The 80,872-nt window shown below is 47.0% G+C and carries 68 protein-coding genes (1 of these 68 cut by a window edge); 53 read left to right on the top strand and 15 right to left on the bottom strand.

Annotated elements, in window-relative coordinates; all coding sequences use genetic code 11:
* Nucleotides 1-115: 115 nt before the first annotated feature.
* Entirely contained in the window at nucleotides 116-1,045 is a 930-nt protein-coding gene (locus tag A8708_RS10120; RefSeq protein ID WP_239696622.1) for an AraC family transcriptional regulator, read from the bottom strand.
* Between the two features lie 206 nt (nucleotides 1,046-1,251).
* Between A8708_RS10120 and A8708_RS10115 the strand changes: the two genes are divergently transcribed.
* The 9 genes from A8708_RS10115 to A8708_RS10075 all read left to right on the top strand — a co-directional run bounded on the left by A8708_RS10115 (nucleotide 1,252) and on the right by A8708_RS10075 (nucleotide 12,791).
* Entirely contained in the window at nucleotides 1,252-3,087 is a 1,836-nt protein-coding gene (locus tag A8708_RS10115) for a glycoside hydrolase family 35 protein (protein WP_420848541.1), read from the top strand.
* Between the two features lie 457 nt (nucleotides 3,088-3,544).
* A complete protein-coding gene (locus tag A8708_RS10110; protein WP_068663349.1) occupies nucleotides 3,545-4,972 on the top strand; it encodes a spore germination protein in 1,428 nt (475 codons plus the stop codon).
* Nucleotides 4,969-6,039 carry a GerAB/ArcD/ProY family transporter gene (locus A8708_RS10105; RefSeq protein WP_068663348.1) on the top strand — a complete coding sequence of 357 codons (1,071 nt, stop codon included), beginning with the start codon at nucleotides 4,969-4,971 and terminating at the stop codon, nucleotides 6,037-6,039. The genes A8708_RS10110 and A8708_RS10105 overlap by 4 nt, the downstream gene beginning before the upstream one ends.
* Entirely contained in the window at nucleotides 6,003-7,148 is a 1,146-nt protein-coding gene (locus tag A8708_RS10100; protein ID WP_082927403.1) for a Ger(x)C family spore germination protein, read from the top strand. The genes A8708_RS10105 and A8708_RS10100 overlap by 37 nt, the downstream gene beginning before the upstream one ends.
* A 145-nt stretch (nucleotides 7,149-7,293) precedes the next feature.
* Nucleotides 7,294-7,842, top strand: coding sequence for an NADPH-dependent FMN reductase (locus A8708_RS10095; protein ID WP_068663346.1), 549 nt, complete (start codon nucleotides 7,294-7,296; stop codon nucleotides 7,840-7,842).
* A 126-nt stretch (nucleotides 7,843-7,968) separates the two neighbouring features.
* A complete protein-coding gene (locus A8708_RS10090; protein ID WP_068663345.1) occupies nucleotides 7,969-9,600 on the top strand; it encodes a helix-turn-helix domain-containing protein in 1,632 nt (543 codons plus the stop codon).
* Nucleotides 9,601-9,744: 144 nt separating this feature from the next.
* Nucleotides 9,745-10,725, top strand: coding sequence for an ABC transporter substrate-binding protein (locus tag A8708_RS10085; RefSeq protein WP_068663344.1), 981 nt, complete (start codon nucleotides 9,745-9,747; stop codon nucleotides 10,723-10,725).
* 103 nt (nucleotides 10,726-10,828) lie between these two features.
* Entirely contained in the window at nucleotides 10,829-11,863 is a 1,035-nt protein-coding gene (locus A8708_RS10080) for a FecCD family ABC transporter permease (RefSeq protein WP_068663343.1), read from the top strand.
* A 166-nt stretch (nucleotides 11,864-12,029) separates the two neighbouring features.
* Nucleotides 12,030-12,791 (top strand): TSUP family transporter, encoded by a 762-nt coding sequence (locus A8708_RS10075; RefSeq protein WP_068663342.1) that lies wholly within the window; start codon nucleotides 12,030-12,032, stop codon nucleotides 12,789-12,791.
* A 147-nt stretch (nucleotides 12,792-12,938) separates the two neighbouring features.
* On the opposite strand, the gene A8708_RS10070 is transcribed toward A8708_RS10075, so the two are convergent.
* Complete coding sequence (locus tag A8708_RS10070; RefSeq protein ID WP_068663341.1) at nucleotides 12,939-14,006, bottom strand: GntR family transcriptional regulator; 1,068 nt, start codon at nucleotides 14,004-14,006, stop codon at nucleotides 12,939-12,941.
* A 184-nt stretch (nucleotides 14,007-14,190) separates the two neighbouring features.
* Between A8708_RS10070 and A8708_RS10065 the strand changes: the two genes are divergently transcribed.
* The 7 genes from A8708_RS10065 (at nucleotide 14,191) to A8708_RS10040 (ending at nucleotide 21,264) form a co-directional block, all read left to right on the top strand.
* Nucleotides 14,191-15,489 carry an ABC transporter substrate-binding protein gene (locus A8708_RS10065; RefSeq protein WP_068663340.1) on the top strand — a complete coding sequence of 433 codons (1,299 nt, stop codon included), beginning with the start codon at nucleotides 14,191-14,193 and terminating at the stop codon, nucleotides 15,487-15,489.
* Between the two features lie 97 nt (nucleotides 15,490-15,586).
* A complete protein-coding gene (locus A8708_RS10060) occupies nucleotides 15,587-16,471 on the top strand; it encodes a carbohydrate ABC transporter permease (RefSeq protein ID WP_068663339.1) in 885 nt (294 codons plus the stop codon).
* Between the two features lie 2 nt (nucleotides 16,472-16,473).
* A complete protein-coding gene (locus tag A8708_RS10055) occupies nucleotides 16,474-17,322 on the top strand; it encodes a carbohydrate ABC transporter permease (RefSeq protein WP_068663338.1) in 849 nt (282 codons plus the stop codon).
* Between the two features lie 94 nt (nucleotides 17,323-17,416).
* Entirely contained in the window at nucleotides 17,417-18,376 is a 960-nt protein-coding gene (locus A8708_RS10050; protein WP_068663337.1) for a glycoside hydrolase family 43 protein, read from the top strand.
* 55 nt (nucleotides 18,377-18,431) lie between these two features.
* A complete protein-coding gene (locus A8708_RS35825) occupies nucleotides 18,432-18,575 on the top strand; it encodes a hypothetical protein (RefSeq protein WP_167355874.1) in 144 nt (47 codons plus the stop codon).
* Nucleotides 18,576-18,685: 110 nt separating this feature from the next.
* Complete coding sequence (locus A8708_RS10045) at nucleotides 18,686-20,599, top strand: ABC-F family ATP-binding cassette domain-containing protein (RefSeq protein ID WP_068663336.1); 1,914 nt, start codon at nucleotides 18,686-18,688, stop codon at nucleotides 20,597-20,599.
* Between the two features lie 302 nt (nucleotides 20,600-20,901).
* Nucleotides 20,902-21,264 (top strand): response regulator, encoded by a 363-nt coding sequence (locus A8708_RS10040; protein ID WP_068663335.1) that lies wholly within the window; start codon nucleotides 20,902-20,904, stop codon nucleotides 21,262-21,264.
* 8 nt (nucleotides 21,265-21,272) lie between these two features.
* Here the strand turns inward: A8708_RS10040 and A8708_RS10035 are convergent, their stop codons facing one another.
* On the bottom strand, nucleotides 21,273-21,935 hold the full coding sequence (locus tag A8708_RS10035; protein ID WP_068663334.1) for a response regulator transcription factor: 663 nt from the start codon (nucleotides 21,933-21,935) through the stop codon (nucleotides 21,273-21,275).
* A 108-nt stretch (nucleotides 21,936-22,043) separates the two neighbouring features.
* On the opposite strand from A8708_RS10035, the gene A8708_RS10030 reads away from it, so the two are divergent.
* The 10 genes from A8708_RS10030 (at nucleotide 22,044) to A8708_RS09985 (ending at nucleotide 32,911) form a co-directional block, all read left to right on the top strand.
* Complete coding sequence (locus A8708_RS10030) at nucleotides 22,044-24,122, top strand: sensor histidine kinase (protein WP_068663333.1); 2,079 nt, start codon at nucleotides 22,044-22,046, stop codon at nucleotides 24,120-24,122.
* Between the two features lie 114 nt (nucleotides 24,123-24,236).
* Entirely contained in the window at nucleotides 24,237-24,935 is a 699-nt protein-coding gene (locus tag A8708_RS10025; RefSeq protein ID WP_068663332.1) for a pirin family protein, read from the top strand.
* A gap of 34 nt (nucleotides 24,936-24,969) precedes the next feature.
* Complete coding sequence (locus A8708_RS10020; protein ID WP_068663331.1) at nucleotides 24,970-25,299, top strand: hypothetical protein; 330 nt, start codon at nucleotides 24,970-24,972, stop codon at nucleotides 25,297-25,299.
* A 14-nt stretch (nucleotides 25,300-25,313) separates the two neighbouring features.
* Entirely contained in the window at nucleotides 25,314-26,423 is a 1,110-nt protein-coding gene (locus A8708_RS10015; RefSeq protein ID WP_068663330.1) for a nitric oxide synthase oxygenase, read from the top strand.
* 154 nt (nucleotides 26,424-26,577) lie between these two features.
* On the top strand, nucleotides 26,578-26,919 hold the full coding sequence (locus tag A8708_RS10010; RefSeq protein ID WP_068663329.1) for a hypothetical protein: 342 nt from the start codon (nucleotides 26,578-26,580) through the stop codon (nucleotides 26,917-26,919).
* 52 nt (nucleotides 26,920-26,971) lie between these two features.
* Entirely contained in the window at nucleotides 26,972-28,756 is a 1,785-nt protein-coding gene (locus A8708_RS10005; RefSeq protein WP_239696621.1) for a sensor histidine kinase, read from the top strand.
* 17 nt (nucleotides 28,757-28,773) lie between these two features.
* Complete coding sequence (locus A8708_RS10000; RefSeq protein WP_068663327.1) at nucleotides 28,774-29,583, top strand: response regulator transcription factor; 810 nt, start codon at nucleotides 28,774-28,776, stop codon at nucleotides 29,581-29,583.
* Between the two features lie 93 nt (nucleotides 29,584-29,676).
* Entirely contained in the window at nucleotides 29,677-31,035 is a 1,359-nt protein-coding gene (locus A8708_RS09995; protein ID WP_068663326.1) for an extracellular solute-binding protein, read from the top strand.
* Between the two features lie 91 nt (nucleotides 31,036-31,126).
* Nucleotides 31,127-32,008, top strand: a complete 882-nt coding sequence (locus A8708_RS09990; protein WP_068663325.1) for a carbohydrate ABC transporter permease — start codon at nucleotides 31,127-31,129, stop codon at nucleotides 32,006-32,008.
* Nucleotides 32,009-32,029: 21 nt separating this feature from the next.
* The gene (locus A8708_RS09985) at nucleotides 32,030-32,911 is read left to right on the top strand and encodes a carbohydrate ABC transporter permease (RefSeq protein WP_068663324.1); all 882 of its coding nucleotides are present in this window, start codon (nucleotides 32,030-32,032) and stop codon (nucleotides 32,909-32,911) included.
* A gap of 91 nt (nucleotides 32,912-33,002) precedes the next feature.
* On the opposite strand, the gene A8708_RS09980 is transcribed toward A8708_RS09985, so the two are convergent.
* The 5 genes from A8708_RS09980 to A8708_RS09960 are packed head-to-tail and all read right to left on the bottom strand — an operon-like array spanning nucleotide 33,003 to nucleotide 39,000.
* A complete protein-coding gene (locus A8708_RS09980) occupies nucleotides 33,003-34,127 on the bottom strand; it encodes a Ger(x)C family spore germination protein (RefSeq protein WP_068663323.1) in 1,125 nt (374 codons plus the stop codon).
* On the bottom strand, nucleotides 34,124-35,224 hold the full coding sequence (locus tag A8708_RS09975; RefSeq protein ID WP_068663322.1) for a GerAB/ArcD/ProY family transporter: 1,101 nt from the start codon (nucleotides 35,222-35,224) through the stop codon (nucleotides 34,124-34,126). Before A8708_RS09975 ends, A8708_RS09980 begins: the two co-directional genes overlap by 4 nt.
* Nucleotides 35,225-35,246: 22 nt before the next feature.
* Nucleotides 35,247-36,368, bottom strand: coding sequence for a Ger(x)C family spore germination protein (locus tag A8708_RS09970; RefSeq protein ID WP_082927402.1), 1,122 nt, complete (start codon nucleotides 36,366-36,368; stop codon nucleotides 35,247-35,249).
* Nucleotides 36,365-37,465, bottom strand: a complete 1,101-nt coding sequence (locus tag A8708_RS09965) for a GerAB/ArcD/ProY family transporter (protein WP_068663321.1) — start codon at nucleotides 37,463-37,465, stop codon at nucleotides 36,365-36,367. Before A8708_RS09965 ends, A8708_RS09970 begins: the two co-directional genes overlap by 4 nt.
* On the bottom strand, nucleotides 37,462-39,000 hold the full coding sequence (locus A8708_RS09960; protein WP_082927401.1) for a spore germination protein: 1,539 nt from the start codon (nucleotides 38,998-39,000) through the stop codon (nucleotides 37,462-37,464). The genes A8708_RS09965 and A8708_RS09960 overlap by 4 nt, the downstream gene beginning before the upstream one ends.
* Nucleotides 39,001-39,218: 218 nt before the next feature.
* On the opposite strand from A8708_RS09960, the gene rarD reads away from it, so the two are divergent.
* From rarD to A8708_RS09890, 15 genes are all read left to right on the top strand, one after another.
* Nucleotides 39,219-40,103 carry an EamA family transporter RarD gene (gene rarD / locus A8708_RS09955; RefSeq protein ID WP_068663320.1) on the top strand — a complete coding sequence of 295 codons (885 nt, stop codon included), beginning with the start codon at nucleotides 39,219-39,221 and terminating at the stop codon, nucleotides 40,101-40,103.
* A gap of 492 nt (nucleotides 40,104-40,595) precedes the next feature.
* Complete coding sequence (locus tag A8708_RS09950; RefSeq protein ID WP_068663319.1) at nucleotides 40,596-41,462, top strand: MurR/RpiR family transcriptional regulator; 867 nt, start codon at nucleotides 40,596-40,598, stop codon at nucleotides 41,460-41,462.
* Nucleotides 41,463-41,640: 178 nt separating this feature from the next.
* The gene (gene murQ / locus A8708_RS09945) at nucleotides 41,641-42,555 is read left to right on the top strand and encodes an N-acetylmuramic acid 6-phosphate etherase (protein ID WP_068663318.1); all 915 of its coding nucleotides are present in this window, start codon (nucleotides 41,641-41,643) and stop codon (nucleotides 42,553-42,555) included.
* A gap of 67 nt (nucleotides 42,556-42,622) precedes the next feature.
* A complete protein-coding gene (locus A8708_RS09940; RefSeq protein ID WP_068663317.1) occupies nucleotides 42,623-44,059 on the top strand; it encodes an ABC transporter substrate-binding protein in 1,437 nt (478 codons plus the stop codon).
* Nucleotides 44,060-44,149: 90 nt separating this feature from the next.
* The gene (locus tag A8708_RS09935) at nucleotides 44,150-45,052 is read left to right on the top strand and encodes a carbohydrate ABC transporter permease (RefSeq protein WP_068663316.1); all 903 of its coding nucleotides are present in this window, start codon (nucleotides 44,150-44,152) and stop codon (nucleotides 45,050-45,052) included.
* Between the two features lie 16 nt (nucleotides 45,053-45,068).
* Entirely contained in the window at nucleotides 45,069-45,929 is an 861-nt protein-coding gene (locus A8708_RS09930; RefSeq protein WP_068663315.1) for a carbohydrate ABC transporter permease, read from the top strand.
* Nucleotides 45,930-45,954: 25 nt separating this feature from the next.
* Nucleotides 45,955-46,923 (top strand): GNAT family N-acetyltransferase, encoded by a 969-nt coding sequence (locus A8708_RS09925; RefSeq protein ID WP_068663314.1) that lies wholly within the window; start codon nucleotides 45,955-45,957, stop codon nucleotides 46,921-46,923.
* Nucleotides 46,923-47,627, top strand: coding sequence for a PIG-L deacetylase family protein (locus A8708_RS09920; protein WP_068663313.1), 705 nt, complete (start codon nucleotides 46,923-46,925; stop codon nucleotides 47,625-47,627). Before A8708_RS09925 ends, A8708_RS09920 begins: the two co-directional genes overlap by 1 nt.
* Nucleotides 47,628-47,733: 106 nt before the next feature.
* The gene (locus tag A8708_RS09915; protein WP_068663312.1) at nucleotides 47,734-48,873 is read left to right on the top strand and encodes an exo-beta-N-acetylmuramidase NamZ family protein; all 1,140 of its coding nucleotides are present in this window, start codon (nucleotides 47,734-47,736) and stop codon (nucleotides 48,871-48,873) included.
* Between the two features lie 35 nt (nucleotides 48,874-48,908).
* On the top strand, nucleotides 48,909-49,820 hold the full coding sequence (locus A8708_RS09910) for an N-acetylglucosamine kinase (RefSeq protein ID WP_068663311.1): 912 nt from the start codon (nucleotides 48,909-48,911) through the stop codon (nucleotides 49,818-49,820).
* Between the two features lie 53 nt (nucleotides 49,821-49,873).
* Nucleotides 49,874-50,008, top strand: a complete 135-nt coding sequence (locus A8708_RS36760) for a hypothetical protein (RefSeq protein ID WP_275667873.1) — start codon at nucleotides 49,874-49,876, stop codon at nucleotides 50,006-50,008.
* Between the two features lie 212 nt (nucleotides 50,009-50,220).
* Nucleotides 50,221-51,843, top strand: coding sequence for a beta-N-acetylhexosaminidase (gene nagZ / locus A8708_RS09905; RefSeq protein WP_068663310.1), 1,623 nt, complete (start codon nucleotides 50,221-50,223; stop codon nucleotides 51,841-51,843).
* 374 nt (nucleotides 51,844-52,217) lie between these two features.
* The gene (locus A8708_RS09900) at nucleotides 52,218-53,288 is read left to right on the top strand and encodes a serine hydrolase domain-containing protein (RefSeq protein WP_068663309.1); all 1,071 of its coding nucleotides are present in this window, start codon (nucleotides 52,218-52,220) and stop codon (nucleotides 53,286-53,288) included.
* 190 nt (nucleotides 53,289-53,478) lie between these two features.
* Nucleotides 53,479-54,666 (top strand): anhydro-N-acetylmuramic acid kinase, encoded by a 1,188-nt coding sequence (locus A8708_RS09895; protein ID WP_068663308.1) that lies wholly within the window; start codon nucleotides 53,479-53,481, stop codon nucleotides 54,664-54,666.
* 177 nt (nucleotides 54,667-54,843) lie between these two features.
* On the top strand, nucleotides 54,844-55,680 hold the full coding sequence (locus A8708_RS09890) for a tetratricopeptide repeat protein (RefSeq protein ID WP_082927400.1): 837 nt from the start codon (nucleotides 54,844-54,846) through the stop codon (nucleotides 55,678-55,680).
* Between the two features lie 108 nt (nucleotides 55,681-55,788).
* Here A8708_RS09890 and A8708_RS09885 read toward each other — a convergent pair whose 3' ends face one another.
* The gene (locus A8708_RS09885; RefSeq protein WP_068663307.1) at nucleotides 55,789-56,367 is read right to left on the bottom strand and encodes a hypothetical protein; all 579 of its coding nucleotides are present in this window, start codon (nucleotides 56,365-56,367) and stop codon (nucleotides 55,789-55,791) included.
* Between the two features lie 226 nt (nucleotides 56,368-56,593).
* Here A8708_RS09885 and A8708_RS09880 point away from each other — a divergent pair, with 226 nt between their 5' ends.
* Both A8708_RS09880 and A8708_RS09875 read left to right on the top strand, forming a co-directional pair.
* Nucleotides 56,594-58,762 carry a sensor histidine kinase gene (locus A8708_RS09880; protein ID WP_204787501.1) on the top strand — a complete coding sequence of 723 codons (2,169 nt, stop codon included), beginning with the start codon at nucleotides 56,594-56,596 and terminating at the stop codon, nucleotides 58,760-58,762.
* 36 nt (nucleotides 58,763-58,798) lie between these two features.
* Complete coding sequence (locus A8708_RS09875) at nucleotides 58,799-59,440, top strand: response regulator transcription factor (protein WP_068663306.1); 642 nt, start codon at nucleotides 58,799-58,801, stop codon at nucleotides 59,438-59,440.
* Nucleotides 59,441-59,955: 515 nt separating this feature from the next.
* On the opposite strand, the gene A8708_RS09870 is transcribed toward A8708_RS09875, so the two are convergent.
* Nucleotides 59,956-61,599 carry an MORN repeat-containing protein gene (locus A8708_RS09870; protein ID WP_068663305.1) on the bottom strand — a complete coding sequence of 548 codons (1,644 nt, stop codon included), beginning with the start codon at nucleotides 61,597-61,599 and terminating at the stop codon, nucleotides 59,956-59,958.
* Between the two features lie 34 nt (nucleotides 61,600-61,633).
* Nucleotides 61,634-62,020, bottom strand: coding sequence for a DUF4280 domain-containing protein (locus tag A8708_RS09865; protein WP_068663304.1), 387 nt, complete (start codon nucleotides 62,018-62,020; stop codon nucleotides 61,634-61,636).
* A gap of 224 nt (nucleotides 62,021-62,244) precedes the next feature.
* Here A8708_RS09865 and A8708_RS09860 point away from each other — a divergent pair, with 224 nt between their 5' ends.
* The 8 genes from A8708_RS09860 (at nucleotide 62,245) to A8708_RS36385 (ending at nucleotide 75,675) form a co-directional block, all read left to right on the top strand.
* Nucleotides 62,245-65,661, top strand: a complete 3,417-nt coding sequence (locus A8708_RS09860; protein WP_068663303.1) for a stalk domain-containing protein — start codon at nucleotides 62,245-62,247, stop codon at nucleotides 65,659-65,661.
* Nucleotides 65,662-65,676: 15 nt separating this feature from the next.
* Complete coding sequence (locus A8708_RS09855; protein WP_068663302.1) at nucleotides 65,677-68,445, top strand: adenylate/guanylate cyclase domain-containing protein; 2,769 nt, start codon at nucleotides 65,677-65,679, stop codon at nucleotides 68,443-68,445.
* 55 nt (nucleotides 68,446-68,500) lie between these two features.
* The gene (locus A8708_RS09850) at nucleotides 68,501-69,004 is read left to right on the top strand and encodes a GNAT family N-acetyltransferase (RefSeq protein WP_068663301.1); all 504 of its coding nucleotides are present in this window, start codon (nucleotides 68,501-68,503) and stop codon (nucleotides 69,002-69,004) included.
* A 30-nt stretch (nucleotides 69,005-69,034) separates the two neighbouring features.
* On the top strand, nucleotides 69,035-72,094 hold the full coding sequence (locus A8708_RS09845; protein WP_068663300.1) for an MFS transporter: 3,060 nt from the start codon (nucleotides 69,035-69,037) through the stop codon (nucleotides 72,092-72,094).
* An 11-nt stretch (nucleotides 72,095-72,105) separates the two neighbouring features.
* On the top strand, nucleotides 72,106-72,543 hold the full coding sequence (locus A8708_RS09840) for an ATP-binding protein (RefSeq protein WP_167355873.1): 438 nt from the start codon (nucleotides 72,106-72,108) through the stop codon (nucleotides 72,541-72,543).
* Nucleotides 72,540-72,875, top strand: coding sequence for an STAS domain-containing protein (locus A8708_RS09835; protein WP_068663299.1), 336 nt, complete (start codon nucleotides 72,540-72,542; stop codon nucleotides 72,873-72,875). The genes A8708_RS09840 and A8708_RS09835 overlap by 4 nt, the downstream gene beginning before the upstream one ends.
* Before the next feature lie 82 nt (nucleotides 72,876-72,957).
* Nucleotides 72,958-74,388, top strand: a complete 1,431-nt coding sequence (locus tag A8708_RS09830; protein WP_068663298.1) for a PP2C family protein-serine/threonine phosphatase — start codon at nucleotides 72,958-72,960, stop codon at nucleotides 74,386-74,388.
* A gap of 126 nt (nucleotides 74,389-74,514) precedes the next feature.
* Nucleotides 74,515-75,675 carry an eCIS core domain-containing protein gene (locus tag A8708_RS36385; protein ID WP_068663297.1) on the top strand — a complete coding sequence of 387 codons (1,161 nt, stop codon included), beginning with the start codon at nucleotides 74,515-74,517 and terminating at the stop codon, nucleotides 75,673-75,675.
* Nucleotides 75,676-75,900: 225 nt separating this feature from the next.
* Here the strand turns inward: A8708_RS36385 and A8708_RS35820 are convergent, their stop codons facing one another.
* Nucleotides 75,901-76,581, bottom strand: coding sequence for a hypothetical protein (locus A8708_RS35820; protein WP_167355872.1), 681 nt, complete (start codon nucleotides 76,579-76,581; stop codon nucleotides 75,901-75,903).
* On the opposite strand from A8708_RS35820, the gene A8708_RS35815 reads away from it, so the two are divergent.
* Together A8708_RS35815 and A8708_RS09815 are read left to right on the top strand one after the other, a co-directional pair.
* Nucleotides 76,541-77,968, top strand: a complete 1,428-nt coding sequence (locus A8708_RS35815) for a hypothetical protein (RefSeq protein WP_204787500.1) — start codon at nucleotides 76,541-76,543, stop codon at nucleotides 77,966-77,968. The two genes, A8708_RS35820 and A8708_RS35815, sit on opposite strands and share 41 nt — an antisense overlap.
* A 14-nt stretch (nucleotides 77,969-77,982) precedes the next feature.
* Entirely contained in the window at nucleotides 77,983-78,504 is a 522-nt protein-coding gene (locus A8708_RS09815) for a YbjN domain-containing protein (protein WP_068663295.1), read from the top strand.
* 63 nt (nucleotides 78,505-78,567) lie between these two features.
* Here the strand turns inward: A8708_RS09815 and A8708_RS09810 are convergent, their stop codons facing one another.
* The 3 genes from A8708_RS09810 to A8708_RS09800 all read right to left on the bottom strand — a co-directional run.
* A complete protein-coding gene (locus A8708_RS09810; RefSeq protein WP_068663294.1) occupies nucleotides 78,568-79,146 on the bottom strand; it encodes a hypothetical protein in 579 nt (192 codons plus the stop codon).
* A 216-nt stretch (nucleotides 79,147-79,362) separates the two neighbouring features.
* Nucleotides 79,363-80,091, bottom strand: coding sequence for a hypothetical protein (locus A8708_RS09805; RefSeq protein ID WP_068663293.1), 729 nt, complete (start codon nucleotides 80,089-80,091; stop codon nucleotides 79,363-79,365).
* A gap of 440 nt (nucleotides 80,092-80,531) precedes the next feature.
* Nucleotides 80,532-80,872, bottom strand: the 3' end of a protein-coding gene (locus A8708_RS09800; RefSeq protein ID WP_082927397.1) for a pentapeptide repeat-containing protein. Its footprint extends 532 nt past the window's final position; 341 of the gene's 873 nt are visible here — the last part of the coding sequence; its start codon lies beyond the right edge, outside the window; it ends in the stop codon at nucleotides 80,532-80,534.

Raw genomic sequence — 80,872 nt, 5'->3', positions numbered from 1 at the left:
GAAGACCCGCCGTAAGTCGAAAAAATCGACTTACAGCCCTCCGCGAGCCGCGAAGACCCGCCGTAAGTCGAAAAAATCGACATCCAGCCCCTCGCGGGCCGCAAAACCCCGCACCCTACTCAAAAGTAGGGTGCTTCGGTCTGAAGTCGCTCGGCGACTGGCCCGTCCAGCGGCGGAATTGCCGCGAGAAGTGACTGGCAGACTGAAAGCCAAGCTTGTCGGCAATATGATTCATCGACAGATGCGTCGTAACGAGCAATTCTTTGGCTTGTTTCAGCTTCATTTGGCTGACATATTGGCGCGGTGATAGGCCGTACACTTTGGAGAACAGCTTGCTGCACTGGCTGCGGCTCATGTTCAGCTCTTTGGCGATGCCTGCGACGGAGGCTTCCTCGCCGAGACCAAGCGATAGCTTCTCCTCGATCGCATGGGCGACGTCAGTTGAGAACAACGAGGCATCGCGGTTCGTTGCACTCATATGTTCACGCGTTGTCTTTGCGCCAGCGTTCTTCTGGGCGCGAAACAGTGCGAGCACGTCGTGGATGATAAGCAGCGTGTAGGACTGCAGCAGCAGCTTGTCCTCGAATAGCAGCTGCGGCAATTCAGCCTGCTTAGCATCTTGCTCTAACAGACGGTTGCGCGCGACAACCGCTTCTAATTCGCCTACGTAGCTGCGAAGCTTGCTTGTGGAGGCTTCTTTTTGACGGATCAGCTGGTAGGGTGTTGCTGCTAACAGACTGCGAATTTCCGTATCATCGAGATCGAAGTGGACATTGAAATAGCCATAATGAACAGCTGACCGGTTAGCGGATTGATGTCGGACACCAGACTTAATAAGCAGCCAGTCGCCTGCGAACATGGTAATCGGTTGGCGGTTAATTTCATGCAGAACTTCACCCTCCGAGCAGTACAACAGCTCAAATAAATGATGATGGTGCCTCGGGTAGGTCCACCCTGGGGGCTTCAGTCCAAAGTGGCAACCGACCACCTGCAGAGTCTGAATCATATTCGGAAAACGGTAAATATCCCTGTACAAATCCTCCACTCAGATTGCCTCCAGTTAGCGTTTAGTTGATGATATTACTTGCCTCCAGTTACTACATTTGCATTAATTTTAATTCTTCCATCATACCATCCATTGGCACATTTGGTATAGAACTTGCGCCATTTGGAGATTGAGTAGAAGGGCAAGAATCAGCGATGATAAGAGGAATAGAAAGACCACTTATACGCACATTCGGAGGGATCATCGTGGCTATTTTAACAGCAGGAAACAAGCAATTTCTATTAGATGGGGAGCCTATCCAACTTCTATCAGGAGCTATTCATTATTTCCGCGTAGTACCCCCCTATTGGGAGGACCGATTATTGAAGTTGAAAGCCTGCGGATTCAATACGGTGGAGACATATTTGCCATGGAATCTGCATGAACCGAAGGAAGGCGAATTCAATTTCAGCGGCCTTGCTGACGTGGAGGCATTTGTTGCATTGGCAGGAAACTTAGGTTTACATGTGATTGTACGGCCTAGTCCCTATATTTGTGCAGAGTGGGAGTTTGGTGGTTTGCCGGCGTGGCTGCTACAGTATCCCTCAATGAAATTACGTTGTATGGATGCGATGTATTTGCAAAAAGTAGACCGATACTACGATGAGTTAATTCCTCGCTTGAAGCCGTTGCTCAGTACGAATGGCGGGCCGATTCTAGCGGTGCAAATTGAGAATGAATACGGCAGTTACGGAAATGATACGGCTTATTTAACCTATTTGAGAGACGGCTTAATTAGTCGCGGTGTGGATGTACTGCTGTTTACTTCAGACGGTCCTGAAGATGGTATGCTCCAAGGTGGAACAGTACCCGGAACGCTGGCTACGGTTAATTTCGGCTCACAGCCGGAAGAAGCTTTCGAGAAGTTTCGTCAATATCGTGAGGATGAACCGCTTTTCTGCATGGAGTACTGGAACGGTTGGTTCGATCACTGGTTGAAACCGCATCACACGCGGGAGGCTGGCGATGTTGCCGATGTGTTCGATCGGATGCTGCGGGCCGGGGCCTCCGTTAATTTCTATATGTTCCACGGTGGAACGAATTTCGGATTCTATAACGGTGCCAACTACCAAGAGAAGTATGAAGCGACGATTACGAGTTACGATTACGATTCACCCTTGTCCGAGTGCGGTGATGTGACGGAGAAATATAGTGCTGTACGTAAAGTAATTGCCAATCATTTGGGAAAAACGGTGGAAGAACTCCCAGCACTGCCTGCGCCTATTCAGAAGAAGAGCTATGGGCAAATTGCTTTAACAGAAAAGGCTGATGTACTGGAATCTTTGCCTTATCTGACGAAGCCAATCCAACACGTCACACCCGTGTCGATGGAACATCTAGGACAAGATTATGGTTTCATCGTGTACTCGACTCAAGTGTCCGGGCCACGTGTGGGTGAAAAATTACACATGCAAGAAGTACATGATCGAGCACAAATCTTCTTGGATGGTGTATACCAAGGCACGGTGGAACGATGGGATCCTCGTCCACTCCAGATGGACATTCCTGCTGGTGGCGCGAAGCTTGATATTGTCGTGGAGAATATGGGGCGCATCAATTATGGCCCGCGTCTTCGCGATTGCAAAGGTATTACAGAAGGCGTGCGAATGAATAATCAGTTTCTTTTTGACTGGACGATTCATCCACTCCCACTAGACAATCTAGCGGCAGTTCCATTCGAGCGTGTGGGGGCGGTGACTAAGGCGGAGGTTAGGACAGACGTCGGAACAGACGTTACAACTAAAGCTTGCAGTGCAGAAGCTAGCTCAACTAGCAATTGCCTAGATCGGCCAACGCTCTATCGCGGGGAATTTGTTGTAGATGAAACAGGAGATACGTTCGTCAAGTTGGCAGGTTGGTCCAAGGGTGTCGTATGGATTAATGGCTTCAATCTTGGCCGTTTCTGGGAAAAAGGACCCCAAAACACGTTGTATCTGCCGGCTCCTCTCCTCCAAACAGGACGCAATGAGATCATCGTATTGGAACTGCATCACACAGAGAATGCTGTCATTGAACTGACAGATACGCCTGACTTGGGTTAATGTAGAGCCAACAGGCGATGCGCTTAGTATTCAATAAAAATTCCATATAAACCGCTCTGGCCATAGGCCGGGGCGGTTTTTTCTTACCTACGCCTAGCACGCCGGCAGCAAAGATGCAAAAGAGCATCCTTTTCAGCGGAATTCATTCCATTCGTCAGTAATAGATGCAAATAGGCATCTTTTTGGGGCGAAAATGGCTACGTAGAGCTTAAAATACGGAAAAGGATGTCTTTTCGCATCAATTCTGGCTGCAGCCGAGTATTTGATCGAAAAAGGTTGCACTTTTGCATTTCTCAGCTGTTGGAAGGCCGCTGATGGTTGCATAACCGAGAGGAGCAACTTCCGAATACTTGGCAGCGTGAATGCAGAGTGAATTCACTTGATAATTCCACAACTGTGGATAATCCCCCGATACTGGTAAATACTAACGGAAATGCAGTCGGGCGGAGGGTGCGAAATGGACATGGGGCAGGATTCTTACCCCATCTCTGAGGAGATGGAAGTGAATATACAGAAGTTATTCCAGTGCTTCCACTCGTCGGATGACGTGCGATCTAGAGCGTTCACTTTGCATGGTGTGAAGGGAAGCCTTCTGTACCTAACGACAATTACAGATTCTACGAGGTTGCAAAAAGAGATTTTAGGTCCTTTACTGCAAGCGGGGGAAGGGCGTCTTGAAGATATTCTTCCTATTTTGGATATCGGGGTTGTGAGCGATTTGAAATCCGCCGCCGCCGCTATGCTTCAAGGGAGTTGTGCAATTCTTCTAGAGCATAGATTGGATATCATTCTGGTGGATGCAAGTGCAAGGGTTGTACCTAGTGTTGGGGAGCCGCAAAATGAGCAGATCATCCGAGGCTCTCAAGTGGGGTTTGTGGACGATGTCGCCATCAACGCCCAATTGGTACACCAACGATTGAAGAATGTGAACTTAGTTGAACGGCACTTTACACTAGGATCTGAAAGCCCAACGCATGTAAAGCTGCTCTATATGTGTGATGTGGCAGATATGAACGTGGTTGACGATATTATCGCTAACCTGCTCGCTAACCAGGATACTTTTATTAAATCCCCTGGTCAAATCACAAACCGCTTAGAGAACAGTCATTTATCACCGTTTCCACAGTTGCTCTTTACGGAAAGGCCCGACAGTACGGTGTCGCATTTAATGGAGGGGCGTGTGGCTTTACTGGTGGATGGCAGCTCGTTCGCGACGATTCTGCCTGTGACGTTCTTTATGTTCTTTCAAGCGGCAGATGATTTCAATGTTCGCTGGTGGAATGGGACTTTCTTTCGGCTCCTTCGACTGCTCAGTGTCATGATAGGAATTGCACTTCCTTCCGTCTATATCGCGATTGTATCGAATCACTTCGATGTGTTGCCGATTGATTTGGTATTTTCATTGAAAGCTTCCTTGGAAAATATCCCATTCAATCCCTTCATGGAGGCTATCTTCATGACGACGGTATTGGAGCTCCTCAGGGAAGCGGCGATTCGATTACCGAAATCAATTGCATCAACGTTATCCATCGTTGGGGGACTTGTCATTGGGAGCGAAGTGGTCAACGCTAACCTCGTCTCCACGGCAATGATTGTTGTCATTTCATTGACAGCCGTAGCATCGTTCAGCATACCCTCGCATGAAATGCGCCTAGCGATTCGGCTCATTTCCTTACCCATTATGATAGCCTCCTCGTTACTAGGTTTTGTAGGTATTGCCTTCAGCTTTAGCTTGTTATTCATGCATTTAAGTAAGCTGGAAACGTTTGGTGTGCCCTATTTCTATCCGTTTATGCCATTCAAACCTAGGCGTATATTGACGACGCTTGTACAGTTGCCCAAACGGATCTTCGGCGGGAAAGCTTCGGATCGGAGGGCATCATGACACGCGTTCAATTATTTGCTTTCATCCTGCAGACGCAGATCGGCATTGCCGTACTTTCCTTTCCTTACGATTTGCATAAAGCCGCGGGCACGAATGGATGGATGTCCATTTTTATCGCGGGAGCAGGTGTGCAGCTTATTCTGACGGCTTACGTGCTGCTATGCCAAAGATTTCCGCGGCAAAATATCTATGAATTCCTCCCCCTCATCGTAGGAAAATGGCTGGGTCGCGCCATAACGGTGATCATCACGGCCCATTTTGCTTTCACGACGTGCCTGATTCTTTTGCTTGAGATGACGTTTGTTGAGCTATGGATCTTGCCTTTCTCTAATCCTTGGCTCATGATCGTTGCGAATTGTGTGGTTTGTCTATACCTTGCCAGGGAAAATATTCGAGTTATTGTGCGTTATCATGCCATGATTACCTTACTCGTTATTATTATGATGGCCATGCTGTTTACAAGCTACCGCTCGATGGATTACCGCTTTTTACTGCCAATAGGGCACATAGGCCTACATGAGATCTTGTTGGGGGTCAAAAGCTCGGTACTCTCATTCCTAGGTTTTGAAGTAATGCTTGTCCTGAATTCGGATATCGAAACGAGGGGTAAAAGCATGCTGACCCCTATTTTGTGGGCAAATGGATTGGCTACCGCTTTTTTTGTGATCGTAGTTTTCATCTGCTTTCTCAACTTCAGTCCAGAGTCGCTTGATTTCATCCCTCAGCCAGTGCCGTATTACTTGAATGGGATTTCGCTGCCCTTTCTGGAACGGTTGGATTTACTCTTTCTTTCTGTGTGGCTAGTCAAAGTGACGGCAACATTGATTAGTTACTTCTATAGCGCGGGAAAAGGATTAGGATATTTGTTTCATCATAATGAGCACAGGAAGGTCATGTATTATTTAGTTCCTCTGGTTTGTACGACAGGGTTATTTTGGAGATCAGAGAAGCGGGTTCAGTGGTTGTCACAGGTCTCGAATGTGGAAAGTTTCGTCATCCTTGGGATACCGATTGTACTCTTGCTTTTGGCATGGATGATGGGAAAAAGGGGGCAACTACAGGCATGAGGGGCCTAATGCTCGGATGCGTATTAGCACTGCTGTTGTCGGGCTGCAACTATCATAATGATCTTAAAAATCTCCAACTGATCTACGCAACGTCCGTTGATCTGAACGAGAAGAATGATGTCGTAACGACTGTAACCATTCAATCTCCTGGAGGAAAAGAGCGAACGGCGCCCGTTCATGAGGTGTTAAGTGCCACTGGCCCTACGTTGCAAGAATCACTATATAAAAAGATAGGCTTGCAAATTGCTGGTCCCATAGGGACTTCCAAGAATCAAGTTATGCTTATCGGAGATAAGCTGGCCAAGAAAGATATAGCAAATCTTCTCGACTCAACCTTCCGAAATGCCAACGATCCCATGCTGGCCAAAGTGGCGATTGTTCGTGGAAATGCGGGTGATTTGATTCGTCTTGATCGCATCGGATCTGCAACAGCAGGAGAATATCTAAGGAAGATAATTATGAGCGCTAGGTATGAAACCGTGATTCCCTCCATAACCTTGCACTCCCTTTATCCTATGTTACACGATCCGGGACGTGATCCCGTCATCCCATTGCTTAGGAAAGAGTCGGATAAAGCCGTCGTGGATGGTTTGGCTTTATTGCATGTACGTAAATTTACAGGATATTCGTTAACGCCTGAACAATCTACACTGTGCCTGTTAATGTATGGGGTTAAAGCTGACCTCTGTGTCATTACACGGAACATAGACCCAGAATCACCTCATCGTGAGCCCTCCGATTATTTGTCGCTTAATATTTCGAATCTACACCGTGATAAGAAGGTTTGGATAAATGAAGATGGGCAAGTGCAGGTGAAGCTGGATTTGCGTATGAAAGGCTCTGTCGTTGAATTTGCCCATGAGGGTTTAGGGGAGAAGGAGCAGATCGCCCAATTGAGTCAACGATTTTCTGAAATACTCACGGAAGAAGCGAAAGAGATTTGCACATTGACACAGCGAGCGAATTCAGATGCGCTGGGCATTGCGCGGGATGTCATGGCCTTTTATCCAAATGAGTGGAAAAAGCTGAACTGGGAGACGGCGTATCCGAAGGTGAATTTTCAAGTTTCTTTGAAAGTAGATATCATATCTCACGGGATTATTAATTAGCGTGTAGAAAGCGAGGCTAGATCTTAGGTATCCGAAAATATACCAGGTACCTTATAAGTACCTACTTCCAGTGGTCCAGATAAATCGTTATACTTATGGAGTTACGTTAAGTAAGTAATTCACTTTATTTTAGGAGGTAACAAGGATGTCGAATGAGCAACTGAAAATTGGTATTATTCTTGGAAGTACCCGTCAAGGTCGTGTTAGCCCACAAGTTGGTGAATACATTAAGCAAATTGCTGATGAGCGTGGAGATGCCGCTTACGAAATCGTAGATATTGCCGAATATAAACTGCCTTTCTTAGGCGAAGGTACAGGGGAAGAACCTGGTCTTGCATCGTGGAATACAAAGCTTGAAAGCTTGGACGGATTTGTATTTATCGTTCAAGAATACAACCACAGTATTACTGGAGCTTTGAAAAATGCACTTGACTCGGCACGTGAAGCTTGGAACAACAAAGCGGCTGGAATCGTGAGCTATGGTTCTACAGGCGGTGCTCGTGCAGCTGAACATCTGCGTGGCATTCTAGGTGAACTATTGGTAGCAGACGTTCGTGTGCATCCAACATTCTCCTTGTTTACTGATTTCGAGAACTTCTCTGTATTCAAGCCAGCTGATCTACACAAAGATAACGTGAATGCGATGCTAGATCAAGTGAAAGCTTGGAGCGGCGCGTTGAAAACGTTGAGATAAATATGGGTATACGAACACTCCACAGGGATGAGCTGTGGGGTGTTTTTTGTTGTCTATCCCTATGTACATAACCTTAGATTGAGATTATCATGTGCATAATAAGGTTGTACAGGAAGGTGATGGCGAGTGTCTTCTCCGCAAAGTATAGCGGCAGCAACGCTTGATTATATAGAAGAGCGATGGTTTAAGATGGCTGGAGTCCAGCATATTCAAGAGAGTGATGGCAACTGGCTGATGGAGCGTCAACAACTCGAATCCTACTTGCTCATTGTGATTGCAGAGGGGCAAGGGCAGTTGATCGTTGATTCGGCAAGCAGCCTAGTGACCTCAGAAGAAGTATGGATATGCAGACCAGGACAATGGATGGAAGCGAATATTTACGCTTTTAATAAGACAGGCTTCTATGTGATTACCTTTGATATAGGCATGGCAACACATTTGTCGAAGGAAGGCTCCGCTGAGCAGACTGCGGATTTTCCAGTGATCGGATCGGCTTCTCTATCTGCCTCCGAGGTTATGCCATTATGCCAGGTGATCTGCCAACATTGGTTCGGTGAGAATAAGCTGCAACGCTTGCGGAGTCAGGGCGCTTTCCATGAGCTGTTGTGCTGTGTTCTTCAGAAACAGGTCCCCCTACAGTTGAATAGCTTGACGGCCATGATCGAGAAAGCGAAAGGCTACATCGATGAACATTGCCGGGAAAACATTTCATTTGAAAAATTGGCCCAAGAGGCAGGGATTAGCTCCCGTCATTTCAGGAGATTGTTCAAAAACTTATATGGAAAAAGCGCGGTAGATTACTTGACGGAATTGCGGATGAATCATGCGCGAGAGCTGATGAGGAGGCCTGATGTTCCGTTGTGGGAAGTGGCACAGCATGTCGGTTATCATGATGAAAGTCACTTTCGGCGTGCATTTAAAAGTCACATTGGTATTTCCCCAGCGCTATATGTGAAAAATCACCAGTTGAAGATTGCCGCGTACAGCTGGCCTAATATTGGGATGTTGTTACCGCTCCAAGTCATTCCATTCGCAGCACCGATCGATCATTATTGGACGGACTATTATCGTAGCAAATACGGCTTCGACGTTAAAGTGCGCTTGCGGCATGACTATGATTTCAATCGGAAATCGCTTCTGGTTTCCTGTCCAGATCGTATTATCGCTATTGATGAATTCTTGCCAGCCAGGGAACAAGAGATGCTCGGGCATATTGCTCCAGTGTTGTTCATCCCGTGGAAGTCGAAGGATTGGCGCGAGCATTTGCTGATGGTAGCAGCGTTTCTTGAGAAAAGGCAGGAAGCCGAAACATGGCTGTCCAATTATGACGATAATCAAGTGTTAATTAGTGAGCAAGTTAGAAGGCTCGTTCAACGCGAAAAGCTGCTTGTTATTATGATTGATAGGAAGAATATGTATCGGTGGGGAAAAGGGTATGAAGGCACAGTGATGTTTCATCAGCTGCCGCTTTCACCTGCTCGTCATCTGGATTCTCTCGACGCCAGTTACGAATTGATTGACCCCCAACAAGCGGCTGCATTTGACGCGGATCGCATCCTGATGCTGATTTCGGAGGATGGGGCATCGCAGGGGACGTTACAAACCGTGAATAGCTCAGAGGAATGGCAGAACATGAGAGCCTACAAAGAAAAACGTGTGTCTCTCATACAGATGGGTCCTTGGTATGAATATTCCGCCTACAATCATGATCTCATTCAGAAGCAAGTGATTCACCTATTGGGATCGATACGCACGTAGAACGTAGAGGATGTCCGAAATCTACTTTTTCACGTCCGAATTTTTCATTTACGACGGAGCCTAGGATGCTTTATACTTCTCTTATTGATGATAATGAGAATCGTTATCATATATGTATATAAAAATTTGGAGGAGTAATTCGTTATGTGGCTAAGAAATAAGAATAGTTTGGTTTTATCGGTCATCTTATCCATTGCCCTTGTGTTGTCAGCATGTGGCAATCCATCGGAGAAGTCGAGTGGTTCGGTTCCAGTACCTTCCCCGCAACAGACAGCAACAAAGGAACCCGTAACTCGCATATATAAGGATGATACTGGGAAAGAAGTTGAAATTCCTACGCATCCTCGAAAAGTCGTAGCTAGTTATTATGTTGGCCATCTCTTAAGCTTGGGGGTTAAGCCAGTTGGGACTGCCAGTCAATTTTTCCTTGATTCCAGTTATTTGAAAGATAAGTTGGCAGGCATCGAACCAATCGGTGATAACGGCAGTTATAACATTGAGAAAATTCTATCTCTTGCGCCAGATCTCATCATTGTCAATGAATTTGTGAAGCCGGAAGAAGTCGAGAAATTATCTAAGGTCGCCCCGACGGTGACGATTAAATATGCTGGTAATGATATGTTCGTGCATCTGAACAAATTGGCTGATATTCTCGGTAAATCCGCCGAAGCCAAGCAATGGGTGGATCAATACCAAGCAAAAGCGGCCAAAATTAAAAGTCAGCTCACGGCAAATGGTAAGCAAGCAGAGACAGCTACCGTATTGCAATTTATGAATAAGCAGGTATTTGCCTATTTCGAGAATATCTCAATTACGATTTATCAAACACTGGGCTTTAAGGTTCCTCAGAAGGTGAAGGATATGAACCCGGATAACAAAACCGGATTCGCCAAGGTATCGATGGAAGTAGTGCCTGATTATGCAGCGGATCGCATGTTTGTCATTAAGCCGTATGATACGTTAACCGACGCGCTCTATAAAGATGTGCTGGAAAGCACGTTATGGAAATCATTGCCTGCGGCTCTGAATAAACATGTATACATTTTAGATAACAAATGGAACGGAAATGACCCGATTAGCATGGACGCACAACTGGATGATATTGTGAAGCTATTGTTAAATTGATGATCTACGTACCGAGCTGTTCAATACTTATTGAACAGTTTTTGTGCTTTTCGGTGATGACGCAGCTCACATGGTGCGCAAAGAAAAGAGGGGAATGTAGACGATGAAAGTTCAAGAAGTATCTGTCGTAGAGATAAAGAGAAGAAATAGAGGCATTCGTATATTTGTTGTATTAGGAATTTTCATTGTTATTGCTTTTGTCATCTCCATGAACACGGGATATATACGGCTCATGCCAATGGAGTTGTTGCAAACTTTATTGGGGCAGGGGACGGACAAACAAAGTCTGATCCTATTTGATTTTCGCTTGCCGCGCATTGTCATCTCTTTGTTGATTGGGGCGGGGCTTGCCGTGTCTGGCTGCGTCATGCAGGGGATCTCTCGTAATGCGTTAGCGGACCCTGGTATTCTTGGCATTAACGCTGGAGCTGGCTTGATGGTGATGTTGTTCATCTCGTTCTACCCGACAACTGCGGCAGCCCCTGTCTTTCTTTTACCAGTATTGGCGCTGGTCGGTGCAGGGGGAGCGGCGGTCCTCATTGGCGCCTTGTCTTACAGTGCTCGTGATGGCATCGTGCCCACTCGATTGCTTCTTAATGGGATTGCCATTGCGGCTGGTATTAGCGCAGCAACGATTGTACTTACCTTAAGGATGGATCCGGAAAAATTCCAATTCGTAGCTACTTGGCAGGCAGGCAGTATTTGGGCGACGAATTGGAAATTTGTGCTGTCTCTATTGCCATGGCTTGTTGTGCTGCTCCCCTATGTGTTCTACAAAGCAAGGGTGATGGACGTGCTTAATCTAGGTGAGCATACAGCAAAGGCACTCGGTACAGAAGTTTCGAAGGAGCAGCTCAAATTGCTTGCTGCGGCAGTTGGGTTAGCAGCTTCTTGCGTAGCTGTTAGCGGAGGAATCGGCTTTGTTGGGCTAATCGGACCGCATCTGGCTCGTAGACTTGTCGGTCCTAAGCATCAGTGGCTTTTGCCAGGATCCGCGCTCGTGGGTTCGCTGCTAGTCATTACGGCAGATACAATTGGGCGCTGGATTCTACAGCCGTCCGAAATCCCAACGGGTATTGTTATAGCTGTCATAGGAGGGCCTTATTTCCTTTATTTGCTTACGCGGAACAGAAGATAAGCCCTGATGGAGGGGCTGTAAGAAGCGTTTAAGGAATTACGCAAGCGATCCCAATAATCTTATATTTTTTACCATTGGTAAATTCTTGCCTGAACGGGTTTATCGTGCGAGAATAGGTGTTGGACAAACCAAACTTATTCAGACACAAGAGGAGTTCATTCACGTCATGTTGCATTTGAGTTGGGAAATGATGATTTTCGTTATCGTCGGCGGGTTTGTGGCAGCCTATGTCGATTCGGTTGTGGGGGGAGGCGGGCTTATTTCAGTGCCAGTCTTACTTGCAACAGGAATGCCGCCAGCGTTGGCGTTAGGTACGAATAAATTAGCAGGGACGATGTCATCGCTGACAAGCATGATTTCATTTATGCGGACAGGGAATGTTGATCTCAAAGCGGTGCGTGGATTGTTCGTGCTGTCCTTGGCTGGGGCGGTGTGCGGGGTATTCGTGCTGCGGCAGATTCCTTCCGATTTCCTGAAACCACTGGTCGTGGTGATGCTGATTCTAATTACAATTTACACGATATTCCGTAAAAATTGGGGAGACATCTCGACCTTCAGTCAGTATTCGGCGAGGACGGCTTTCTTGATGGGCTGCGCCGCGTTCCTGCTGGGCTTCTATGACGGGTTCTTTGGGCCAGGGACGGGGTCCTTTCTCATTTTCGCGTTTCTAATGGTCGGTTTCAATTTCGTTAAGGCAGCAGGCAATGCCAAAATTCTCAATTTCGGCAGCAACATCGCAAGTTTAATTACATTCATGGCGCTGGGGTCCATTAATTATTGGATCGGCATCCCGATGGGACTAGCGATGGTGTGCGGCGCATTACTGGGCTCTCGAATGGCGATTCGAAAGGGATCGGCGTATGTGCGGCCGCTTTTTATCACCGTATGTGTGTTGTTGGTGAGTAAGCAGATTTGGAGTTTGATTTAGGAAAGCAGGTTTCTCTCAAGCACCGTAAGCACTGTAAGTCCTTCGATACCCTCACAAAAACTGCAAAAGTGCAGCTTTTGTGGGGGTTTTCTTGTGGACTATGGAGAGGGAGGCTAACGGTTACATATTTACTGCTTCCCTGTGCATCTACCCACTGACCCATTTCACAGGAATCTCGACCCGCTGCGGTGTGTACTTCCCGCCAAATTGCTCAAGCAATAACTCAACGGCAGATCGCGCCATGCATTCTTCATCCTGCAAAATATGAGGCAGATTAGGAATTTCAGGATCATCGAAGGATACCAGATGAGTAGTCGCGTTCAGTCCTTCTTCCTGATTCAGCGCTCGGTAAGTCAGTCTAGCCATCTCAGCGGTCAAAGCGAAGACGGCTGTTATTTGTGGATGGTGATGCAGGAAATTAACGAGGTGAGCATAGGTATCGCCGGTTCTTAGAATTTCGATAGGAACATGGCACCACAAGCTTTTATCAATAGGAATATTGCCATCAATAAAGGCCTTCTCGAAGCCAAGCGTACGATCCTCAATTGTCGTATTCGTATTAGCTGGTGAGATGAGGGCAATTTGGTGATGCCCAGTCTGCAAGAGTCTGGACACGGTCTCATAAGCGCCGCCCCAATTATCAGAAATAATGCGATACGTGTCTATATTGCGTAGAAAACGATCGATGAAGACAAAGGGGAACTTATCTAATGACAGGCGCAGCAAGGATTCATTATAACTTTCATCTTCCGTCGGGAATACAATGATCCCGCGCATGCCAGGGGAACCCGTTAATTCCTGAACGGAGCGCGATTCTTCAAGGGAAGACTCCCGTGTGATATGAAGGATAAGTTGATACCCAGCGGCTTTGATATAGAATTCGATGTAATCGACAAGCTTTTGAATAACCATAGTTTTCATTGTAGGAATAATGAGTCCGATGTAGCCGCTGGACGTTGGTGCAGGTGTTGGTGCGTTTTTCTGAACAGCCAATGACGGGGTGGAGGAAACGAAAGTCCCTTTCCCTTGAATACGATTAACGAGCCCTTCGTCGACTAGTGCAGCTAAAGCATTTTTGACTGTGATTTTACTAACCTTATATTCATCCATGAATTCTTGTTCTGAAGGTACACGATCTTTCGGACGAAGCTCACCTGATTGAATTCTGTCTTTAATTGATTGATAAATTTGCTTATAGAGAGGGATTTTATGCAATTCGCATCACCTGATTCATGTATTTGATATTTGTATTGTAACGAGAAATGACGAAAAAAGGAATATATTTAATATAATAAATTATAATTTTATTACCAATTGATTATATTATTATAGATTTACTTGTCATATAATTCAATTATTAAAACGCTTTCAAATCCATTTCCATAGGGGGATACCTTACATGAAGAAGAAATTTCAAATGTCATCGGCCATCATACTAGCATCCGTGGTATTACTGTCTGCTTGCTCGAGTACGACTAGCAAAAATGATGGCGCTTCCAATGGCGCCAAACCAGTTACATTAAGTTTCTGGACCTTTAACGAGCTGCATCAGAAATTCTTCGAAAGCATGGCAACGTCATGGAATAAAGCTCATCCGGATCAGCAAGTTCAAATTGAGGCTACAACGTTCCCTTATGATGATAATCACAATAAACTGTTGGTCGCCCTTCAGTCTGGAACTGGTGGACCGGATATGGCTGATATCGAGATCAGTAAGATCGGGAACTACCTAAAAGGTGACGTACAATTGGCGGCTTTGAATGATATCGTAGAACCAGAAAAAGCGAACCTTGTCATGTCCCGTTTGGACAATTATGCGAAGGACGGCAAATATTACGGGATTGATTATCATGTCGGCGCACAAGTGATTTACTACAATAAAGAAATTCTCGATAAAGCAGGCGTAAACGCCGACGATATTAAGACTTGGGATGATTACGAAAAGGCAGGCAAACAGGTTCTTGAGAAAACGGGCAAACCAATGGCGACCGTAGAAACGACGGATCAGTGGTCCTACTGGCCAATGGTTGTGCAGCATGGTTCGGACTTCTTGGATAAGAGCGGGAATGTAACACTAGGGGATCAAGCAAATACAGATGTACTCACCTACTTACAGAAGCTTGTTAAAGAAAAAGTAGCCGTGGCTGCTCCTGGGGGGTTCCACCATGCTGAAGAGTATTACGGCTTTATGAACAAAGGTGGCGCAGCTTCCGTCTGGATGCCAATGTGGTACATGGGGCGGTTCACGGATTACATGCCGGATTTGAAAGGCAAAATTATCATTAAACCGATGCCGGTATTCAAACAAGGCGAAATGAGATCTTCCGGTATGGGGGGAACGGGTACCGTCATCACGAAGCAGTCCAAAAATCAAGATATAGCAAAGAAATTCCTTTCCTATGCGAAGCTTTCTAAAGAAGGCAATATCCAAATCTGGTCTCAGCTTGGCTTTGATCCAATTCGTTCTGACGTTTGGTCTGATCCAGCACTTAAAGCTGACAATAAATTTACTTCCTACTTCGGTAAAAATTTATGGGATGTATTAATCAGTGTGAAGAGTGAAATTGCACCAACGAATGTCAAAGAAAGAACACCGGCGGTGTCGGATTATATCAAGACCAAAGCGATGTTCCAAGCACTTAATGATATGAAGGATCCTAAACAAGTTCTTTCTGATGCGGTTAAAAATATTAAGTAATGGAACGCCAAGCGTTCCGCTGCAGGCTATACCCGAGGGGGAACATCTCTCGGGTTAAGCTTTCAGTGCTTGAAGAAAGGAGTGACGATCGAACAGTATGAATAAATTTCTTTATTCTTCTCGGGTTGCCCCATACGTGTTCGTTTTACCTTTTATCTTATCGTTTCTAATTTTCTTTGCTTATCCGGTCATCACAACAATTACCATGAGCTTTCAAGAAGTATTGCCAGGGCAGACACATTATATTGGTCTTGCTAATTATAAGAATTTATGGAGTGAGACTTTCTTTGCCGCGCTCAAAAATAGCAGTAGGTATACGTTCTGGACGCTGCTTGTACTCATTCCACTTCCACTGGTTCTTGCTGTTTTCTTAAATTCGAAGCTAACGAAGGCAAGCGCATTCTTCCGTTCTGCCTTGTTTATTCCATCTCTCACTTCTGTTGTTGTTGCTGGAACCATCTTTAGGCTTGTTTTCGGAAGCTTGGATGATTCAGTTATGAATGCATTCCGTCATCTCTTAGGAATGCCGACGATTAACTGGTTGGCGAATTCGGCCACAGGGATGTTAGTTATGGTTATATTGGCGACATGGCGCTTTACAGGTGTTAATATCATCTACTTCCTATCTGCGTTGCAAAGTATTCCGCATGAAGTATACGAATCAGCAGAGATTGATGGAGCGAATGCTTGGCAGCGGTTCTGGCGCATTACGTTACCTTTGTTGAAGCCAGTTTCGATTTATGTCATTACCATTTCTATTTACGGTGGTTATTCGATGTTTACTGAAAGCTACATTCTTTGGAATGGCAACCGTTCACCGAATGATATTGGTCTAACGATGATAGGTCTTCTCTATCGCGAAGGGATCGAGAAAAATAATCTAGGCTTTGGTTCAGCCATTGGGATTACCCTGCTTGCGATCACGATGGTGATCAATGTGATTCAATTGAGATTCTTCGGCTTATTCAGGAAGGAGGATTAAGTATGCTTACCCAACAACGGAAAAGACCTATTCCTGCCTTTCTGCTTTTGATGCTTTTTCTAGTCTTAGCAGCCCTTGCGCTGTTCCCGTTCTATAGTCTTGCATTAGCTTCGCTTAAGCCTTCGAAGGAGATGCTGCGATATGGGCTAAATGTGAAGCTGCAACCGGAACTGCTGTCCATGCATAATTATACATTCCTATTTTCGGCTTCAGCGAAGAAATATTTGCTTTGGTATAAGAACAGTGTTCTTATCTCACTCGTGTATACAGTTCTCTGTCTGTTGCTGTCCTCGATGGTTGGCTATGGACTTGCCATGTACCGTTTCGCGGGGAGAAATATTATTTTTGTCTTCGTACTGCTGGTTATGATGGTTCCGGTTGAGATTATTATGCTTCCCTTGTATAAACAAATGATTTCTTTTCATTTGATTGATACTTATAGCGGTGTGATACTCCCATTCGTTGTCGCACCGCTGCCGATTTTCTTCTTTCGGCAATATGCCGAGGGGCTGCCCAAGGATTTTCTAGATGCAGGGCGCATCGACGGCTGCTCGGAGTATGGTATTTTCTTTAAAATTATGGTCCCGCTAATGACGCCCGCTTTCGGTGCTATGGCCATCTTGCAAGCATTGGCGAGCTGGAATAGCTTCGTATGGCCGTTAATTGTTCTTAAAACAGGAGAGAAACTGACGCTGCCCATCGGACTAGCAAGTCTAATAACGCCTTACGGAAATAACTACGACATTCTCATTGCCGGTTCTGTATTGGCCATTGTTCCTATTCTAATTGTATTTATTTTCTTCCAACGCTTCTTTGTATCAGGTCTCACCGTTGGTGGCGTGAAAGGGTAGCTGCATGGGAAACGTGGGGCAGCTATAGGGATGAAAGAGCAAGACAGCAACATCTGAGGCACTTAGACGGATGAAATAAAGGAGAATAACAACGATGGAGAAATTGGAGACTAGCTATATTAAACCACTCTTGGAGCAGCGTGCTGATCCCTGGATATATAAACATACTGACGGATATTATTATTTCACGGCTTCCGTGCCGGAATACGATCGTATTGAACTTAGACGCGCACTTACAATCGAAGGTTTGAAGGAAGCTAAGGCCGTAATCGTATGGCGTAAACCAGCGGAAGGTCCCTTAAGCGCGAATATTTGGGCACCTGAGATCCATTTCGTAGGGGGCAGCTGGTATATCTATTTTGCAGCAGCAAGAACGACTGAAACCAACGAAGGTTTATTCGATCATCGGATGTATGTGTTAACGACAGATGAAGCCAACCCACTCGAAGGCAGCTGGCAGGTGGAAGGACAGCTGCGAACGGCGTGGGAAAGCTTTGCCTTAGATGCGACGTCATTCGAGCATAAGGGTACACGTTATCTCGTTTGGGCACAGAAGGACCCCGCAATCGTAGGCAATTCGAATTTATATATTTCAGCCATGAGCAATCCATGGACGCTGTGTGGTAAGCAAGTCATGATTGCGACACCACAGTTTGCTTGGGAAACTATCGGATTTAAGGTAAATGAAGGAGCGGCTGTGTTGATCAGAAACGGTCGAGTCTTTATCAGCTTCTCGGCAAGCGCCACAGATTTCAATTATTGCATGGGGTTATTGACGGCTCAAGAGGATGCGGACTTATTAGATCCGGGGTCATGGGTGAAAACAACAAGCCCTGTGCTTACAACCAACGAAAGGATCGGTCTTTTTGGACCTGGTCATAATAGCTTCACGGTCTCGGAGGACGGGACCCAAGACATTCTCGTTTTCCATGCTAGAAATTATAAAGAAATTGTTGGGGATCCGTTGTATGATCCGAACAGACATACGTTTGTACGTGTACTGAAATATAACGGCGATGGCAGCCCGGATTTTGTGGGATCCATTGCGAATTAACCGATGGTTATGATACAATTTTGGCAGAGTGTAAGTTGAAGGAGGTGAAGGTAGGATGAATCGAGAGTTCGTAAACAACCGTGTGAGCCAGTTACCCATTGCGATGGCTGGCATCGTTCATGCAGAAGTCAAAGACGCGAGAGGTCTGTCCACTTATGCGCATACGATTTACCAACTCACGAGAAGACGCCTACCTTAACCCTCTACGGAATCAATCATCCGAAAGGTCGTAGGAATTTTCCTGCGGCCTTTTTGTGTTAGCTGCGAACAGGTCGGGGTCGTCTTCACAACCTAGGAGGATCCTTTATTATGTTAATTGTTAATGGTCAAAATATAAAGAAATACCACGGTGCCCAACTCGTTCTGGAGGATGTTACATTTGAAATCCATCAAGGGGAACGTATCGGACTTGTCGGACGCAATGGGAGCGGGAAATCAACGTTATTGCGCCTTATTGCTAGAATGGAAAAGTGGGATGAAGGGCAACTGACGGTGCGAAAGGATACAGGGATCGGGTACTTGGCCCAAATCCCAAGCGCTTGGGAACGTTTCACGGTGTATGATGTGCTGGCTGCGAGTTTGGAAGAGCTGCTCGCGTGCCGAGCGACGATGCGTCAGCTTGAAGGTGAAATGTCGAGCCCTGTGGTGATGAATGATGAGAAACAGATGGATCAGCTGTTGAATCGATACGCGCAGTTGCAAGAGCGCTTCGAGCGCGAAGGCGGATATGAGCTGGATGCACGCATTGATCAAGTAGCGAATGGGCTGCGCATTGCGAAGGGGTTTTATGCGCGAAGCTTCGCTTCTTTGTCGGGGGGAGAGAAGACGAAGATTACGTTGGCGTCGCAGTTAATCGGCAAACCGGACCTCTTACTGTTGGATGAGCCGACGAATCATCTGGACTTGGCAGGCGTGGAGTGGTTGGAGGAGTACCTCAAGCATTATGACGGCGCTTGTATCATTGTTTCTCATGATCGTTATTTTCTGGATCTGGTAGTTACGAAAATCGTGGAATTGGAAGATGGCGAGTCGACAACGTATCACGGTTCCTACTCAAGTTATGTGAAGGAGAAAGAAGTACGTCTACTTCAGCAGTTCGCAGATTACCAAGAGCAGCAGAAGGTGATCCGCAAGATGAAAGAGACGATCAAGCAGCTGCTCGAGTGGGGGCGGATAGGCGGTAATGAGAAGTTTTTCCGCCGGGCGTTCTCCATGCAGAGGGCGCTGGATCGCATGGAGAAGCTCAAGCGTCCTGTACTCGATCCGAAGGCGGTTGATTTCGATTTGAAGCCGGAGGATCGTTCTGGGCGCAGCGTATTGCGCTTCGAGCAGGTGTCGAAACGATTCGGCGACAAAGTGCTGCTTCACCAAGCGGAAGGTGCACTCGAATACGGCGAGAAGGTCATGCTCGTCGGGCATAACGGCTCTGGGAAAACGACGCTGCTGAAGATGCTGCTCGGTGAAGTGCAGCCCGATGGCGGCGATCTCAAGCTTGGTGCTCGTGTCGACATCGGCTATCTGGCGCAGCAAGCGTACCCAGCCGATAATAAGAAGTCCGTTCTCGCGTATTTCTGCGAGGAAGCGAAGCTGGAAGAGGGCGAAGCGCGGGGGCGGCTGGCTTCCTATTTATTCTATGGCGCGGATGTGTTCAAAGCGGTGAGCTCTTTATCCGGCGGTGAGTGGACGCGACTACGGCTAGCGCTGCTTGTCCTGCGTAAGCCCAACCTGCTCATTCTGGATGAGCCGACGAATCATATGGACATCGCCTCCCGCGAAGCGCTGGAAGATGCCTTGGAAGAATTCCCCGGCACGGTGCTGGCCGTGACGCATGATCGGTATTTTATCAATCGGCTGGCACGTAAAATATGGGAGTTGGATCAGGGGAAGATCACCGTTTATTTGGGTGATTATGATGCTTATAAGAAGAAAAGCGGAGAACTGCGTGTTTTAAAGGAGCCGAGAGTGGAAGAGCAGCGACCCATTCAGGTGAAAACGAAAACCGAGGGGACGAATCGGAACAAGGGAGTAATAACGCAGGGGAAAGCAGCGCTGGAGAAGACGATCGCGGGTGTAGAGGGGCAATTGGTTGTAATGGATAGCCAACTGGAGAAGGAAAGCGAAGCGTTGACAGCGGAGGAGCTAGCGCAATTGTGGGAGAAGCGAGAAGAGGTACAGCGGCAATTGGACGTTCTTTATGAACAGTGGATGCGGGCGGAGGAATGACCCGGGATAAGAGCTAGTCACAATAAGGGGCTGTCCCACCGCTGCATTACATGTATTATATATGGGTCAATAACGAAAGAGGCGTTTCAATAAGTCTACTTAGACTTTTGAGATAGCCTCTTATTCTACATGATTCGTCACAGTTGCCACGGTAGCTTCAATAAATTTGTGACCTTTTGTCACTTAAATGAATTATCTGGTCCATCTATAATAGGGTTAGCGAAATGAGAAAGAAGACACATTGATCAAGCAGGCCGATTGGGTATGAATAACGATATAGTAAAGTGGGGGATACGCTAGTCATGAACTCAATTATGATTGTTGATGATGCTGGTTTTATGAGATTGATGTTAAAAGATATGCTAATATCAGCTGGGTTTGTCGTTGTAGCGGAGGCAGCAAACGGAGCAGACGCAGTAAAATACTATAAAATGCTCATGCCTGATTTAGTCATCATGGATATTACAATGCCCGAAATGGATGGGATTACGGCTCTTATTGAAATTAAGAGGATCAACCCCAAGGCACAAGTTATTATGTGTTCAGCCATGGGGCAACAAAGGATGGTACTTGAGGCTATTAAGTCCGGGGCCAAGGATTTTCTCGTGAAGCCTTTGCAGGGAGAAAGAGTGATTGAGGCCATTCATAATCTCATGAACGTATGAGGCTCTATTCAGATGTTGGCCCTCAATAATGTAATAGCTTCATAACGGCTAGATACGTTCAGTTTTTCATAGATGATGGTCAGGTAATTCTTGATTGTTCCTTCGCTAATATGCAGTTCATCGGCGATCTCACGAATGGATAATCGGTTTCCTAACAGAAGCAGAATATCTTGTTCACGTGTGGTAAACAGATTATTGGCCGTGATGGAAGCTGGCAATGTAGAGATATCACGAGGCGCATTTCGTGTATTCATCAGATAGCGCGACAGCTTGGCCGCGACTTCTGCAGGTAAAATATACTGACCATTAAGTGTACTCCGTATCGTTTCGATTAATTGTGAGAATTGCAGTCCTTTAAGCAAATAGCCGTTCGCCCCGTGTGCCAACCCATCGATAATATAAGACTCTTCATTATAAGTTGTGAGAATAAGGATGGGCATCTCCGGATACCGTTCTTTCAGTTTCTTTGTACATGCAATCCCATCCATGCCAGGCATCCTCACATCCATCAGAACAAGATCAGGTTGAATGTTTTCGAGCTGAGCTAGTGCATCTATACCGCTAGTAGCGATACCTATAACTTCCATGTCCGGTTGAGCCTGAATGACAATTTTGAGAGCATTGCCTATCAATACTTCGTCATCGGTGATAAACACTTTGAAGGTCTTCAATGTTAGTAATCCTCCGGTCGGGAGTGTATGATGTTGTACAACAGTTTAGAACAATCATACCATGGATATTTTGGATTATCATCGTAAACTCCCAAATTGAATTAGAAGGTGATCGTTATCTACCGCTATGGTCTCATCCTATTCATCCTTACGATTACTATATTAGCTGGGGGATCGACCGTAACTGCGGAATCCGAGAACAATGTTCTTGTTCGGCATGGAGCGGTGGATATATCATCCGTTAATTACCCAATAGAGGCAATCTCGCTTGAAGGGGAGTGGGCTTTTTATAAGAATCAATTGCTAACCCCCGAACAAATCACTAGTCATGCAGAGGAACCTGATTATATACAGATCCCTCAGTCTTGGGACAAACAGCGGATAAATGAACAATTGTTGACTGAGGTGAAAGTAGGTACTTATCGGTTGCAGCTCAAACTGTCCAAGTATGAAATTGGTCAACAGAAGGCTTTATTTTTAAGCGATATTGCCAGTGCGTACACAGTATGGGTGGATGGGCACATGCTTGGTGGTGTTGGGGTCGTTGGAGAAATGATGACAGAGGAAGTACCGCAATCGCGGGCGAAACTGATTTTCTTTGAGCCGAAGAGTACGGAAGTGGAAGTAGTCATTCAAGCTTCCAATTATAGGTTTAGAAGTGAAGGGGCAATCAAGGAGATTAAGTTTGGAGATGGGGATCATCTTCTGGCCTACATGGTGAAGAAGAAACTGATGGCGGCACTAACTATTGGCGGATTACTCGTCATTGGGCTGTATCATTTAATTATCTATGGGATTCGCAGAAGCGATCGCTCTACCTTGTTTGTCGGTTTGTTAGCCATAGATATCGGAGTGCGGGGCTGGATTAGAGACACGTATTTGGTGGATATCCTAGCTCCTTTCATGAGTTGGGAGACGATTGTTAAGCTCGATTATTTGACAGGGCATATTGCATATATGTTCTTAGTTATGCTGATGAATCGGATGTTTCCTCAAGAAATGAATCGAAGAGTAGCCGTCTTATCCCATGTACTTACCTCTGTCTTCAGCATGTATATCCTCCTCATGCCTGCGAGCGTATATACGAAGACCCTTCCGATTCAATTCGGCATTATGTTACTGATTTCGATGTATACGATTGGTTATGTATGCATCTGCGCCGTCAAGCGCAGAAGAGAAGGCGCACTCATTAATATGATTGGCTACATCATCATCGTTATCTCCTGTGTCAATGATGTGATGTTGTTTCAACGCATGATTGTATCAGCCGAGATTCTATACGATGCGATCTTTATATTTGTTCTCTTGCAGGCGATTATTATCTCTTACCGCTACTCGCGATTGTTTAATCATAACGCTGCTTTATCTTCAGACCTACAGCTCTTGAATCAGACTTTGGAGCTGAAAGTAGAGGATAGAACAGCAGATCTACATCGCAAGAATAAGGAATTGGCTCAGATGCACCACAGCAGGACGGAGATGTTGGCGAATATCTCTCATGATATGGGCTCACCGTTAATCGGCATTCAGATGAACATGCAATTAATGAAGGATGGACTTGTGCATGCAGCAGATCAACCGGAGTTTGTTCAATCCCTCTTGGATAAAGCTGCTTACGTCAAGCGGTTAAACGATGATTTGTTTGAATTGTCCTTGCTGGAGTCAGGACAACTACAATTTCAATTCAAGAGATATCAACTACGCAGTTATATGGAGGACCTGATTCCCAGGATGAAAGCAGACCTCGCTAGTCAACATATCACCTTGCGGATCGGCAGTTTAGAAACGTTGCTGGAGAAGAATGAAGCGTGGATCGATGCTGATGCCAAGCGAATAAAGCAGGTGCTGAACAACTACGTGGGGAATGCGGTCAAATTTAGTCGAAGCTTGAACTCCACCATTGTCATTAACTGCAGGATAGTTCCTACGAATGATAAGGGGGATGCCGTGCCTTATGAAGTTGTCATAGAAGTGAAGGATCAAGGACCGGGCATTGAAGAAGAAGAATTATCTCATGTGTTCGAACGCTTCTATCGGAAGATAGAGGGGAACGCCAGTGGCAGTGGGCTGGGATTAGCCATTGTTAAGGAGATCGTGGAGCGGCATCAGGGTCGTGTTGGTGTTGTTAGTAAATTAGGTGAGGGAAGTACATTCTTATTCACGCTTCCGGTATATAGGATGGAGTAACTTCGGATTCTTTCGATTCTTCACACAACCCACTTGGTTCCGCCACTGTTCCGACATGGAGTCCGTATCCTAGTTATGATAAGCTATAGGTACTTATAAAAGGAGGCGATTGCTGTGATCCAACTATTCCCGGCTAACACGCGCAATTCAACAGATTTGGGGTGGCTCAAGAGCCACAAAAGTTTTTCCTTTGGCGATTATTTTGATGAAGAGAATGTCAGCTTTGGTGTAATGCGTGTCTGCAATGACGATGATATCGCGGCAGGGAGGGGGTTCGGCCCACATCCCCATAGCGATATGGAAATTGTCAGCATCGTGCTCAGTGGAGCGATTAAACATGAAGACAGCCTAGGTCATGTGGCCGTAACAGCGTCCAATGGCGTGCAGCGCATGTCAGCAGGCAGCGGTGTCATTCATGCTGAGTATAATGCATCGGAAACGGAGCCGATGAGTCTGTTTCAGCTTTGGTTTATGCCTGAGAAGCGAGGCATGGAACCCTCTTTTGAAAATGTGACGTATGAGCCCGAGGCTTTAATAAACAACCTTCTGCCCGTCGTTACACCCGAAGGCGGCCCTCACATCGCGAAAATTCATCAGGATATGAGCATTTACCTCAGCAAGCTGGATGCGGGGAAAGAACTTCAATTCGAGCAAGGCGAGAATCGCCGCATTTTCCTCATGTTGGTTAGCGGGAAATGCACGGCGAATGATACCGTTCTGGAAACGAAAGATAGTGCGCGTATGCAACATGAGTCGACGCTCACCATTCGTGCATTGGAAGATACACATTTCATGCTAATTGATCTGCCATAAGGCATAAACGAAAGAGACAGAGGAGGTTGCAGCGATGAAGGAAACTTTTCTAGTGAAGCATGCCGTGGGTGGCCGCGCGTTTATCGATACGGGTAAACATCCCCTGCCCTACACGTACGAGCAGCAAGGCCAGCAATGGGTATTTCGTGTGAGGATCGAACAACCTGAGCAGATTGCGGAGCTACTGAAATGGAAAGAGGAGTTAAACGTATTCGTGTTCCAAGAGATTGAGAATGAGCCAACACAGAAATTATGGTTCTATGTTGACGAGGATGGCGTTCAGTTTAATGAGGACAAGGGGGAGCTGACAATTCGAGCAACATCCCATATCTTATACATTCCCGACCAGTTTAGTGTGAAATGATTGGAGCTACACCCATGAAGATTCAGGATCAACAACTAGAACAACTAGAGGAAGTCATTGCCAAAGCAAGCAGTTTTATTCATGAGTGTTACGAGGAATTGGGCAAAAGTCATGCGCAGATCGCCATGCGAATTGCCGATATCACAGAAGCCATCCGCTATCAAGGTGATTATGAGATCACCTTTGAAGAGCTGGAGCATGGTGCGAAAATGGCTTGGCGCAATAGTAACCGCTGCATTGGCCGCTTGTTCTGGGAGTCGCTTCGTGTACACGATGCTCGCCACATAGAGACAGAAGCTGGAGCAGCCGAAGCGCTATTCCAGCATATCGAAACTGCGACGAACGGCGGCAAAATCCGTCCGGTCATCACGATTTTCCCACCTGCCCGAAGCGGGAAGGCTGTTGTTCAGATTAAGAATGAGCAGCTGATTCGCTATGCCGGCTATGAGACAGATCAAGGAATCGTTGGCGATCCGATCTCAGTAGCTTTCACGAAGGAATGCCAAGCGCTTGGTTGGCAAGGGGCGGGTACTCCCTTTGACGTGCTGCCGCTGATGATTCAAGTCGGGGAGCGCGCGCCCCAGCTGTTTGAGATTCCCGAGTCGTTGATTATGGAGATCCCGATCACGCATCCCGAGTTGTCTAACTTCGACGAATTGAAGTTGCAGTGGTATGCAGTGCCGATGGTATCGAATATGGTTCTCGAAATCGGTGGCGTGATCTACCCCGCGGCGCCATTCAACGGCTGGTACATGGGAACCGAAATCGGCGCGCGGAACTTTGCTGATGAGGCCAGATACAACCTGCTGCCGCGTGTAGCGGAGGTGATGGGCATCGAGACGAAGCGCGAATCCTCCCTGTGGCGAGACAAAGCGCTTGTGGAGCTGAATGTCGCTGTGCTGCATTCCTTTCAAAAGCACGGCGTCGCGATTGTTGATCATCATACTGCTGCGAAGCAGTTTAAGCGGTTTGAAGACAACGAGGAGCAAAGCGGGCGTGATGTCACGGGTGATTGGACATGGCTGATTCCACCGTTGTCTCCAGCAACGACGCATATTTTTCACTCTCATTACGCGAATGAAGTGAAGCTGCCTAATTTCTTTTACCGCGGTGCTAAACGCTAGTTACTGCACAAGGCTGCCATTTTCAAGTCGACTAGTCTACTCACGTATTCACATTTGATGTGAAGGTGGGTGGGCTTTTTGGTGTTTAGTCTCCGCCGCGCCCACGCAAGTCGAAAAAATCGACTTGCAGCCGCGAAAAGGCCGCGCCGCGCCCATGCAAGTCGAAGAAATCGACTTACAGCCGCGAAAAGGCCGCGCCGCGCCCGCGCAAGTCGAAGAAATCGACTTACAGCCGCGAAAAGGCCGCGCCGCGCCCACGCAAGTCGAAGAAATCGACTTACAGCCGCGAAAAGTCTCCGCCGCGCCCACGCAAGTCGAAGAAATCGACTTACAGCCGCGAAAAGGCCGCGCCGCGCCCGCGCAAGTCGAAGAAATCGACTTACAGCCGCGAAAAGGCCGCGCCGCGCCCACGCAAGTCGAAGAAATCGACTTACAGCATCCAAAATGTTCCACCCTTTTTACCAATAGTTTAATAGCCAAACTAACTCTTATGTAGTATGATTTGGCATATTGAAAGCACTTACTCTATGCGAAAAGGGGACTTCCGCTTGTGGCAGAAGTTAGTTAACTGGAATACATTGCGCAATCAGATGCTAGCGGGATTTATAGCCGTGATGATCACCGTTCTGGTCTGTGCAGGTGCGATTACGTACAACTCGGTGTCCACCCTCCTCAATACGAAGGCGGAGACACAGATGAAACAAATCGCCAGTCAAGCGAATGGCAGATTGGAAGCGATCATTACACAAATTGATACGTTAACGTTACAGGCTGTCAATGATGTGTACCTGCAGCAATTGTTTTTATCATCGGTTCAAGGGAAGGCGCCTAACTTCAGCGAGCGTCAGTCACTTTTGAAAATCGCCAATCATATCCAAGCCTACAGTGGTGTGAGCAATGTAGAGTTGTATACGACGGACTTGGCGCGCATGTTTCCGCTGGATGAACAGAAACTAACGGATCTTGTCGAGCCAAATTGGATTGAGCAGGCGGATAAAGAGAAGGGCAAGCTGGTTTGGATTGGGAACGATCCGAAGAATCCGGACTCGGTTCTAGCCATCCGTCGGATCAATTTAATTGACCGTTGGTTCTCAAACGGCGGGTACTTGATGGTGCGGATGAATCGCAGCTATTTCGATTTCCAAAACCAGCTCCCCGATACAGGGCATCGTGAGTTAATGCTGTTAGCGGACAGTTCGGCAAGACCGATTGTCTCGGAGGGTGAAACGCAAACCAGCATCAGTGAACTGATGCATAACGATGCGCAGCAGGTCACGCTTGGCCAGAAGCGGTACATTCTCGTGAAGCAGCTCTCGGAACAGACGAACTGGACACTCATGATTCTATATCCCGTTAGCGACATTACTGAAGGGGTATCCGTGCTGCGCTGGGCCATTATCGTATCAGGGGCGATCGGGCTGTTCCTTTTCATTATCCTTTCCTTTCTGTTGTCTTCGATGATTACAAGGCCTATTCTTAGGTTGATGCGTGCGATGAGAAATACAAGGCAAGGCGTTCTGACACCGAATTTAACGCATTCCTACACAGCAGAGTTGAATGATTTGAACATGACCTACAACCAAATGGTGGATAATATTAATCGGCTGATCAAGCTCGTATACGAGAAGGAAGTCATTCAAAGCAGAACCGAGCTGCAGGCGTTGCAAGCGCAGATTGATCCTCATTTTTTATATAACACTTTAGAAGCGCTGTACTGGTCCTTACAGGAGAAGGACGAAGAAGAGCTCGCCGATCTAGTTGTTGCGATGTCTGACTTATTCCGTTATGTCATCGGCAACCCGAATAAAGATGAATGGGTAAGCATAGGCCAGGAATTGGAGCACATTAAGCGCTATCTAAGCATTATGAGTGTCAGGTTCGGTACGCGCCTCGTTTGGGAAATTGATTGCGAGGATGCCTACAATCATGTGAATATTCCCAAATTGCTTATTCAGCCATTAGTGGAGAATGCGATTTTGCATGGTTTGGAAGGTAAAATAGGGCCAGGACTGATCACGATTCGTACGGAGCGTTCGCCACTCGAACTTACAGAGCTGCGCATTACCGTCAGTGATGATGGACCGGGTATGAATGAACAAACCCTGCAAGCGGTGCAAGCATCGATGGAGCAGGGAGGTGTGGGTACCTCATCTGGGAAAGGTAAAGGAATGGCCATAGCCAATGTGCAGCGACGCATTCAGCTGTATTATCCGGGGCATCCAGACCGCTATCGGGGGTTAACGATTACGAGTGCTCCACAGCAAGGAACCAGTGTCTCCTTTGATATTCCGATTGGAGTAGATGCTTATGAGAACAGTACTTCTGATGAATAACTTTGAGGAGGACAACGATGATTCAATCGGGGAAAACGATACTAATTGTAGATGACGAGCCTTTAACACGAGAAGGCATTCGCAAAACCTTAGAAGCTTGGTCGATCGGGCGCTATCAGATACTTAGCTGCAGCAACGGTACGGAAGCCTTGGAGATTCTCCAAACGAGGCCGATTCATCTCTTGATTACAGACATCCGTATGCCCGAAATGAACGGTTTGCAAATCGTGGAAGGCACGCGTGGTTTCACCCACAAGCCAGTAGTCATCATCATCTCCGGCCATCCAGATTTTCAATATGCCCAAACAGCGATTGAATTAGGTGTTGTTAACTATCTGCTCAAGCCCATACAGAAAAGCAAGTTGATCGATGCCGTCCAGCAGGCGCTGCGCATGGAAGAAGAACGAGGCCGCGTTGAAACGATGGAGAAAATGGTGGACCCGCGTTTGATGCAGGCGAAGACCGCCGACAAAAATTACAGCGCCCCCGTGCAACAGGCCATCCAATACGTGGAGGCACATCTTCAAGAGCCCCTCGGCATGAGCGAGGTAGCCAGCCAGATTCACCTGAATCCGAGCTATTTCAGCGCTCTTTTCAAAGAACAAACCGGCTTCACTTTCAGTGAATATGTGACGAGAAACCGGATCCAGAAGGCGAAGGAACTGCTCCTGCAAACCAGATTAACGATTGCGGATATCTCGGAGCAAGTTGGCTACCAGACGTCGAAATATTTCATTAAGCTGTTCAAAGAATATGAAGGGACGAGCCCTAACCAGTATCGGAAACAGATTATGGATGTGGATGATCGCATAGATACCTTGAAATAGTGGAATATTACCCGATAGCTGTTACTCCCTGCGGCAGCTATGTAAGCGCTACAATAAAACACGTAGCACACAAATGATTAGGGGGAAACAAACATGGTAAGAAAAACGCTTACATGGTCGCTAACTACGATGCTCGGCCTTTCTATGGCACTGACGGGCTGCTCTAGTTCTACAGAAAACGCTAATCCAACTACAGTGCCGAATGAAACGGCAAAGGCAACGGAAGCAGCAACTGTGCAGCCCGCTAAAAAAGTAACCATCAAAATGATGCACCTATGGCCGACAGGAAACTCCGCAACGCAAAACAAAATTGTAAACGATATCATCAAAGAGTATCAAGCAGCGAATCCGAATGTGACGATTGAGCAGGAAGTGCTCGAGAATGAACAATACAAGAATAAAATGAAAGTGCTCTCTACTTCAAATGCGCTTCCTGATGTGGGCTTCACATGGGCTGCAGGCTACATGGATCCTTATGTAAAAGGCGACATGTTCGCTCCACTTGATGACTTGCTCCAAGGTGATTTGAAAGATAAATTCGTGAAAGGCACCACAGATGCTTACGCATTCGGCGGCAAAACGTATGGTCTTCCAGTTGAGTTGAACATCGTACCGGTGTACTACAATAAAGCACTCTTTGCCAAGTATAACCTTGCACCACCTAAGACTTATGACGAGTTCAAGAATATTGTCAAAACACTGAGCTCAAACGGTGTAGCGCCAATCGCACTTGGGAACAAGGACCGCTGGACAGGTTCACTCTGGTACATGTACCTGGCTGACCGTATTGGTGGCCCCGAAACATTGAAAAAAGCGATTGACCGTACAGGTTCCTTCAACGATCCTGGTTTAGTTCGCGCAGCTTCGGAAATTTCTCAACTTGTCGACATGAATGCCTTCAACAAAGGCTTCAATGGACTTGGCAACGACGAAGGTAAAGCAGAGTTCATGAACAGCAAAGCCGCGATGTATATGATGGGAACGTGGGAATTACCGAACTACACAACGAACAAAGATGTTCCACAAGCATTCAAAGATCAAATCGGCTTCTTTAAATTCCCGACGGTTGATGGGGGTAAAGGCAATATGGACAGCTGGGTTGGCGGACCAGGCGTAGGCTTGTTCGTAGCAAACAACTCCAAAGTGAAGGAAGAGTCCAAGAAATTCGTCAGCTTCTTCGTATCGAAGTGGGGCGAGCACGCGATCTCCGAAGCAGGCGTTATTCCAGCAACCAAAGTAGACACATCCAAAGTGAAGCTGCCGCAAATGTACATTGACCTCTTGAATGAGCTGAATAAAGCGAGCAACATTACGCTATTCGCTGATGTTCAAATGAAGCCTGCTTCCGCAGAAGTTCACTTGAATATGATTCAAGCATTGTTTGGTAAGGCGGTAACACCGGAAGCCTTTGCGAAGAATCATGAGGATGCTTTGGCGAAGGATGCGAAGTAGCCTAACGAATACGAACGATTTGGGAAAGGACATATCCCTTCAAGTGGTATGTCCTTTGTCATAATCGCTGTGAGAAAGGGAAGTGCCTGCTATGGATAAAGTCATGTCTAACAAATCCATGATTGCGATCTACGTGATTCCCTCGTTATTCCTGCTGCTAGCCTTGATCTATATGCCGATCATGATGACGGGCTACTACGGGCTTATGAAATGGGATGGCGTAGGCAAAATGAGTTTCATCGGTTTGCATAATTATGCCGAACTGCTTAAGGATAAATTATTCTGGGGAAGCGCAAAGCACTCCTTTTTGCTGGCAATTTTCTCAACAATCTCTCTGCTTGGTTACTTGGTAGTCGCATTAGTACTCTCCGCAAACATTCGAGGGGCTAACTTTTTTCGCAAAATCTACTTAATCCCAATGCTGCTTTCTTCTGTTGCTATCGCCCAACTATGGTTGAAAATATTCCACCCAACGAACGGGGTATTGAATGCTATCCTAACGTCGCTGGGGGTCACGCATACACCGGAATGGTTGTCCAATCCATCGATCGTATTATACGCGATTTTCCTGCCAATCTTGTGGCAGTACGCTGGATTTTATATTTTGATCTATTACGCTGCCTTGAAAAATGTACCAACGTCGCTGATCGAAGCAGCACGCATTGATGGCGCCAGTCCATGGCGTATCGCTGTATCCATTCGCGTTCCGTTAATCGCGGAAGTGATGAAAGTAACGGTTGTCCTGGCTGTTGTTGGATCACTGAAATATTTCGATTTGATCTATGTCATGACAGGCGGCGGACCTAACGGATCCAGTGAAGTAATGGCTTCCTACATGTACCGTAAAGCGTTCAAAGGCTATGATTTCGGTTATGCCAGCGCAATTGGCTTCTTCTTACTCTTGATCTGTCTCGTAGCAACGTGGTTAATCCGTAAAGCGACAGCTGCCAAAGATGATATCCAATATTCGTAACGAAAGGAGAATCCGATTCCGATGCAACTCGAAACCACCCGTCGTCAGGCACAGGCACTACCCCTACGAAGCAAGCTGCTTGGACAAATGGGCTATGGCGTACTATATATCGTGTTATCCATCGTCGCCGTAATTCAGATCTTCCCGCTCTTGTGGCTCATGCTGTTCTCCTTGAAGAATAATGAGGAAATATTCAATCTCGCCCCGATGGCGTTTCCGGAGAGACTGCGTTGGGAGAACTACGAGAAGGTCTGGACGCAAGGCCATATTAATAATTACTTTTTTAACAGCGTCTGGATGACCTTAGTGTCGGTGGGGGTCACGGTCTTGCTAGCAAGCTTAGTGACATTCGCTTTGACCCGGATGAAATGGAAGCTGCAATCCTTTGTGCTGGGTCTGTTTATGGTCGGGATGATGATTCCCGTGCACTCGACGCTCATTCCCTTATTCAGTATGTTTATGAAAATGAACCTAACCAATCATCCGTTGTCGATCATTTTGTCCTACATTGCTTTTAACTTGCCGATTACGATCATGATTATGCTCGGCTTCTATTACACGCTGCCGAGGGAAGTTGAAGAAGCTGCCGTTATGGATGGCTGCTCTGTGAATCGCATATTTTTCAGCATCACGCTGCCCATGACGGCATCTGTGTTATCTACCGCAGTTATCATCAATATGATTTACAATTGGAATGAGTTTATTTTCGTGAATACCTTTATTTCCTCGGAAAAGTATAAGACCTTAACCGTAGGCGTACAGAATTTCGTTGGCCAATATACGACGGATTGGGGTGCCATCGGCGCTACCCTGATGATCAGTATTTTGCCAATTATGATCGCGTTCATCTTGCTCAGTAATCGCATCGTAGAAGGGATAGCTGCTGGTTCTGTCAAAGGTTAATGCCGTAAAGGATCCCCGAGCAATCGGGGATTTTTATGCGCGGAAGCCGCGCTGCAGGCCTGAGTCGAAACCACATCACCTCTAAGCCTAGTCACTTCATGGGTCCCATACCGGTTATTTTAATCTTAACCGCAAGATGAATGTCTGCCTCTGACAGTGATTCTCCCCAATGGTCTTCCACTTTCTTGTATTGGCGATATTCATGAGCTCGGGCGTAGAGACCAAGCCCAATCGGATCTATTTGATTCATCTGTATCTTCTTAATAAGGTTACTGAATTGCTTTTGCATATGTTCAGAAATTATTTTTTCTAACTCTTTTCTATTCCTTTGTACATCGTAAGGGAACAAGAGTTCTGTAATCGTGGCAGGCATACTAATGATGATATCGAACTGAAACTTGTTCTGATGGTAAGAGGTTTTTATTTTCGTTTTTATTCCTTGAACCGATAGACTTAAATGGTCTGTGTGAATTGGACCGCTTTTCTCTTGACCAGGAATGGGAAGTGTGAAACTAACAGGCTTCTTGGCGTTTTTATTTAATATTTGAAGTAAAATGGTTTCTTCCGTGCTCAGCGAAGTCATGTATTTCCCTTTATGATTAAGCAGTGTTGTGCCAACCAACCTGATATGTTTGGTATTGTCCAACTGGATTTCGGAGAGATAAGGTGTCACTCCTTTCTCAGACATTTGCCAATGCAGCTTCTGCAGCGTTGTTTTTGCCGTTTCCGATCTCGTGCTTTTCGTGTCAACCATCCCACGCAACAGTAAAGGCAACATCGGCTGATCTTTAGGATTTAGGAATATGATATCGGAGATAGCCCCATCGAAAGCGATAACTCTAGGTGTTAAAGGATTTTTCATATCACGAAAGTAAACGTCAAATAGGGGGAACCAGTCTTCATTTTCTAGGATGCGTCTCCCGATAAGTAAGACCTGAACTTTTCTGCCAGTAATAACGCCTGGTACAAATTGATCTTCTTCCCCTCTTGCTTGACGAACCGTATGAGACTTCACTACGGTATCTAGTGTTGTCTTCTTGATATCTCTATCGAAAGAAGGGTTGTTTAAATATACAAGCAAGTTGTTCTCATTGTCGAGATCCAGACCGAGGGAGAGGTTGTTTGTGGAATCTTCCAAGTCCAACCGATCACTACATCCCGGTGCGATAATTATCATCATAATGATGATAATGACGAATAGGGGACGCTTGTTCATAAGTGCTTCCTCCACCCCAAGCGATCATGTATCCATACATATAAGAGTAAACAAGTAGGAACCATGTACTCGACAACAAAGCCAATCTGACCAAACAACGTGTTCATTCGTTGACTCTGAAAAGAGGTAGGCATGAAGAAGTAAGTGCCTGCAGCGATGAATAACCAAAGCAGACGCAAATGATTGCGGTGATCTTGCTTTCCGAATAGCCAAGTTGTGCAAAAAACGCTCATGTACATCGTCGGTATCCATGATAATGAAAAGATAAGTAAATAAAACGAAATAAATAACACTTCGATCCGTGCTATAAACTTGAACTCAATCGTTTTCAACACATTGATTGTCGGTTCGTTGTACGTCGTAATTTCATCTAGACTGAAATATACGAAACAGATAACGGTAATGAACAAATACATGAGCATCGTAAGTCCATACGAGATAACAATTCCGACTGATGCCATCTGCTTGTTTTTCAGAAAAGGATAGAGAATAAACGTGGTTGAAAAACCTAAATGATAGTAGAAAGTGCTAGGTATGGCGGAGAGCACAGGATTCCATCCATCCTTTAGCACAGGAAGCAGACGGAGCCAATGAGCATCTTTTAGCGGAATCAGATAAACGAAGGGGATCCATAATGAAAGGAGGATAATCACTTCCACATATCTGCCCAGAATGCGCGGGCCGTTACGCACAATGACATAAGTGGGAATGAGCAACAGAAGCATAATGATATACGCTGGCGTTTGTGGTAGTAGATATTGTTTGGTAATCAATATGGTATAGATGAGACCGGTGTAACCATAGTACAAAAGATATAGAGCAAATAGGATGGCTCCCACTTTGCCTGCCCATTTGCCCATATACGCCGACAGTAGATCTAACAAGGTACCATCTGGGTACTTCTTCATTACTTGTATGACGATCAAACTCGCTGCAGTAGAGATCAACCAAACGATGATAAGAGTGATCCAGCCTGACGTACCTGCATGTTCGGCTAATACTCGCGGCAGCGACAAAAAGCTGAAGCTTACTACCATACCAAAGTTGAGAAAGATATACTGCATGAGGGTGATTTCATTCATTGTATATTTGTTCACTTGCTGTCCTCCTCTAAAGCGTTTATTTCACTCTTCCCATAGCGCCTATGATTGTATTCACGGAAACATGAATGTCGGCCTTGGCCAGCGTTTCTCCCCAATGATCTTCTACCTTCTTGAAATGGCTATATTCGTGCGCCCGTGCGTGGAACCCAAGCCCAATCGGATCGATTTTATCCCCCTGTATTTTCTTGATGAGACTTTCCAACTGCTTTTGGATTTGAACGGATATCTTATTTTCTAATTCTTTTCCATGACTTCGCACGTCATAAGGAAACATAAGCTCCGATAAGCCAATGCGCATGGAAATGTGCATATCGAACTGAAAGTTGTCCCTGAGGTAGGATGTCTTGATTTTCACCTTGATGTTTTCGGCGTTTAAACTTAATTTGTTTGTATGAAACGGCCCGACCTTTGTTTCACCCGGAATGGGGATTGTTAAGCTGACGGTTTTTCTTGTACTATTTTGCAATATTCGCAGTAGAACACTTTCCTGTATGTTCAGAGAATCTGCGAAATTCCCTGTATGATCTAGCAGTGTTACACCTGTCATCGCAATCTGTTTATCTTTAACACGAACTTCAGCGATGAAGGGAGTCTCACCCGTTTCACTTAATTGTTCGTGAAGTTCTTGCAAATTCGTATTCACCGTTTCCGATCTGGCGTCCTTCGTATCGATCATTTCTCGCAGCAATAGGGGCAGTATCGGCTGATCTTTCGGATTTAGGTCTATGATTTCAGCGAGAGGTCCATCGAAAGCAATGATTCTTGGCGTAAACGCATTTCTTGGGTCACGAAACCAGACATCCGTTAATTGGAACCAATTTTTTTGCTGTAGAAATCGCTTGGATAGCAGTACGACTTGAATACTTCTGCCTTGAAAAACACCATCTGTATAACTGTCATTTTTTTCCCTGGACTGACGATTCGTCTTTGCTTTTACCTGAAGTTCCAGCGTTTTTTTCTCGGCATTTTTACTGAATACGGGAGATGTACTATATTCAATTAACTCGTTTTCCTGATCGAGATCAAAACCGACTAATAAGGAAAAGGTGGTATCCTCTATATCTAACCTGTCACTGCAGCCCGGAATGATGACGATGACCATCGCGATAAGAATAATTAGGAGGACTCCTTTGTTCACATGCGCTTCCTCCTCTGAAAACGGTCATGCATCCATAAATAGATAAGTAAGATACTAGGAAAAAGGTATTCAATTCCAAAACCAACGCGAGTGAGAAAATCACTCATGTGATCACTCTGGTTAAATGTTGGTATGAAGAAAAATGTAACCAGGGCAAGGAAGAACCACAATATCCGCAAATGATTGCGATGGTCCTGCTTTCCGAACAACCAGCTCGTGCAGAACACGCCCATGTAGATAGCGGGAATCCATGCTAATGAAAAAATAAGTAAAAAAAATGCGATAAACAGCACACCTATTCGTTCTACAAACTTAAACTCGATTGATTCTAAGATACTGATTATGGGTTCATTTAAATTCTGAATTTCATACGGGCTGTAATAGGCAAAACAGATAATGGTAATAAACAAATACCCAAACATCGTCAGTGTATCGGAGATCACAAGAGCGGTAGAAGCCTGTTGTTTGTTCTTCAAGAACGGATACAAAATAAACGTAGTAGCGAATCCGATATACGAAAAGAATGTTGTAGGTACCGCTGAGAATACGGGCATCCATCCTTCCTTGAAGAGGGGAAACAGATTGAGCCAGTTGGCATCCTTGAGCACAAATAAATACACGAACGGTATCCAGCAGGAGATTATAAAAATGAATTCCGCATATCTGCCCAAGACGCGAAGTCCATTACGCGCAATCACATAAGTTGGAATGAGCAATAACAGCATGACGATAGATGCCGATGTTTGCGGCAAAAGCCATGCTTTCGTAAGCAGTACCGCCTGAACGAGCCCCGTGTAAGCGTAATAAAAGAGATAAAGGGCATACAAGAAGGCGGCCGTCTTGCCTGTCCATTTGCCCAAATATCGTGAGAGCAGATCGAACAATGTGCCATCGGGGTACTTTTTCATCACCTGAATAACAACCAAGCTTGCTGCTACCGTAACAGCCCAGCCGATAATGAGTGCGATCCAGCCATCGGTACCTGCCTTTTCGGCTAATTTGCGTGGCATCGAGAAAAAGAAAACACTAATTTGAATGCCGCTATTGAGAAAAATATATTGCATAGAGGTGATCTCGTTGAATGCATATTTCTTCATTTCCCATCACCTTTTGGACGATTTGATCCTTGCTTCTGCGCTTGAGTTGCTCTTGTGCTTAAAGGTCGCTTGCCCATTGTCCACAGTGGTAAACGGAAGAACGTATCTTTCCAATCGGCAAGTCTTACCGGTGCAAATGGAGTACCGTATGGTGTTCCAAGGGATTCAAGTGCAATCAGATGCCCGATCATGGTCATCAACGCAATAATGATGCCAACAAAGCCGAACATGGACGCAGCTATCATCATGCCGAAGCGGATAAGCCGGACGGCTGCGACCATATCATAATTAGGCAGGATGAAAGAGGCAATGGCTGTAAATGCAACGATAATGACCATGGTATTGCTGATGAATCCTGCCTGAACGATGGCTTGTCCGATAACAATGCCTCCGACTATGCCAACAGTTTGCCCAACGGGTGCAGGCAGACGCACCCCAGCCTCCCGCATCATCTCTAGCGTTAGCTCCATGATGATCGCTTCCAAAAACGGCGGGAAGGGTACGCGACCTCTGAACTCGCCAATCGTTAGTAATAATTTAACGGGGATGATCTCGAAATTATAGGAAATGACGGCAATGTAAAACGCTGGCAAAAAAATCGCGACGCAAAATGCAAACATTCGCAGCAGTCGTATAAAAGTAGCGATCGACCAACGGGTGCTGTAGTCGTCGATGTTTTGAAAAAACGACACAAATGCTGCCGGTGCTATCAATACGCTTGGTGAACAGTCTACGACAACAGCGATTCTGCCTTGCAATATTTGTGAAGCTGCCGCATCTGGTCTTTCTGTTGTAATGAATTGAGGGAATGGCGAATACGGATTATCCTCGATAAACTCGGCTAACTCACCTGTATTCAGAATGGCATCGACATCAATTTGCCCAATGCGGTCTTCCAGTTCCTGCAACACCTCAGGGTGAGCAACATCAGCTAAATATAAAATAGAAACTAAGGTGTTTCCTCTTCGCCCTACCACTATTTCCTTAATTTTTAATTCGCGGTTTTGAATATAGCGACGGATTAAGGCAATATTCTGACTGCCTGTCTCAACAAAGCCTTGATGCGCTCCTTTCAAAGAAGTTTCGATCTGTGAGTCTTCAATCGACCGTTGCGGCCAGCCTTGCGTCGCTAAAGCGGAGGCTTTGGTCCACCCATTAACAAAGAGTACACTATTACCTTGGAAGATAGCATTCTCGACATGCGGCCAAGTAAACAAGCTTTGAATTTGGCCTACATGTATCGAAATATCGTCAAGCGCATTCCCTGTTCCCGTTTCAGATTGCAGTGGGCGGAGCACATTGTTATTAATTGCGTTTTTATCTACAAGTCCATTTAGATAGACTAATGCTGCCTGGTCCTCAGACTTCTTAATGATAAAATGGCGCACAACCAGGTCGGGGGTTTGACTGAATTGACTATGTAAATAGGTTATATTTTGCACCAAAGATGTGCTTATGGTGTTGCTAGGTGGTTGATTAACTTGCTCTTGAATCGAACGATACTTCTTCTGGCCGAACAAGTTTGAAAATAGCATCGATATTCACCACGCTCATCCCATATTTTACTTTTATTATCCAAAATTATGGCGATTTTATGCATAGCTGCTCTCATTTAGAGAATTCTCTCATTAGGGGGATAAACTATTTTTTTACAAAAGCCTAGCACTACATTACAATACAATAGAGTAGTAATTAACCTGTGGACAAATTTTATAGGAATTGTGTTGCATGGAAGTGAAATGAGGGTTTTATGATGAAAAAAGGTCTTGGCTACGCCATTATTGCGTATATTGCATGGGGTTTGCTGCCTGTATATTGGAAGCTTTTCGGGTCGTTGAAAGCTGGAGAAATACTATCGCATCGCGTGATTTGGTCATTCGTCTTTATGGCGATTCTGATAGTCGTTGGTAAAGGCAAATGGCAGCAATTTCGCAGCCTCGTCACGAATCGCACCAGCCTATTGCTCGTGGGGGCAAGCAGTCTTCTGATTAGCACCAATTGGCTCATTTTTATTTGGGCCGTTAATAATGGGCATGTCATCGAGACGAGTCTCGGGTATTACATCACACCACTTTTTAACATTATGCTAGCGGTTCTGTTCTTGCGTGAGAAGCCGACGGGCAGACAATGGCTCGCCGTAGCTCTGGCAGGTATCGGTGTTGTGATTGCCACCTTAGATTATGGCAGATTCCCGTGGGTGTCGCTCACATTAGCAGCTACTTTCGGCTTATACAGCCTGGTGAAAAAGAGAGTCACCTACGATGCCGCAACGGGTCTCGCGGGAGAGACAGCATTCGTCTTTCCTATCGCGATTGCCTACGTCATCTACTTATTCGCAACGCATCAGGATGCTGCTTGGACACTGCCGCCGATCACGCTGATCTTGCTGCTGCTAGCAGGTGCAGCCACTGCGTTGCCTCTGCTCTGGTTTGCCAAAGCCGCTGCACAATTGCCGCTGTCTATGCTCGGCTTCATTCAATACATAGGCCCTTCAATTACGCTGCTGCTTAGCGTCTTCATGTTCAAAGAGCAATTTTCGCCGATGCTTATGATTAGCTTTGTTTTTATCTGGAGCGCATTGATCGTCTATGCATTCGCATCGATTCGGGTAGCGCGAACGGTAGCAGTTACAGAATAGGGTGAACGAATATATGCCCCTTGTAGCATGCGGCCCCTGATGAGATTAACTGGAAAATCTACAGCTAATTTCCAAGAATTTTCTTGTTTCTGACGATTAACTGGAAAACTTCCAGCTATTTCTGACGATTTGAGCCGATCTGGCGAAAATCCATCAAATTAGCTGCAGAAAATCCAGTTATTTCCCTAAAGTAGGCTATTTCTGTCAAAATAGATGGAGGAAATACAGCTAAATTTCCAGATAGCCCATAGCGCAAAGAACCCCGCTCGAGAGCGATTCTCGAACGGGTTTTTGCTATCTCAGGGACTGCGCTATTACGAGATGAAATTCATGGAATTTAATTTCATTAAAACAGTAAATATTGGAATAAAATTTCGATAATCGCCTTGAATTTTACAATGAATTTGCATCAGCATCTTGTATTTTAGCCAAATTATCCGTATGATGGAGGTGATTTCAGCTTGGATAATCTATGGTGAGTAGGGAACCTATATGTCAATAAATGATAATATTTTGATCAAAATTCGTGATATGAAAGACAGCCTAACGCCCGTGGAGAAGTTAGTGGCTGAGTATATATTAGACCATGTGGAGGAGATTCCACATCTCTCGATTAAGAGCCTCGCGCAATTCACCAAAACGAGTGATGCATCTGTCCTGCGCTTTTGCAAAACAATGGGGTATAAGGGCTACCGTAACTTTATCGTGAGTATTTCAGCTTCGCTGGGATCGATGGATGAGGAGCAGAAGGACCAGTACACCGATATTCAACCTGGAGATGATCTCTCTACGATTATCTCCAACATTTCGCATAATAATAGCAAATCCATTGAAGATACGCTCAGTGTTATTGATCGCAATGAAATTGCCCGCGCAGTCAAAGTACTGGTCTCTTGCAATCGCATTGTATTCTTCGGCATCGGTGCTTCGGGTCTAGTTGGCATGGACGCTGAGCAGAAATTCTCACGCATCAATAAGATGTGCCACACGTACACAGATGGTCATAGTCAACTGACTGCAGCCACCCTGCTTGGGAAAGGTGACGTCGCGATTTTCATTTCCAATTCGGGCAGCACGATTGAAATTCTAGATACGCTCGAGATCGCCAAGAAGAACGGCGCCACAATCATAGCTATTACGAAGTATAATAAAAGCGCTTTAGCGGACAATGCGAATATCGTTCTTAGCATTTCGACACCGGAAGTCACGATTCGAAGCGGCGCCATGGGTTCGCGCATTGCGATGTTGACGGTCATCGATATCCTTTTTGCAGGGGTAGCGAGCAGCGAATATAAGCATGTGAAGAAGTATTTGGCCAAGACACACGATATTATTGCCAGCTCCAAGCATAGAAGATAAATGTTACGAACACACTAACGATGTCCTTTCAGGCGTCGTTTTTTTGTCGAAATGTAAGAAATAAAAAATCAATATTTTATTTTACTGTAAAATAAAATTTCAAAAAGTATTGACCAAGTTGAAATTTTTCGTTAGTATAAGACAGGTAAAGAGTACAGCAGGCAGGAGGACAGCAGCTATGGATGAGTATCTATCGGGTTTAACTACGGAAGAGATTAATGATAAGACACAGACAATTGACGAAAGTTCAACAGAGCAAATGCTCCGAATGATGAACGAACAGGATGCATTGGTTCCAGCAGCAGTCGGAGCCGAGATATCACAGATCGTGAAAGCGGTTGATATTTTGCATGGAGTTCTCAAAAACGGTGGCAGGATGCTCTACGTAGGAGCTGGTTCTTCTGGCAGACTCGGTGTGCTTGATGCATCTGAATGTCCTCCAACCTTTGGCATTGATCCCCTGTTGGTGCAAGGTCATATCGCCGGTGGCGATGGGGCACTGCGAACAGCAGTGGAAGGTTTTGAAGACAACGCTGAGGAGGGGGTCGCCCTCATTGAACGATGCGGAGTAACAGATAAGGATGCGGTAATTGGGATTACAGCCAGCGGAAGTGCACAATTCGTTATTGCTTGCTTGAAGAAAGCGAAAGAAATTGGTGCGGCAACGATTGGTGTCGTGAATAACAAGAATTCCAAATTGGTAGCTGTTACAGATGTATGCATCGCACCAGTAGTTGGGCCGGAAGTTATTATGGGATCTACTCGTCTGAAGGCGGGTACAGCACAGAAGCTGGTCCTTAACATGCTGACTACAGGAACAATGGTTAAGCTTGGTAAGACGTATAACAATCTCATGGTCGACATGAAGGCTAGTAATATTAAGTTGTACGATCGCTCTATTCGTATCATTCGAATAGCGACGGGAGTGGATGAATCCACAGCGATTGCCCATCTTGAGAAAGCGTCCATGAACTGTAAACTTGCCATTATGATGATTAAAACCGGCATGGAAGTGAAGGAAGCGATCGATGCATTAGAACAGTGTGAGGGTAGTTTGAAGAGAGCCATACGTACCTTTGTAAAAGTTGTTTAATCATTTTAAAACAAAAGGAGAGACTTGATTGTAATCAAGGATCCCTAACCTAGGAGGTTTGTTTTTCATGAAAAGAAAAATGCCCGTATTAGCTTCTGTTGTAGCTTTAACAATGGCACTAACAGCTTGTGGCAGTAATTCTGGTACGAAAGAAACAACTACACCAGCAGGTTCTGCAGCTCCTGCAGCTACAGCCAGCACTGCGAAAGACACGATCACAGCTTTGCTTCCTCCCGTTTCACCGAACTATCAGAAGAATTTTGAGCAAATTTCCAAAGATTTCACGGCGCTTTATCCCAATCTTACCTTGAAAATCGAACCAGCTAGCTGGGAAGATGTGAAACAAAAGCTAGATACACAAGTGAATGCAGGCAGCCCGCCGGATATCGCTTTTGGTGGTTCTGATGGCATTCCGAAGTATATCGAACAAGGCTTGTTGATGGATATTACGAGCACTGCAACGCCGGAAATGATTAACGATTACGATAAAGCTCCACTTGAATATATGAAGAACGGCAAAGGCTTGTACGGCTTCCCAGCCTATATGGAAGTTCATGCACTTGGCGGTAACAAAGAGTTCTTAGAGAAAGCCGGCATTGATTGGAAAAAAGTACAGACAAATGGCTGGACTTACACAGAATTCCGCGATGCGATCAAAAAAGGCGTAGTTACGGAGAATGGGAAGACGAGATATGGCTTCGTATTCGCGGTTAAAGGTGTAGCCGCTGTAGATTACCTAGGGATTATGGCCAAAAATGCAGGCATGCCGCATGCGTTTAATAAAGATTTGAAATATGCGTATACTAGCAAAAATTACTTAGGCTTGCTGAAAGATCTTCGTGCCTTGATCGACGACGGTTCCATGCCGAAAGAGCTTAGCTCTGTTGATGCGGGTAAACGTTGGAACATGTTCTTGACCGGACAAACGATGATCACAGGTAAAGGTCTTGCAACATTCGAGAACTCTGCAAAAACGAATAATGCGAAGATTAAAGCGGCTGATGGTTCCGCGGTTAAAGACAGTATTCCGGTTGACTACATCGTACTACCAGCACCAACGTTCCAAGGAGCGAAGCCTTCAGCTGCAACTGTTGTTGATGGTTACATGACGTTCCGCGGTAAGAAAGAACCGACTGCAGAACACAAAGCAAATGTCGTGAAAGCCGCATACTTCCTAGCTAGCGGTAAAGTTGCTGCAACGACGAACAACGATTTGTTCGCGGCACATATTACACAAAGCGCTAAAAAAGAAGCAGCTAACATGAAAATTGACAGAAACCCTGACAACGTTGCAGCGGTAGATAACATGCTTAAAAATGCAACGCCAGCTCGCTCTGACATTCCATCTGAGTTGTCTGCTAAAGCAATCAAGCTAGAAACAGAGGTCATCGTTCCTAAATTCCAAGGGCTAATCGCAGGTGAAGTTACACCTGAAGCGATGTATGAAGCTGTTAAAACTGCTGCCATTGCTGCCTTCGGTGCTGATGGAATCGTTAAAGACTAAGAATATGGCATAATCCTCGGATAGTCAGGCAGCTCATTGCACGACTATCCGAATCATTTTAAGCAAGTTGTGAAAAGAGGGTTGAATCGTATGGCAGTAATGGCGAAGTCGATAAAGCGAAAAAGAATTAAGGGAGATGGCGCCTGGGGATATATCTTTATTGCTGTGTCCTTAGTTGTATTTGCCATGTTCACAGCCTACCCGGTCGTAAGCGCGTTCATCATAAGTTTGCAGAAGTACAAACCACTAGGCTCCACCTATGTCGGCTTTGATAACTATGCAAGCTCATTGAAGGATGGTCTGTTCTGGCAAGCTATGAAGAATACGCTTGTGTATACGGTATTGACCGTACCGGTTAACCTATTTATCTCGATGGCGATTGCCATCTTGATTCTACCGCTTCGCAAGAAAACACAGTCCTTTTTTAAGGGGATTTACTATTTGCCAGTTGTCGCTTCAGGTGTTGCTTTATCTGTTGTTTGGCTATGGATTTTCGATCCTCTAGAGGGTGGAATTCTGAATCAATTGATTCATTTCTTTGGCTTTGAGAATCAGAACTGGCTGGGTTCTAGTAAAACAGCTATGTTTTCATTGGTATTGATGTCCTGGTTGTCCAGTCATGGGACCAGCATCATTATTTATTTGGCCGGCTTGCTCGGAATTGATGATACGTATTATGAAGCTGCTGAGATTGATGGCGCTAATTTTCTCCAGAAGCTGTGGCATATCGTCGTTCCTAGTCTTAAACCAGCAACCCTATTCCTGCTAGTAACAGGTGTGATCGGTTCCTTCCAGGTGTTTCAGAACGCTTATCTCATGACAGGTGGCGGACCTAACAATGCAACGACGATGGTGGGGTTACTCATCTTCAACAATGCATTTACGTATTTCGAATTTGGCAAAGCAGCGGCACAATCTCTGATTCTAGCCGTCATCATAGCAGTAATATCGGTTATTCAATTTAAATACGCAGGAAAAGACGTCGAGTATTAAGAAAGGGGGATAAAAAATGTCTTTATATAGCAATCATGCAGGCAATCCAAAAGTGAAAACAATTCGCAACTCCATTATTTTTATCGCCCTTCTTCTTTTTGCTCTGGCGACGATTTTCCCGATTTACTTTATGTTCATTTCGTCACTCGGAGATCCGGTAGAGGCTGGCGCAGTCAGTTATTCAATCTTCCCGACCAAAGTTTCCTTTGCTTCCTTTAAGTTCTTCTTTGACTACAGTGAATACTCCTATCGCTGGTTATTGAATTCACTCATCGTGGCAGTAACGGTAACGGTGTCGAACGTGATCTTCGCTAGTATGGCGGGATATGCCTTCTCGAAGCTGCGCTTCAGGGGAAGAGGCTTCCTGTTCGGATTGTTATTGATGTCCATGATGATCCCTTACCAAGTGACACAAGTTCCCTTGTACATTCTAGTTGTCAACGTATTTCATTTGCAAGATACGTACAGTGCGTTAATTATGCCGGGGCTAGTAACCGTATATAACATTTTCTTGGCAAAGCAATTCATGAGCAGCATTCCGAACGAGATTATGGAAAGTGCCAAGATCGAAGGATGCAGCCAATTCCAAATTTATCTCCGAATCATTCTACCTCTATCCAAAACGGTTATGGCCGTTATGGCGATTCTGACCTTTATGGATAGCTGGAACACGTTCTTCTGGCCGCTTCTCGTTACGAACACGATGGAGATGCAGACGATTCAGGTTGGACTAAAGAACTTCCGTTTTGCCAACACGACGTACATTGCGCCGATGATGGCAGGGGCTACGATTTCAGCGTTGCCGATGTTTATCTTGTTCTTCAGCCTACAAAGATACTTCTTAGAAGGTGTTACCGTAGGTGCGGTGAAGGGCTAGTTTCGGGTCAAAAGGAGGCAGCAGCATGCTCATAACTTGGGATGCTTCGTATCAGCAAGCCGTTATCGCGTTATGGAATGATGCCGCGGTGAAGGATGGCTATAAGGAACTTACAGAGCAAAGCTTTGATGAGATTTTTGCGGGGAACCCCTATTGGGACAAGGAAAATACATTCCTTTTACTTGAAAATGATGTGGTTATCGGATTTGCCTGTGGATGTACGGGGGATGATCTCCCCCTTGGCGATGCAGCCGGATATATCACATGTATCGTGTTGGCTAGCGGTTATGACACCGATGACAATTATTTAATACTATTAACTGCTTTGGAAGACCGTTTTAAACAACTGGGCAAGGGGCAAGCCGATGTTCTCTTTTTCAACCCCATGCTATTGCCGTGGTATATCCCGAATACACCTAAGCATGAGCATAATAATGCTCCGGGTGTACTGGTGGAGAGCAAGTTATATACATTTCTCCTTGGAGCAGGGTATCTCGAACGTGCGCAGCAATGCGCCATGTATCTCCATTTGTCAGCATTTACGATGCCTGGCGAATATCGCGTGAAAGAAGCGAAAGCGGGTGCCGAAGGGTACACCATCGAGAGGTTCGACCCGGGCAAGCACGTTGGCGTGGAAGATATGCTGGAGGGCTTCGGGAATCCGTTATGGCAAAAGGAGATCGGTGGCGCGACGGCGCGGGGTATTCCTGTTGTCATTGCAGCCCATGGAGGCAAGGTTATTGGCTTCGCAGGACCCGTCATTCGCCAAGCGAATGGACGAGGGTATTTTGCTGGTATCGGTGTGCTTCCTGACCATGAGGGACATGGCTTAGGCAGTCTTTTATTTTATAAGCTATGCGAAGCATTTAAGGAAATTGGAACCGAATACATGTCGCTATTCACGGGGATGTCGAACCCAGCCATCCGCATTTATGAACGAGCAGGTTTTCAAACGGTGAAACATTTTGCTGTCATGAGAAGGGAGTTTGCCTAATGAGCGAGCCAAAATTGACCATTCTAGCTATCGGAGGTCACGTCGGAGATGCGGAATTAACAGCAGGCGGCGTATTAGCCCACCATTCTTTGAAGGGTGACCGAATTGTTACCTTGGCGTTAACAGCAGGGGAACGTGGTGTTCCTGCTGGACAAGACATGAAGGAATATCGTGTGCAGAAAGTGAATGAGGCCAGAACCTTTGCCGAGATGCTTGGCGGGGAGTCCATCGTCTTTGACATTCCAGACGGTGAACTGCAAGATAACGAAGAAATGCGCTATCGGGTATGCGATGTCATTCGCGAGGTGAAACCGAACGTGATCATTACACATTGGAAAAATAGCATGCATAAGGATCATATGACGACTCATCGCATTGTGAATGATGCGCGCTTTTTCGCTGGGCTAGCTTCGTTTGAGAGAGAGAAGCCCGCACACTTTGCTGCTAAATTGTATTACGCTGAGAACTGGGAGGATGCTGTTGATTACGTTCCCTATGTCTATGTCGATTATCCGAAAGAGGCGTTTGATCTCTGGGTGAAGGCGGTTTCGACACATTGGTTCGTGACGGGCAGCAAATCATTCCAATACTTGGAGTATTACAAGCATCTAATGCGTGTACGCGGTCTTGAAGCGAGAAAAGAATATGCGCAGACGTTCATGGTGCCAGAAGAAACAATGCGGGTTCGCCAATCGGAATTATAATAGGAATTTATAAAACTTAATGAAATAAATGCATACCAATGACTGTAACGAGGCTTGAGCTTGTTGCAGTCATTTTCAAATCAAGGCATCTATGGGGGAGACAACGATGATCTTCAATGGTATCGATTGTATAGATAAGTATGCTCACTTGTTCACGGGTAAACGGGTAGGGCTGATTACGGCACCTACGGGTTTAAACAAGGATTTTGTATCTACGATACAAATCTTCCATGAGAAGTTCAATCTCGTGGCGTTGTTTTCGCCAGAGCATGGCGTTCGAGGCGATCTAGCAGCAGGTGCGCTTGTTGACACCTATGTGGATCCGCAGACAGAAGTTCCCGTTTATAGCTTGTATCGGAGGGATTCCAAACGTTTAACCCAGGAAATGCTGGATGAGGTCGACATCATTGTCTACGATATCCAAGATGTAGGAACCCGTTATTATACGTTTCTTTATACGATGCTTTATGCTTTAGAAGACTGTGCGCAGGCTGGGAAAGAATTCGTGGTGCTGGATCGCATCAATCCGCTGGATGGGGTAACGGTTGAGGGCAATGTGCTGCAAAGCGGCTTTGAATCTTTTGTCGGCAACTACCCGCTTAGTGTTCGTTATGGCATGACGCCTGGTGAGGTCGCGCTGATGGCAAACGATGAGAAGGGGTGGAACGGCAAGCTGCATGTTGTACGATGTGAAGGCTGGGACCGGAATATGCTCTTCCCGGAAACGGGACGTCCGTGGATTATGCCATCCATCGGTATTCCGCGATTTGAGACAGTGGTGCTGTACCCCGGCACATGTATTATTGAAGGAACGAATCTGTCCGAAGGCAGAGGAACGACAGCCCCGTTTGAGATTGTGGGTGCCCCGTTCATTCATGCACAGGAGTTAGCCGATGAAATGAATGCGAAACAGATGCCAGGCGTCGTGTTCCGTCCCGTGTATTTTAAGCCGTCATTTTCCAAATTTCAGGGAGAACAATGCGCAGGCGTGCAAATTCATGTGCTCGACAGCCGTGCGGTTCGGCCAATCGATATTGGCGTTACACTGATGTATACGATTCGTAACAAATATGAGCAATTTTCATTCTTGCCCCCCTTGAGAGAGGGCTCAAGACCGTTTATTGATTTGCTTGGCGGCGGAAGCTATTATCGTGAGGCTGAGGTTAACGTTCCAGCCCTGCTAGAACAATTCCGTGAGGAGAGCAATGAATTTGCTCGAAGAAAGCAACAATACCATCTGTACTAGAGGGAATTAGAGGTATGAGGAGGTGACGTTCATAGATGAAGCGATATGCAGTGGGACTTGATGGCGGAGGCACGAAGACCGCAGTTACCATCGTCGATGATAGCGGTAATGAGGTTCACACGTTTACATCAGGGGCTATTAATTATAATGGGCAGGACGAGGCGAGTGTTGGGGCCAGTCTGGCGGAGATCTTCCGGACGATTGATCGCGTATGCGATGGACTTCATCATTGCGCGCAAGTATGCATCGGGGCTGCTGGCGTTAGCAATCCAACGGTCTCGGAGCGTTTGGAAGCGAGTGTACGCGCAAGCGGCTATGAGGGACCGCTGTTCATAACCGGTGACCAAGATACGGCACTCTGCGGCGCGCATAACCGGGAACTGGGGATTATTTTGATTGCAGGAACAGGTTCGATTTGTTATGGCAAAAATGAAGAGGGTGCCACGCATCGCGCTGGCGGCTACGGCTATCTCATTGATGATGAGGGCAGTGGTTACAGTATTGGAAGAGATCTGTTGTCTGCCGTCGTGCGGGCTCATGATGGGCGGTTGCCTGCGACTGTCGTTGCGGGAATGGTGTTTGAGCAATTAGGCATGACATCGATTGAACAAATTATCCGGTTTGTCTATGACAAACAGACGAATAAGAAGGATATCGCAGCATTGGCGCCTATTTTATCAAGGGCGTGTGAGCTTGGGGACGAAGCAGCACTGGCCATTGCCGACAAAAGTGCACGCTCGCTGCTCGAACTAGCCCTACCTGTAGCTGAAAAACTGTCCATGCAGGACGGTGTTCTTGCTATGGCAGGAAGCGCGCTGCTGAAGAATAGCTTCATACAAACAACGTTTGTTGCGTTGCTGAAAGAACGTTATCCAGCCATGACCTGCATAACACCGAAGAGAGATGCTGCTAGCGGTGCCGCTCTTATGGCGTTTAATCGTTTGTAGTGGCAGGTAGATAGAGATATACGCATGCAGGGATACGATAGGCAAGACACAAAGTGCGGACACAGGAAAGACAGGCAAGACAGGCAGCGCAGACACAGGCAAGACAGGCAAGACAGGCAAGACACACAGCGCAGACACAGGCAAGACAGGCAAGACACACAGCGCAGGCACAGGCAAGACAGGCATAATACGTAGAAAAGTAGGATGCACATCGCGTACGCAGGTGCTACATGCACAACACATAACACGTAAACAGAACACAGAACACAGAACACAGAACACAGAACACAGAACACAGAACACAGAACACAGAACACAGAACACAGAACACAGAACACACAATACACAATACACAATACACAACACGCACACACTTATGTAACAAGGGATGGTAGTAAAGATGAGAGAAATTCAGGACATGTCGCTGCAGGAGAAAATCGGGCAGATGCTTCTTTGCGGTTTTGAAGGAACGGAACCGTCGGAGTCGCTGGAAACGCTAATTGCGGAACAACGTATTGGTGGTGTTATTTACTTTGCCCGGAATGTACAGAATACGGAGCAGATTGCTGAGTTATCCGGCAATTTGCAGGCGATTGCGGAGCGTAATGGCACATTGCCACTGTGGATTTCCATTGATCAAGAAGGTGGCATGGTAGCTCGGATTACCGAAGGCGTTGCGCTCATGCCTGGGTCGATGGCATTGGCTGCGGGGGATGGTGGTCCAGAAGGAGCATATGAAGCCGCCTTTATTTCTGGTACAGAACTGCGCACGCTCGGTATTAATCTGAACTTTGCGCCAGATCTGGATGTGAATAATAACCCGGATAATCCAGTCATTGGTGTGCGGTCCTTCGGTGAGTCAGCGGAGAAAGTCGCTCAATATGGCCGGGAGGCTGTACGAGGTTTCCAAGATGCCAACGTTGTTGCGACGGCGAAGCATTTCCCTGGTCATGGGGACACGAATACGGACTCGCATCTGGATTTGCCTACGATAACACATGATGAAGAGCGCATTCGCGCTGTGGAGCTCGTACCATTCATTGAGGCAATTAAAGGTGGAGTCGATGCGATTATGTCCTCGCATATTTATTTCCCAGCTTTAGAGCCTAGCAAGCTGCCGGTTACACTTTCCAAAACAGTGCTAACTGGATTGCTTAGAGAGGAACTTGGCTTTGAAGGCGTCATCATGACCGATTGTATGGAGATGAACGCCATAGCCGAGCATTATGGCACGGTTGCCGCTGCCGTCATGGCGGTTGAAGCAGGGGCTGATCTGGTGTTGATCAGCCATCGTCGTGATCTGCAGGTTGGCGCTATAGCGGCGATCGAGCAAGCTGTGCGCGAAGGGCGTGTTGCCGAAGCGCAAATCGATGCTTCGGTGCGGCGCTTGCTCGCGCTGAAAGCGCGGCGCGGGGTAATTGCGGAGCAGCCTCGCAAAGAGGCTGCGCTTGAGGTCGGGACCGCGGCGCATTGCGCGGTCGCCGCGCGCCTCAGCGAGGCGAGCATCACGCTCGTCAAAGACGAGCAGATGCTGCTGCCGCTGCCGCGCGTGCGGACGCTCGTGGTCACCGTGGCCGCGGCCGTTTCGTCGGGCGTCGACGAAGCGTACGCCGGCGCCGCAAGCTTGGGCGCTGCGCTGGACGAGCACGGCCTGGACGTGCTCGACCGCGTGCTACCGCTTGCGCAGGTGAGCGAGCTCCGCGCAGCGGTGCTTGCGGAAGCGGCGACCGCGGAGCAGATCGTTATCGGGACGTACAACGCCCGATTCCATCCTGCGCAGGTCGCGCTGGTGCGCGAGCTGCAAGCGCTCGGCAAGCCGCTGGTCGTTGTCGCGCTTCGCGTGCCGTACGACCTGCTGGAGTTCCCGGACGTAGCGACGTTCGTCGCGGCCTACGAGAGCCGACCGCTGGCGCTGCGCAGCACGGCGCGTGCTCTTCTGGGCCTTGTGACACCGGAAGGCCGTTTGCCGGTGTCGCTTGGCGCGGACTACTCGGCAGGCTGGAGATGGACGAACGGGAATTGATTCACTTTAGATTTTCATGGGAGACAGCTGCATTTAGTCCGATTTTTCCGACTTAAATCGAGGATTTCGCACGTAGAATGGCCAATAGTCCGATTTTGCCGAACTAATTAACCATTATCCTTGTGTAAGCCTGGTTTTGGTTAATTTAGTTAGGTTTTTTAGGACTAATTTAGATTTTACAGTCGCGTTAAGTGGATTAGGTGGGTAATTCCTGACTAAATGGGCCAGTGGAGGTCTGTAAGTCGACTATTTCGACTTACGTCTCAGCCAGCAGCACTATCCAGGGAGAGATAGTGGACTAAGTCGACTATCTGCGCATTCATAGGCTCTTTTAGTCGATATCAAAGCAACACAATGAAGGGAGCTCAACCACCATGTCCAACTGGGATGTCGCTCAGATAAGCAACTTCATCGAACAAGAAATTGCCGCAGGACATCTTCCTGGGGCGGTCCTATATATCGCACATCGAGGTGCGGAAATAATGAAGCAAGCCTATGGGAGCCGAGTTTCGTATCCGGAAGCTGCTCCGATGAGCGTGGATACGGTTTTTGATTTGGCTTCGCTGACCAAAGTGGTTGCTACACTCCCGGCGGTGCTTCAATTAATAGATCAAGGGAAACTATCTTTGGCTGATCCAATTGGTATCTTTTTACCGCAATTTCGGTGCCTGCAAGAAGAACCCATTCGGATCGTGCATTTGCTTACACATTCATCGGGCCTGAGGGCGGATATTCCTGGCATAAAAACAAAGATGCATCTCTCCCGCGACGAATTGGTGGATCTCATCTTGGATGAACAGCCACTCCATCCCCCGGGAACAAAAGTCGCATATAGTGACATTGGCATGATTGTACTCTACCTGATCATTGAAATTGTGACGGGTGAAGCGTTTGCTACCTATCTCAAAAGGGAGCTATATGAACCGCTTGAGATGTCTGAAACAGGGTTTTGTCCGAACTTCGAGCCATCGCGCTATGCCGTGACCGAGTTCTCGGAACACCATCAAGCCTACAAGGCAGGTCTTGTTCACGATGAAAAAGCGGAGCTCATGCAAGGCGTAAGCGGTCACGCAGGGTTATTCTCAACAGTGCATGATTTAGCTAATTTCGCTGAAATGATTCGGCAGAAGGGCGTCTTTAAGGGGCGACGACTTATTTCCAGCGCTGCCATCGAGCTGTCATCGCGCAATTTTACGCCGTACACTCAAGAATTTCGAGGTCTCGGCTGGTTGCTGAGAAATCCGAACAGCTTCCAGTTTAGTGGCGACTATGCATCGGAAGGAGCCTTCGGGCACACGGGTTTTACAGGAACAAGCCTATTGTTCGAGCCTGAGGGGGATCTGCAAGTCATTTTACTTACGAATCGGGTTCACTTTGGGCGAACGGACCACATCTTGCAGATGCGGCCAAGGCTGCACAATCTCATTCTCGCGCAATCCAACTAATTTTTGTGAAAATAAAATAGAGCCTCCCAAACGGGAGGCTCCCTGATGCTCCGCTGATGAGGCGGCTCTTCTTCATTTTCTCAATGCCATTTGCGTAGATCGCATTAGCCAGTATAGAGTAGTCGCCATCTGGAAATACCATCCAACCGTATTATGTCTTAAGTAACTGATAAGAATGGGGATAGTTAACATGCTTCGTACACTATTGAATAAAACTTCCTTAACGATAGCGGGCCTCATGTCTGGCACTTCCTTGGACGGCATTGATGTCGCTATTGTCCACATAGCGGGCCGAGGTGCAGAGACGAACATCAAGCTGCTTCACTTTGAGAGTCTGCCTTTCGATGAAGAGATGCGGGAAAAGCTGAAGCGATTATGTACGATAGAGCATTCCGATGTTGCACAAGTATGTGGGATGAATTTCGCCATTGCGGAGCGTTTCGCAGATGCAATCCTCCAAACAGCCCAGGCAGCCAACATGGACATGGATGACATCGATCTGATATCGACGCATGGGCAGACGATCTGGCATATCCCGGTAGCGGATGAAGATGATCGTTTTCTCCCCAAATCGACGCTGCAAATCGGGGATTTATCCGTGATTGCCAAACGAACAGGCAAACCGGTTGTCGGCGATTTCAGGACGGCAGATATGGCCGTAGGTGGCCAAGGCGCACCGCTTGTACCTTATGGCGACGATCTGATGTTCAGAGATGCGGAGAAAGGCCGAATCCTTCAAAACATAGGCGGAATCGGCAACTGCACAGCACTGCCGTCCGTTAAAGCGGATGGCGGAATGATCGCTTTTGACACCGGCCCAGGCAATATGGTGATGGATCAGGTTGTGTATGAGCTATCTGCAGGAGAGCTTTCTTACGATGCCAATGGTGATTGGGCCGCGCAAGGTAAAGTCCATAACGAATTGCTTGCGGACATGCTTGCGCATCCTTATTTCCAAGAACCGCCTCCGAAGACAACAGGCCGCGAAATGTTCGGCAAAGCGTATGCGTCGGCATGGCTGGCAACGGCGCTATCGCAGGGTGTATCGCACGCAGATATCGTGGCGACGGCGACCGCATTTACCGCACATACGATTGCTCGTGGGTATCAGGAATATATTTTGCCTCACAGCGACATTGCGGAAGTGATTGTGAGTGGGGGCGGTGCGCATAATCGCACACTGCTTCGTATGCTTGGAGAACTGCTGCCAGCGCAGACCATTCTCATGTCGGATGAATTGGGCATTTCCTGTGATGCGAAGGAAGCGATATTGTTTGCCCTGCTCGGCAATGCATTCATTCAAGGAGAACCAAACAATGTTCCTGCGGCGACAGGAGCAGAAAGACCCACGATCCTAGGGAAATTAGCGTTGCCGTAGACGCTGCTTGCGCCCGAAGTCATTTGTATAGACACATGCCTCTCCACCTCGAAACGAAGTTGCTCATCATGGGATGGCCGCCTCGATTAGAGGTTTTCTCATTTTGGTTAGGAGAAATGCCTACTTTTTTGTTACAATATTCCTAACTTACTAGAGTTGTAAAGGAGAGATGTATGCATGCCGCCTATTCTCAAGAGTATTCTTAAGCTAATCCTTGTCATCGTCATCATTATTATGGGGTTCCAAGTGAATTGGATCGTTGGGGTAGCTGCGATCTTAGCTATTCTTGGGTATTTCGTTTACGTAAACCGATCAGCTATGTACGCGCAAAGAGGCAATCTAGCTTATATGAGGGGTGATCGTGCGCAAGCGTTGATTTGGATGGAGAAGGCGTATGACTCCAAGGCCTTTCTGCCGAAACATCAGATTGGCTATGGCTATCTGTTAATGAAGACAGGTGATCTTGCCAAGGCTGAGCAAATGTTCGAAGAAGTGCTGCAATCAGCCAAAGCTTCCGATATCCGTATACAAGCGAAACTCAATGTGGCAACCGTGTATTGGTTGAAAGGCAAGCGGGATGAAGCTTTAAGCATGTTGGAGGAGTTAGCCAATGAAGTTAAGAACACGTTGGTGTATGGGAATTATGGGTACTTTCAAATTTTGCAGGGAGACTTGGAAACCGCACTTGCCTATAATCTCGAGGCCTATGCTTATAACGACAGTGATATAACGATTATGGATAATCTAGCACAAAACTATTATATGCTCGGTCGTCTGGATGAAGCCGCTGAGATGTATACAAAAGTAGTAGCCAAAACGCCTAAACACGCGGAGTCGTATTACTACTATGCGCGAACACTTCAGCAACTTGGGCAAACCGAAGCGGCTCGGGAGCAGATAGAAACGGCTTTAGGCAAAGAACTTGCTCTTGTAACCCCTTTAACGAAAGAGGATATTGCCTTATTTGCAAGTGAGTTAGGTGAAGGTGAGGTTGAGCATAAGGATAAGGAGTAGGCGGAAGGTGTAAAAAAGAGCCCGTTAGAGTGATGAAACTCGAACGGGCTTTGTTTGTTGGATTGAGGCACGCTGCCTAAGGTCAAGTCGTTTCATTTTACCCAGGAATCAATTCATCGAGAGATGACGGGATGCTGGCGACACGGTGTTGGCTAATTTATTCGTCCAGATGCAATACCCCATACCGACATACGACAATCCCCAGAAGAAAGCGAAATATTTGTTATCAGCAATGGGCAGGAACATGGATAGAATCATAATCAGCATGAGTGCGGGAACCCAGCGCGGGAAAACTTTTGCCAAGAAAGTCAGGATCATGAAGATCAGAGTACCTCCAAGGAAACCAATGGTGCCGAACATTTGCGAAATATTGAATAATAATCCTACTGGTTTGTCCGCGACTGCGCCACCGGTAGCAAACTGAGACCACAGCATCGATGTTGTTAGAATATTTCCAATAATGATCGCCAAAATTGTGATAAAACCGGTGACGCCTGTTTCACGGGACTGTACTTGATAAAAAGCGATGGATCCAACGGACATTAGAATGCAAGCGATTAATCCTGTCGTTAGTTCTTGTGTGCTATCGGTTCCCCAAATGAGTGAGGCGGGGGTCATCCCCATTCTTGCAATTCCTGCCCCAATACAAATCATGCCCAGCCATTTAACTACGATTTGCTCCGTCATTGTTATTCATCCTCCAATTGGTTGTGTGTGTTGCTCTTGCTTTTAGATTACTGGAAGGGAAATCACGGAGAACAGAGCAGCGAGTTCCTGGTTTTCGGGAATATTTTTGGGAACAAATTAGGAATTGAGAAACCAAATCGGGAAATTGTTCCAAATGCATATTCAGGTATCGACCCAGCAAGCTATAATACATACAGGCAATCATTGATGTAGATAGAATGGCGGTGTGGGAGAAGTGTTACATCTGAGCAAAGCAGGTGCTCCAGAGGTTGTTTACAAACGGCAAATGTTGTGGGCGATGCGAATTGCTCAGCTCATGGTACTCAGCTTCAGTCTACTGACAGCTGCACTATATGTAAGTTTAATTCCACAGTACTATAAGATGCTTGTTGCAAAATGTATTCGACAAGGCTGCGGTAATCTCGTTCCAGCGATGCCTTTGCCGGTAAATGGATTTACTCTAGAACAATTTGCGCTATTATTCGTGTTTATTGATGTTTTGTTTACATTCGTTTTTTATATGACATCGGCGATTGTATTGTTGAAAGGATTCCGGGAACCCATGGGACTGGTGGCAGTCGTCGCAATGGTCGCTTTTGGATCGACGTTCCCATCATTAGTGATGACGGCATCAGAAGGAACTGTGTTTGCACAGCACTGGTTCTTAGGCGTCTCCATGTTAAGTTGGGTTTCCTTATCTCTGTTTCTTTTACTGTTTCCCAATGGCAAGTTTGTGCCCAGATGGTCACGTTATGTCTTTGTACTGATCGTGATCGTGGACGTGATGACGCTCGTGTATGAAGGGCAGATGTGGGAGAGGTTTCACATTCCAGCTTTGTTTCAATTTCTCTGGTATGGCTTATCCACGCTGATTTTGATCTATGCCCAGGTGTATCGTTTCCGATATAGGGCAAGGGCTGCCGAACGGCAACAAACCAAATGGGTCGTGTATGGCGTTTCCATTGCTATTGTTGGATTCATCGGCATGAGTGCGTTATTTGACCCTAGTCTTAATAATGGAACAGCGCTGACTTATGTATATTTGAACGCAGTATTGAATGCCTCCCTGACAGCGATTCCCATTACATTAATGTTCGCCGTGCTAAGGCAAAGACTGTGGAACATTGATCCGTTGGTCAAACGTACGCTGGTTTATGGATCTTTGTCAGTGTGCATTGTGCTCATTTATACAGTGACCGTTCTATATTTGAGCCGTGTCTTTCAATCGCAGGATCACTATGTCGCTTCATTGCTTGCAACTGCGATTGTAGCGGTGGCTTTCGCTCCTCTGAAACAATGGTTGCAGCGGCAAATCAATCGTCTCATGAAAGGTCGCCACGATGATCCTTACGCGGTTCTACTTGAACTAGGCAATCAGCTGATTCAACCTCAGAATCCTGATGCCATGCTGAATGCTGTTGTACAAACAGTGAAGGATGCGCTGCGGATTCCCTATACAGCTATCTATACGGGTATCGGCGGACAGACAACATTAGTTGCTTCGGCGGGCAGTTTGCTCCATGAACAACATGTTCTGCCGATTATTCATCGCGGGATCGAACTCGGAACATTCCATTTTGCCACTCGATCAGAAGGAGAAGTATTTACAGCGGAAGATAACAAATTTCTAGATGTTCTTCTCAGGCAAGCGGGGCCCATTGTGGAGAATTGGCATATGACGCAGGGAATGAAGCTGCTCGCGCAGGATCTGCAAGAGTCCAGAGAAAAACTGGTGCTAGCAAGGGAAGAAGAGCGTCTATACATTCGAAATAATTTGCACGATGATTTGGCACCGAGGTTGGCAGCGCTTGCACTCAATGCGGCGACAGCTCAGATTTATGTTGAGAAAAAACCTGAAGTAGCGATTGAAATGTTGGCGGACTTGCGTAAAGTCATTCGTTCTACAGTGGATGAAATCCGCACGCTGGTCCATGACCTGCGTCCCCCAACACTGGATGAACTTGGGCTAATCGGGGCTATACAGGAAAGGATTGCTCTCCTATCGAAGCCTTCGGCATTGCTTGCAGGTGAGGAAGGAACTGAAGCACTGGACATTAGGCTGCATGCACGCGGTCCTCTACCTACGCTTCCAGCGGCGGTTGAAGTAGCGGTATATCGCATTGTTACAGAAGCATTAGTGAATGTCGTGAAACACACGAAGGCAACTACCTGTACAGTAAGGCTGGAAGTGTCCGAAATAGGCCAGCTTCAGGTAGAGATTAGAGATAATGGTGCACACGTTGATCCTGTGTCGGTTAATCCTTTTGCTGGGGGAAAAGGAGGGATTGGGCTGGTTTCCATGCGGGAAAGGGCTGCTGAATTGGGGGGGCACTGTACTATTGATCGGCCTGCGGGCGGAGGTACTCGCGTATATGTAGTTATCCCCTTGTCTTAAACTTACATAAATCGCTGTAGAGGAGAAGGACAGACGATGAAAATAATGATTGCAGACGATCATCCCATATTTCGAAATGGCGTTCGGAATTTACTACAAACCACAGAGGATTTAATCGTTGTTGGAGAAGCGGCTTCTGGAGATGAAGTAATGGGGCTTGTGGAACAATGTCAGCCCCATTTGATCTTAATGGACATTCGTATGCCAGGGCTCAACGGAATTGAAGCAACGCGGTTAGTGAAAGAAAAATATCCGCACATTCATGTGCTGATTCTCACCATGTTTCGCGACGACCAATCTGTCTTTACGGCGATGCGTGTCGGAGCCAAAGGCTATGTACTCAAAGACGCTGACGAAATTGAGTTGCTTCAGGCAGTTCGCATGGTCGGCAATGGCGGCGCCGTGTTTAGCTCTGATATTGCGGCACGCATGATGCATTTCTTCTCCGAACCAAGAACACGCAATGCTTCGGAGCATCCTGCCTTATCTGAACTATCCAAACGTGAAATGGAAATACTGGAACGGATCGCGGAGGGGCATACCAATGCCCAGATCGGTGCACACCTATCAATCAGTGCCAAAACCGTTGCCAACTACGTTTCGATGATCCTGAATAAGCTGCAGGTGGAAGATCGCAATGAAGCTAGCAGAATTCTGCAAGAATTTCGGGAGGGTTAAATACACCTAACCTCTAAGGCAGTCATATGTCCCCGGAACCCCTTCTTCCTATGCTTCCCCCATCGGGAATAGGGTACGGGGATGTATGATGGTGCTTGCTGCTGGAATGTATCGTAGCTATACATGCACGACAGGCAATTAGATGGATTTTATGTAGGTAAATAGCAGGATTTGCCCATCAAACACGCAATAGATGGAAAACCTACAGCTAATTGTATACAGTAGGCCAATATGGACGAAAAAAAGCTGAATTTACCTACATATTTTACAGTTAAATCGAGTTTTCGAAGAATTTCTTCCTGAATAACTGTATATTTTCCAGTTAGTGCAAAGTTGCCGCCAGTAGCGAGCGTGTCCCTCCAACCAATAAGCACCTTCAACCCATGAATGTCATCAATGTCATCAATGTCATCACACTGTTCGACAGAAGTTTGGATAGGTGTTTCGCGAGGGAGAAACACCAAAATGTCCCGATAAACAAGTAATACGCCCTAAGAGGACGTATTAAAATGTGATTATTTTGTTGAGCTCACCTGTAGGAGGTGAGCTTCTTTGGTTTTATTGAAATGGGTGAGGGTGAACAAGAAATCATCCTTGAAGTAACTGTTCTTGTATGCGCCAGCACCTGCGCCAACTTCCAGTTCCATAATGCTGTAGCCTGCATCGTTCGGCTCATTCAGCTTCTTGAATGTCTCCATGCTTGGCTGTAGCAGCGCTAACGGCTTCGAACCCCAAATGCTAAGCGATGTGACCACCGCTTCCTTCGGGTTCGTCTTTGACGGCTCTACCAGCAGCGACAGCTGGTAGGCCGGATAGCTTAGCAGCAGCTTCACGGCTGCTGCCGGGGCAGCCCCCGCGCCTGCCGCGTCGGCAGCAGGCGCCACACCAGAGGCGTCTGCGACAGCCGCCTCCTGGCCCGCGAGCATGACGCTGTCATCCTGCAGCGTCACTTCCGCCGGTTTGCCCAGCAAGTCTTCGACTTTCTTGCTGGACAAACCGATGAAGCCCTGCAGGCTGACGGCGCCCCCTGCCCAGAAGCTACGCAGCAGCGGCGCGCCGTCTGCGTCAAACAACGTACCAAGGCCGTCGTAGACGCTGGCCTTGAAATCCCCTTTGTAGACGAGTTTGCCCAACTCGTCATACGCTTCCCCGGCGCCGGTCAGGGCGCCGTTCTGGAACGCGCCTTTGAGGCGCGGCACACCTTTTTCATCAAAGGAGGTGCCCTCGCCGTTATACAACCCGACAAGAAATTGACCTTTATACTTCATCATGCCGCTAGGATAGAATTCCGTGCCTTCGCCGGAGTAGCTGCCATTTTTGAAGCCGCCTTCGTACAAGAGAATGCCCTTCGCATCAAAAAGCTTGCCAGCCCCATTATACAAACTTGCAGAAAATTCTCCCTCATATTGGGTAATGCCTCCCGAGGAGAAGAGCTTGCCAGCGCCATTGTACATGCCACCATTGAAGGCTCCTTCGTAGAGCAGGTCACCACTAGGTACAAATAACTTTCCTGCACCGCCGAATTTACCATTTTGAAACTCACCCGTGTAGATAATTCTCTGCTTTTCATCATACAAGGCACCAGCGCCATTATAGACATCAGCCGTAAATGCACCTTTATAGATCAGATGTCCTAGTTCATCATAGAGCGCGCCGTTCCCATTTTTGAGACCTTTTTCATAATCACCCTCGTAGGCAAGGATGCCGTTGTCATGATAGAGCTTACCTTTGCCAGAATAAAGACCATCTACCAAGTCGCCAACATAGCGGGCTTCTTTTTTGTCTTTTTTGGGATCAGCAACAATTTTTCCATTTCCTGAAAAGGTGCCCAGTTTAGGTGAGTTTTCTTGGAGGATGGGAACACGGTTAAGCCACTTGTTTACGATTGCAGGCGGACGTATGAAGATGAAGTAAGCGAGAACGAGCAAGAATAACAGGATGAAGATGAGCAGTCTCTTAGAGAAGTAGTAGGAGCCGATCAAAACGTAGTTTTTCAATGAGGATTCACGCGTTTGCAACATGGTTCGCATCATTTGTTGAAACTTAATAATCGCTAGCTTAGGCAGTCTTCCTACGGTCAGGATGGCTTTCATAATATGCCCGATGAAAGGTGCTACGATAGGCTTTAGCACTTTCTCAATCGTTTTAATCGGCTCCAATGTTCTCACTCCTTATTTCAATTATAAAAAGAATTTATGGGACCTGAATCGTCATCTGACCAGGCTGCCCAACAGAAATAACACCGCCCCAGTTACACATGCATTTGGAACTATTGTTAAGCGCGGGCATATTCGCGACAAGGACAGTCGGGGCTCCGGGTACCCAAGGTGCTGCGGTAACAGGGATGCAGGGCATGGGTGTCAACACACCAAGCGCCGCGGCCGTTGCCGCTGCAACCATCGGATTGGACGGCGAGTTACACATACCAAACGGCAGTATATTCACCATGGGCTTATTATCCATAATGTTGGCAATAGGCATCGCGGTCATGACCATATTTGCAGGAAGCACCATTAACGAGCTAGGTGCAGCTCCGAACGTACATTGCAGCATCGCGCCGCCGCAAACGATATTCCCCATGCTTCAACCCCCTCCTTGGAATTATTTCCCGTGCAATATTTCGGCAAAATATGCTTTCATCTTTCTTTTATACTACTAGAAAAGGTTATATGCGGCAATCTAATCCTATATTCGCTAGATTTCGCTATTTTTCTCCAAAGAATGGATGCGTGAGTGGTAGAGATATTGTACTATAAAGAGAGAGAAGTACGTGAGCGGAGGGGTTTGTTCTGAAAGGTTTGAAAATGGTGAAAATAGGGCTTGTAAGCATCCTTGCGACATCCTCCATCTTGATGGCAAATGTTCAGGTAGATGCTGCTGGGGTGAAGGCTTTGACTCTGGGGGATGCGATTAAACAAGGGCTTCAGAAGAATACGCAGCTGCGCGATGCCAGAACGGATGTCTTAAAGAAGAGAATCGAGCTGGAGCAAGCGCAGCACACAGTTAACAATGAGGCGGCCAAAGCTGCTGGTTTATTCGCTAAACCTCGTAATTTAAGCCAAGATATTGGTACTCGATTGAAGGTGCCAGATGCCAGGTCGCAATTGTATATGGCTCAGGAAACCTTGCGGCAGCAGGGGGATTCAGCTCGATATGAGATCGAGAAAAGTTATTTAACTGCGTATCAAGATGCGGTGGCTGAGGAGCGTTCTCGCAAGAAAGTGGAAGAGGCGAAGGCGTTTGTCGATACGGTAATGAAGAAACGGAAATTCGGTCTTGCAGATGCGGCTGAAGTGGATAAAGCGGACAAAGCGCTGGAGAAAGCGACCTCGGACTACAAACAAGCGCAATTGACGGCAAAGTCTAGTCGTTTGGCACTAGGTAAATTACTTGGGCTCGATATGGAGAATAAAGTGGAGCTTTCATTTCAGCCGGATTACGCAGATTTGAATGAGAAAATGCTTCCTACCTTCCTATCCATGGGGCAGAAGACAACATTAAGCTTGCTAAGAGATACGGAGGCTCGTCGTTTGGCGGATGAGAAGCTGAATACGACGCGTGATTTATATAGCGGTAAGTTTGGCCCAGCTCGCATGAGGGTGATGGATGGGTTATTTAAAGAGCAAGAGATCGATATGGAGCTTTTCCAAGCAAGCTATGATGAGACACTGGGTCGGGTGAAGGCGGATTGGCAGGGATTTTTTATGCTGCTCGGGTTCATTCCTATTCCGAAATCGTTGCTGCAAGGGGAATATGATGGACTGCGCTATTTGGACGACTTGACGAATGCTTTACCCCTTGCAACCATGGAGCAGAATAAGGCGCAGCTGCAGGAAAAAGAAAGCCGAAATGCTGTAATTGCAGCTGTGCGGCAACTTTTCTTGGAGGCAAAGGGAGCGGAAGAAGCTTATGCGCAAGCCTTGCGCGACAAGGATGGTGCGGTATCCAATTTATCGAAGGCGAACCAAAAGGTGAAGCTGAGCTTGATGAAAGCAGAGGAGCTTGGGCCGTATAAAGATGCGATTGATCAGGCAGATCAACAAATTGTGTCTGCACAAATTGCTTACAAAATGGCCCTAGGCAAGCTCGATCAAGGAACAGGCGGAGCAGTGAATCGTACGCTTCGTGAAGGGATTCTGCCGTATCGTAATCTTGATGATGGTTTGACGCCGATGACACCGCAGAAACCGAAAGCGCCCTTGGGTACTTGGAAGTTGAAACCAGCAGTTGGACAGTTGCTTAGCGATTTCAGTATAAGTGTAAACAAGAAGTTGGGTGCAACGGACTATGCCGTATTTACACAAGACGGTAAACGCATTGGGAAGCGGACGAAGATCACAAAGTCACTACGGAATTTAACGCTCAAATTTAGTCAGATAGACCAACTTAAAATCGTGCTCTATAACAAAGGAAAAGTCATTCAGACGCTGCCGCTGGATGGAAAAGGCAGTACAGGACAGATAGTTGCAGCTAGCACTGCGGACGGCGCGACATCGGGAGACGGTAGCGGTAGTGCTGGTACTAATGGTACTGATGGAAGTGCAGGTACGAACGGGCAGGCAGGCAATAATGGCAGCACGGGTAGCGGTGGCACCAATGGTGCTGGTGGAGGTTCATCGAATGGACAGGCAGGTACTGGGAACGGTGACGATGGTGGAAACGGGACAGATGACGACGAAGAGAATGCAGGACAGGGTGAGAATGCTGGCGGTGGGGACGATGGCCTAGGAACAATCATTATCGGATCATACAAAGTGAAGCTAGAAGCGTTGACGCCTGAGGCTTTTAATGCGGCCACCGCTACAATGGCGTCTTCGGGACAAGGGATGGTGTATCAATCGGATGCGCCAGGAGCTCCTTGGATCGGCATGGAGGATATCTTAGATCCTAGCGCACTAACAGACCCGCCAAGCTCAGCTGTTCTTTCTCAGAAAGCCGTTGATGCGATCAAGTTGACCGTTGAAATCAAGGAGCCGGGCACGATTGCTTCCGTTGAGACGCCAGAGCAGCTTCAAGGCAAGATAGATACGCTGAAACAAGATATAGAGAAACTGGAAGCTGCCAAAACTACCGCAGTTGCTGCCATGAAGCTCAGCGAGATCGCAGATCTCGCCGTGCAAATCAAGGACGCACAAGCTCAGCTCGGCATGCTGGAGGCGCTGCTCAAGGGCGACGCCAAAGCCGCGCTCGCGCAGATGGCGCTCGTGAACAACCCGGACGCGCTGATCGCAGCGCTGTCCGACGAGGCATCGCCGGCTGAGCCTGGCGATGGGTCAACGGGCAGTGGTGGCGACGGTAATCCCGCCACCAACGGCCAGGCCAGCGAAGATCAGCTGGCCGCCCAAGCCGAGCTCCAGCAGCAGAAGCTGGAGCAAGCCCTCGCCGCCGGCGAGCCAGAAGCCGCTGCAGCCATGCTGCAGCCCCTTCTCGCGACGCAGGCGCAGCTCGCGGATGCGCAAGTAGGCGCATCCGAGGGTCTGACTTCGCTCGAAGCAGCGAAGGAGAAACTGCTGGCTGCGCTGAGCGCAGCACAGGCGCAGAAGGACACGGAGCGGGTGGCGACGCTGACCCGCTCGATCGAGGCCGTCGACGCAGCGAAGCTGTCGACGCAGAAGGCCGCGCTGTTCGCGAAGCTGGACGCTGTACAGGCTTTGCTGGCGGAATTGCCAGCGGGTGGGGCTATACAAGCGCTGCTGGAACAGCAAGTGGAGAAGCTGCTAGGCGATTTGCAGCTCCAGGAACAATCGAAGTACGCGCCAGAGGAACAGCAGGAACTTGCAGCAGTGGCAGAAAGCTTGGCGAGTATTACGTCTATCCCAGCTGCGGCCGGATCTGCTAATTCGGCTGAGGTTCCTGTCACCATTCAACCTCTTTCGGCAGAAAACGTGCTTTCTTCCAATATTTCTATCAAATTTGCCGCTCCGCCTGTTATAATAAATGGACAAGCCTATTTACCTATTAGATCCGTCTCCGAATCGTTTGGTGCGGCGGTAGATTGGGACCCGGAGAGCTTTACAGTCACGGTGAGTACGGAATATACAACGATTACAAGCTCTATTAATCAAGTTACTGCTTACATAGATGGACAGCCTATTGTGATAGATGGCCCATCCTTGCTGCTAGATGGTAGGACCTATGTGCCATTAAGATTCATTTCCGAGTCCTTAGGCCTAGGTGTTGACTGGAACGCAGCTATGCAAATCATTCAGATTACAAATTAAGAGGAGATACGAGCGATGAAGAAATCGATTGCGGCATTGCTGCTCGTGTTGCTGCTACTGGGTGCTGCAGGTACTTACCTGGGCACACACCAAGAAAGCATCCAGCTGTGGCCATGGAAGAAGAGCATGCCTTTCGACGGATTATCGAAGGCCATCTCAGACTCGCAGAATAACTTATTCGTCATTGATAATGCCAAGAAAACAATACATAAACTGGATGCCCAAGGCATCCTTCAATTCTCCATTACGAGTGAGACGGGGAAGAATGGTGAAGTCTATCGCTTTAACGATATGGCGGTCGATGACCAGGGCTATCTATATACGATTCGTACATTACTAGATCCCTATGGAATTGCTGTCAAATCGGAACAGATTGTCCGATATAAGCCCAATGGTGAATTTGATCGCAGCCTTTTCACGCAGGAATATGGTGACGCTCAGTTCAAGAGATACCGACTCGGCTCGTTGCGTAATGTGCAAGTGCATGAGGGGATGGTGTACTTCTTCAATGATGAAGTGAAGAAGTTATCCTTATATGAAACACCAGTTGGCAATAGTACAACTACTGAGCCTAAGCTCAAGTATACGATTACCCTTCCAGAGAACAAATACGTGTCAGAAGCAGATGGATTTAAGCCAGGTGAAATATATTATTCCACGCGAAGCGGTGAAATTTATCGTGCTTGGAACGATGGGCGGTCTGAGTTGGTCTATCCGCTTCCTGGCATCGATCGCACACGACGCAATTTCCCAGAGAGCTTCCATTTGGACCATCAGGGACGATTGATTTTTATTGATTTTAACTCTCGCATGATTACAAGAATGGATCCGAAACAACCTTATGTATTAGAGGGGATTGTTAACGACGAGAAGGCCAAGGCGAGCGGTGTAGAGCTTGCTTTTGACGCAACGACGAGCAGTATCGGTCCTGATGGCAGTCTAATTATCGTAGAGTCCGCTCAGATTAATCGCCGACTTCCTGATGGTACGATTACGCCTTCCTTAGTTGAAGCACAATTTAGCCGGTCTGCTCAAAACCATGCAATTCTGGTATGGGCGCTTGCCGTAGCCTTCATTTTACTCGTGCTATATGCGATTAGAATTGTGTTTGTTAACCTATTTAAGAGACGCTTGCCGCTTATGATGAAGCAAGTTTTCATTCTTATACCAGTCGTTACTGTCGCAATGATTCTTCTCTCAACGGTCATTTACAACAGTTTCTCTAAGAAAATGGAAGAAGAGACGTTTAGCGAGCTGATTTTATTGGCCAAAAACGGGCAAAACCTTGTGGATGGCGACAAATTGGAAAGCCTCACATCACCATTGGATTACAGAGGTACGACGTATCAAACATTCCGTAAGAAGATTCAATCTGTCTTCGAGAATAATGCATCTGACGATAATCAAGGCTTTTACAAGGCTGTCTATAAATATGAAGATGGCATCATCTATCGGATTCTGGAAGACGATGATGGCATGCATATGTTTAATCCATTCCAGCAAACACCTGAGAATCAGCAGGTTGTATTGGAAGGGAAACCAGCAACAGGACAATGGGAGGATTTCTCAGGAGAATGGCGCTATGCGATTGCACCTATTTTTAATTCAGCGGGTAAAATTGTCGGTGTTTTCGAAACGAGTAAAAATCTTGATGGCTTGCTCAAACATCGCCAAACGGTCTTAAACTCAATTATTCGCAATATTGCCTTTATCTCAGTAGGCTTAATGCTAGTGCTAGTACTGATGACATACGTTCTTCTCTCTTCGATTCGGAAGCTTCGCAACAGTGTAGGCGAAATTGCCAAAGGGAATTGGGATACTGTAGTGAAAATCAACACACGGGATGAAGTATCAGACCTTGGCGACAGTGTGAATATCATGGCTGCGCGTATTCGGGATTATATCACGAAGGTGGAGAATTTCAGTCAATCGTACTATCGCTTCGTGCCCCAACAGTTTCTGCGTTTCTTGAACAAAGAGAGCATTCTGGATGTCGAGCTTGGGGATCAAGTGGAACAGCACATGTCTATTCTCATTTTTAACATTCGAGGTTTCTACCAAATATCCAAAAGGCTGACACCAGAAGAAAATTTCAACTTCGTCAATTCGTTCCTCAAACGATTCGGTCCCTATGTGCGCAAGCATGAAGGGCTAATGAATAAGTATTTGGGCGCAGGGTTTATGGCCTTATTCCCGAATCAAACGGATGAAGCGTTGTTCGCTTGTGTGGAGATGCGCAAGGAGCTAGATATCTATAACTCGCATAGATTGAGTGTAGGTTATTCGCCGCTTGACTTCGGAATCGGTCTACATAAAGGACCTCTTCGCCTGGGGATTATTGGGGAGGAGCAGCGATTGGAAGGAAGTGTTATCTCTGACGGTGTGAATTTAGCAACGATGTTGGAGAAGATGACAGAGCCGCTAGGATCATCCATTCTGATTACGGATTCCGTGGTTAATACCTTGGAAAGACCCAAAGACTTCCTCTATCGTGATCTTGGTTTGATCCAAGTAGATGGTGTGAAGGAACCTCTTCACTTGTACGATGTGTATCAAGGTGATGTAGAAACGATTCGTGCACTGAAGGAGAAGACGAAAGCCTTGTTCGAGCAGGCCGTCACTTATTATCAGGTTGGACGGTTCTATGATGCACGTGAAGCGTTCTTGATGGTTATTAAACAGAATCGCCAAGATAAAGCAGCGCAATTATATTTCTATATGTGTGATGAATATTTCCAAAAAGGCACTACAGGTGAATGGAATGGTACACTATCCGTATCTTAAGACAACATGTTTACGAAGTTAGTTTTCTAACGAAAACGTTAAGGGAGATTGTGAAATGGAAGTAAGTAATTGGACTGTGCATGAGTTAACCAATGAGAAAGATGCATTACGGATTACAGATTTCTATCTTTCACCCCTTTCTTTCGATGATCAACGTCATACACCGGGTGAGATAGAGCATTTCCGTCATGCGCCATTGCTTAGCTTGTCTCAGCGCAATCATCGGCATTGGTATATTGAGAACGAGTCTGGTGAGATTATTGCGGTGACGAGCTGCAAAGAGAATGAACATCAATCTGGTGGGTTTCTCTGGGATTACTTGGCTGTTCACCGTGAATATCGACGACATGGATTTGCCAAAATTTTATTTCAAGCTTTAGAAACATTTGCTCGCTCTGCCGGGGGGCGTTACATTTTGACCTACACATGTGATTTGCAGGAGTATCTGCCTATTCAAAAAATGTTTCATGCGAATGGCTTCGAACGCATTGGTACCTATCCGAATTATTACTATGAAGGCGAAGCTAGGCTCGCATTTTACAAACCACTGTCCCCTTGACAGATAGACTAATAGATTGGACCTGATGATATGCAAGGAACCTTAAAAGGGTGGTTGGGGCTGCGCACGGAAGACAGTCGTAAGCTTTGGATGATGTTGCCGATTTTTTATTTTAGCGGTATTGCGGAATCCTTGAATTACACGGCATTCATGGCACTTTTTAATCAGCGCTTCGGTGTGCAATACTTGCCCTATATTTATATGGTTGAAGCTGCTATCATGCCGCTCGAAGGCTGGCTCTTAGCCAAATTGGCGAACCGATTGCCGAAGGCTAAGATGATGACGACGCTCTATCTTATTATGATGGGACTTCTCTTCCTGAATGGTGTTGTGCTCCTGGCATTTAAGCTAGGCGGCATCGACTATCGCTACTATTATCCGATTCTCTTTCTCTCTTCTAACTTTGTTGTAAGGCAGCTAACCTTGCTCTTATGGAGCACAGCGTTTGACTTGTGTCCGACCCAACAGGCGAAGCGACTGATGCCCGTTTTCATTGCTGCTACAACGACGGGTGGGATTACCGCAGGATTGCTGGCGCATCAGCTAGGTAAACTTCTCGGCACGGAAGCCGTGTATGCACTCGCACCGATTCTCATGGTGTTCGGCTTCGTTTTCTTCCGGAGAGCACTCCTGCGATACTTAGTTCCGCTCACCTTGAAGGAAGATAAGAGACTGAATAGGGTTCAGTCCATCTCTTCCTCAGAAGAAGAGAAGCAGCCTACTTCGGGCTACTATGCGAAACAAATGCTGCGCAGTCCCTTCCTGCTGTGTGCAGTTGCCCTGATGACATTGATGCCGGCCGTTTATTTTATGATGGAGTATCAATATTTTACGGCTGCTGAATATAAGTTCTCTAATGAAGGAGATTTGACTTCGTTTTATGGCTTAATCACAGCGATTCAATTTACTTTCTGTTTATTGATACAAACGGTGTCTACTCGCTTAATGAACTGGTTAGGTGCCAGTAATATGCTGTTAGGCATCACGGTCATTTTTCTCGGCGGTTTTGGACTCACAGCAGTATTCATGAATCAGTCGCTCGGACTGGTCATGGTTTCGGGGTCATATGCGGTGTTTTATATTTTGCTGTACTACATTGCAGAGCCGTGTTATCAGCTTTTCTTCAAAATGATGCCAATCTCCAAAAGGGATGGCTATCGTTATTTCGCGCAAGGGGTTGCAGCTTCTGGCGGTATTCTTATTGGCTCGCTGGTCTCAATGCTGTACTCGTTTGGTCTGCTTCAATTGTCGCCCCTAGCATGGATAGGCGTGGGAATTGCCGGAGTTCTAGTCGTCGTAGCGTGGTTCGGCCGGAATTTATACATTCGTGAATTGGTCAAAAGCGTTCAATCCCTACACGGGGATTTATCCGAAATTGCGGGTTCTTTTATCGGGGGCATTCGCAGCTCCAAAGCCTTATCAGCTATTCTCGCCTATCTGAAGCATCCCAATGATTACGTGCGAGAACTTGCACTAGAAATTATCGGAAAAGCGAAAGATTCCGCATTCTTGCCGCATTTGATCCAAATGATTGGGGAAGAGAGCTCACGGATTCGTATTGCCGTATTGCGTGCAATGAACTTGCAGGGTGCCACGATTCAGGATCTCGTGCAGGTGGCCTCATTCCTGGAGGATGAGGATCCTGAGGTACGTGCGGAGTGCGTGAAGTTGATTTCCAAGGCAACGCATTTGAAAAGTCAGTCCCATTTCTTTATCCGTGTGAAGCTATTGGATACGCACCCGAAGGTCGTGCATGAAGGTGTCAAAGCTCTGTATGCCCTAGAAAGTGAAGAGAGCTTCGCGGCTTGCGATGAAGCGATTATCAAAATGCTAGATACCGGCGGCGAATGGGCCGTCTATGGCTGCCATACGGTAGCTGATTTGAAGCTGCATACTTACGCTGCATGGGTTGTTTCTTTGCTTGATGAAGAGCGTCCTGCTGTGAAGGTGGCAGCTGCGCATTGTATCGGTAAGCTCCAGCATGTGGAGTGTATTCCCATGATGCTGGGTATGGTGTCTATGGCGGATCAGGAGTTGCGTAAAGCTATTCTGCAGGCTTTTGTAGATATGGGCGATAAAGCACTGCCTACCTTGCTGGAGTACAGTCACCATCCGAATCCATTTATTTGGAATGCGGTTGTAACTACACTCGCTGAGCTATTGGATGAAGGCAGACTGCATTCCCTGCTCGTTGAGCTATGTGTGCAGCGTTTGCAGGCATCTACCCAAGAACGTGCATTGCCGGCTGCGTTGGAGAAGCTTGGTCTGACGAGTCTAGCGGAATTGGCGAAAGAACGATGCGGCGAGTTGCATGAGGCACTCATTGACGGAGCATGGGCAGTCATGGCTAAGCTCGTCGATGAGCGGATCATTATGACGCTGCGTGAAGCTATTCAAGATGAGAACATCGAACTTCGTGAGAACGGTTTGGAGGTTCTTGCGGAAGGGCTCGGAGATCGTAAATTAGCCTATGCGCTATTAGACCAATTGAAGCAACAACGCATGACAGAGGTCATGGAGGATTTACAGCCGCTAGGGTTGCTCCAAGAGGCAACAACATGGTCTGACAGCTGGCTCAAGGATATTTCCATCTACGCACTAAGCGCATTGGAGCGTGCCCATATGAAAGAAGAACGTAAATTTTTAACCATGTTAGATAAAGTGATTTTCTTGAAGCAAGTCAGCTTATTCGCGGACTTGTCCGTCGATGAATTAGGGTTAATTGCAGGTATTGCGACGGAAGAAGTGCACGAGGATTTAACCTACTTGTTGCGGCGGGGAGAATCGAACGCAGCCATGTATCTCCTGATTGAGGGGCATGTTGAATTAAGCAATGAGACAGGTATTGGAGATACATCGACCATTGGTGTTCTGGGACCTAAGCAAGCGGTTGGTGAAACGACTGCGTTAGATGGCTCTCCGTCATCTGTTACTGCACAGGTCATTTTTGATGAGGTACGAGTTCTTACCATGCAAGGGGAGAGCTTGTCGCGCTTAGTGAGGTTGTATCCGGAGATTGGAATCGGAATGCTTCATGCTTCAAGCGCAAGAGTACGATTGCTGGAGAACATGCTTTTGAAAATGTCGTAGGAGTGATCGTCTTGGGTATTGAGTCCATCGTATTGCGCAACGATTTACAGGAGCTAGCGCGTCTAGCAGCCTTTATCCAAGGCTTATCAGGGCCTCTCAGCATGGATGATAAAGCTCTGTTTCAAATCAATTTGGTCTGCGATGAGCTCATAACTAACATTATTTTATACGGCTACCCATCTGATCAAAATGGGATGCATACGATTCGTCTTGATGTTGGGCAAACCGCAGATGGTTGGGAACTTTGTCTGAGTGATCAGGGAATTCCTTTTAACCCACTGCTCAAAGCTAGCCCTCGCACCGACCAGAGTATTGAAGAGCGCGGGATCGGGGGCCTCGGTATCCACTTTGTTCGGCAAGTCATGGACGAACTTCGGTACGAACGTTTGAATGAGGAGAATGTGCTTCTAATGAGAAAAAATCGGATTCAAGAGGAGGGTGTTTCATGATTATTACCCAGCAGGTGCAAGGTGACATTGTAATAGTAAGCTTACAAGGAAGATTGGATGGGAGTACATCAGCAAGCTTGGAATCGGCGTTCGCGAAGCTGGTGGAGCAAGGTAATGGCAAGTTTGTATTTAATCTGCAAGGACTGGATTATGTCAGCAGTGCAGGACTAAGAAGCTTACTGTCCGCTGCTAAGATGGTCAAGGTCATTCAGGGCAGGCTTGCGCTAGCTCATATGAATGAGCAAGTGAAGGAAGTTTTTGATATGTCGGGTTTTAGTAGTATTTTCAAACTGTACGAGACGGAAAATGAAGCGGTTAATGCCATTAACTAATTCGCATGTGTGAGCAGCGCTTGCTGCAATAGTGCTTATGAAGGTAGTTAATGACATGAGATAGATAAAGGAGCTGAGCTGGATGGAGATCGTCATAGTCGTGCTTGTTATCCTGTGTCTAATGGCTGTCATCCAGTGGCAGCGTGGAAATCGAAAACATCAAGCCGCAAAGCTAGAACTAGAGCGGACGATGCAGCTTTTTGATGTGAGCCTAGAAGTGAACTCGACGATTCGCAAACAGGATTTGCTAGTCAAAATCATGGAAACCTCTTCCCGCATTATGAACGCGGAGGCTTCGTCCGTTATTTTGGTCGATGAGGAGAAGGGGGAACTTTTCTTCGATCTCGCCCTGGGGGCCAAAGGTGATGAGGTGCGCGAAATTCGCCTCAAGATTGGTGAGGGTATCGCAGGCTGGGTCGCACAGACGGGGAAGTCGGTCAAGATCGACGATGCAGCGCGAGATGAGCGCTGGTCGTCCAAGGTTGCGAAGCGCGTCGATTATCCCACTCGCAACATGCTCTGTGTGCCACTTGTCAGCAAGGGGAAAATCATTGGTGTGCTACAGGTATTAAACAAACGAGGCGATACACCGTTCACGGAACGAGATCTGCAGTTGCTGGAATCGATTGCTTCGCCAACAGCGGCCTCGCTGGAGAACGCGATGCTGTATGATGCACTGGAGAAGTCTGTACATGCGTTGAAAGTGACTACGGCAGCTAAGGAGCGCATGGAGAGTGAATTGCGTATCGCAACGGATATTCAGATGGGTTTTCTCCCCCGTAAGACATTAAGTCTGCAGAGTCGTGCTGCGGATGCTGAGAATGGAACCGGTGAGATGCTTCTGCGTGTTCAAGCGGAGGCGCAGGCAACGATTCGACCAGCGCGTGAAGTAGGCGGAGATTTCTACGATTATTTCCGTATCGACGAGAATCGATTGTTTTTCGTGCTTGGCGATGTCTCTGACAAAGGAATTCCAGCGGCTCTCTTCATGGCGGTAACGATGACGCTGCTCAAAGGAAAGATGTCCGTAGAGTTGACACCAGGGGAGCTGCTTACGGCTGTCAATCAAGAGCTGTATAAGGATGACTCTACCATGTTTGCGACAATTTTTTGCGGTGTACTGAACGTAGCTACCGGTCAGCTTCTGTATAGCGATGGCGGTCATTGCCCGCCATACATTGTAAGGACGAATGGTGAGACTGAGCTTTTGAAAGGGAAAAAGGGCCTTCCGCTCGGTGTTATAGACGATATGTTCTATACGGATAACGAGGCTACGTTAGCGCTAGGAGATCGAATTATTCTGTATACGGATGGCATTACTGAGGCGGAGAATCACATCCAGAATCAGTATGGCTTTGTCCGACTTCAAGATGTATTGGTACGGGAGCAGTCAAGCAAGCCCGAGCAATTGCTTAGTCAAATGGTGCAAGATGTGGACCAGTTCGCAGACGGGGCCGTGCAATCCGATGATATTGCAGTGCTTATTATAGATCGCAAATTAATGCCATTGTAAACTCCGCTGCCTAGCGTTGTGATATAGTTAATTAATAGACTTCTTGCACGGAAGGACGGACAAGTAGACGTGCAAATCAGGGCTAAATGAAGGCTTTCATCAAAAGTTCGCTAGGAGGGTTATGCCATGCAAAAATCCCATATTAACCGGCAACCAGATTCTTCTTTGCATACAAATAACAAAAGTACGAAAACAAACACACCTGCATCATCCGATCTAATGAACATCCAACGGGCAATCGGTAATCGTGCTGTGGGCAATATGTTGAACATCCAGACCAAAATGACCGTGGGTCCAGCTGGTGATGCGTATGAGCAAGAAGCGGATCAAATGGGGAAACAAGCGGCGGACCATATTGCTGCTGCGGAGAGTGGTGGCGATTCCAAACCAGATGTACAGCGCTCAGAAGGCGGGGAATCGGAAGATGAGGAACTGCAGATGAAGCCATCGACCGAGTCGATTCAGCGGTCCGAAGGCGGCGAGTCGGAAGATGAGGAACTGCAGATGAGGCCATCGCCCGAGTCGATTCAGCGGTCCGAAGGCGGCGAGTCGGAGGATGAAGAGCTGCAGATGAAGCCATCAACCGAGTCGATTCAGCGGTCTGAAGGCGGAGAGTCGGAAGATGAGGAACTGCAGATGAAGCCATCAACCGAGTCGATTCAGCGCTCAGAAGGCGGGGAATCGGAAGACGAAGAGCTGCAGATGAAGCCATCGACCGAGTCGATTCAGCGCTCAGAAGGCGGAGAGTCGGAAGACGAAGAGCTGCAGATGAAGCCATCAACCGAGTCGATTCAGCGGTCTGAAGGCGGAGAGTCGGAAGATGAGGAGCTGCAGATGAAGCCATCAACCGAGTCGATTCAGCGATCTGAAGGCGGAGAGTCGGAAGATGAGGAGCTGCAGATGAAGCCATCGACCGAGTCGATTCAGCGATCTGAAGGCGGAGAGTCGGAAGATGAGGAGCTGCAGATGAAGTCGTCGTCCGAAGGCGGTTTTGAAGCTGGTGAAGGTATTGAATCGCAGATTAAGGCGAAACAAGGCGGCGGCAGTAAGATGGATGCAAGCATTCAAGCGAAGATGGAATCAGCGTTCAAAACGGATTTCAGCAGCGTAAATATACATACGGATTCAGAATCAACAAAGATTAATAGATCTTTAGGCGCAGAAGCATTCGCTACGGGAAATGATGTGTTCTTCAGGGAAGGCCGATATAATCCAGATTCACGCGAGGGGCAAGAACTGCTTGGTCATGAATTAACGCATGTTGTGCAACAGCGAGGCGGTAAGTAAAGCAAATAAGCAAGAATATATATCATGAAGGAGCTTGGTAGAGATGCCGCAAGGAAAACAAGGCCAGACCAAAGCAGTGAGCCCCTCGCATCAAACGCTGCAAACACTATCGGCTCCAACAAGTACGAGTACCTCACAAATGTCTCCTATAGGGACAAACATCTTTATGCAGATGCAGCGTACGGTTGGTAATCGCGCAACACAAGCTTATGCGAATCAGGTTATTCAGCGTAATACGGGACAAGCTGCAACAGTGGCTCCTCCCCCAGTGACGTTCCATCGAGCAAGACCAGCAGGAGCTACCCCAGCACCCGCAGCGACCGTAGCACCAACGACAGTGGCACCAGCATCGCAGGTTGCGCCGCCGACCGTAGCGCCAGCACCTCCAGTGAGGTTCCATCGAGCGAGAGCGACCGGAGCTGCTCCACCACCGGCAACGACAGTGGCGCCGACAGCGACTGTAGCACCGGCACCCGCAGCGACGGTTGCACCGCCGACCTTAACGCGAACTGCAGGAACAGTCGCTCCGCCTGGAGCGGCTAGCGTGGCACCAGCGTCGCAGGTTGCACCACCGACCTTAATGCGAACTGCAGGAACAGTCGCTCCGCCTGGAGCGGCTAGCGTGGCACCAGCGTCGCAGGTTGCACCACCGACCTTAATGCGAACTGCAGGAACAGTCGCTCCGCCTGGAGCGGCTAGCGTGGCACCAGCGTCGCAGGTTGCACCACCGACCTTAATGCGAACTGCAGGAACAGTCGCTCCGCCTGGAGCGGCTAGCGTGGCACCAGCGTCGCAGGTTGCACCGCCGAACTTAACGCGAACTGCAGGAACGGTCGTTCCGCCGGTAGTTGCGTCTGCTTCTACGATGCATCCAACAGGAGATGATACCAAGGATAATGCAGACATGACTTCTGGCGTTGGCGGAACTTTCTCCGACAGTTTCGGCAAACGTTCCGATGATTTGAAAGAATCCTACGATAAAACGGGGGATGCTGGGACAGCACAGCAGTCAGCAACGATGGGTGCAATAGCATCGACTGCAGATCTTGTGAGCGGTCCTTTCCAAATCATGAGTGCGATCCGAGAGACGCTCTCTGTTTCTGGCGATGCGAATCGGACAGGTCATAATAAACGTTGGCAATATGCAGGCACGGGTTCAGCCATAGTCGAGTCCAGTGGTAAAATGGTCAGTGGATCGGCTGGTTTAGTCGATAAAGCAGCCAAATCAACGGGGAAAGAAAATGGTGTCGGCGGATCTTCCTCCGTCAGCGATTATACAGGTACCGTAGCGGAAGCAATCTCCGCCGTCAAGAATACGATTATGGCAGTTAAGGGTATTTACGATATGTATAGTAAAGCCTCCGAAAATGGCGGGCTGGATAAAGGTGAAAAAGCAAGAGGAGTTATTGAAATCATCAGTAATGCGATTCAAGCTGCGCAATCTGGTATCAAAGTGGCCAAAGGTATCATGGAAATCATGGAGACGAGTACGGCTAGCTTGACTGCTGTTATACCGGGTGTTAGCATTGCCGTAAGTGGTGTGAAAATTGCCATCAAAACGGTTGATGTGATCAAAGCTGGCTTAAATCGCAGTGCAATGACGACGATGAAACGTGATTTCAAAGGCAAAGCAGGGAATGCCGATATTCTCAAAGAGAAACGCTGGTACACGCGAAATGCGGGTGTCGACAAAGCGAAACTTGCGGCGAAAAAGGTGCAGTTGAATGCTGACATTGCATCCGGAGATCCGGCCAAAGTAGCAGCAGCCAATCAGCAACTCGATGAAATCGCTCAATATGAGCTAGCGAAAGAAATGAAAAATATTAACGTGAAACGGACAGATCGAGGCGCTATTCAAATTGGTCTTGAGCTTACGAAGATCGCTGCCGATATCGCGACACTTACTGGGGTAGGTGCTCAAGTAGGTACTCCGCTGAAAATTGTTGCTTCAGGAATTGGTGCAGCTATGCCAATCGCTAGATCCTTGAAGCAAGCCGGACGTGACCGGGCATCGAAAGCAGGCGCATGGGGAATTACTAAAGCAGTCTTTAATGCAGATAAATCAACTGAGAAGAAGCTCGAAAAACGTGCGCATGATACAGATCTTATCTTTGATATGTTTGCGAAGCTCCCTCTCTACGACGAGGCCGACGCAGCGGTTGTTACGAGATATAAACAAGTAGAGAGCTTTGTAGAAGCAGCTGGTATTAGCATTCAAGCTTTGTATCAATTCGAGAGTGATCCAGCTAAGCTGAAAGGCGCCATTGTTGAAGCAATGGGCAAGAGAGAATAGGAGGTTGAACTCGTATGTTGACTGAGCTTATACATGCGCGTCATTTGGCGCAATTAGGGCAATTGAAAGAGATTCTGGATGGGGCAGAGCTCGCCACGAATCTATTAGAAAAATCCGAAGCCATTCCACTGCATGTGCTGATGGCAGGGTTTCAAGAGGATAGTCAGGGAAGAGATCGTTTCCTTCATTTTAGCTTTTTGCCATTAAATGACGAGGATATTGTCGCGATTCAACTTCTGCAGATATACAGCACACTCCCATTTCACCTGCAAGCAGATTCTCGTGAAGAGGTAGCGGCGCTCTTGCTCGAAATAAATACACGCTTGCCAATTGGTCACTTTGGGGTGAATGAAGAAGGCGAGATCCACTATCGATATGTGTATAGCTTATCAGCTTCTCGTACGTTCGAGAGTGATGAAGTGTTAGAAATCCTCACCTTATTCGTGTATATGTGCGATATGTTCGGTGAGCACATCGAGCAGGTTGCAAGCGGTGAAGCGAAGGCAGAGCAGGTTATTCAGGCGTTAAGAGCGTAGCAATAAACTGCAAAAATACCCTCAAACCAAGAAATTGTGGTTTGGGGGTATTTTCACATAAAATTATAGTAGAGAGCTGAGTCGAATATCCAGTCTTGCTGCCACGCCTGCAGGATTGCTTACACTGCGTGGTCCACCAAAGTTGAAGGCGATGATGACAATATCATTGCGGCCGCGTCGTAGAAATCGCCTTATATTGAAGCTGCGTCCAGTGGTGAAGAAAGAAGGCGTGTTCTGTGGCGCGTCATAGACCAAGGGTACACCGTTGATGATGACAACCGCGTAGTTATCCACGGATAAGAAAAGTGAAGCGCTCCGAATAGTTCTTCGTTGCGATAGCGTGAAGCGTGTCGAAATGACCGCATTCTCACTGCTCAGGTTGCCAGAATACCAAACGTAGTTGGCATTGGCCACTGGTATCCATCCGGGGTCACTTGGAATTACTTGAGCATTGAACCAAGAGTTATCTGTACCAATTGAGATGGTTGTTTGGTTCGGAAACAAGCGGCCTGCTCCTGTTTTGTTGTGCTTCTTCAGTTGAGCATGGTATAACAGCATAGCTTTCATTTTCGGGATGCCTGTGCTTCTAGGAAGTCGAACACTTCTACTCGATTTTCCTGCGATACGTTGTTTTTTATTCATTTTGCCATCTCCTATCAGGATAATAATGCTTACCAAACTATTCTATGTTTAATAGATAGAATTGCATGGGTTGATAGATGTTAGAGATATTAAAATGTTTGAGAACCCAATTATCACGAGCGCAGGTAGAGGTATTACGAGAGTACATGCTAAGTGAGGAAAGCCCTAAGTCCAACCGGACTCAGGGCTTTATCATTTCCTAGGAAATATTTCGACTTATTTCACCTTGTTTTGCAGCAACTCAACGAACTGCTTGCCCACATCTCCCATTTGACCGCCTGCAGGTCGATTGCCTCCACCGAAGCCTCCGCCACCATTTTGGCCACCTTCTCCAGCGTTTCCAGCACGACCAGCACCATTCGGCCTTTGGCCACCAGATTGGCCGCTTCCTGCACCGTCTGTGGTGTTCGCTTTAGGCGTAGCTGAAGCATCTGGCGTAAGGGGTTTGGCTCCATCGGTGGAACCGCTTGCTCGATTGCCTGATCCCTGGCCATTTTGCCCAGCACGGCCTTGTCCGTTGGGACCACCGTTGCCGCCGTTACCACGATTACTCATGCGTGATTCGGAATCGGTTAGGAAAGTCTTCTGGGCATCTGTCAGATTTGCCAGCAGCTTCGTTTTATTATCGTCGCTGAGTTCATTCTTCGTGACGATTTCTTGAGCGACAGGAAGCATAGCTTGCGCTTGTTCCTTCGTGATGGTCAATCCATCTGATTTGTCCATCATGGTTAGCATTTGAAACGTGCTGAAGAGCTGTCTTTGCGCGGGATCTATTGCAGGGCGATTTTGTTGGGTACTCTGTTGGCCATTACCTGCCGCATTCTCCGTTTGCTGTACAGGCTGTGAGGTGCCTGCTGCAGCGCTTTCGGTGTCAGATTGATTCCCGCATCCTGCTAGAAGAATGGGAATCAAGATGCATACGCCTGCTAGTTTTTTCATATTCATACGTGTATGTATCACTCCTATTTCGGGTTTGTCCACGTTGTCATTGTACGATGTTAATATGAAAGAATAGCGAATAAATGCTGAAAGCCAGCTTAAAATTAGCGATTATAATGCTGTGAGGGATTCTCAATCTAGATTGTTTAGAACGTTTAGTCCCATTAGTCTCCCGAATAGTCCGAAATTGTCGAACTAATACCACAGTTCGCCTTTAATAATGTCAATTAGTCCTAAAAAACCGAACTAAATCGCTCCAAATAACAATCCTGCAAGAAAAACACCTAATTAGTTCGGCAAAATCGGACTATTCATACTTTTGCACAAGAAGTTCGCGATTTAATTCGGATAAATCGAACTAATTGGAACTTTGAGGCATCAAACCAAACCCCCGAGAACGTCGAGGATATCGACATTCTTGGGGGTTCTAATTAACCGCCATGAGGCTACTCGCGGCTGAAGTGTGCAGGACGAGTTAAGTGTGACGGCAGTTTCGTGTGCAAGTCTCCTTTGGCGGCGTTCACTTGAAACTGAGTGAGGAACAAACTGTCGCTCAAATCTGCCCCGCTCAGGTCGGTGTCCCTGAAATCGGCTCCGATCAGGTCGGCTTTCTGCAGATTGGCACCTCTTAAATCAGCTGCTATGAGATAGGCGCCACGTAGATTGCTGGCCCTTAGATCAGCGCCTTTCAACTTGGCGCCGATGAGGTCCGCCCCTCTGCCGTAGGCTTTGCGGCGGCCTTTGGGGATAGCCAGCTCACGCAGTCCTGCTTCGCGTACAAGCTCGC

The organism is Paenibacillus oryzisoli, from assembly GCF_001653565.1.
Classification (GTDB): Bacteria; Bacillota; Bacilli; order Paenibacillales; family NBRC-103111; genus Paenibacillus_E; species Paenibacillus_E oryzisoli.
This window is presented reverse-complemented; position numbering and strand designations above follow the sequence as displayed.

Bases quoted from the DNA above. Each gene is read 5' to 3' on its own strand.
- A8708_RS10080 (WP_068663343.1), top strand. From the start codon at position 10,829: ATGAAAGTTCAAGAAGTATCTGTCGTAGAGATAAAGAGAAGAAATAGA.
- A8708_RS10060 (WP_068663339.1), top strand. From the start codon at position 15,587: ATGAATAAATTTCTTTATTCTTCTCGGGTTGCCCCATACGTGTTCGTT.
- A8708_RS35820 (WP_167355872.1), bottom strand. From the start codon at position 76,581: ATGTCTGCATTATCCTTGGTATCATCTCCTGTTGGATGCATCGTAGAA.
- A8708_RS09980 (WP_068663323.1), bottom strand. From the start codon at position 34,127: ATGAACAAGCGTCCCCTATTCGTCATTATCATCATTATGATGATAATT.
- A8708_RS36385 (WP_068663297.1), top strand. From the start codon at position 74,515: ATGCAAAAATCCCATATTAACCGGCAACCAGATTCTTCTTTGCATACA.
- rarD (WP_068663320.1), top strand. From the start codon at position 39,219: ATGAAAAAAGGTCTTGGCTACGCCATTATTGCGTATATTGCATGGGGT.
- A8708_RS10020 (WP_068663331.1), top strand. From the start codon at position 24,970: ATGAAGGAAACTTTTCTAGTGAAGCATGCCGTGGGTGGCCGCGCGTTT.
- A8708_RS09835 (WP_068663299.1), top strand. From the start codon at position 72,540: ATGATTATTACCCAGCAGGTGCAAGGTGACATTGTAATAGTAAGCTTA.
- A8708_RS35825 (WP_167355874.1), top strand. From the start codon at position 18,432: ATGAATCGAGAGTTCGTAAACAACCGTGTGAGCCAGTTACCCATTGCG.
- A8708_RS10095 (WP_068663346.1), top strand. From the start codon at position 7,294: ATGTCGAATGAGCAACTGAAAATTGGTATTATTCTTGGAAGTACCCGT.
- A8708_RS09860 (WP_068663303.1), top strand. From the start codon at position 62,245: ATGGTGAAAATAGGGCTTGTAAGCATCCTTGCGACATCCTCCATCTTG.
- A8708_RS35815 (WP_204787500.1), top strand. From the start codon at position 76,541: ATGCATCCAACAGGAGATGATACCAAGGATAATGCAGACATGACTTCT.
- A8708_RS10065 (WP_068663340.1), top strand. From the start codon at position 14,191: ATGAAGAAGAAATTTCAAATGTCATCGGCCATCATACTAGCATCCGTG.
- A8708_RS10015 (WP_068663330.1), top strand. From the start codon at position 25,314: ATGAAGATTCAGGATCAACAACTAGAACAACTAGAGGAAGTCATTGCC.
- A8708_RS10100 (WP_082927403.1), top strand. From the start codon at position 6,003: ATGGATGATGGGAAAAAGGGGGCAACTACAGGCATGAGGGGCCTAATG.
- A8708_RS09865 (WP_068663304.1), bottom strand. From the start codon at position 62,020: ATGGGGAATATCGTTTGCGGCGGCGCGATGCTGCAATGTACGTTCGGA.
- A8708_RS09850 (WP_068663301.1), top strand. From the start codon at position 68,501: ATGGAAGTAAGTAATTGGACTGTGCATGAGTTAACCAATGAGAAAGAT.
- A8708_RS09925 (WP_068663314.1), top strand. From the start codon at position 45,955: ATGCTCATAACTTGGGATGCTTCGTATCAGCAAGCCGTTATCGCGTTA.
- A8708_RS09995 (WP_068663326.1), top strand. From the start codon at position 29,677: ATGGTAAGAAAAACGCTTACATGGTCGCTAACTACGATGCTCGGCCTT.
- A8708_RS10045 (WP_068663336.1), top strand. From the start codon at position 18,686: ATGTTAATTGTTAATGGTCAAAATATAAAGAAATACCACGGTGCCCAA.
- A8708_RS09875 (WP_068663306.1), top strand. From the start codon at position 58,799: ATGAAAATAATGATTGCAGACGATCATCCCATATTTCGAAATGGCGTT.
- A8708_RS10105 (WP_068663348.1), top strand. From the start codon at position 4,969: ATGACACGCGTTCAATTATTTGCTTTCATCCTGCAGACGCAGATCGGC.
- A8708_RS09810 (WP_068663294.1), bottom strand. From the start codon at position 79,146: ATGAATAAAAAACAACGTATCGCAGGAAAATCGAGTAGAAGTGTTCGA.
- A8708_RS09885 (WP_068663307.1), bottom strand. From the start codon at position 56,367: ATGACGGAGCAAATCGTAGTTAAATGGCTGGGCATGATTTGTATTGGG.
- A8708_RS09815 (WP_068663295.1), top strand. From the start codon at position 77,983: ATGTTGACTGAGCTTATACATGCGCGTCATTTGGCGCAATTAGGGCAA.
- A8708_RS09895 (WP_068663308.1), top strand. From the start codon at position 53,479: ATGCTTCGTACACTATTGAATAAAACTTCCTTAACGATAGCGGGCCTC.
- A8708_RS10050 (WP_068663337.1), top strand. From the start codon at position 17,417: ATGGAGAAATTGGAGACTAGCTATATTAAACCACTCTTGGAGCAGCGT.
- A8708_RS09965 (WP_068663321.1), bottom strand. From the start codon at position 37,465: ATGAAGAAATATGCATTCAACGAGATCACCTCTATGCAATATATTTTT.
- A8708_RS09990 (WP_068663325.1), top strand. From the start codon at position 31,127: ATGGATAAAGTCATGTCTAACAAATCCATGATTGCGATCTACGTGATT.
- A8708_RS09950 (WP_068663319.1), top strand. From the start codon at position 40,596: ATGTCAATAAATGATAATATTTTGATCAAAATTCGTGATATGAAAGAC.
- A8708_RS09920 (WP_068663313.1), top strand. From the start codon at position 46,923: ATGAGCGAGCCAAAATTGACCATTCTAGCTATCGGAGGTCACGTCGGA.
- A8708_RS09985 (WP_068663324.1), top strand. From the start codon at position 32,030: ATGCAACTCGAAACCACCCGTCGTCAGGCACAGGCACTACCCCTACGA.
- A8708_RS10010 (WP_068663329.1), top strand. From the start codon at position 26,578: ATGCAAGTCGAAGAAATCGACTTACAGCCGCGAAAAGGCCGCGCCGCG.
- A8708_RS09900 (WP_068663309.1), top strand. From the start codon at position 52,218: ATGTCCAACTGGGATGTCGCTCAGATAAGCAACTTCATCGAACAAGAA.
- A8708_RS09960 (WP_082927401.1), bottom strand. From the start codon at position 39,000: ATGCTATTTTCAAACTTGTTCGGCCAGAAGAAGTATCGTTCGATTCAA.
- A8708_RS10055 (WP_068663338.1), top strand. From the start codon at position 16,474: ATGCTTACCCAACAACGGAAAAGACCTATTCCTGCCTTTCTGCTTTTG.
- A8708_RS10110 (WP_068663349.1), top strand. From the start codon at position 3,545: ATGGACATGGGGCAGGATTCTTACCCCATCTCTGAGGAGATGGAAGTG.
- A8708_RS09940 (WP_068663317.1), top strand. From the start codon at position 42,623: ATGAAAAGAAAAATGCCCGTATTAGCTTCTGTTGTAGCTTTAACAATG.
- murQ (WP_068663318.1), top strand. From the start codon at position 41,641: ATGGATGAGTATCTATCGGGTTTAACTACGGAAGAGATTAATGATAAG.
- A8708_RS09855 (WP_068663302.1), top strand. From the start codon at position 65,677: ATGAAGAAATCGATTGCGGCATTGCTGCTCGTGTTGCTGCTACTGGGT.
- A8708_RS09845 (WP_068663300.1), top strand. From the start codon at position 69,035: ATGCAAGGAACCTTAAAAGGGTGGTTGGGGCTGCGCACGGAAGACAGT.
- A8708_RS10040 (WP_068663335.1), top strand. From the start codon at position 20,902: ATGAACTCAATTATGATTGTTGATGATGCTGGTTTTATGAGATTGATG.
- A8708_RS09805 (WP_068663293.1), bottom strand. From the start codon at position 80,091: ATGAATATGAAAAAACTAGCAGGCGTATGCATCTTGATTCCCATTCTT.
- A8708_RS10085 (WP_068663344.1), top strand. From the start codon at position 9,745: ATGTGGCTAAGAAATAAGAATAGTTTGGTTTTATCGGTCATCTTATCC.
- A8708_RS09930 (WP_068663315.1), top strand. From the start codon at position 45,069: ATGTCTTTATATAGCAATCATGCAGGCAATCCAAAAGTGAAAACAATT.
- A8708_RS09910 (WP_068663311.1), top strand. From the start codon at position 48,909: ATGAAGCGATATGCAGTGGGACTTGATGGCGGAGGCACGAAGACCGCA.
- A8708_RS09830 (WP_068663298.1), top strand. From the start codon at position 72,958: ATGGAGATCGTCATAGTCGTGCTTGTTATCCTGTGTCTAATGGCTGTC.
- A8708_RS09935 (WP_068663316.1), top strand. From the start codon at position 44,150: ATGGCAGTAATGGCGAAGTCGATAAAGCGAAAAAGAATTAAGGGAGAT.
- A8708_RS10000 (WP_068663327.1), top strand. From the start codon at position 28,774: ATGATTCAATCGGGGAAAACGATACTAATTGTAGATGACGAGCCTTTA.
- nagZ (WP_068663310.1), top strand. From the start codon at position 50,221: ATGAGAGAAATTCAGGACATGTCGCTGCAGGAGAAAATCGGGCAGATG.
- A8708_RS09915 (WP_068663312.1), top strand. From the start codon at position 47,734: ATGATCTTCAATGGTATCGATTGTATAGATAAGTATGCTCACTTGTTC.
- A8708_RS09890 (WP_082927400.1), top strand. From the start codon at position 54,844: ATGCCGCCTATTCTCAAGAGTATTCTTAAGCTAATCCTTGTCATCGTC.
- A8708_RS10075 (WP_068663342.1), top strand. From the start codon at position 12,030: ATGTTGCATTTGAGTTGGGAAATGATGATTTTCGTTATCGTCGGCGGG.